Source organism: Paenibacillus sp. FSL H3-0302 (assembly GCF_037982245.1).
GTDB classification, from domain to species: domain Bacteria; phylum Bacillota; class Bacilli; order Paenibacillales; family Paenibacillaceae; genus Paenibacillus_AQ; species Paenibacillus_AQ odorifer.
Window position 1 is genome coordinate 5,996,234 of the sequence record NZ_CP150284.1, and the last position, 115,343, is coordinate 6,111,576.

Annotated in this window: 98 protein-coding genes, 16 tRNA genes, 2 rRNA genes and 1 riboswitch (2 of these 117 running past the window's edge); of the genes, 23 read left to right on the forward strand and 93 right to left on the reverse strand. The window is 45.8% G+C overall.

What is annotated here, in order from left to right; genetic code table 11:
- The 4 genes from MHH50_RS26565 to MHH50_RS26580 all read left to right on the forward strand — a co-directional run.
- Nucleotides 1–17, forward strand: partial view of a response regulator transcription factor gene (locus tag MHH50_RS26565; protein WP_076310231.1) — the end only. Its footprint begins 667 nt before the window's first position; 17 of the gene's 684 nt are visible here — the last part of the coding sequence; its start codon lies beyond the left edge, outside the window; it ends in the stop codon at nt 15–17.
- Nucleotides 14–1,051 carry a HAMP domain-containing sensor histidine kinase gene (locus MHH50_RS26570; RefSeq protein WP_076130303.1) on the forward strand — a complete coding sequence of 346 codons (1,038 nt, stop codon included), beginning with the start codon at nt 14–16 and terminating at the stop codon, nt 1,049–1,051. Before MHH50_RS26565 ends, MHH50_RS26570 begins: the two co-directional genes overlap by 4 nt.
- A gap of 102 nt (nt 1,052–1,153) precedes the next feature.
- Nucleotides 1,154–1,852 (forward strand): ABC transporter ATP-binding protein, encoded by a 699-nt coding sequence (locus MHH50_RS26575; protein ID WP_076184824.1) that lies wholly within the window; start codon nt 1,154–1,156, stop codon nt 1,850–1,852.
- Nucleotides 1,849–4,383, forward strand: a complete 2,535-nt coding sequence (locus tag MHH50_RS26580; RefSeq protein WP_340033670.1) for an FtsX-like permease family protein — start codon at nt 1,849–1,851, stop codon at nt 4,381–4,383. The genes MHH50_RS26575 and MHH50_RS26580 overlap by 4 nt, the downstream gene beginning before the upstream one ends.
- Nucleotides 4,384–4,471: 88 nt before the next feature.
- On the opposite strand, the gene MHH50_RS26585 is transcribed toward MHH50_RS26580, so the two are convergent.
- From MHH50_RS26585 to MHH50_RS26625, 9 genes are all read right to left on the reverse strand, one after another.
- Nucleotides 4,472–5,302 (reverse strand): MetQ/NlpA family ABC transporter substrate-binding protein, encoded by an 831-nt coding sequence (locus MHH50_RS26585; RefSeq protein ID WP_036685556.1) that lies wholly within the window; start codon nt 5,300–5,302, stop codon nt 4,472–4,474.
- A 42-nt stretch (nt 5,303–5,344) separates the two neighbouring features.
- Entirely contained in the window at nt 5,345–6,007 is a 663-nt protein-coding gene (locus MHH50_RS26590) for a methionine ABC transporter permease (RefSeq protein WP_036685560.1), read from the reverse strand.
- A complete protein-coding gene (locus MHH50_RS26595) occupies nt 6,000–6,761 on the reverse strand; it encodes an ATP-binding cassette domain-containing protein (RefSeq protein ID WP_340034647.1) in 762 nt (253 codons plus the stop codon). The genes MHH50_RS26590 and MHH50_RS26595 overlap by 8 nt, the downstream gene beginning before the upstream one ends.
- A gap of 485 nt (nt 6,762–7,246) precedes the next feature.
- Nucleotides 7,247–8,644 (reverse strand): ADP-ribosylglycohydrolase family protein, encoded by a 1,398-nt coding sequence (locus MHH50_RS26600; RefSeq protein ID WP_340011345.1) that lies wholly within the window; start codon nt 8,642–8,644, stop codon nt 7,247–7,249.
- Nucleotides 8,645–8,647: 3 nt separating this feature from the next.
- Nucleotides 8,648–9,604 carry a nucleoside hydrolase gene (locus MHH50_RS26605; protein ID WP_340011346.1) on the reverse strand — a complete coding sequence of 319 codons (957 nt, stop codon included), beginning with the start codon at nt 9,602–9,604 and terminating at the stop codon, nt 8,648–8,650.
- 40 nt (nt 9,605–9,644) lie between these two features.
- Complete coding sequence (locus tag MHH50_RS26610) at nt 9,645–10,583, reverse strand: ABC transporter permease (RefSeq protein WP_036685567.1); 939 nt, start codon at nt 10,581–10,583, stop codon at nt 9,645–9,647.
- Nucleotides 10,580–11,626 carry an ABC transporter permease gene (locus MHH50_RS26615; RefSeq protein WP_036685569.1) on the reverse strand — a complete coding sequence of 349 codons (1,047 nt, stop codon included), beginning with the start codon at nt 11,624–11,626 and terminating at the stop codon, nt 10,580–10,582. Before MHH50_RS26615 ends, MHH50_RS26610 begins: the two co-directional genes overlap by 4 nt.
- Nucleotides 11,619–13,181, reverse strand: a complete 1,563-nt coding sequence (locus MHH50_RS26620) for an ABC transporter ATP-binding protein (RefSeq protein WP_340033672.1) — start codon at nt 13,179–13,181, stop codon at nt 11,619–11,621. Before MHH50_RS26620 ends, MHH50_RS26615 begins: the two co-directional genes overlap by 8 nt.
- Nucleotides 13,182–13,298: 117 nt before the next feature.
- The gene (locus MHH50_RS26625; RefSeq protein ID WP_340033673.1) at nt 13,299–14,438 is read right to left on the reverse strand and encodes a BMP family ABC transporter substrate-binding protein; all 1,140 of its coding nucleotides are present in this window, start codon (nt 14,436–14,438) and stop codon (nt 13,299–13,301) included.
- A 327-nt stretch (nt 14,439–14,765) separates the two neighbouring features.
- Here MHH50_RS26625 and MHH50_RS26630 point away from each other — a divergent pair, with 327 nt between their 5' ends.
- On the forward strand, nt 14,766–15,521 hold the full coding sequence (locus MHH50_RS26630) for an AraC family transcriptional regulator (RefSeq protein ID WP_076130295.1): 756 nt from the start codon (nt 14,766–14,768) through the stop codon (nt 15,519–15,521).
- Nucleotides 15,522–15,657: 136 nt separating this feature from the next.
- On the opposite strand, the gene MHH50_RS26635 is transcribed toward MHH50_RS26630, so the two are convergent.
- The 19 genes from MHH50_RS26635 to MHH50_RS26725 form a co-directional block, all read right to left on the reverse strand.
- Nucleotides 15,658–15,736, reverse strand: a tRNA-Leu gene (locus MHH50_RS26635).
- 14 nt (nt 15,737–15,750) lie between these two features.
- Nucleotides 15,751–15,824, reverse strand: a tRNA-Cys gene (locus MHH50_RS26640).
- 9 nt (nt 15,825–15,833) lie between these two features.
- Nucleotides 15,834–15,908 (reverse strand) — tRNA-Gly (locus MHH50_RS26645).
- A gap of 6 nt (nt 15,909–15,914) precedes the next feature.
- A tRNA-Gln gene (locus MHH50_RS26650) sits at nt 15,915–15,989 on the reverse strand.
- A 19-nt stretch (nt 15,990–16,008) separates the two neighbouring features.
- Nucleotides 16,009–16,084: transfer RNA gene (locus MHH50_RS26655), tRNA-His, on the reverse strand.
- 43 nt (nt 16,085–16,127) lie between these two features.
- Nucleotides 16,128–16,203, reverse strand: a tRNA-His gene (locus MHH50_RS26660).
- Between the two features lie 23 nt (nt 16,204–16,226).
- Nucleotides 16,227–16,300, reverse strand: a tRNA-Trp gene (locus tag MHH50_RS26665).
- Nucleotides 16,301–16,306: 6 nt separating this feature from the next.
- A tRNA-Tyr gene (locus tag MHH50_RS26670) sits at nt 16,307–16,392 on the reverse strand.
- 5 nt (nt 16,393–16,397) lie between these two features.
- Nucleotides 16,398–16,473 (reverse strand) — tRNA-Thr (locus MHH50_RS26675).
- A gap of 28 nt (nt 16,474–16,501) precedes the next feature.
- A tRNA-Phe gene (locus MHH50_RS26680) sits at nt 16,502–16,577 on the reverse strand.
- Nucleotides 16,578–16,587: 10 nt separating this feature from the next.
- A tRNA-Asp gene (locus MHH50_RS26685) sits at nt 16,588–16,665 on the reverse strand.
- Nucleotides 16,666–16,690: 25 nt separating this feature from the next.
- Nucleotides 16,691–16,767: transfer RNA gene (locus MHH50_RS26690), tRNA-Met, on the reverse strand.
- 17 nt (nt 16,768–16,784) lie between these two features.
- Nucleotides 16,785–16,860, reverse strand: a tRNA-Val gene (locus MHH50_RS26695).
- Between the two features lie 55 nt (nt 16,861–16,915).
- Nucleotides 16,916–16,990, reverse strand: a tRNA-Glu gene (locus MHH50_RS26700).
- Nucleotides 16,991–17,008: 18 nt separating this feature from the next.
- Nucleotides 17,009–17,101, reverse strand: a tRNA-Ser gene (locus tag MHH50_RS26705).
- A 3-nt stretch (nt 17,102–17,104) separates the two neighbouring features.
- Nucleotides 17,105–17,180 (reverse strand) — tRNA-Asn (locus tag MHH50_RS26710).
- Nucleotides 17,181–17,240: 60 nt separating this feature from the next.
- Nucleotides 17,241–20,166 (reverse strand): 23S ribosomal RNA (locus MHH50_RS26715).
- Nucleotides 20,167–20,428: 262 nt separating this feature from the next.
- Nucleotides 20,429–21,986 (reverse strand): 16S ribosomal RNA (locus MHH50_RS26720).
- The 16S and 23S rRNA genes sit together here with 16 tRNA genes alongside, the layout of an rRNA operon.
- A gap of 425 nt (nt 21,987–22,411) precedes the next feature.
- Nucleotides 22,412–23,290 carry a nucleotidyltransferase-like protein gene (locus tag MHH50_RS26725; RefSeq protein WP_076128632.1) on the reverse strand — a complete coding sequence of 293 codons (879 nt, stop codon included), beginning with the start codon at nt 23,288–23,290 and terminating at the stop codon, nt 22,412–22,414.
- A 127-nt stretch (nt 23,291–23,417) separates the two neighbouring features.
- Between MHH50_RS26725 and MHH50_RS26730 the strand changes: the two genes are divergently transcribed.
- Nucleotides 23,418–23,783, forward strand: coding sequence for a DUF2614 family zinc ribbon-containing protein (locus MHH50_RS26730; protein WP_036680151.1), 366 nt, complete (start codon nt 23,418–23,420; stop codon nt 23,781–23,783).
- 117 nt (nt 23,784–23,900) lie between these two features.
- Here MHH50_RS26730 and MHH50_RS26735 read toward each other — a convergent pair whose 3' ends face one another.
- The 18 genes from MHH50_RS26735 to MHH50_RS26820 all read right to left on the reverse strand — a co-directional run bounded on the left by MHH50_RS26735 (nt 23,901) and on the right by MHH50_RS26820 (nt 39,404).
- Nucleotides 23,901–25,622, reverse strand: coding sequence for a glycosyl hydrolase family 18 protein (locus MHH50_RS26735; protein WP_076193678.1), 1,722 nt, complete (start codon nt 25,620–25,622; stop codon nt 23,901–23,903).
- Nucleotides 25,623–25,833: 211 nt separating this feature from the next.
- Nucleotides 25,834–26,265 (reverse strand): peroxide-responsive transcriptional repressor PerR, encoded by a 432-nt coding sequence (gene perR, locus MHH50_RS26740; protein ID WP_036680160.1) that lies wholly within the window; start codon nt 26,263–26,265, stop codon nt 25,834–25,836.
- Nucleotides 26,266–26,391: 126 nt separating this feature from the next.
- Complete coding sequence (locus MHH50_RS26745) at nt 26,392–28,293, reverse strand: DUF4097 family beta strand repeat-containing protein (RefSeq protein ID WP_340033676.1); 1,902 nt, start codon at nt 28,291–28,293, stop codon at nt 26,392–26,394.
- 45 nt (nt 28,294–28,338) lie between these two features.
- Nucleotides 28,339–28,809, reverse strand: a complete 471-nt coding sequence (locus MHH50_RS26750) for a GNAT family N-acetyltransferase (RefSeq protein WP_076146333.1) — start codon at nt 28,807–28,809, stop codon at nt 28,339–28,341.
- Between the two features lie 122 nt (nt 28,810–28,931).
- A complete protein-coding gene (gene gatB / locus MHH50_RS26755; protein WP_172628862.1) occupies nt 28,932–30,365 on the reverse strand; it encodes an Asp-tRNA(Asn)/Glu-tRNA(Gln) amidotransferase subunit GatB in 1,434 nt (477 codons plus the stop codon).
- A gap of 23 nt (nt 30,366–30,388) precedes the next feature.
- Entirely contained in the window at nt 30,389–31,846 is a 1,458-nt protein-coding gene (gene gatA / locus MHH50_RS26760) for an Asp-tRNA(Asn)/Glu-tRNA(Gln) amidotransferase subunit GatA (RefSeq protein WP_076128638.1), read from the reverse strand.
- Between the two features lie 27 nt (nt 31,847–31,873).
- Nucleotides 31,874–32,161 (reverse strand): Asp-tRNA(Asn)/Glu-tRNA(Gln) amidotransferase subunit GatC, encoded by a 288-nt coding sequence (gene gatC, locus MHH50_RS26765; protein ID WP_076219280.1) that lies wholly within the window; start codon nt 32,159–32,161, stop codon nt 31,874–31,876.
- 249 nt (nt 32,162–32,410) lie between these two features.
- Nucleotides 32,411–32,794, reverse strand: coding sequence for a hypothetical protein (locus MHH50_RS26770; protein ID WP_036680170.1), 384 nt, complete (start codon nt 32,792–32,794; stop codon nt 32,411–32,413).
- 147 nt (nt 32,795–32,941) lie between these two features.
- A complete protein-coding gene (locus MHH50_RS26775) occupies nt 32,942–33,712 on the reverse strand; it encodes an ABC transporter permease subunit (RefSeq protein ID WP_076128640.1) in 771 nt (256 codons plus the stop codon).
- Nucleotides 33,709–34,623, reverse strand: coding sequence for an ABC transporter ATP-binding protein (locus tag MHH50_RS26780; protein ID WP_076310345.1), 915 nt, complete (start codon nt 34,621–34,623; stop codon nt 33,709–33,711). Before MHH50_RS26780 ends, MHH50_RS26775 begins: the two co-directional genes overlap by 4 nt.
- Nucleotides 34,623–34,814 carry a PLDc N-terminal domain-containing protein gene (locus MHH50_RS26785; protein WP_036680175.1) on the reverse strand — a complete coding sequence of 64 codons (192 nt, stop codon included), beginning with the start codon at nt 34,812–34,814 and terminating at the stop codon, nt 34,623–34,625. The genes MHH50_RS26780 and MHH50_RS26785 overlap by 1 nt, the downstream gene beginning before the upstream one ends.
- Before the next feature lie 52 nt (nt 34,815–34,866).
- Nucleotides 34,867–35,082: a hypothetical protein gene (locus tag MHH50_RS26790; RefSeq protein WP_076128644.1), complete on the reverse strand. Its 216-nt coding sequence runs from the start codon at nt 35,080–35,082 to the stop codon at nt 34,867–34,869.
- The gene (locus MHH50_RS26795; protein WP_340033677.1) at nt 35,079–35,408 is read right to left on the reverse strand and encodes a YxlC family protein; all 330 of its coding nucleotides are present in this window, start codon (nt 35,406–35,408) and stop codon (nt 35,079–35,081) included. The genes MHH50_RS26790 and MHH50_RS26795 overlap by 4 nt, the downstream gene beginning before the upstream one ends.
- On the reverse strand, nt 35,395–35,940 hold the full coding sequence (gene sigY, locus MHH50_RS26800) for an RNA polymerase sigma factor SigY (RefSeq protein WP_076310344.1): 546 nt from the start codon (nt 35,938–35,940) through the stop codon (nt 35,395–35,397). The genes MHH50_RS26795 and sigY overlap by 14 nt, the downstream gene beginning before the upstream one ends.
- 544 nt (nt 35,941–36,484) lie before the next feature.
- The gene (locus tag MHH50_RS26805) at nt 36,485–37,114 is read right to left on the reverse strand and encodes an MBL fold metallo-hydrolase (RefSeq protein WP_076128651.1); all 630 of its coding nucleotides are present in this window, start codon (nt 37,112–37,114) and stop codon (nt 36,485–36,487) included.
- A 4-nt stretch (nt 37,115–37,118) separates the two neighbouring features.
- Entirely contained in the window at nt 37,119–37,685 is a 567-nt protein-coding gene (locus MHH50_RS26810; protein WP_076310343.1) for a thioredoxin family protein, read from the reverse strand.
- Nucleotides 37,682–38,296: a DedA family protein gene (locus MHH50_RS26815; RefSeq protein ID WP_036680184.1), complete on the reverse strand. Its 615-nt coding sequence runs from the start codon at nt 38,294–38,296 to the stop codon at nt 37,682–37,684. The genes MHH50_RS26810 and MHH50_RS26815 overlap by 4 nt, the downstream gene beginning before the upstream one ends.
- 349 nt (nt 38,297–38,645) lie before the next feature.
- Complete coding sequence (locus MHH50_RS26820) at nt 38,646–39,404, reverse strand: glucose 1-dehydrogenase (RefSeq protein ID WP_076128654.1); 759 nt, start codon at nt 39,402–39,404, stop codon at nt 38,646–38,648.
- Between the two features lie 216 nt (nt 39,405–39,620).
- Between MHH50_RS26820 and MHH50_RS26825 the strand changes: the two genes are divergently transcribed.
- Both MHH50_RS26825 and MHH50_RS26830 read left to right on the forward strand, forming a co-directional pair.
- Nucleotides 39,621–39,959, forward strand: a complete 339-nt coding sequence (locus MHH50_RS26825; protein WP_076179758.1) for an autorepressor SdpR family transcription factor — start codon at nt 39,621–39,623, stop codon at nt 39,957–39,959.
- Nucleotides 39,959–40,615 carry an SdpI family protein gene (locus MHH50_RS26830; protein WP_340033678.1) on the forward strand — a complete coding sequence of 219 codons (657 nt, stop codon included), beginning with the start codon at nt 39,959–39,961 and terminating at the stop codon, nt 40,613–40,615. Before MHH50_RS26825 ends, MHH50_RS26830 begins: the two co-directional genes overlap by 1 nt.
- Here MHH50_RS26830 and MHH50_RS26835 read toward each other — a convergent pair.
- From MHH50_RS26835 to yyaC, 6 genes are all read right to left on the reverse strand, one after another.
- On the reverse strand, nt 40,604–42,445 hold the full coding sequence (locus tag MHH50_RS26835) for an O-antigen ligase family protein (RefSeq protein ID WP_340033680.1): 1,842 nt from the start codon (nt 42,443–42,445) through the stop codon (nt 40,604–40,606). The two genes, MHH50_RS26830 and MHH50_RS26835, sit on opposite strands and share 12 nt — an antisense overlap.
- Nucleotides 42,446–43,877: 1,432 nt before the next feature.
- Nucleotides 43,878–45,068 carry an SAM-dependent methyltransferase gene (locus MHH50_RS26840; protein ID WP_076303094.1) on the reverse strand — a complete coding sequence of 397 codons (1,191 nt, stop codon included), beginning with the start codon at nt 45,066–45,068 and terminating at the stop codon, nt 43,878–43,880.
- An 88-nt stretch (nt 45,069–45,156) separates the two neighbouring features.
- Complete coding sequence (locus MHH50_RS26845; protein ID WP_340033681.1) at nt 45,157–45,975, reverse strand: PhzF family phenazine biosynthesis protein; 819 nt, start codon at nt 45,973–45,975, stop codon at nt 45,157–45,159.
- Nucleotides 45,975–46,646, reverse strand: coding sequence for a DUF6483 family protein (locus MHH50_RS26850; protein ID WP_076128661.1), 672 nt, complete (start codon nt 46,644–46,646; stop codon nt 45,975–45,977). The genes MHH50_RS26845 and MHH50_RS26850 overlap by 1 nt, the downstream gene beginning before the upstream one ends.
- A gap of 194 nt (nt 46,647–46,840) precedes the next feature.
- Entirely contained in the window at nt 46,841–47,647 is an 807-nt protein-coding gene (locus tag MHH50_RS26855) for an alpha/beta hydrolase (RefSeq protein WP_076128663.1), read from the reverse strand.
- Nucleotides 47,648–47,755: 108 nt separating this feature from the next.
- Nucleotides 47,756–48,280: a spore protease YyaC gene (gene yyaC / locus MHH50_RS26860; RefSeq protein ID WP_248549634.1), complete on the reverse strand. Its 525-nt coding sequence runs from the start codon at nt 48,278–48,280 to the stop codon at nt 47,756–47,758.
- A 143-nt stretch (nt 48,281–48,423) separates the two neighbouring features.
- Between yyaC and MHH50_RS26865 the strand changes: the two genes are divergently transcribed.
- Nucleotides 48,424–48,648 carry a DUF1128 domain-containing protein gene (locus MHH50_RS26865; RefSeq protein WP_036680203.1) on the forward strand — a complete coding sequence of 75 codons (225 nt, stop codon included), beginning with the start codon at nt 48,424–48,426 and terminating at the stop codon, nt 48,646–48,648.
- Between the two features lie 131 nt (nt 48,649–48,779).
- Here the strand turns inward: MHH50_RS26865 and MHH50_RS26870 are convergent, their stop codons facing one another.
- The 4 genes from MHH50_RS26870 to MHH50_RS26885 form a co-directional block, all read right to left on the reverse strand.
- Nucleotides 48,780–49,784, reverse strand: a complete 1,005-nt coding sequence (locus MHH50_RS26870) for an asparaginase (RefSeq protein ID WP_076303096.1) — start codon at nt 49,782–49,784, stop codon at nt 48,780–48,782.
- A gap of 307 nt (nt 49,785–50,091) precedes the next feature.
- The gene (locus MHH50_RS26875) at nt 50,092–50,928 is read right to left on the reverse strand and encodes a sugar ABC transporter permease (protein ID WP_076128667.1); all 837 of its coding nucleotides are present in this window, start codon (nt 50,926–50,928) and stop codon (nt 50,092–50,094) included.
- Nucleotides 50,925–52,232, reverse strand: coding sequence for a sugar ABC transporter permease (locus tag MHH50_RS26880; protein ID WP_076128669.1), 1,308 nt, complete (start codon nt 52,230–52,232; stop codon nt 50,925–50,927). The genes MHH50_RS26875 and MHH50_RS26880 overlap by 4 nt, the downstream gene beginning before the upstream one ends.
- 18 nt (nt 52,233–52,250) lie before the next feature.
- Entirely contained in the window at nt 52,251–53,600 is a 1,350-nt protein-coding gene (locus MHH50_RS26885; RefSeq protein ID WP_254847769.1) for a maltose ABC transporter substrate-binding protein, read from the reverse strand.
- 446 nt (nt 53,601–54,046) lie between these two features.
- Here MHH50_RS26885 and MHH50_RS26890 point away from each other — a divergent pair, with 446 nt between their 5' ends.
- From MHH50_RS26890 to MHH50_RS26900, 3 genes are all read left to right on the forward strand, one after another.
- Nucleotides 54,047–55,813 (forward strand): glycoside hydrolase family 13 protein, encoded by a 1,767-nt coding sequence (locus tag MHH50_RS26890; RefSeq protein ID WP_305953968.1) that lies wholly within the window; start codon nt 54,047–54,049, stop codon nt 55,811–55,813.
- Between the two features lie 253 nt (nt 55,814–56,066).
- Nucleotides 56,067–56,564, forward strand: a complete 498-nt coding sequence (locus MHH50_RS26895) for a YtxH domain-containing protein (RefSeq protein ID WP_076128671.1) — start codon at nt 56,067–56,069, stop codon at nt 56,562–56,564.
- A gap of 148 nt (nt 56,565–56,712) precedes the next feature.
- A complete protein-coding gene (locus tag MHH50_RS26900; protein WP_036680215.1) occupies nt 56,713–57,045 on the forward strand; it encodes a DUF5665 domain-containing protein in 333 nt (110 codons plus the stop codon).
- Between the two features lie 189 nt (nt 57,046–57,234).
- Here MHH50_RS26900 and MHH50_RS26905 read toward each other — a convergent pair whose 3' ends face one another.
- The 9 genes from MHH50_RS26905 to MHH50_RS26945 form a co-directional block, all read right to left on the reverse strand.
- Nucleotides 57,235–58,005 (reverse strand): sigma-70 family RNA polymerase sigma factor, encoded by a 771-nt coding sequence (locus MHH50_RS26905; protein ID WP_076128673.1) that lies wholly within the window; start codon nt 58,003–58,005, stop codon nt 57,235–57,237.
- Entirely contained in the window at nt 58,002–58,457 is a 456-nt protein-coding gene (rsbW, locus tag MHH50_RS26910) for an anti-sigma B factor RsbW (RefSeq protein WP_036680217.1), read from the reverse strand. Before rsbW ends, MHH50_RS26905 begins: the two co-directional genes overlap by 4 nt.
- Before the next feature lie 18 nt (nt 58,458–58,475).
- Nucleotides 58,476–58,814 (reverse strand): STAS domain-containing protein, encoded by a 339-nt coding sequence (locus tag MHH50_RS26915; RefSeq protein WP_076128675.1) that lies wholly within the window; start codon nt 58,812–58,814, stop codon nt 58,476–58,478.
- Between the two features lie 96 nt (nt 58,815–58,910).
- On the reverse strand, nt 58,911–60,581 hold the full coding sequence (locus MHH50_RS26920; protein WP_076128677.1) for a response regulator: 1,671 nt from the start codon (nt 60,579–60,581) through the stop codon (nt 58,911–58,913).
- 21 nt (nt 60,582–60,602) lie between these two features.
- Nucleotides 60,603–61,469 carry a protein-glutamate O-methyltransferase CheR gene (locus MHH50_RS26925; RefSeq protein WP_051491113.1) on the reverse strand — a complete coding sequence of 289 codons (867 nt, stop codon included), beginning with the start codon at nt 61,467–61,469 and terminating at the stop codon, nt 60,603–60,605.
- Between the two features lie 79 nt (nt 61,470–61,548).
- Nucleotides 61,549–65,217 (reverse strand): response regulator, encoded by a 3,669-nt coding sequence (locus MHH50_RS26930; RefSeq protein WP_076128810.1) that lies wholly within the window; start codon nt 65,215–65,217, stop codon nt 61,549–61,551.
- Nucleotides 65,218–65,219: 2 nt separating this feature from the next.
- A complete protein-coding gene (locus MHH50_RS26935; protein ID WP_076128679.1) occupies nt 65,220–66,386 on the reverse strand; it encodes a fused response regulator/phosphatase in 1,167 nt (388 codons plus the stop codon).
- A 237-nt stretch (nt 66,387–66,623) separates the two neighbouring features.
- Complete coding sequence (locus MHH50_RS26940) at nt 66,624–67,148, reverse strand: hypothetical protein (protein ID WP_076128682.1); 525 nt, start codon at nt 67,146–67,148, stop codon at nt 66,624–66,626.
- A gap of 59 nt (nt 67,149–67,207) precedes the next feature.
- On the reverse strand, nt 67,208–67,714 hold the full coding sequence (locus MHH50_RS26945) for a DUF948 domain-containing protein (RefSeq protein WP_036680224.1): 507 nt from the start codon (nt 67,712–67,714) through the stop codon (nt 67,208–67,210).
- A gap of 189 nt (nt 67,715–67,903) precedes the next feature.
- On the opposite strand from MHH50_RS26945, the gene MHH50_RS26950 reads away from it, so the two are divergent.
- Together MHH50_RS26950 and MHH50_RS26955 are read left to right on the forward strand one after the other, a co-directional pair.
- Nucleotides 67,904–68,071, forward strand: coding sequence for a DUF1328 domain-containing protein (locus tag MHH50_RS26950; protein ID WP_036680225.1), 168 nt, complete (start codon nt 67,904–67,906; stop codon nt 68,069–68,071).
- A 219-nt stretch (nt 68,072–68,290) separates the two neighbouring features.
- A complete protein-coding gene (locus tag MHH50_RS26955; RefSeq protein ID WP_076128684.1) occupies nt 68,291–68,668 on the forward strand; it encodes a hypothetical protein in 378 nt (125 codons plus the stop codon).
- Nucleotides 68,669–68,888: 220 nt separating this feature from the next.
- Here MHH50_RS26955 and MHH50_RS26960 read toward each other — a convergent pair whose 3' ends face one another.
- The gene (locus MHH50_RS26960) at nt 68,889–69,968 is read right to left on the reverse strand and encodes an SH3 domain-containing C40 family peptidase (RefSeq protein ID WP_076282662.1); all 1,080 of its coding nucleotides are present in this window, start codon (nt 69,966–69,968) and stop codon (nt 68,889–68,891) included.
- Between the two features lie 204 nt (nt 69,969–70,172).
- Nucleotides 70,173–71,042, reverse strand: coding sequence for a cation diffusion facilitator family transporter (locus tag MHH50_RS26965; protein ID WP_076128688.1), 870 nt, complete (start codon nt 71,040–71,042; stop codon nt 70,173–70,175).
- Nucleotides 71,043–71,175: 133 nt separating this feature from the next.
- Here MHH50_RS26965 and MHH50_RS26970 point away from each other — a divergent pair, with 133 nt between their 5' ends.
- Nucleotides 71,176–71,361 carry a hypothetical protein gene (locus MHH50_RS26970; protein WP_036680230.1) on the forward strand — a complete coding sequence of 62 codons (186 nt, stop codon included), beginning with the start codon at nt 71,176–71,178 and terminating at the stop codon, nt 71,359–71,361.
- Nucleotides 71,362–71,685: 324 nt separating this feature from the next.
- Here the strand turns inward: MHH50_RS26970 and MHH50_RS26975 are convergent, their stop codons facing one another.
- Both MHH50_RS26975 and MHH50_RS26980 read right to left on the reverse strand, forming a co-directional pair.
- The gene (locus tag MHH50_RS26975) at nt 71,686–73,311 is read right to left on the reverse strand and encodes an ATP-binding cassette domain-containing protein (RefSeq protein WP_036680232.1); all 1,626 of its coding nucleotides are present in this window, start codon (nt 73,309–73,311) and stop codon (nt 71,686–71,688) included.
- Between the two features lie 155 nt (nt 73,312–73,466).
- On the reverse strand, nt 73,467–74,432 hold the full coding sequence (locus MHH50_RS26980) for an MBL fold metallo-hydrolase (protein WP_076280435.1): 966 nt from the start codon (nt 74,430–74,432) through the stop codon (nt 73,467–73,469).
- A 223-nt stretch (nt 74,433–74,655) separates the two neighbouring features.
- Here MHH50_RS26980 and MHH50_RS26985 point away from each other — a divergent pair, with 223 nt between their 5' ends.
- Nucleotides 74,656–75,792, forward strand: a complete 1,137-nt coding sequence (locus MHH50_RS26985; protein WP_076128692.1) for a virulence factor — start codon at nt 74,656–74,658, stop codon at nt 75,790–75,792.
- Between the two features lie 101 nt (nt 75,793–75,893).
- A riboswitch (Lysine riboswitch) is annotated at nt 75,894–76,098 on the forward strand.
- 199 nt (nt 76,099–76,297) lie between these two features.
- Nucleotides 76,298–77,779 (forward strand): amino acid permease, encoded by a 1,482-nt coding sequence (locus tag MHH50_RS26990; protein ID WP_076128694.1) that lies wholly within the window; start codon nt 76,298–76,300, stop codon nt 77,777–77,779.
- 109 nt (nt 77,780–77,888) lie between these two features.
- Here MHH50_RS26990 and MHH50_RS26995 read toward each other — a convergent pair whose 3' ends face one another.
- The 5 genes from MHH50_RS26995 to MHH50_RS27015 all read right to left on the reverse strand — a co-directional run bounded on the left by MHH50_RS26995 (nt 77,889) and on the right by MHH50_RS27015 (nt 85,500).
- A complete protein-coding gene (locus MHH50_RS26995) occupies nt 77,889–79,028 on the reverse strand; it encodes a transglutaminase domain-containing protein (protein ID WP_076128696.1) in 1,140 nt (379 codons plus the stop codon).
- Nucleotides 79,029–79,167: 139 nt separating this feature from the next.
- Nucleotides 79,168–81,534 (reverse strand): glycoside hydrolase family 95 protein, encoded by a 2,367-nt coding sequence (locus tag MHH50_RS27000; protein WP_076303098.1) that lies wholly within the window; start codon nt 81,532–81,534, stop codon nt 79,168–79,170.
- Nucleotides 81,535–81,649: 115 nt separating this feature from the next.
- Nucleotides 81,650–83,407: an ABC transporter substrate-binding protein gene (locus MHH50_RS27005; RefSeq protein ID WP_080742630.1), complete on the reverse strand. Its 1,758-nt coding sequence runs from the start codon at nt 83,405–83,407 to the stop codon at nt 81,650–81,652.
- Nucleotides 83,408–83,548: 141 nt separating this feature from the next.
- Nucleotides 83,549–84,454, reverse strand: a complete 906-nt coding sequence (locus MHH50_RS27010) for a carbohydrate ABC transporter permease (RefSeq protein WP_076128700.1) — start codon at nt 84,452–84,454, stop codon at nt 83,549–83,551.
- Nucleotides 84,455–84,519: 65 nt separating this feature from the next.
- Nucleotides 84,520–85,500, reverse strand: a complete 981-nt coding sequence (locus MHH50_RS27015) for an ABC transporter permease subunit (protein ID WP_076100584.1) — start codon at nt 85,498–85,500, stop codon at nt 84,520–84,522.
- 774 nt (nt 85,501–86,274) lie between these two features.
- On the opposite strand from MHH50_RS27015, the gene MHH50_RS27020 reads away from it, so the two are divergent.
- Nucleotides 86,275–86,646: a hypothetical protein gene (locus tag MHH50_RS27020; protein WP_076303099.1), complete on the forward strand. Its 372-nt coding sequence runs from the start codon at nt 86,275–86,277 to the stop codon at nt 86,644–86,646.
- 78 nt (nt 86,647–86,724) lie between these two features.
- On the opposite strand, the gene MHH50_RS27025 is transcribed toward MHH50_RS27020, so the two are convergent.
- From MHH50_RS27025 to xylA, 4 genes are all read right to left on the reverse strand, one after another.
- Entirely contained in the window at nt 86,725–88,275 is a 1,551-nt protein-coding gene (locus tag MHH50_RS27025) for a response regulator transcription factor (RefSeq protein ID WP_076128706.1), read from the reverse strand.
- Complete coding sequence (locus MHH50_RS27030) at nt 88,272–90,059, reverse strand: sensor histidine kinase (RefSeq protein ID WP_076128708.1); 1,788 nt, start codon at nt 90,057–90,059, stop codon at nt 88,272–88,274. Before MHH50_RS27030 ends, MHH50_RS27025 begins: the two co-directional genes overlap by 4 nt.
- A 207-nt stretch (nt 90,060–90,266) precedes the next feature.
- Nucleotides 90,267–91,763 carry a xylulokinase gene (gene xylB / locus MHH50_RS27035; protein ID WP_076128710.1) on the reverse strand — a complete coding sequence of 499 codons (1,497 nt, stop codon included), beginning with the start codon at nt 91,761–91,763 and terminating at the stop codon, nt 90,267–90,269.
- Between the two features lie 187 nt (nt 91,764–91,950).
- Complete coding sequence (gene xylA, locus MHH50_RS27040) at nt 91,951–93,267, reverse strand: xylose isomerase (protein ID WP_340033687.1); 1,317 nt, start codon at nt 93,265–93,267, stop codon at nt 91,951–91,953.
- A 268-nt stretch (nt 93,268–93,535) separates the two neighbouring features.
- Here xylA and MHH50_RS27045 point away from each other — a divergent pair, with 268 nt between their 5' ends.
- Nucleotides 93,536–94,696 carry an ROK family transcriptional regulator gene (locus MHH50_RS27045; protein WP_340033689.1) on the forward strand — a complete coding sequence of 387 codons (1,161 nt, stop codon included), beginning with the start codon at nt 93,536–93,538 and terminating at the stop codon, nt 94,694–94,696.
- 192 nt (nt 94,697–94,888) lie between these two features.
- Nucleotides 94,889–95,089 (forward strand): hypothetical protein, encoded by a 201-nt coding sequence (locus tag MHH50_RS27050; RefSeq protein WP_036680251.1) that lies wholly within the window; start codon nt 94,889–94,891, stop codon nt 95,087–95,089.
- A 138-nt stretch (nt 95,090–95,227) separates the two neighbouring features.
- On the opposite strand, the gene MHH50_RS27055 is transcribed toward MHH50_RS27050, so the two are convergent.
- The 7 genes from MHH50_RS27055 to deoC form a co-directional block, all read right to left on the reverse strand.
- Nucleotides 95,228–95,461, reverse strand: a complete 234-nt coding sequence (locus tag MHH50_RS27055) for a glutaredoxin family protein (RefSeq protein ID WP_076128716.1) — start codon at nt 95,459–95,461, stop codon at nt 95,228–95,230.
- 32 nt (nt 95,462–95,493) lie between these two features.
- Entirely contained in the window at nt 95,494–96,435 is a 942-nt protein-coding gene (trxB, locus tag MHH50_RS27060; protein WP_076128718.1) for a thioredoxin-disulfide reductase, read from the reverse strand.
- A 183-nt stretch (nt 96,436–96,618) separates the two neighbouring features.
- Nucleotides 96,619–98,583, reverse strand: coding sequence for a heavy metal translocating P-type ATPase (locus tag MHH50_RS27065; RefSeq protein WP_076280568.1), 1,965 nt, complete (start codon nt 98,581–98,583; stop codon nt 96,619–96,621).
- Between the two features lie 324 nt (nt 98,584–98,907).
- Nucleotides 98,908–100,047: a 3-dehydroquinate synthase gene (gene aroB / locus MHH50_RS27070; protein WP_340033691.1), complete on the reverse strand. Its 1,140-nt coding sequence runs from the start codon at nt 100,045–100,047 to the stop codon at nt 98,908–98,910.
- A 1,216-nt stretch (nt 100,048–101,263) separates the two neighbouring features.
- Nucleotides 101,264–102,334 carry a hypothetical protein gene (locus MHH50_RS27075; RefSeq protein ID WP_076128725.1) on the reverse strand — a complete coding sequence of 357 codons (1,071 nt, stop codon included), beginning with the start codon at nt 102,332–102,334 and terminating at the stop codon, nt 101,264–101,266.
- A 211-nt stretch (nt 102,335–102,545) separates the two neighbouring features.
- Nucleotides 102,546–103,838 (reverse strand): homocysteine synthase, encoded by a 1,293-nt coding sequence (locus tag MHH50_RS27080; RefSeq protein ID WP_036680260.1) that lies wholly within the window; start codon nt 103,836–103,838, stop codon nt 102,546–102,548.
- A 311-nt stretch (nt 103,839–104,149) separates the two neighbouring features.
- Nucleotides 104,150–104,827 (reverse strand): deoxyribose-phosphate aldolase, encoded by a 678-nt coding sequence (deoC, locus tag MHH50_RS27085; protein WP_036680262.1) that lies wholly within the window; start codon nt 104,825–104,827, stop codon nt 104,150–104,152.
- 297 nt (nt 104,828–105,124) lie between these two features.
- On the opposite strand from deoC, the gene MHH50_RS27090 reads away from it, so the two are divergent.
- On the forward strand, nt 105,125–105,466 hold the full coding sequence (locus MHH50_RS27090) for a hypothetical protein (RefSeq protein ID WP_076099934.1): 342 nt from the start codon (nt 105,125–105,127) through the stop codon (nt 105,464–105,466).
- 10 nt (nt 105,467–105,476) lie between these two features.
- On the forward strand, nt 105,477–106,469 hold the full coding sequence (locus MHH50_RS27095; protein ID WP_076277142.1) for a ketoacyl-ACP synthase III: 993 nt from the start codon (nt 105,477–105,479) through the stop codon (nt 106,467–106,469).
- A gap of 75 nt (nt 106,470–106,544) precedes the next feature.
- Here the strand turns inward: MHH50_RS27095 and MHH50_RS27100 are convergent, their stop codons facing one another.
- From MHH50_RS27100 to MHH50_RS27125, 6 genes are all read right to left on the reverse strand, one after another.
- Nucleotides 106,545–107,378 carry a prohibitin family protein gene (locus tag MHH50_RS27100; RefSeq protein ID WP_076128733.1) on the reverse strand — a complete coding sequence of 278 codons (834 nt, stop codon included), beginning with the start codon at nt 107,376–107,378 and terminating at the stop codon, nt 106,545–106,547.
- A gap of 105 nt (nt 107,379–107,483) precedes the next feature.
- Nucleotides 107,484–108,257: a hypothetical protein gene (locus MHH50_RS27105; protein ID WP_076280277.1), complete on the reverse strand. Its 774-nt coding sequence runs from the start codon at nt 108,255–108,257 to the stop codon at nt 107,484–107,486.
- A 192-nt stretch (nt 108,258–108,449) separates the two neighbouring features.
- Nucleotides 108,450–109,448, reverse strand: coding sequence for an LLM class flavin-dependent oxidoreductase (locus tag MHH50_RS27110; protein ID WP_340033696.1), 999 nt, complete (start codon nt 109,446–109,448; stop codon nt 108,450–108,452).
- A gap of 21 nt (nt 109,449–109,469) precedes the next feature.
- Nucleotides 109,470–109,952 (reverse strand): Rrf2 family transcriptional regulator, encoded by a 483-nt coding sequence (locus MHH50_RS27115; protein ID WP_076137019.1) that lies wholly within the window; start codon nt 109,950–109,952, stop codon nt 109,470–109,472.
- A 188-nt stretch (nt 109,953–110,140) separates the two neighbouring features.
- Entirely contained in the window at nt 110,141–111,517 is a 1,377-nt protein-coding gene (locus MHH50_RS27120) for a SulP family inorganic anion transporter (RefSeq protein ID WP_254847764.1), read from the reverse strand.
- A gap of 261 nt (nt 111,518–111,778) precedes the next feature.
- Nucleotides 111,779–112,855 carry a bifunctional 3-deoxy-7-phosphoheptulonate synthase/chorismate mutase gene (locus MHH50_RS27125; protein ID WP_076193656.1) on the reverse strand — a complete coding sequence of 359 codons (1,077 nt, stop codon included), beginning with the start codon at nt 112,853–112,855 and terminating at the stop codon, nt 111,779–111,781.
- A 623-nt stretch (nt 112,856–113,478) separates the two neighbouring features.
- Between MHH50_RS27125 and MHH50_RS27130 the strand changes: the two genes are divergently transcribed.
- Nucleotides 113,479–114,024 (forward strand): glutathione peroxidase, encoded by a 546-nt coding sequence (locus MHH50_RS27130; protein ID WP_038573366.1) that lies wholly within the window; start codon nt 113,479–113,481, stop codon nt 114,022–114,024.
- Between the two features lie 66 nt (nt 114,025–114,090).
- Here MHH50_RS27130 and MHH50_RS27135 read toward each other — a convergent pair whose 3' ends face one another.
- Both MHH50_RS27135 and MHH50_RS27140 read right to left on the reverse strand, forming a co-directional pair.
- The gene (locus tag MHH50_RS27135; protein WP_076128745.1) at nt 114,091–114,432 is read right to left on the reverse strand and encodes a 4Fe-4S binding protein; all 342 of its coding nucleotides are present in this window, start codon (nt 114,430–114,432) and stop codon (nt 114,091–114,093) included.
- Nucleotides 114,429–115,343, reverse strand: the 3' portion of a protein-coding gene (locus MHH50_RS27140) for an FAD-binding protein (protein WP_076128746.1). It continues 696 nt past the right edge of the window; the window shows 915 of its 1,611 coding nt (coding positions 697–1,611); its start codon lies off the right edge, out of view; its stop codon occupies nt 114,429–114,431. The genes MHH50_RS27135 and MHH50_RS27140 overlap by 4 nt, the downstream gene beginning before the upstream one ends.

The window sequence follows — 115,343 nt, forward strand, 5'->3', positions numbered from 1 at the left end:
AAGGGCAAAAACCATGAAAACCAATAGCCCACCTGCTAATTTCAAGCAAATTCATAGGCTCTTTTTACTGATCATCCTTATACTAGTGGCCTGTTTTATCGGCAGTATAATGTTTCTGTACGGGTTCGACCCCACTCTGCTCCAACTGACTTCTCTATTTATCATCTGTATATTAGCGACAGGAGCCGTATGGGTCTGGTTATGGAACCGCCAGATCGCAATCTATATACAGACCTTGGATACTGCGATTGAACGGGCTATACATGACCTGCCGCCACTCACTAACTATGAAGAAACCGCTCTGTCTTCGATGGAACATAAACTAAAGCGGTATATAGGGATGGCTAAGGCGAATGAACGAAATATCCAAACAGAGAAAAACAAAATAAAAGAGCTGATCTCGGATATCTCCCATCAAACCAAGACCCCCCTCTCTAATATCATGGTATTCAGTCAGTTGCTCGAAGAGATGCCCGGACTAAATGAGAATGTCCGGCACTACATACAGCATATTAAAGCGCAGTCAGATAAGTTGGATTGGCTGATTCAGTCTCTAATCAAATTATCACGTTTGGAAACAGGAATGATCTCCCTACAGCAGATTGAGGCGAAACCGCTCATACAAACTCTGACGCAGGCTTTATCCCAGATTTATGCACAAGCGGAAAACAAACAAATTACGATCAATATTGACTGCGGGACACACATCTTAGCCTGCCACGATGTCAAATGGACAAGTGAAGCACTATTCAACCTGCTCGAGAATGCTGTGAAGTACACACCGCATAACGGACAAATTTCCGTTCTTGCTGAAAGCAACGAGATGTTCACCTGTCTCCACCTTACCGATACTGGACTTGGAATCCCCAGCGAAGAAATCCCTCACATCTTTAAGCGGTTTTACCGAGGAAAGCAAGCGCGTGAATTCGAGGGGGTCGGCATCGGGTTGTTTTTGTCCAGAGAGATTATCACGGCGCAAGGCGGCCATATCAACGTCATTTCTGAAACTGGAAAAGGTACAACTTTCTCTGTTTACCTGCCCCAGCGCTGAAATAGAATGTGTCATTATGGTCAGAATTCAGACACTCTCCTGTCAGATTGATTTGCTACCCTTAAATCATGGACAAACAGATCTCATTGGAGGGGAAGAGTTATGCCGATTCTACAGACTGAAAATTTAAAAAAACACTATGGAAAGGTTGGCGCAAGCGTTAAGGCTTTGGACGGTATATCACTGTCAGTGGATAAAGGGGAGTTTGTCGCCATTGTCGGCACTAGCGGCAGCGGCAAAAGCACCCTTCTTCATATGCTTGGTGGATTAGATCGGGCAACAGAGGGCAAGGTTTACGTGGACGGGAATGATATTTTTGCGATGAGTGATGAGAAGCTGACCATTTTTCGGCGCAGATCGGTGGGGTTTGTTTTTCAGAACTACAATTTGGTACCCATACTAAATGTGCGGGAGAATATTGTGCTGCCCATTGAACTGGACGGTGGCAAAATTGACGAAACTTATCTTGATCTGATCATCCGCACTTTAGGCTTGCAGGAAAAGATGAATACTCTACCTTCTAATCTGTCTGGCGGACAGCAGCAACGGGTGGCAATAGCCAGAGCATTGGCGACCAAACCTTCAATCATCTTAGCAGATGAACCTACAGGTAATCTGGACAGCAAAACAAGCCAAGAAGTGCTGATTTTACTTAAACAGATGAGTGAAAAATTCAACCAAACCATTGTGATGATCACACACAATGAACAAATTGCTCAAACTGCTGACCGTATTATCCGTATTGAAGATGGCGTCATTTTCACTGGACAACTCCGTAGCTCCGGAGTGAGCCAGCCATGATCAGCACGAATAACCATAAGACCATTGCTACTTTAGCCAAAAAAAGCCTCAAAGCCAACCGTGCTCGCAATTTCACTATCATCTGTGCCATCGTACTGACTACGCTTTTGATCACCAGCGTGTTTACCTTGGCGCTCAGTATTAACAAATCGATGCAACGCGCACAAATGCAGACTACCGGCAGCGATTATCATGGAAGCTTCAAATATCTGAATCCTGCCGAGTTGGAGAAGCTGAAGAATCAACCATCCATCAAAGAATATGGCGTCTTCCTTAAGGTTGGCGATATAAGCACCAGTCTGTTCAAGAATCACCGGGTAGAGGTCCTTCGAATTGACGAGAATTATGCCAACCACGGTTTTATCAACTTTATAGCCGGCGGACTGCCCTCCCAAGAGAATGAAATCGTCCTAAATACTTGGGCGCTTGACTTGCTAGGAGCAAAACATGAGTTAGGCCAGACTGTGAAGCTGGATATAGACATTGGTGAAAAAGTCATAAGCCAAGACTTTAAGCTCTCCGGATATTACGAAACCGATCAAAATTTGGCGATGTCAGGATTGGCTTTTGTATCCGAAGCATTTACACAGAAGAACATTTCCCATATTGACCCGGACATCTCTGAAGCAACGGGTTCTTATGTGAACACCGCAGGTCTAGGGGTGATGTTTAATAATTCTTATAATATTGAACAGAAGGTACAAAAGATTTTGACGGACACCGGCCTGGATGTACCTTATGGTGTCAATCCGGCTTATACAAGTGTTTCTCTCTCCGATAATCTACTGAATATCATTCCTTATGCAGTTGTCATTCTTATCACCATGCTGAGCGGCTATTTACTAATCTACAATATCTTTTTTATTTCCGTCGTGCGGGATGTCAAATTTTACGGGCTGCTAAAGACCATCGGTACCACACCCCGACAACTGAAAAAGATCATCTCCATTCAGGCCCGGTCACTTTATCTCGTCGCATTGCCTTTTGGATTGGGGTTCGGGTATCTGCTAGGTCTGCTGATTCTCCCTATGGCCTCCTCATTTTTAAACGGTTCTACTGATAATGTCTATTCTGCTAGCCCGTGGATATTTATTGGTGCAGCAGCATTCTCGTTTATGACAGTATGGATCGCCGCAAGCAAACCGGGCCGAATGGCTTCGCGAACCTCGCCGGTAGAGGCTGTAAAATTTGCCGGAGTCAGCAGCGGTGGAAAACGGAATGCCAAAAAATCAAAACATGGCGCAAAACTTCACAACATGGCGTTCTCCAACCTGTTCAGAAGCAAAAAGAAGCTGATCCTGATGCTCTCTTCACTCTCCTTGAGTATCATCTTGTTCAGTACCATTTTCACAGTAATCTCCTCACTGGATGTGAATAAATATCTGCGTGCCTTTATCTCCGGTGATTTTGTGGTTCAGAATGAAGTGCTAGTCAGTATTACAGGGCCTCGAGACGGTGATCCATATAAGCTTTCAGAGGAATTCGCCAACAATCTAAGTAATATTGACGGTGTAGAAACTGTTGATAAGGTTTACCACAGATATGTTCCATCTCCTATCGATGATGCTGTCCGGGCTATTTTGGAGCCAATGGCAACTGCTGACCCACATCCTTATCTTCTCTCCACTTTAGATAAGGTGGGGATGGTCTACAATCATTTATATGGATTAGATCCGGGCTGGTATGATCTTGTGGACAAGGATATTATTGAAGGGGAGTTTAACAGGCAGAAGTTTGCTTCAGGAAAATATGCGGTCATATCTGAGGCCATGTTTATAGAAGAAGATAGCTACCGCACCTATTATCATCCTGGAGATACAGTCACTTTCGAGAAGTCGGGTAAATCTTATGAAGTGATGGCAGTAGTAAAACATGATGCAGTATATGCTGCCACAACAAAATCTTACTCTATGTTAGGTTACAACATCTTCCTCCCTGCTTCGGAGCTGCAGAAGGAAATGCCGAAGGGTACAGATCCAGCCAATATCGTTTCAGCCACACTACATGTCGATCCGACTAAGCTGGACCAGGTAGAACAAGTGGTCAAAGCTTTAACAGATTCAACTGATGAATTAACTTTAAAATCAAGGGAGGATTACAAGGATGAGCTCGGTGGATTCATTCGCATTTTTCAAACCGTCGGGTATGGGCTTAGCCTGGTCATTGCTCTAATCGGGGTGCTGAATTATATCAACACTGTACTCACCGGGGTAGTCTCCCGCCGGAATGAACTTGCCATGCTGGAGAGTATTGGCATGACCAAAAAGCAGCTAAAACGTATGCTGATCCTTGAAGGATTCTACACCGTTTTGCTAACCGTCCTCATAACCTCAACATTAGGTATATTGCTGACCTATAACCTTTCCAAAAGCATCACGGATAATATGGCCTTTATGGTATTTCAGATGAGTTGGCTGCCGTTTATCCTCACCGTTCCTATTTTGTTAATTCTCGCTTACACAGTGACACTGAGAGCCTATAAAACGTTATCCCAAGCATCCATTGTGGAACGGCTGAGAGAAGCCGAGTAATGTAAGACACACCTAAATACTCCTATTACAAAAAGGGCAGCCCGGTAAATATCGCCGGGCTGCCCTTTTTTATAGATCCATATTCAGCTTATTTAAACGCAGGCAACGCAATATCCGCGTAATTATCCTCAAGGAACTTCTTCACTTCAGGACCGCTGATCCGTTTAGCCAGCTTTTGAATGGCGTCAGAGTCCTTGTTATCTTCACGTGCCACCAAAGTAATTGTGAATTCGGAATCTTCGCCTTCCGTAATCAGTGCATCTTTCTTCGGTGTCAATCCTAGTGGGCTCGCATAAGCCGGAGTCATGGCTACCAGATCGCCATCATCAAGCATACGGGCCAGCATTAGGAGATCGACTTCTTCAAACTTGAATTTTTTTGGATTTTCAGTAATGTCTGCTTGTGTGGCTTGAATGCCTACGCCTTCTTTTAGCTTAATAAGATCAGCTGCAGCGAACATTTGCAATGAACGGCCGATGTTAGATGGATCATTAGCCATTACAAGCGTAGCCCCTTCAGGAAGATCAGCGATAGTCTTATAACGTTTGGAGTATCCGCCATAAATAGCGTCATAAACAGGCTGTACCTCTACCAGATTAGAGCCTTTGCTTTCATTATATTGCTTCATATAAGGAACGTGTTGGAAAAAGTTAGCGTCTACTTCTTTATTAGCCAACGCCTCATTAGGCTGCACATTATCAGAGAGAACAACGATCTCCAGATCAATGCCATCTTCCTTCAGGAGCGGCTTCACAATATCCAGAATTTCTGTCATAGGTGGGATCAGTGTAGCGATCTTTAATTTGGTTAACTCATCATTACTACCTTTTGCAGCATTGTTCTCGGCTGCTTTATTAGAGCCACAACCCGCTACGACCAATACCATTAATGTAAGCACAAGTATCATTGATTTTTTCATTAGTACTACTAACCCCCAGTTTATATATTGAACTATTTTGTATTACCGCTTATCCAACAGCCTTGCGATAGTCCCCCCGGTGAACTGAACCAATTGGACTAATACAATCATCACTAGAATGGCATAGATCATCACTTCCGTCTCAAAACGCTGATAACCATAACGGATAGCGAAATCACCAACCCCTCCCCCACCAACAACTCCCATCACGGTCGAGAAGGAGATAAAGCTAATTGTAGAAGTAGTAAGTCCAAGGACTAGACCCGAACGAGCTTCCACATACAGAAATTTAAAGATCAAGCCCAGCTTCGAGGCTCCCATCGATAATGCTGCTTCAATGACCCCTTTAGGAACCTCCAGCAACGACTGCTCCACTAACCGAGCGTAATAGGCAATAGCGATTATAGATAATGGAACCGCTGCTGCAATCGTACCAATGGCGGTCCCGACCAGGAAACGAGTGACTGGAATTAGCGCAACGACCAGCAGCAGGAACGGAAAAGAGCGGATAATATTAACGATACTGTTGAGCACCAGAGACAACGTTGTATTCTCATAAAGCTGCCCTTTTCGGAAAAAAAACAACAAGGTACCCAGTGGAAGCCCCAGCAGCACGGCCGCTCCAACAGAAATACCAACCATCACAAAGGTTTCACCAATCGAATCCCACATCTGTGCCTGATATTGAAGTACACTATCAAACATGATCTTCCCCCGCTTTACCAAGAATCTGATCGCGGTATGTCCCGGTACTGGCTGCCGCTGGACGGAATTCACCGTCTTCCCGAGAGAACGAATCTACAATGCGCCCTTTTTCCATCACCGATACATGAGTACATATGCTTTTAACAACATCCATCTCATGCGTAACAATGACAACCGTTACTCCAAGACTTGAATTCACATGCTTCAGCACGTTCAAGATATCTGTAGTGGTTCCTGGGTCCAGGGAGGACGTTGGCTCGTCACACAGTAATATTCCCGGACTGTTCGCTAGTGCGCGGGCAATCGCAACACGCTGACGTTGTCCTCCGCTGAGCTGTGCCGGATATTGTTTTGCCTTATCTGCCAGTCCAACAAAATCCAGACACTCCTTCACACGCTTCATTCGTTCATGCTTTGGGACATCTGCCAGCTCCAGCGGGATCGAAACATTCCGCTCTACTGTGACGTTATAAACAAGATTAAATTGTTGAAAGATCATTCCAATCTTTTGCCTTGCTTTACGCAGTGCTTTACTAGGCATTTCGGTCAGGTTGTGGCCATCTACGGTAACCGTTCCCTCATCCGGCTGTTCCAGAAGATTCATCAGTCGCAGCAGCGTAGATTTCCCCGCACCACTCTCACCAATGATCCCGTGAATGTATCCCTGCTTTACCTCCAGCGATACCTCATCTACAGCCTGATAGATGCCTTCCTTCAGCTTGAACCCTTTACTTACCCGACTCAGCGACAGTATTAGAAGCTCCCCCTTCCTTTCCCTTATATAATGAACCTCCATCAAGTGAGACATTGTATTACAATTTTCTAAAATCTGTTTTATTAAAAATCTCCTTAAATAATAAGACATTTCTTCTGCTGTGTCATCATTTTTCTTTAAATGATATACCAGGAAGGTTGATGAAAACCTAAAAACCCTTTATACCGGGCTCTTTTTACACATTTATTAATAAAATAAAAAAGGGTAGCAAAGATAATCCTGCCCTCTTGAAATCATGATTCTCCTATTGCCCCACCACTAAACGCTCCACTGTTAATATAGCCATATTTGGTTTTTTTAAGTGTATGAAATGCAGTTAAAGCTACATTTGGTTGCTTGGAGTGTGATTAAAGACCTGCTGTTACGCAAAAAAGGATGTCTAAGCCAATAGCTTAAGACATCCCATAATTCATATAGTAATCCCTGAATCCCTGATCTATCGAGTCCCATACTCGCTAAATCTTTTATGCCTTTTCGCCAAGCTCTCTGCGAATCTTCAAGAACACTTGGTAGCTGCGTTCCGCACATTCCGAAATCGCTATCGGATGAAATCCGGGCAGATCGGCATATAACGTATCGTGAAGCGGTTCGATCCATGAAGCCGGCAACTTACTTGCTCCAAGCTTCGCTCCCATAATTGAGCCCACAGTAGCCCCGTTACAGTCTGTATCCATCCCACCGTATACGGAAGTAACGACTGTTTTTTCAAAATCATTCCCGCCATAAACAAGCGACGCAGCTACAAGAGCAGCATTATTATTTGTATGGACCGCATCATAGTGACTAAAAGTATCCCAAATGTTACGAACCAACTCCCGCTCACTTTTGGCCTTCTGCGCAATATCTATCCCCCGCAAAACATCACTGGCCAGACGACTGGTACGCGGAATCTCGCTAAGGCCAATCTCTAGGATCCGTTCATTATCCTTCTCTGCAAAAGCTGCCGATATCATCGCCGCGTTAAACATCTCACCGTAGATGCCATTTTTCACATGTGAAAATGAAGCGTCGCGCCAGCCTAGTTCTGCCGCAAGCTCAGGATAACCTGCTGCGCCATAAGCCAGTCCATCTGCGCGTATAGCGGCACCAATCCACTCGCGGTAAGGGTTTAAGTGCATCCGCACTCTTTCCTGCCGCACCAGCCAATCCGCAGGCTTCTCGCCATGCAGATGAGAGGTCTCCTGCGCAAAATTCATATATGACTGTGTCTCCGCCGTGCACACCTGACTATATGTTAAATGTGTATGCCACAGCTTTCCGATATCCCAAGAATCCCAGTTCAGACCCTTCTGCTCCAGCAGCATAAGACCCAGGACAGTGTAGCGAATATCGTCATCGCTTTCCATATACTTGATCGTCTCGCGGGTACTCGCATGTGTCCATTCACTTAAGCCAAGACCATATTCAGCCTCTGCCCGTGAATGCCCAGGCGTATAGCCAGTAATTGGCCAGGCGTCCGCACCCTGAAACCATAGCTCAATATTCTCCCAGCCCGGACGGCCATCTTTCCCATAGAGATAGTCCCAATACTCCAGCGGTTTCCCGAGTGCGCAGCCGACACTTCTACCGAGCCAGGCTCCATAGAACTTATCTCTCCATTCCGCTTCGCTCCAGTCCGCCTCAAGCTTACGTGGGCCTTCTGGACGTAGATGACGAATCTCCTCCAGAGAGGATGGCTCTTGATACGGAAAATCCTCACTGATCGTAAGCTCCATTAGCTCATTGTATACCTGCATCAGCTTGAGCTCATCGGCACCAGCAGCCGCTAGCTTATCCGCAAAACCCTCAATCAGACAACCTTCTTCTCCACGCTGAGCAATTTCAAACTGCACGGTCTCTTGAAGTCTCTCCCATCCTGCCATAGGCTACTTCCCTTCAGCCGCTAGCAGCAGCTCTTGATCAAGCTTTTCCAGTGAATCAAAGATCAGCTTCATAAATGCTTCCCGGTCAACGCCCACCAATACTTGCACATTCGCTGGACGATCCGTCTTCTTCCGTCTGTCTGCAACTGTCATTCCCCGCGTCAGCTTGCCTTCTGTCTCCACCGTTACATATAGATGCTTAGATTCAAATAGTTCCGGATGCAGCAGCCAGGCAACAGCACATGGATCATGCAGCGCACTGCCGACATAGCCCATTTTTTTACCGTAAATCGAATAGAAATCCAGCAATTCTCCGACCATTGTAGACACTGGTCCCCGCTCTTTCAATGCTAGGATCTCATCTTCAAAAATAGCAGCCTTATCGGTCACATCCAGACCACTCATTGTGATCGGAATCCCCGACTCAAACACAATACGGGCTGCTTCAGGATCTACATAGATATTAAACTCCGCAGTAGAGGTGACATTCCCATAAGAGATACCTCCCCCCATCAGTGAGATTTTTTCAATTCTGTCTTTAATCTCTGGATAAGCCGTGATTAGCAGTGCGATATTTGTTAAAGGAGCCATCGGCACGAGCGTAATCTTCTCCTCTGAAGAACGGATGATATTCAGCATAAACTCCACAGCACCCTGCTCTACAGGGCGGAATTTACTTGGAGGCAAAAGCGGCCCATCCATGCCCGATTCTCCATGCGCTTCCTCACCTGTAACAAGCTTGCCGAACAGTGGGCCAGCAGCCCCTTTAGCTACAGGAATGTCAGCATTCACGAAGCTGATCACCTTCAGGGCGTTTTCCGTGATTTTATCTAAAATTTGGTTTCCACCAACCGTTGTAATCCCGCGCAGATCTAACTTCTCCGAATTTGCTATGGCAAGCAGTATCGCTATTGCGTCATCATGCCCTGGATCGCAGTCAATAATAATAGGTGTTGGCATAGTTACTCACTCCTTGTCTGTGTATCAATCATTTCAATCGCTATTTAACTAGCGGGCTTTTAAGTTTTTTATTTTTTTTTCGTGTCTCAGATACTGCGTAGATCACAAGTCCAATTACTGTGGCTACATAAGGAAGAGTGGCGATTAGCTCCGCAGGAATCTTCAACACCTGTAGCGCATTCGACAATGCATCTGCAGTACCAAATAATAAAGAGGTCAGCGCCGTGCCTACGGTCGTACTTCTTCCCATCGACTCAGCGGCAATGGCAATCCAGCCCCGGCCAGCGATCATATCGCGGGTAAACAGTGACAAATACCCCATCGACATATAAGCACCGCCTAAACCGGCAAAAAATCCGCTAAGCAGCAAAGCCATATACTGTATTTTTACAACACTTACACCCACGGATTGAGCCGCATGTGGATTTTCACCCACTGAACGAATGCGCAGTCCAAGCGGTGTACGGTTTAATAGATAGTAGACAACAAACACAGCCAATATAGAAACATACGTCAGAATGTGATGCCCCGATAAAATAGGTCCAAGCACCGGGATATCCTTCAACAAAGGAATCTGGACACTAGGTAGAACTTTACTCGCCAGCGAAGTGGAAGAACCCTTATCGCCACTAAGCAGATAGAGGATAAACACAGTGCCTCCCGAAGCGAACATATTAATGGCCACACCCCCGAGAATGATATGTGTTTTGAATTTCAGGGTGAAAAAAGCTAATATTCCAGCGATCAATGTTCCAGACAGCACCGCCCCAAGCAGACCTACCCATGCGCTATGTGTATAGCTGCTTATGATGACACCCGCTAAAGCGGCAACAAGCATGATGCCCTCCATCCCAATGTTAATGATCCCTGCACGGTTGGAGATGAGTGCGCCGAGCGCGGCGAACAGAATCGGAGTCGTCACGCGAAGGACAGAGAACGCAAAGTCAGTTGTAAAAATCACATCAAACAAACTATTCACGCTTCCTTCGCCTCCTTCAAGAGCATCCGATTTTTCCAGAATTTCAGAAATTGCTCAGCCGAAATCAGAAGAATGATAATTGCCTGTATAATTGAGATCATCTCTGAAGGTACATCAGACAGACGCGCCATCATGTCAGCCCCAATTCGAATGTACGCTAGGAATAATGCAGAGCCGATTACGGACAGCGGATTATTTTTGGCTAACATCGCTACAAGGGCACCATCCAAACCATAACCAGGCAGTGACGTCCATTGGAAACGGTTATACATCCCCAGCACTTCTACGGAGCCCCCCATACCTGCGATAAAACCTGCAATCAAGTGGACGAGAATAATAACCTTGGCTGTCTTCATACCGGAATAACGGGCAAAGTCCCGGTTGATGCCTGTCATGCGCAGCTCATATCCCCATTTCGTTTTGTATAGGAATAGATGAGCTGCAATAATAAGCACGATAACGATAATAAGACCGGTATGAATACGGGTGCCCGAGACCATTTTACTCAGCAGTGCCGTTTTCTCGAATTTGTAGGATACATTGGCAAAAGCTTTAGCATCACGCAGATGATAGTTCAGTAGGTATAGCCCTACTCCGAACAAAATATTATTGAACATTAAGGATGTAACCAACTCATTAGCATTCCATTTTGCCTTCAGAATACCAGGTATTGCCGAGAGCAATGCTCCTACAATTGAACCTGCAGCAATAGCTACCATCGGATGCAGCCAGCCGTCCAGCGTTAAATGAATAGCCAATACGGAAGTTACAACACCGGAGAAATAGAAAATCCCTTCAGCTCCCAGGTTAAACATATTGGCTCGAAACAACAAGGATACTGCCAACCCAGTGAACATGAGCGGAATCGCCATCTCAATCACATTACCAATATGACCTTTACTGGATAACGGCTCTAATAGGAATATACCAATCGTCTTCACAGGCTGATTACTGACCAAAGAGATGATCAGAAAGGCAATAGCGAGTGCAATAACGATTACCGCCGATGTCCGAATGTACTCAAAATATTTAACTTTAAACATGATTTACGGCCCTCCCGATGTGCTCCTCGTCCTGTCGATGAATCCCCAGCATATAAAGACCTAATTCTTCCTCACTAACCTTAGATGGCTCCTCGAAAAAGGCAACAATCTTACCCTCGTACATTACTAACAGACTATCGCTGATCTCCAAGATCTCATTCAAATCTGCCGACACTAGCAAAATCGCGCAATCGTCTGAACGTAATTCCAACAACTTTTGATGTATGAACTGGGCTGCGCCTATATCCACACCCCGTGTCGGCTGTTCTGCAATAAGCAGCTGCGGTTCAGTCGAACACTCTCTAGCTACGACCACCTTCTGCATATTACCGCCTGACAACATTCCTATGGGCTGAGAAGGTCCTGAACAGCGGACTTTAAATTCCTCTACAAGGGATACTGCTAGCTTGGCAATTCGTGAGCCATTCAAAAAAAGACCTTTATTCATTGCTTTTGTACGATACTGAGTAGATAGCAGATTATCAGCTATGCTTGCTTCACTAGCGATCCCTTGCCACATCCGATCCTCCGGTATATAGGAAACGCCTAGCTTACGAATATCCAAAATATCCGATTCACGGATATCCTTTCCCTTCACTAGTACAGAACCCTGACTTGAGACACCTCTCAAGCTACCTGTAAGAGCTTCAATAAGCTGTGTCTGCCCGTTGCCTTCTACACCAGCAATCCCAACGATCTGCCCACCACGTACCGCAAAATTGATATCCGACAATAATGCTTTGCCATCTGCATCATTCACACCGAGTCCCTGCACCGTTAGTACTGGCTCACTAACAGCCAGAATCTCTTTGTCATATTTCAGCACGACATCTCTGCCGACCATTAACCGCGAGATTTCCTGTTCTGTCACATCCTGTGTTTGAAAAACACCTTCACTACGGCCGCTGCGCATAATCGTAATTCTGTCGCAAATCGCTTTGACTTCCTTTAATTTGTGCGAAATAAAAACTATCGTATGCCCCTGTTCCCTTAATTGCTTAAGCTCGCGGAACAATTCCTCTGTTTCCTGTGGAGTCAACACCGCAGTTGGCTCATCAAGCACCAGAATTTTCGCACCACGCAGCAGCGCCTTAAGAATCTCAACCTTTTGCTTCATCCCAACTGTAAGATCCTCTACTTTTGCCTTTGGATCCACGGCCAGATTGTATTTCCTTGCGGTCTCTTCCGTCATGCGCACAGCCTCGGCATAATTAATGCCAACTCCTCTGCGCGGCTCCATACCCAGCACCATATTCTCTGCCACCGTAAAAGAAGGTACCAACATGAAATGCTGGTGGACCATGCCGATGCCTCTATCAATGGCGTCCTGAGCGGATTGCAGCTTTACTTTTTCACCCTTGATATAGATCTCGCCTTCACTTGGCTCTTCCATGCCGAACATAATCTTCATTAAAGTCGATTTACCTGCACCGTTCTCACCTGCAATCGCATGTATTTCTCCCTCACGTAAAGAAAAATGCACGTCTTTATTTGCAACGACGCCATTGGGATATACCTTGGTAATTCCCCGCATTTCCAGCAGAGCTGTGTACATAGGTCTCAACGCCTTTCAACTTGGAGGTCTGCAAAAATATACAGCTGGAATTCCCCTGACTAGAAGAATCTCCAACTGTAGGTTTATCTCTATAGAGCTGATCTTAAGATTTAAAGCTTAAGGCTTAACTGCGTTACGAATAGCTTCTACCTCTGCGGTTTCCATCCCCATCGCATTATCCACTTTAATTTCTTTATTGATCAGCTTTTGCTTCACTTCTTCAACCTTGGCCTGAAGATCAGCCGGGAATACATTTTTATAAATATCATTCTCAGCAATACCTACACCATCATCTACAAAGCTCATTACATCACGTTTGCCCATTTCTAGCGTACCCTCTTGCAATCTCTTCACTGCACCTAGAATAGCCGTATCAATCTTTTTAATAGATGAAGTAACGATTAGATTTGCTTTTTCACTATCTGTATCGTTAATCAACATTGCCTGATCGGAGTCTACACCGATTGCATATTTTTTCTTCTCTTTAGCTGCGTCAAAGATCCCAAGACCTGTACCCCCAGCCACGTTAAAAATAACATCCACACCGGAGTTATATTGAATTAGAGACAGCTCCTTACCTTTTGCCGGGTTAACAAAATCACCAGCGTACGACACAGCCACTTTTACATCAGGATCAACGTACTGAGCACCTTGAATGTAACCGACCAAGAAAGCATTAATCCCCGGAATATCCATACCGCCCACAAACCCAATCACATTCTCAGGGGTAGCATTCGGCATATCCGATTGTGTAGCTAATGCTGCTACTGCACCTGCCAAGAAAGATACTTCATTTGTCGCATAAGACATGTTGTACATGTTATCTGGTGCTTCATCGATGTCGGTATCATAATTAATGAATTTTTTGTCTGGATACAATTCTGCCGTTGCATTAAACATCTCTGTAATTTCAGAACCGCCAGAAATAATTACATCCCAATCCTCGGAAGCGATATCGTTAAATGTAGGCTCCCATTTCGTTTTATCAACGCCCATTTCAACAACCTTTGTTTCTGCACCAAGTTCATCCTTAACCTTTTGCAAGCCGTTATTAGCGGAATCAAAAAATGATTTATCCCCAAGTGTCCCCGGAATCAGCAATACAACCTTGAGTTTATCCCCTGCACCTGTTTCTCCACCCTCAGCAGCGTTTGATCCAGTATTCGCAGAAGAACCGTTATTGGACGTGTTATTCCCACATGCTGTGACCAGAACCATCACCATTAATAACAACAAAGAAAGAACTTTTTTATTCATTACTCTATTCCACCCCTAATTTTAGTTGGTTAGTAATCCGCAGAATCCCATCTTCACCCATTGTATAATTCACGGTTCAAATGGAAATTCTCTTTTTTCCAAATAAAGTATCATTAAAAGTAATAAATTTAACGTTTAGGCTCAAAAATAGCAATAAAAATACCATTATTATTAATAATCCGCTTTATTTCCGAACGAGATGGCCAGTCAGGTTGCGAACTTTCGGATTTATTGATACGATCATAACAAATATTATTAAAAATAATTATATGATTTCGGTCATTGTTTTGTACGATTCGGCTAAAACATAAGTATTGGAGGATCATCATGGATCGTGTTCTATATATTGTAAGTGCCACACATGAGCTAAATACTTATATCCCTCCACACCAGCATGAATGCTACGAACTAGTCTATTATTTACAGGGGGTAGGGACAACCAATGTTGGCCCACGAAGTTACCATTTTCGCTCCTCTTCTTTCGCGCTTGTGCCACCCAATCATAAACATGACGAGCACCACCGTGAGGATGCAAATGTATTATTTGTAGGCTTCCACTCGGAACACCCTAATATGAGTAATCTGCTCGGCGTATATGAAGATGATAAAGATCAGACCGTTCTTCAAATCCTGCTGCGAATGAAAGCAGAGTTTACACGCAAGCAAGACGGATTCTCTGAGCTTCTAAACCTACAAATGAGCGAGATTACCGTCCATCTTATGAGGCTTCTTAGTGCCTCTGGATATCAATCCCCAACAGAAGATCGAGTACAATATGTCCTTAATTATATGAATGAGCATTATCGCCATAAATTGTCCGTCGAAACACTATCAGAAATGTCCGGATATAGTTACGATCGTTTTCGCCATCTATTTAAAGAACGTTTCGGGTCTTCACCCCTGCGGTATTTGCTGTTAAAACGCCTGGATTATGCAAAGTCTCTATTACGTCATACTCAGATGCAAATCTCTGAAGTATCTGCTGCTGCAGGTTTTGTGAACGATGCCCAATTCTGCAATATGTTTAAACGAGAAATAGGTCTTACCCCGCGAGCATTCCGCATTAATAATCAATCAGGTTAATCACTAATCAGATTAAAAAAAGCCGTTGAAATAGAGAAACTCTCTATTCAACGGCTTACTGCTGTAAACCCAAGGACATAAAGAAAAAAGGTTTGTAAGATTGCTTATAAAAGCATTCTTACAAACCTTTTTAAGATACCGGCGAGAGGACTCGAACCTCCACGGTTTCCCACTCGATTTTGAGTCGAGCGCGTCTGCCATTCCGCCACGCCGGCACATATGAACTAAATGGAGGCGCCACCCAGATTTGAACTGGGGATAAAGCTTTTGCAGAGCTTTGCCTTACCACTTGGCTATGGCGCCATGAAAACTTGGAGCGGACGACGGGAATCGAACCCGCGACCCTCGCCTTGGCAAGGCGATGCTCTACCGCTGAGCCACGTCCGCATAAAATGGCTGGGGATATAGGATTCGAACCTATGAGTGACGGAGTCAAAGTCCGTTGCCTTACCGCTTGGCTAATCCCCAATAACATTTTAAAGTAAAATGGGGCGACTGATGGGTCTCGAACCCACGAATGCCGGAACCACAATCCGGTGCGTTAACCCCTTCGCCACAGTCGCCATATTAAGTTGATATTGTTGCCATTATTCATTTTAAAGTAAATGGGGCGGCCGATGGGTCTCGAACCCACGAATGCCGGAACCACAATCCGGTGCGTTAACCCCTTCGCCACGGCCGCCATATTAAACTTTAGAAAGAACTTGGCAGGGGCAGCAGGAATTGAACCCACACCAACGGTTTTGGAGACCGTTGTTCTACCTTTAAACTATGCCCCTAAAAACTGGTGGAGGATGATGGATTCGAACCACCGAACACTCACGTGAGCAGATTTACAGTCTGATGCGTTTGGCCACTTCGCTAATCCTCCAAGGATGGTGCCGGCGAGAGGACTTGAACCCCCAACCTACTGATTACAAGTCAGTTGCTCTACCAATTGAGCTACACCGGCATGGCACTCATTCTTTTGTGATGATAAATGGTGGCTCGGGACGGAATCGAACCGCCGACACGAGGATTTTCAGTCCTCTGCTCTACCGACTGAGCTACCGAGCCATGATGAAAATGGCGGAACCGACGGGATTCGAACCCGCGATCTCCTGCGTGACAGGCAGGCATGTTAGGCCAACTACACCACGGTTCCAAAAGATATAATTGCTTAAGTTAATTGGTTGCGGGGGCAGGATTTGAACCTGCGGCCTTCGGGTTATGAGCCCGACGAGCTACCGGGCTGCTCCACCCCGCGTCAGTAAGAAAGTGTTATGGTGGAGGCTGAGGGGATCGAACCCCCGACCCTCTGCTTGTAAGGCAGATGCTCTCCCAGCTGAGCTAAGCCTCCATAAACAACAATTGTTATTGTACCAAAGTCCACTAGGATAAATCAAGTAAAAATTTGGTGACCCGTATGGGATTCGAACCCATGTTACCTCCGTGAAAGGGAGGTGTCTTAACCCCTTGACCAACGGGCCATACTAATTAAAAATTTGTGGCGGAGAGAGAGGGATTCGAACCCTCGAGACGCTTGTGGCGCCTACACGATTTCCAATCGTGCTCCTTCGGCCAAACTCGGACACCTCTCCATATGGCTCCCCGAACAGGACTCGAACCTGTGACAACTCGATTAACAGTCGAGTGCTCTACCAACTGAGCTATCAGGGAATATTCATACCAGGCTTGATGCCTGAAAACTGAATCCGAAACAAATCTGCATTCTACGTATAGGATAAGCCCTCGACCGATTAGTATTGGTCAGCTCCATGCATTGCTGCACTTCCACCTCCAACCTATCTACCTCGTCGTCTTCAAGGGGTCTTACTAATTGGGAAATCTCATCTTGAGGGGGGCTTCACGCTTAGATGCTTTCAGCGCTTATCCCGTCCGTACGTAGCTACCCAGCCATGCTCCTGGCGGAACAACTGGTGCACCAGCGGTACGTCCATCCCGGTCCTCTCGTACTAAGGACAGCTCCTCTCAAATTTCCTGCGCCCACGACAGATAGGGACCGAACTGTCTCACGACGTTCTGAACCCAGCTCGCGTACCGCTTTAATGGGCGAACAGCCCAACCCTTGGGACCTACTTCAGCCCCAGGATGCGATGAGCCGACATCGAGGTGCCAAACCTCCCCGTCGATGTGGACTCTTGGGGGAGATAAGCCTGTTATCCCCAGGGTAGCTTTTATCCGTTGAGCGATGGCCCTTCCATGCGGTACCACCGGATCACTAAGTCCGACTTTCGTCCCTGCTCGACTTGTAGGTCTCGCAGTCAAGCTCCCTTATGCCTTTGCACTCTGCGAATGATTTCCAACCATTCTGAGGGAACCTTGGAACGCCTCCGTTACTCTTTAGGAGGCGACCGCCCCAGTCAAACTGCCCGCCTGACACGGTCCCCGTACCCGGTAAGGGTACTAGGTTAGAACCTAGATACGATCAGGGTGGTATCCCAACGGCGCCTCCACCGAAGCTTGCGCTCCGATTTCTACGGCTCCCACCTATCCTGTACAGATCGTACCCAAATTCAATATCAAGCTGCAGTAAAGCTCCATGGGGTCTTTCCGTCTTGTCGCGGGTAACCTGCATCTTCACAGGTATTAAAATTTCACCGGATCTCTCGTTGAGACAGCGCCCAAGTCGTTACGCCATTCGTGCGGGTCAGAATTTACCTGACAAGGAATTTCGCTACCTTAGGACCGTTATAGTTACGGCCGCCGTTTACTGGGGCTTCGGTTCATAGCTTCGGGTTACCCCTAACCACTCCCCTTAACCTTCCAGCACCGGGCAGGCGTCAGCCCGTATACTTCGCCTTGCGGCTTCGCACAGACCTGTGTTTTTGCTAAACAGTCGCTTGGGCCTTTTCACTGCGGCCCCCTCGTGCTATTCACACTACCGGGGCACCCCTTCTCCCGAAGTTACGGGGTCATTTTGCCGAGTTCCTTAACGAGAGTTCTTCCGCGCGCCTTAGAATTCTCTTCTCGCCTACCTGTGTCGGTTTGCGGTACGGGCACCTTCTCCTGGCTAGAGGCTTTTCTTGGCAGTGTGAGATCATGACCTTCGCTACTACAATTTTCGCTCCCCATCACAGCCCAGCCTTATCGATGTGCGGATTTGCCTACACATCAGCCTCACTGCTTAGACGGACATCCATCAGTCCGCGTCACTACCCTCCTGCGTCACCCCATCGCTCATAGCGGATTACGGTGGTACAGTAATTTCAAACTGTTGTCCTTCGACTACGCCTTTCGGCCTCGCCTTAGGTCCCGACTTACCCTGAGCGGACGAGCCTTCCTCAGGAAACCTTGGGCTTTCGGCGGATCAGATTCTCACTGATCTTTTCGTTACTCATACCGGCATTCTCACTTGTGTAGTGTCCAGCGCTCTTTTCAGTACACCTTCAACCCCTACACAACGCTCCCCTACCCCAGATGCAAAGCATCTAGCCATAGCTTCGGTGGTGTGTTTAGCCCCGTTACATTTTCGGCGCAGAGTCACTCGACCAGTGAGCTATTACGCACTCTTTCAATGGTGGCTGCTTCTAAGCCAACATCCTGGTTGTCTGTGCAACTCCACATCCTTTCCCACTTAACACACACTTGGGGACCTTAGCTGATGGTCTGGGCTGTTTCCCTTTTGACAATGGATCTTAGCACTCACTGTCTGACTCCCGGCAATAAGTATATGGCATTCGGAGTTTGACTGAGCTTGGTAATCCTTGCGGACCCCGCACCCAATCAGTGCTCTACCTCCACTACTCTTATACCGAGGCTAGCCCTAAAGCTATTTCGGGGAGAACCAGCTATCTCCGAGTTCGATTGGAATTTCTCCGCTACCCCCACCTCATCCCCGCACTTTTCAACGTACGTGGGTTCGGGCCTCCAGTGCGTGTTACCGCACCTTCACCCTGGACAGGGGTAGATCACACGGTTTCGGGTCTACGTCCACATACTAATTCGCCCTATTCAGACTCGCTTTCGCTGCGGCTCCACCTTCTCGGCTTAACCTTGCATGTTAAACGTAACTCGCCGGTTCATTCTACAAAAGGCACGCCATCACCCATTAATAGGGCTCTGACTTTTTGTAAGCACACGGTTTCAGGTTCTATTTCACTCCCCTTCCGGGGTGCTTTTCACCTTTCCCTCACGGTACTGTTTCACTATCGGTCGCCAGGTAGTATTTAGCCTTAGCAGATGGTCCTGCTGGATTCATACGGGGTTTCACGTGCCCCGCACTACTCGGGATCCGTCTCGGAGAGAACACAGTTTAGGTTACAGGGCTTTTACCTCTATCGCGGGCCTTTCCAGACCTCTTCACCTACCATATTCCTTTGTAACTCCATGTGAGACGTCCCACAACCCCTAAGAGCAAGCTCTTAGGTTTAGGCTGTTCCGCGTTCGCTCGCCGCTACTGACGGAATCACTATTGTTTTCTCTTCCTCAGGGTACTTAGATGTTTCAGTTCCCCTGGTCTGCCTCTACATTTCCTATGTATTCAGAAATGAGTAACTGCGAATTACCACAGCTGGGTTTCCCCATTCGGACACCCCCGGATCAAAGCTTGCTTACAGCTCCCCGAGGCAGTTTCGTTGTTCGCCACGTCCTTCGTCGGCTCCTGGCGCCTAGGCATCCTCCGTGTGCTCTTATTAGCTTAACCTTGATTTTTCCGCAGGAAAATATCATACGATGACATTCTCTTTGGAATCATCTCACTAATAACATTTACTTGTTTGCACAAGTTGCTAAAAGATGTTCTAAAACGCAAATTCGTTTCGGTATCCAGTTTTCAAGGATCAAGTCTTACTTGAGAGCTTAAACTCTCAAAACTGAGCAACGAGTGAGTAACAGGCCTAAACCTGAGTTTTGGAAGCTTAGCTTCCGATTTGAATGTTCTCATTGCAGAGAACGATTCTCCATAGAAAGGAGGTGATCCAGCCGCACCTTCCGATACGGCTACCTTGTTACGACTTCACCCCAATCATCTACCCCACCTTCGGCGGCTGGCTCCCTTGCGGGTTACCCCACCGACTTCGGGTGTTGTAAACTCTCGTGGTGTGACGGGCGGTGTGTACAAGACCCGGGAACGTATTCACCGCGGCATGCTGATCCGCGATTACTAGCAATTCCGACTTCATGCAGGCGAGTTGCAGCCTGCAATCCGAACTGAGACCGGCTTTGATGGGATTGGCTCCACCTCGCGGCTTCGCTTCCCGTTGTACCGGCCATTGTAGTACGTGTGTAGCCCAGGTCATAAGGGGCATGATGATTTGACGTCATCCCCACCTTCCTCCGGTTTGTCACCGGCAGTCACTCTAGAGTGCCCAGCATTACCTGCTGGCAACTAAAGTTAAGGGTTGCGCTCGTTGCGGGACTTAACCCAACATCTCACGACACGAGCTGACGACAACCATGCACCACCTGTCTCCTCTGTCCCGAAGGCCGCTGCTATCTCTAGCAGATTCAGAGGGATGTCAAGACCTGGTAAGGTTCTTCGCGTTGCTTCGAATTAAACCACATACTCCACTGCTTGTGCGGGTCCCCGTCAATTCCTTTGAGTTTCAGTCTTGCGACCGTACTCCCCAGGCGGAGTGCTTACTGTGTTAACTTCGGCACCAAGGGTATCGAAACCCCTAACACCTAGCACTCATCGTTTACGGCGTGGACTACCAGGGTATCTAATCCTGTTTGCTCCCCACGCTTTCGCGCCTCAGCGTCAGTTACAGCCCAGAAAGTCGCCTTCGCCACTGGTGTTCCTCCACATATCTACGCATTTCACCGCTACACGTGGAATTCCACTTTCCTCTTCTGTACTCAAGCCACCCAGTTTCCAGTGCGACCTCAGGTTGAGCCCAAGGTTTAAACACCAGACTTAAATAGCCGCCTGCGCGCGCTTTACGCCCAATAATTCCGGACAACGCTTGCCCCCTACGTATTACCGCGGCTGCTGGCACGTAGTTAGCCGGGGCTTTCTTCTCAGGTACCGTCACTCCGGTAGCAGTTACTCTACCGGACGTTCTTCCCTGGCAACAGAGCTTTACGATCCGAAAACCTTCATCACTCACGCGGCGTTGCTCCGTCAGGCTTTCGCCCATTGCGGAAGATTCCCTACTGCTGCCTCCCGTAGGAGTCTGGGCCGTGTCTCAGTCCCAGTGTGGCCGTTCACCCTCTCAGGTCGGCTACGCATCGTCGCCTTGGTGGGCCGTTACCCCACCAACTAGCTAATGCGCCGCAGGCCCATCCCTCAGTGACAGATTGCTCCGTCTTTCATTCTTCTCTCAGGAGAAAAAAGAAATTATCCGGTATTAGCTACCGTTTCCGGTAGTTATCCCAGTCTGAAGGGCAGGTTGCCTACGTGTTACTCACCCGTCCGCCGCTAAGTTACTTTGAAAGCAAGCTTTCAAAGTAACTCCGCTCGACTTGCATGTATTAGGCACGCCGCCAGCGTTCGTCCTGAGCCAGGATCAAACTCTCCAATTAGTATTGAAAAGAGCGATATGCTCATTTTGAAACATCTGACGAGAAAATTAATTCTCTAATTTTGGATTTCACTTACGTGATTTCCTACTCACTCGTTGTTCAGTTTTCAAAGATCAAGCTGTTCATTTCGTCGATGCGTTGTTCAGCAGCGACCTTTATAATATATCACAGCGTCCTCGTTTTAGTCAACCTTTTTTTTAATTTCTTTTTTTGGTTGTCTTTCGAATGTTTTCGAAAGCACATCTCTGTGTCAGAGGGACGAGTTATAATTTAACACATGAACAAGGAAAGAGTCAACCATTAATTTTTCTGAATAAATATGAGCGTTTCATATTAGTAAACAAACAAAAAGAGAGTGCTCAGCCTCTCCCTATCCTTGCTCATCTCTCTATAATTAAACATCTTCTGCTGTATCTAATTCATCTCTATAATGTATAGCGGATCGCATGCCCTTCTCCCTCGTGAACATCAGCCCAAGATGTAATCTCTCGGATTAGCGAACGAGAAACCAGCTTTCGTAAAACAAGGGGTAGTTCAGACTCTAATTGACTCAGACCTGAATGCTGCAGTAATTCTTTAATGCTCCATGCTTCCTTACGGCTATTCAAAATATTAAAGAGCAATAGACAACAGTCCGTCATTTTGGACATAATCCCAAATTCACATGCAAGAAGCACAAGCTCCACACGTTGCTCTAAGGTCTCAGTACTGACCGTTAACTCCTCATAAAGTTTATGAACGGAGGTATTCATGCTTTTAACCTGCTCCCAAATAGCTGGCTCGGGGAAAGCACCCACTTCACTCACTTCTATTCTTGCCCAATGATATAAGGCTATCAATACACAGTTGTAAGCATCCATAATAAAGCCAGCCTCTATATAGCGCTTGGATTTCACATACATATGCAAAAAGCGAGCAAACTCCATAAATGCGACCCGTTCCTTAATCGGTCCTTCAAATTGTAATATCTCGCGGCGCATTTCCTCGAGTATTCCCTTGGGGTCCCAGATCACTTCCCCCCTCATCAAACTGATAAGAAGTTCGTTATTATCCCCTGCCATAACAGCCTGCTCCAAAGCAAAAAGGCCGATATGGACTGACTGGGTCCGTTGGTCACCGGCAATGGTATGGCGAACAATATGCTCTCTATCCTGTTCTTCATGCAATACTAACACTACCATATCAAAATCTTGAAGAAGTGCGCTTTGAAACGGAATATCCCCATTCTGCCGCAAAACGACCGCTCCTAAAACATTCTCATCAAACGTTTCTCCACTCAACAAAGTTACATTGGACAATTCCATGCTTCCCTCCATTAAATTTGGCGATTTTGCGTCCAGTCAGTTATAATTCAGTTATAATTATTATTCTACATATGAAAGACAGTTCCTTCTGGACAACCCAACTATATTTAGTTAGGAGCAAACACTCATGAAGTTTAAAACGGCTAAGATCAACGCTTTTCGCACATGGGGATTACTGCTCACAATGCTCGGAATGGGACTTATGGTTTTGGGTACAGCGGGCATCGTGTTTTGGGGCTCAACCGGAAAAGTATTCGCTGGAATCGGTCTTGTAATCGGTTTAATCTCAATGATGGCAAGTCTTGCAATCTATTTCTGGGCTGGGATGCTGTCAACTAGCGCAGTCCAACTGGAATGCCCTGAATGTCACAAGCTGACCAAAATGCTGGGCAAAACAGACCGCTGTATGTTCTGCCATACCATCCTTACTATGGATCCAGCTGAGGCCAATATTACTGCGGAACAACTTAAGAGTCAGCAGCTTAATCAATAAAACACATCTTACAGAAGCTTATTACTAGCGATTTATAATGCAATCAAACATTTGCTTAATACAACAAAGGGGCCCCTATATTGGGAGCCCCTTTGTTTATTATGAATGAAATAATAATTACTTATGAATCCCTTGTAATGCCTCCCACGCAGACGGATTACTAAAGCTGCGATTCCATGAACCGATGCCACCAAGCCCTAAAGACTTAGCAAGCTCAACTCTAGCTTTTAAAGAAACTTTGTCTTCGATCCATATTTTTTTAAGAGCGCCATCCTCCTTATACTCAACGTAATTCTGCCCTGCTGCCTTATCAAAGGTTGGGGTCAGCTTCTTCTCTTTAATAATTTTTTCAACGGCATTCATACTAACCGATTTAGAGCTTACTTTGGTCTTGCCATCCACCTGGGCCTCAGTCCAGATTCTAGTATACAGTGGAATCCCTAGAATCAGCTTCTCAGGCGGCACATCGTCTTCCTCTATAATCCGGCTTAACGAGCTTTCTACCCACGGCAGAGACGCAACAGAGCCCGCTACAGGACTAGCAGCCCAATGCTCGTCATAAGCCATAACAATAAGATAATCAACTACTGAATTAAGAGCCCTACGATCAAGGAATGCTGACCACATCTCACTGTTGGATTTAGGGGTTACGTCTATGGAGACGATTAAGTTTTTGGCTTGAGCCATAGGTTTTAGCTCTCGCATAAATTGTGTAACATTCTCCCCGTCTTTCGTATATACATTCTCAAAGTCAATATTAATTCCATCCAGCTTGTATAAATCTGAATACTCGAGGATCTGTACGATCGCGTTCATCCGCTTCTCATAGCTCGACAATGCCTCAGTGGTTATGTCTGGTTCAAAGCTATTGCTGAGCAGCCCCCATACTTCCAAACCGCGCTCATGGGCCCACTGCACATACGCACTATCAGCCTGACTGCGCACATTCCCGTCACCATCTATGATACTGAACCAAGTCGGGCTAGCCACGTTAACGCCCGGAAGCTCACCGAATGTACTTGGGTCAGGTTTGCGTTGATAAACAGCTTCCCAATACAAATTCACTGACTTCCCTTTCCAGCTTCGTTCTGCCCGTGAGGGAGTGGTGCTTTTGGGTTCCACTGTCTTTTGACCGTCTGAGATAATATCACTGGCCTTGGTATAACCCGCATAACCGCTGCTTAACTGCACATACAGCCAGTCCTCATTTTCCTTATTCCAAATACTCACGATGGCACCTGGGGACATATCGGCCACGATGGGTGCGTGAATCGACGCTTCGCTGCGAAGAGCGACTGTCTTATCACCTGCTTCACCTTTCACTTTCCCCAGCGGTACAGTCTCCCCTGCTGTCATTAACAGCACAGCCCCGGTAGTCGTATCCTCTTGAATCTCAAACCCATACAGGTCTTCTAAAACATCCGCAGGAAGATAAGTTATCTTCTCCTTAACTTCAGGTGCCAGCCGCAGCTGCAGCGGACGATTGTTCAGACTAGCATCGGTTTTATCCTCTTGCATATATAGAAGTTCACTTTCCGTTGATAGGATGACCGATTTAGTCTTTTCTTCATAACGAATAGATGAGTCCACATGTTCCTGCAGTAATGGTAGAGGTAAAAGCATGCTATCACCGGTCCCTGAGGCGGAATATCCTGTTAGCTCTCCTTTTACGAAGATAGGATGTTCTAGGCCTTTCCAGTCTGGATCGATGTGCTGGCGATTTGGCAATACAAAAAACACAACCCAATAAGCTGCTGCCGCAATGAGCAAAAGTCCAAAAAAGCGTCGGAAAAGACCTCCGCGCTTTTTGACGCGTTTCTGTCTATATCTTCTGTCCAAAATATATCCTCCAAATATTAGATGATTTTAAGTTAAGTCTAACAATACGATTATAACATCCACTTGGTTCCGGATAACCAGTATAAGTTAGTCATTTTCACTATATTTTGTTATTTTGAAAAAAAATAAAAACGTGAGTCCTCCGCTTTCGGATTTCACACGTTTATTGTGTAGCTTGGCTATACGCCCTTAAGTACAGTAGTATTCTGTCTTATTGTTGCTTCTCTCTGCAACATTTGCAAACTCCATGCAATTCCATACGCAAACCCGTAATTTTGAAGCCCGTTTCCTGCTCTGCATGTATCTCTACATCATGAAGCGAAGGATAACTAAAATCTTCAATCTTACCGCATAGCTGACAGATGACATGATAATGATCAGATACATTGGCATCAAAACGACTGGAACTATCCCCGTAGGTCAACTCGCGAACCATGCCGGCTTCCATAAACATCTTGAGATTATTATATACAGTTGCTACGCTCATGCTCGGAAATTTCGGCTCTAGCGCCCGGTATATATCGTCAGCTGTAGGATGATTCATTGCTTCCATCAAATACGTAAGAATCGCATGACGCTGGGGCGTTATACGGACACCTGTTGTCTTTAATTGTTCCAGTGCATGTTGTACTCCACTCCCCATTACTGTCACCGCCTTTTGAATTTAAAAATAAAAGAAATACTTCTTAAGATTGTAAGACCGATTTTTCAATATTGTCAACGAAGTCTATACATTATATTTATTATTATATAAGAAAAATTACTTTTTTCAATATTTCCTAACATTTAGATTGCTATTTCCTTCAACATGAAGCTTGAACTCGCCGGTCCCCACTTCACCTGATACTTTTTTCTTATCAATTGTAAGTTCAGGCAAATCTGAAGTAATATCACCATATCCACTGGATCCATTCACTGTATAGTTGCTTAACATCGGTAAATACAATTGAATGTCACCAACTGCGCTATAAATGTCCCAATCTCCAGCGACATCAGAAGAGCGAACATCAATGGTACCATTTAGAGATTCGGCATGTAGCTTGGATCTGGCTCCATCCACCTCTAAATTACCGTTTTTGGTAGTAATATCGATATCATTGCTATTTCCGACCGCACTAATATTGCCGACAGCCGTCGATAATTTCAAAGCACCGGTAACATCCCAAGCATTCATATTGCCTCCGCTCGTTGTTAAATCAACGCTGCCTTGAACAGATCTGGCACGGACAGCTCCATTCAGTGTTTTTCCCTTAACATTACCAAAGATACGATGAAGGATCAGCTCTCCATTCCCCGTTTCCAGAGAAATGTCTTCAATGGCTTCTACATTCTGCAACGTGATCCCGCCATTCATAGTGCGAACATCGAGATTAAAGCGGCGATCCTCCGGCAAGTAAATATCTAAATCCATGCGTGGCTGGCGTTTACCGGATTCTCCATAGGCCTTGCTATTCGAGGTGATTTTTATGTTGGGCCCTTCAACAACGTCCACAAAGGACTGTTCTGATATAGCTTCAGCCATCGGCCCATCCAACTGATCTACCCAAACTGTCGTTGTAATTTGAATATCATCCACCGGAGCACGGTGTAATAAAATATCACCATTAATACTATCAATAGATATTTTTGCTGTATTTAATTCCACCGGAACAATTAGCGGGGCTTTCTGATATTTGCTGCCTTTAGCCTCACCATAGTCCACTGCTGCTGCCGTCAGGTTTAGACTGACATTTTTCCATAGATATAAATAATGTTCTTGCTCTGCAACAATAAATACACTCGCAGCTAGCAATATAGCAGATAAAAGCCCACGTAAATCCAATCTGATTCTGGTTCCCTTGGCTGAACGGTTAGAGAAGATAAACATCAGCAGGAACTCAATCCCCCATAACACCGGGATGACTGGCCACCACTTCAAGAGCAGAAGCATATAGTCAGTTCCCTCTCTCCAATCCAAAAACAAAGGAACAGAAATAGCTATCAGTAATACAGAAGCCGTATATCTTCCCACGCGCCGCTTGCGAGGTTCATTGTCTTTACGCTGCACAACTGCTCTGGCAATTTCTCTAGCTCCTATAAATAAGCCACCGCATACTAAAATGACAGACACGGCCATTTCGGCATAATGTTCAATAAAGAACTGGAGCCATGTTGGTTTCTGCCGGAACAGAATAAGCAGGGCGCCCCCTAAGAGCAATAAGAGTCCAAAGGATATCCCAGGCTCGCTGACGATACTACGACGTTTAGGAGCCTCGTTTGCTTTGGTCACAGAAATAGCAAGATCATGATCCTCTGGGAAGCGAAGAAGCCTGTCCGCTGATTGCAATACGTCATACACGTTATAAAAATAGATCACTGGAATAATGAGCGCAAGTAAAATAAGCAGTGGAACATTGATCTGCATCCCGATGGATGAGAAATACAATAAAGCTGAGATATCCAAAAGAATTAGAAAGATGAAGGTGATCCCTTTTCGGAGAAGTCCAAAATACAAATGCCCCGTCCCAGGGATGAGTGCTGCCAGCAGTCCAGCAATAAATTTACGTTTGCGGTGGCGCCGCTTCGGACGCGGAGGAATAATCCTCTTCTGTATCTCATTTTCCTTAGTCTCTATATCAACAGAACCTTGCAGTTCTTCCTGCTCTGGGAGCATTGCAGAGTCATGTTTCATTTTGGACTCCTCCTTTCGTAAATAGTTGTCTATGAATATCTTTTTTCAAAGCGAACCACTCCGATGAAATTCAATCAATTCAACTCCTGGAGCGACTTCCTCCACACCGGTAGGCAGAAAACCATGTTTACTGTACAACGAAACGGCAGGTGTATTCTTTTTGCCTGTCGACACAATGAATTGCTCCATCCCTGCAAAATGCTCAAATACATATTCCAAAAGATGGCTAGCGATACCTCTACGAAAAAAGTCCGGCCCCACCATCATTCGTGTAATCGTCAATTTTCCAGGAGATTCTTCCTCTACAGCAACAGCACCCATTAGTTCCTCATCTTTATCGAAGCAGCCATAAAAACCCTCTTTAGAGCTGCTGAGCATTTCTCTCGTCTCCATCAGAGGTGGTATTTCACGAAAGCCTATAAGTTCAGCTTCCAGTCTATAGGCCTTATGCTGAAGACTCCATAATTCATTAACGGTGCTTTCATCCTGCAGATTTAGCTTGTTAATTGTATTCATCCTAACCAGTCCCCTTATATGCCGCTAAGGGCCTGCCGTTGCCGACAAGCCCTTAGCTTATTACATAAGTATATTACCCCAATTATAAACGCCTCTGGCGTCCTTTTACAGACGACAAGCGTTTAGCTGCTCAATACCTCGATGAGAAGTTTATTAGCAAGACCCGGATTCGCCTTACCTTTACTTTCTTTCATGACTTGTCCGACCAGGAAGCCGATTGCTTTCTGTTTACCCGCTTTATAATCTTCCACTGATTGCGGATTGGCGGCTACGACTGCTTCCACTATCCCTTTAATGGCACCTTCATCGCTGATCTGCACTAGACCTTTTTCCTCAACGATAACAGCTGGCAGTTTACCGCTCTCTAGCATTTCTTTAAATACTGTTTTAGCGATTTTGCTGCTGATGGTTCCGGCTGCAATCAGCCCGATCATCTCGCCTAGCCCTTGTGGTGTAATTTGTACCTGCGACAACTCCAGATTATTACCATTCAAATAGGCAAGCAAGTCACCCATAATCCAGTTAGCTACAGCCTTGGCATCCTGCGTATAGGCAAGACACCCTTCGAAAAAGTCCGCTAACAGTTTAGAGGATGTAATGACGCCTGCATCATAAGCTGTCAGGCCCAGTTCCTCGCTATAACGTGCTTTCCGAGCATCCGGAAGTTCTGGAATCGTTGAACGAATGGATTCTTTCCAAGCATCATCAATATGCAGAACGATCAAGTCCGGGTCCGGGAAGTAACGATAATCATGCGCTTCTTCTTTCCCGCGCATCGATAATGTTTTCCCTTGTGCTTCATCCCAGCGGCGAGTCTCCTGCACAACAACTCCACCATCATCCAGGATCTCAGCCTGACGATATTGTTCATACTCCAGTCCACGCAATACACCGCGGAAGGAGTTCATGTTCTTAAGCTCTGCTCTAATGCCGAATTCCTCTTGTCCTTCTGGGCGTAGACTGATGTTCGCGTCACAGCGCATCGATCCTTCTTCCATCTTGACATCGGATACGTCACAATACTGCATAATCGCACGGATTTTCTCCAGATAAGCACGAGCTTCCTCAGGGGAGCGCAGATCAGGTTCGGATACGATTTCGATAAGCGGTGTTCCCACCCGGTTAAAATCGACTAACGAGGCAAAACCGCCATCTACGTGCGTAAGCTTACCTGCATCCTCTTCCAAATGAAGACGAGTAATGCCGATCCGTTTGGTCTCTCCGTTAACTTCAATGTCGATCCAACCGTTCAGGCCGATAGGCTGATCAAATTGTGAAATCTGATAAGCTTTTGGTGAATCCGGGTAAAAATAGTTCTTGCGGTCGAATTTGCTAACATCACCAATGGTGCAATTCAGCGCCATCGCTGCTTTCATAGCGTATTCTACCGCTTGTTTGTTGAGCACTGGCAATACGCCGGGGTGACCCAAGCAGACAGGACAGGTATGAGTGTTAGGTGGGGCTCCAAATTCAGTGGAGCATCCGCAAAAGATTTTTGAGTTGGTATGAAGCTCTACGTGAACTTCCAAGCCGATGACCGTTTCGTATTTAGACATAAGTAATCCCATTCCCTCCTTTACTACAGCTGTGGACGCTGCTTGTGATGATCTGTATTTTGTTCAAAAGCATGAGCGACACGCAAAATCGTGCTCTCGTCAAATTCCTTACCGATAATTTGCAGACCTACAGGCATGCCTTCCGCAAAACCACAAGGAACACTCACGGCCGGAATACCCGCCAAGCTTACAGGAATCGTGAGAATATCGTTCAGATACATGGTCAGCGGATCTTCAGTCTGTGAACCCAATTTGAATGCTGTCGTTGGTGCTGTTGGGCCGATGACCACATCATATTTTTTAAAGATGTCATCAAAGTCCTGTTTAATCAAAGTACGCACCTTTTGTGCTTTTAAATAGTAAGCATCGTAATACCCGGAGCTGAGTGCATAAGTACCCAACATAATACGACGTTTAACCTCAGGGCCAAAGCCGCGGCTGCGGGAATTAAGATATAGATCAAGCAATCCTCCGCCTTCATCTACACGTGCGCCATAACGCACACCGTCAAAACGCGCGAGGTTAGATGAAGCTTCCGAAGAGGACAGCAAATAATAAGCTGCTACTGCGTATTCCGTATGTGGTAATGAAACTTCCTCCCAGACAGCACCCATTCCTTCCAGCACTTTAAGTGCAGACAAAACTGTCTCACGCACAGAAGCATCGACACCTGCTCCCAGGTATTCCTTAGGAACAGCAATGCGAAGTCCGGAAACATCACCAGTAAGTGAACTCAAATAATCAGGAATTTCTACTTTAGCCGAAGTAGAGTCTTGGGCATCATAACCAGCAATTGCTTGAAGCACATAGGCAGAATCCTCTACATTACGTGTTAATGGTCCAATCTGATCTAGTGAGGAGGCAAAGGCTACCAGCCCGTAACGTGATACAAGACCATAAGTAGGTTTGAGACCTACAACACCACAATAGGAAGCTGGCTGGCGGATGGAACCCCCAGTATCCGAACCTAGTGAGAAGAACACTTCGCCCGCAGCTACTGCTGCTGCAGATCCGCCACTGGAACCGCCGGGCACACGCTCTAAATCCCAAGGATTGCGTACAGGACCAAAGCTTGAGTTCTCATTAGATCCGCCCATTGCGAATTCATCCATATTTAATTTACCGATCGTTACGGCATCTGCTTGCTGCAGTTTAGAAGCTACAGTAGCGTTATAAATCGGCTGGAAGTCACTCAAAAATTGGCTGGCACAAGTTGTGCGCAGGCCTTTAGTTACAATATTATCCTTGATTCCAGCAGGAAGACCAAACAGCAACCCACGTGCTGCTCCGGATGCCAGTTTGTCGTCCAAAGCGCGTGCAGTGCTACGAGCGCCCTCCTCATTCAAGGTCAAAAATGCATTTACGTTCTTATCCCGCTCAGCGATAATCGCCAGCGATTCTTCAGTCAGTTCACTGACCGATACCTCTTTAGCAGTTAACATGCGGTGTACTTCAGGCAATCGATTTTGAAACAGGCTCAAGATTCTTCCCCCTTTCTAATTATGTAGTTATTCCAAAACAGCTGGAACCTTGAAATGTCCGTCTTCATCATCTGGAGCGTTAAGAAGTGCTTCCACTTGCGTAAGGCTATCCTTCACAACATCCTCCCGCATTACATTGCTGACTTGCAGCACATGCGTGGTCGGCTTTACATTCTCCGTATCTAGCTCATTTAATTTCTCGGCATATTGTAAAATAGCATTCATTTGTTCTGTAAAGGTTGCCTCTTCTTCCGGGCTCAGCTGCAGACGAGCCAGCTTGGCCACATGCTGCACATCTTTAACGGTAATGCTCATAAGAAAAATCCCTCCTGTTTAAAGGGCTAAAGCGCCCGGATAACGTTTTTAATTATATTGTAGAAGCTTGGACAATTCAATGATGGGCTGTAAAACAAACGCTCCTTTATCAAAGTGAAGGGGATTCCTACACATTTTAAAGGAGCGTATCGTTAGTATATTCATAGAGAAGGGTTTTGACAGTCAGTGATTTCACAGCATTTAGCAGCGGTATGACAAAACAAAAAAGCCGGCTTGCGCCGGCCTTCCTTAAATCCAAGCTCGAAGATTCACTTGTTTGATGAAATCCGCTTGGGACATGCTTTCGCTTGACGTTGATTCCGTCTCTTCTATATCCATATCTTCACCGTTCATCAAATGATGGAACAGCTTCTCATTGTACGTGGACAAAGCATAATCAATCAACGCTTCATGCGTTGCTCTCTCAGCCTCAGCTACTAATAAATGTTCTTCCGCCTCAATGTCCTCAGCCGGAACATAAAAGTTCCTATTAGCCTCTGGTACACGAATAACATAGTCAAACGCATTATCGGGATTGCGGTCGTAAGCAATTAGGTAGCCGTATTCCCCGATAGGAAGACTCTGCTCGAAAGCGTCCGCAACAATGACAATCTTCTCTCCTAAACGCAGCATCGCCCTACCTCCTAACCCCAAAATCTTTCAAGATTTTGCTTGTTTCAACAGTCTACTAAAAAAAGATAGAACTGTCTAGTTGAAGGCTGGCCGATCCTACAAATTCTATGAAAATATACTATATTTAATAAAAATATAACTTATGGTTCAAGCGGGTAAGTTATTCTTCCTTGTCAAAAGTGCAGCACCCACTAAACAAATCAAGATCAAAATAGCTGCTGAAAGATAGGGTCCAACCCTGAAGCCTTCTCCAGCCATAAGAATTCCAGCCGATAACCCGGAAAGACCCGCAGGTGCCCATTCAAACCATGAAGGTAATAAGCTTTGGCCTAATGATAATCCTGCCATTAGCGCCAATGCTAAAAAGGCGGCAACTGGAGATTTTAAAAATCCACTAAACAACAACGTAGCTGAGACAGCACATAACAGCCACAATCCATATACTCCAGAAGCTGCGATGACATCTCCCCAAGATAGTGAACCAATCAACTGCTCCGTGTAGTAAGCCGCCCCCGCTGCACCTAATCCTAGAGCAACGATCAACAGGGTCAGCTGCGCTGCCCATTTAGCGAACACTATTGCGGCTGGAGAAACCGGCCTTACCAGAATTAATTCCATAGTTCCGCTATAGCGCTCACCGGCTAAAACATTCATCGCGCCAAGCGCCAATACTAACATTCCGATCGTTCCGTACTGTCCCAGAGATTGCGCCATCACAGCTGCGGCACTCGGTATTTCATACCCCTCTAGCAGACCTGGGGGAACATCACCTGAAGCTTTTAATATTTCCGGCAAATAATAAGTAGTTAACGGCTGCATAATACCTAATAGGATAAAAACGACAGGTATCCAGATTAACTTATAACTGCGAGCCATTTCGAGCATTTCTTTGCGATAAAGGACCCAGGCGCTTCTCATACTCCCACCACCTTCATAAATAAATCCTCTAACGTGGAAGAACCCGCTTCAAATTGCAGTAATGGAATTTTGAGCTGCGCCGCTTCTTGCAGAATCGTCCATCGGGCCATGTCTACATCGTTCACATTAAAAATTGCCTGATCTCCGAACAACTGAGTCTCTAGTACAAACGGTTTGGCAGCAAGAGACTCCAGCCACTGAATAGCTTTTTCTTGCTTCTCTGTACGTAAACGAATAACAGGAAGGCTGTATTGTGTACGCAGCTGTGATAAAGACCCCTTCTCAGCAATCAAGCCCTGATTCATTAAAATAATATCATCGCAAATTTCTTCTGCATCATGCAGCACATGTGTAGAAAAAACTACAGTTGTCTCTTCACGTATCTCCCGCAGCAGTCCCATTACTTCTCTGCGGCCAATCGGATCAAGTGCAGATACAGGCTCATCAAGCAACAGCAGACGAGGCCGGTGCACAAGCGCCTGAGCCAGACCCAGCCGCTGCTTCATCCCACCGGAGTATCCACCAATCCGGCGACGAGCATCACCTTTAAGCCCTACACGCTCAAGCGATTCCAATGCCCTGCTGGATGCGTCTTTAGTTCCCATTCCACTAAGCTTTGCAGCGAAAACAACATATTCATGTCCAGTCATCCACCCATAAAAAGCTGGAGACTGTGGCACATATCCTAATCCTCTGCGATATTCGGCTCCAGGACGGCTCCCCTCAAATGATATCATTCCAGAGGTGGGTTCTAGCAGCCCTGCCAGCATACGAAGTGTGGTCGTTTTCCCAGCACCGTTAGGCCCCAGTAAAGCGACGCACCGTTCTTTCTCAATTTCAAAGCTTATATCATTTACGGAAATATGCGCCCCATAGCTTTTGCGCAAATTCTTAACTTGAAGGAGTGACATCAGACATCTTTCCTTCCTATTGTGAAATAAGCTACGCTGCCTAATATATTTCCGCAAATAATGATAATAATCCACATCCATTTTGGACCACGAACGTTATCCGCTTTGGCCAGAGATATCAGACCAATAATAGCAAGCAAAGCCTGCAGAATAATTAACGGCATGATTAAACCCCATTTTACCTCTTCCATGAAGTACCACTCCTTGTAATAGGATGAAAGGAACGAGCTTCTTACTAAAGCTTCACAACTGCTTATTCCGTCTACGTCGCTCAGGAAGAATAACAACAAGTAAGTAGACTAATGCAGGTGACGGAACTGTAGTAATCGCCCACAATCCCCAGAACCAAGCTTTTTTCCCGCGCCGTCTTGCATCCCGGAACAGTAAGGTCCCCTGCAGCATTAACGCTACTGCTATGCCAAACCACAACCAAAGAGGCACATCCTGCAGCTCATTCATTCTTGTACACCTTCTCTATTTCTTCTGATCCTGGAGATCCCTAAGCCACCCAGTCCTACAATAGGAATGATCGCCTGAATAATCCAATAGATCATGGGTGCAGAAGTGAGAATGGATAAAAATGCGCAGATCAGGATCAATGAGACCCCCCAGAATAACAGTAGTTCTTTGCGTTCCCTTCTCTTTCTCTGCACAGCTGCATCAGCCATTAACCACTCCAGTTCCTGTAACGAAGGTGGGGTGAGGTCATCATATTGCGCATCCAAACGTTCAAGCTCTTCAGTAAGCTTGTGCAAATACAGTTCTGGCTCCTTATCTTTCTCCATCCTCATTCAGCTCCTTTCGCAATTGGTTAAGACCAAGGGACACACGCGATTTGACCGTGCCAGAAGGAATTTGCATGATCACACCGATTTCTTCATAGCTATAGCCATAATAATGCTTCAGCAGCACAGCTACCCTCTGAGCAGAGGGTAGCTTGGAAATGGAATCAAGTACTTCACTCCATTCTTCCCCCCTGCTCTCAAACCGCCAACGAATCGAACGGGTGCCCTGCGCCTGCTGTTCCCGTTTCTTCCATTCTGCCTCACGTTTCCAGCGCCGCTTTCGATCGATAAATATTCTGGTGGCTATCGTAATTAACCAAGAGGAGAACGAAGAAGAACCGTTATAGGTATTGATTTTTTCCATACATCTGACCATCGTGTCCTGTACAAGATCCTCTGCCAGCAACGGATCCATAGTCACTTTGAGTAGATATTTGAACAGAAAAGTATAATGTTCTCGCAGCAGTGAAGACAGTGCTGAAGTATCTCCCTGCTGTGCCCGTCTGATTTTCTCCAGCGCCTGATCGCTCATCTGCCCCTCCATTCAGGATTTCGTTCTTATTTGTAATACGATTATGTATAGTGATTCGTTCAATGCGCTTTAATTTTATTTTTTGAGCTCCCAGAGCTTACGCCGCCATGGCTGAAGCAATCCTGCTTCAGCAGGGAAATGCCAAAAAAGAGGCGTTCTTCTAGGCTCGCCTCCTGAATTCACTGGTATTCTCCCATCCTTATTCTCAGATTGTATGTCCCTGCGTTCGATGGAAGTACAAAAACCGCCCTTTCCAGAACATTCTGAAAAACATCGGCATTTACTGCTGCAAAAACTAGTCCATTTCTCCTTGGAGTCATACCATCCGTAATCCAACGGGTAATATATATTCTTCTCCAATCTATTTCCCCCCATGCTTTTAAACCTATATGTAGACAAAAAAAGAACGCAAACCGGGATAATTCCGCAGTCTGCGTGCTTCGCGAGGTTAATGTTACATTTAATTAACAATATTGTAGTCCTTTTGTATCCCTTTGTCTATCAAAAATTCCTCGATTCTTGTCAGTTCTACTAGAATGATTGTTTATTGAGGGATATAAGGGTTACGAACTTTTTCAAAACCGATGGTTGTTCGGGAGCCATGACCTGGATAAACCTTCACTTCATCATCCATTTTGTACAGCTTGCCACGAATAGAATCGAACAAATCACGTTCCCTGCCACCAGGCAAATCGGTGCGCCCAACTCCCATCTTAAACAGCACATCTCCAGAGAATAAATCATTCCCGCATAGGAAGCTGACACTGCCCGGAGAGTGCCCAGGTGTATGGTACACGCGGAAGGTATGTCCGATGAATTGCAGAACTTGTCCTTCTGCCAGATCATATTCTGCAGGATCTGTAGTTAAAGGAGATGAAACATCAGGCCACATCAATGAACCATTTAGCTTAGGGCTGCTGAGCCATTCACTCTCTAGTGGATGTAAATAAACAGGGCATTTCTTAGCTTTACGAATTTCGTCTACGCCGCCCATATGGTCAAAGTGCGCATGCGTCAGCAAAATAGCCTCGATCTCCATCCCTTCAATACTCCGCACTAATGCCGCAGGATTCATACCGGGATCAATAATGATACCCTTCGTTGGATCTGCACCTGTCAGCAAGTAGGCATTGGTCTGAAGAGGACCTAAATTAAACGAACGTATATTTAGCATTGGTCTAGAATCCGGAAATCAGACTACGCAGCTCTTTTGCGATAACTGCCTGTGATTCCGTTCCTTCCCCATAAGCTTGCCCCATAGCCTTACGTACTTCTGCGATTTTGCTGTCGTAATCAGCGGCCTCGCGATCAGGATTCCCACGTTTGAACTCTCTCATTAGGCTCTGCACATGCTCTGGACGAGGACCCCAATGTCCAAGCACATATCCGCCGGTATCTGCAAAGATCACAATCGGAACAGATCTTCCGCCCATGGTCAAGAATTCATCCATAAGCTCCTGGTTCTCCTCCAAAATGAATACCTCTGTCTTCATTCCGGCAGTCTCCAAAATACGGAATACCGCAGGGACATTACGAACTACATCTCCACACCAATCAGCGGCAAGGATAAGTACCCGCAAATCATCACGATGGTTCAGGCTTTCAAAAAATTCCTTGTCACTCTCATCTTCCCAAGAAAACTTCTCATACCAGGATTCAAAAGCCTGCTGGTTCTTCGTCATGCTTTCTACAAATTGGCGCGGTGTAAGACCTTTTCCAAATTTATGAGCTACATTCGGTTTCATTTTGCAGTCCCCCTCTTCTTGGATTTAAACCACTTATACACAAAATAAATGATGATTAGTGCTAACGCTACGAGAATAATTTCGTTGGTATACTTAGCTGCTACCTCGTCAATATCTTCCCACTTATTCCCCAATGTCATACCGAGATATACGAACAAAGCACTCCATGGAATAACAGCAAGTGTAGTCAATAAAGTGAACTTACCTAAAGGCATACGAGAAATCCCCGCTGGAACCGAAATGGCATGGCGAACAACGGGAATAAAGCGTGCCGTAAAGATTACGCCTGTCCCATATTTATTGAACCACTCTTCCGAATGATCAATATGCTTTTTTTGGATAAGAATATATTTCCCGTATTTCTCCAGTACAGGCCTGCCCCCATAACGGCCAATCCAATATACAAAGATCTGGGCAATCACTCCGCCTATCGTACCAAACAATACTGCGCCGAAAAAATTAATATCTCCACTCCATACCAAGAAACCACCGAAAGCCAATACAATTTCACTAGGAATAACTTCAATCATCAGTCCGATCATAATCCCAAAATAACCAAGACTCTGAATCCATTCAAATAATGTCGAGATCAGATCAGAAATAAAATGCAAACGTGCTCCTCCTCCCTTTTCCGCAGAATATGGCTACATGTATCAAGCTAATCGCCTTTGGCATCTTTATAAGACACTAAGCGTTTAAGCGAGTGAAATATAAGAACATAAAAGCATAGATACTAATCTTATACTTTCTTATATTTTTAAAAGCTTTGCCGCTCTGCTATATTTTCCAGTTTCTCTTAGCCTATTCTAGCACAAGCAACCTTATCACTTCTACTTACGCGGCAAGCAGCTTCCATCTTCCAACCATACTTAAAAAGAGTTTGAGTAATAGGCATAAACAAAAAAGGTGAACAAATTCCACCAATAAAGGGAAAATGAACACCTTTTTATCTGCGCTCAATCAATAAGCCATCCAGCCGGCATCCGCCGTTATCACCGATCCATTCAAAAAGCTTGCAGCATCTGAAGCTAAAAATAAAGCTACTGAAGCAATCTCACTGCTCTCCCCTGTCCGTGGCATCGACGCCATACCTTCGCCCGCTTTTTGACTCCCAAAAGGACTTGGATCAGACAGATCAATATTTGTCTTTACCCCGCCCGGCGCTATGGCATTACAGCGAATTCCAAGCTTAGCGTATTGAAATCCTATATTTTTGGTCATCCCGATTACAGCATGCTTAGAGGAAGTATAAGCCACTCCCGCCCGCGAGCCCGCTAAGCCGCCAATAGAGGCTACATTGATGATACATCCGCTTTCCTGCGCCATAAAAATCGGCAAAACCTTACGAATGGCTCTCATCGGACCGGTTACGTTGACCGCAAGCACCTGCTCCCATAAGTCATCAGTGATCTCGTGCGCTGGCGTCATTTTATCCATAATTCCGGCATTATTAACAAGGATATGAAGGCCTCCGAACTGTGTGGTTGCGGCATCAATCATTCGCTGTGTGTCCTCTTCCTTCGAGACATCGGCCTTTACAGGGTAGACGACTCCGTGTCCCTCACCCTTTTCCGCCTTTTTGGCTACCGCTTCTACATTCGCCAGATGGATGTCCGCAGCAATCACTTTAGCACCCTGTCGGGCAAAAAGCAGAGCAATCGCTTCTCCAATCCCCGATCCTGCACCCGTAACTACTGCTACTTTATTGGTTAGTATCATATATCCGCTCCTCTGCATCGTATGTTCGGTGCATCAAGGAATGCATGCCCTTCGTTAGTATGAACAGGAGGAGGCTTTGAACGGTCCTTAATTTTAAAGATTCGGTGACACTTTTACACACGCTATTGCTAAGTGAATACTGCATTGACAGCTATTAAAACAAAGAGTTATTATATATTTAGATAATTATTTAAATATCGAAAGGCAGGGTGGAATATGAATGAATCCTTCAAAGCACTAGCTGACCCTACCCGTCGCCAAATCATTCGGTTACTAAGGGAGAAAGATCGAACCGCAGGTGAAATCGCAGATTTTTTCAACATGTCTAAGCCAAGCATTTCTCACCATCTGAATGCGCTGAAGCATGCCGATCTTGTACAGGATGAGCGAAAAGGACAATTTATTATGTACTCGCTAAACACAACAGTCCTCGAAGAGGTTCTCGGTTGGTTATTGGAGCTCACTGGGACAGGTAAGCAAACGGAGACGGAGAGTAAATCACTGGACGGAAAGCAGCAACATCAGGATATCGATTCCAAAAAGGAGGCGGATTAATGATGAAAGATTTCAAATGGAGATGGCAGGATACCCTCATCGTAATATTAGGTTTAGCTACATTAGCCTACGCTCTGATCAATTACAGCAAGCTTCCGCAGGAGTTACCGGCACAATTTGGAATTACGGGTAAGGTCAACAGATACTGGGACAAAAATATAGCTATTTTTGTGTTCGGAATCTTAGGCATTGTGCTCCCGCTGATCATGCAGTTCACACGCAGCATCGACCCTAAGCGGGACAATTACAAAAAATTCGAAAATGCCTATGCCATGAGCAGACTTGCTATTGGGATGCTTTTTAATCTAATGCTGGTGCTGTCGATTGCTTACGGTCTAGGTAAAGATATAAATGTTGGGAAGATCGCCACAGGCGCTGTTGGAATAATGTTTATTGCTCTTGGCAACTACATGCCACAGGTAAAAGATAATTACTTGTTTGGGGTTCGTACAGCCTGGACGCTCGCCAACCCTGAGGTATGGCGAAAAACACATCGTCTATCCGGGATAATGTGGATGATCGGTGGCCTACTTATTTTTGCAGGAGCCTTTTTGAGCGGAGCCTTGTCTCAGCTTCTTATTATTACGGCACTCGTACTTGCAATTATCGTGCCCATTCTCTACTCCTGGATGATTTCACGTCCGCTAAAATCGTAAAGCCAGCATACTAAGCCGTCGACTCAAGTCGTCGGCTTGTTCTGTCATTTGGAACTCACGATCATTATGTTGCCCTCCTTTATTAGCCTCCTCTTCTGCCAACCTTCTATATTCCAGAAGAAGTTCATTCCCAGAGGCGACGCAGACTAGGCCTTCCTTTCGATTTCCTTCTGCAAGCTTTTTTTGCCCCATAAGAAGCATCCCTTCAATCGCCTTCACCCACTTGGCATTGTTGTACTTATCCAGCCTAAAGCTCTGGTCTATCCAATATAACGCTGCCCCCGGATGGTCACTGCTCATCCATCGTTCAGCCAGCTCCCAGCTTAAGCTGGCATTCTCGGGAGAATACAACAAACTCTGCCGAAGCAGACTCACGCTCTGTTCACCCGAGAGCAGCCTAGATAATGCTATAACCGTTCGAGGTGACCGGGGATTCCAACCCAGCGATTGCTGTAGCAACTCTAGCTTCACCGAAGGATCCACCGACATAATCGCTTGTCGATAGAACTTCTCTCCTTGAGCGGCGTGAAAAGATAGCACCCCCAGCAGAAGCGAAAAACAACATACCGTAGTTCCGATTAGTTGGCGAAGGCGGATTTGGGGCGATTTCTTGGGTGTGGGGTAAGCGATTAGCGGATTCGTAGGTGTAGAGTGAGTGATCAGCGGATTCGCTGGTGTGGAGTTAGCGATTAGCGGATTCGCTGGTGTAGTGACATTGGTGAGCGGATTCGTAGATGAAGATTGAACAATTAGCGGATTCGCTGGTGCAGAGACATTGGTGAGCGGATTCGTAGATGAAGATTGAGCAATTAGCGGATTCGCTAGTGTAGAGACATTGGTGAGCGGGTTCGTAGATGAAGATTGAGCAATTAGCGGATTCGCTGGTGTAGAGACATTGGTGAGCGGATTCGTAGATGTGGATTGAATTGGCAGCTTGGTCTCAGACTGAGGGTGGGTTGGCGCAGATTGATGTTTCTGCTTATCCTCAGCCAGAGCAAGCGCTGGCAGCCAGAATAGCAGCAGCCAAAATAATCCGTAGCTCCAGTCAAAATCGACGACGCTGTGTAAGACGATGACCAGAAACGGCGGCAGCAACCGCGGCGATTTAGTAGCCAGCAGCCAGCCTGTTGCCAACAGCATAAGGAGTATGGCTGCAAGACCAACGAATCCTAAGTTCAACAGGATGTCGAGGTATCCATTATGCACCTGGCTGCCTACATAAGGGCGAGATTGGGCGGCAAGGTAGGCATGCCGCCAAGTCTCACCCCCACGTCCCAGCCAAGGTGCCTCTGCCGCTAGCCGCCAGGCGTCGCGGTAGAACAGCCCGCGCGCGGATACCGTCGATGACGGTCCGGTAATCCGCTCGCGCACGTGCAGGAGGACGGCGATCCCGGCCGCCGTCCAACCTGCCGCCGCCAATGCCAGCATGGCGGCTCGGGCAGTGCCCGCCGCGCTGCGCTGGCGGCGGCACAGCCACAGGCCGGCCAGCAGCGCGCGGCGGCCCAAAGCCCGGCCAGCAACAGCAGGCCGGGCGCAGGCTCTACCGCCAACCCGGCACGGGCCAGTTGGCGGTAGAGTAGCGCCGCGACGGCCACGGGCGCGGCGCCAGCAGCAAGAAGCGGCGCGATTAGCTGCCGCTTCCAGAGCAAGACGGCGGCGCAGGCGCAAGCCGCCGTCAGCCATGCGCCGCGCGACTCGCTGAGGAGCAGCGCGGCGGTGTACGGGAACAGCGGCAGCAAGCGCAGCAGCGCGGCGGTCGTGCTTCCCGCTTTTCCCTGCTCCGCTTCCACGCCTCCTGCCCCTTTGCTCCTCCGTTCTGCTTCTGCGCACTCCATCCCCAGCCCAACACATCTTGCTCCCAACATATTCACGCTCTTTTTTGGCTCCCCGTAATAAACAGCAACAGCAAATAGCCGTTCCAGCAGAAAAACAGCCATAACAGCACCAAAAGCATTCGGATATTCCATCAATCCTGCTAACCTAACCCCTGTGGCGCTCACTTCCGATGAATTGCTGTAGGCGACAGCGAAAGGCAACTTTACCACTCCGCAAACAGCCAACAAAGCGCTCATGCTCAAAAACATACCCGCCATAGACCAAGTTACATTTACAATCCGCCGCCCCACCCGGTTCACCGCACAAAAACAAACCAATATTGCAAAGCTAGCATACAAGCCCCACCGCAGCATTTCATTCATAGTTCCCTGGGAAGAAAGCGGCCCGCGCAACCAATGAATCACATAAAGCGATAGAATAATTAAAGGGACGCTTAATAATATTCTTAACGCTTTATTTTCTCCGCTAACTTCACTACCTTCACTACCTTCACTAACTCCATTGACTCCCGTAATACCACTTACTGCACCTCCCCCACTTTTTCTCCATGCGCCAACCCCAACAAGATAATAAAGCGAGCACGTACAACACAATACAAACCATAAAGTTAGAAAGGGATACATCTCCTCAGTAAAAAACAATCCCCGCAACAAACAAGCACCCACCCCAGCCGCTATCACTAAGGCTCCACACATATATGCGATTGATGATTCCAGACTCCGGTCTTTTTTAAAACGCCACATTTAGATACCCCTGTATTCGTTAATTTATCTCTATCCTTTCCACATTTCCCTTATACAAGACTAGAACGCAAAAAGACGATACCTCTCCACAAAGGAGCCGTACCGCCCTAATTCCCATAAAAAGCTATATAATTGTAAAAAGTGCAGCTATTCCCGTGCTCTCGCTGCTTACTTCCACTTTAATTGTACTTTGTGCAACTGTTTTTCGAAAATCCCGCCATATGCGGAGTATTGTTCGTTTTTAATTGTACAAAGTGCAACTAAATTACTAAAACGCAGCTTCTGAGCATATCCAGTTGCACAAAGTACAACTAAACCAAGTCGCCATTAGATCACACTAGCCGTACCGTCCTAACCATTAGATCGCACTCACTGCAACATCCTAACCATTAGATCACACTAGCTGCACCATCCTAATTCTCATCAAAAAAGCTATATAGTTGTAAAAAGTGCAGCTATTCCCGTGCTCTCGCCGCTTACTTCCACTTTAATTGTACTTTGTGCAACTGTTTTTCGAGAATCCCGCCATATGCGGAGTATTGTTCGTTTTTAAGTGTACAAAGTGCAACTAAATCACTAAAACGCAGCTTCAGAGCATATTTAATTGCACAAAGTACAACTAAACCAACTCGCCATTAGATCGCACTCACTGCAACATCCTACGCTTTCTACCTTAATATCCTCTACCCTTCTACCGAACTCTCAGTAGGAAGCAGATCGGCGCATACGCGTTCGAGGTAGGGTTTTGCTCCCAGAAAATCGCGGAATGCGGTGTATTCGCGCCATTTGACGGAGTTGTCCCCGGCTGAGCTCTTAACGGCACGAATCAAAATGTTCTTCGGTGTATTCTCCAGATCGATGAATTCCAGCAGCTGGCTGCTATAGCCCATCATGTCGAGCAATTTGGCGCGAATGGCGTCTGTAGCCAAGGCGGAAAAACGCTCTTTCAATATGCCATGCGAAAGCATAGGGCTCATTACTTCATTTTCGATTTGTGCGAATAATTCATGCTGGCAGCAAGGCACAGACAAAATAACAGACGCTCCCCAACGTACTGCTTTTTCAAGGGCAGCATCGGTAGCTGTGTCGCAAGCATGAAGTGTGATCACCATGTCCACTTGCTCCAGCTCATTATACTCGGCAATGTCACCCACGAAGAACTTCAAGTGATCATAACCGATTTTGGCAGCAAGTTCGTTACAATGCTCAATCACATCTGCTTTTAAATCTAACCCAATGATATTAAGCTCCCGCTTCTTGCGAACGGTCAGATAGTGATACAGCGCAAAGGTCAAATATGATTTTCCACAGCCAAAATCCACAATCGTCAACGGTCGGCCTGTTGGCAGATCGGCAAGCACGTCCTCTACCATCTCCAGAAAACGATTGATCTGCCGAAACTTATCATATCTTTTGGCTAGCACTTTGCCTTCTTTATTCATGATTCCAAGCTCCACCAGAAATGGCACAGGCTCTCCATCCTCCAGCACATAACGTTTGCGACGGTTGTGAGCTAGATCCGGCTCTTCCTTTTTACTTGGAGACTTGGTTAGGATTGATACTTTGAATTTCTTGCTAATAAGCACCTGATAATCGGCTTCTACTGTACACAACAAACCTTGCCGATACGTTTCTCTAAATAAAAGAGATATTTCTTCCGCCGCTAACTCTGCGGGTACGTTGCGATGTTCTACCTTTGTACCAATATAGGACGCAAACTGATAATGCAGCTTCCCCTTTAGTTCAACAGGTTTAACCTGCACTTTGGTACAATTTTCGCCTTTATAACGTACTTGACTTAGGGTAGCCGTAATCAAAGTACGGTCATTAATTAGTTGTTCAATTAGAGCTGTTAAAGATTCCACAACGCACATCTCACTTTCGGGATTAAAAATGGAGAATCTATGTCTCCTAACCATCATCGTTCATTATATCACGTGTTAACAAGGGGCGTTCCTTGTTCTAGCAGGGCTTAACATGCAGTTCACCACTAACTATAGTTAATGCTCGCCCAGACAACTTAATCTCGTCTTTACTTACCTCTAACTGAAGCAAACCTCCACGTTTCGAAGCTTGATAAGCGGTCAACTGCGTACGATTGAGTCTATCCGCCCAAAAAGGTGCCAATGCAGTATGCGCTGAGCCTGTTACCGGATCCTCATTCACTCCTACCTTCGGCGCAAAAAAACGTGATATACAATCTATACCTTCGATAGAGCTTTCTGCGGTAACCGCGAAACCTCTCCCTTCAAGTCCGGATAAAGCTCCGAAGTCAGGGCTGAGTTCGCGAACCCGGGCTTCCTGATCCAGTCGTACAAGTATATTATCAACATATCGCATAGTTTCCACCACATTGGCTTCTGCAATACCAAGCGCTGCTGCGAGACCTGAAATTACAGGAGAGGGTTGAAGCTGATAAGGCGGGAAGTACAGTGAGATCAAATCTCCTGAACGAGAAGCTCTAAGCAACCCACTGCGTGTATAGAACCTTGCTTCCATGTCAGGCGCTAGCAATCCGCTCTCCCATAGTACATGCGCACTTGCTAGAGTCCCATGCCCACACAGCTTGACCTCAACTTTAGGTGTAAACCATCGCAAGCGATATCCATCTTCCTCTGGCCAGAGAAAAGCTGTCTCTGACAAGTTCATTTCCGCTGCTGTCTTCTGCATATAACCTTCATCGACGGGATGCTCCAGTAAACATACCGCCGCAGGATTGCCTGAATAAGCCTGTTCTGCAAAAGCATCGATAATATATAAAGGGATATTCATCGTATTCATCAGGTTCCTGCTTCCTTTCGTATCGCTGTTACCCTGCCCCACTCTTTTAACCCCTGCTCTACTTCCTCCAGAGGAAGGGCACCTTGTTCCAATTCTGCAGATGATTTGAGCAGCAGCCGATTGTACAGCTTATCCCCTTCTATTACAACATCTTCTCCTTGCTCCCACAGCCGGTAGAGGCTGTCCTCCGCTTTACTATATCGTCCTACCGACTCCATATACTCCAACAGTAGCCGCTCCGTTTTAGACGGGAGACGATAGGCCTGCACATCCTGCAAGAGTTCATCAATTTCCTGAGTCATATGCAGCAGCTCCCTGTCTGCTCCATGAAGATCCGCGTACAAATATAAGTGTAAAGCTCTCATACTTCTAAATAATGCTGCATCCTTATCGCCATTTGCCGCATAAATGCTGCCTTCTTCCTTCAGCAGTTTGGCCAGACCTTGAAGCTTATCGGACTCAACCACACCGCCAAAACGAAACATATCTATGATATCTTCTACAGATAGTGAATTTAAAAGACGTGAATTCAGCGGAAAATGCCGGTTCAACAGCTCATCAATTTCCCATAAAGCTTCTGTCGTCTTCCGTTCCTGCTTTAGAGAAAATACCTTGGCAACCATCGCCGTCATATCTTCGATCATCCGGACAATATAGTCTCTTCGAAACATGCAATTCCTCCTTTTCCGTACTGTGGTAGCAAAAAATTCAGGACTCAGACCACTTAAGTTATTCTATTGATTTATCTTAAACCATTGCCGAATTCTATGCCAGTTAAGGAAAATACCAGATCATTAGATAGCCCTTAAAAAAAGAGGCAGCACACGCCATAATGGCGCCGTGCTGCCTCTTTGTAGATGATTTTTTATACGCGGCTATTGTCTAAAACGGAAGCCTGAACAAAATCCTTTATGATCTCGGCTAATCGTTCAGGAGCTTCAAAAAGACTCATGTGGCCTGCACCCGATATCGTTGCTTGCGTTATATTCGGTTTATCCGCAGTAAAGGTTCGTTCAGCAGGAATCAATCCATCCTGCTCGCCAGCAACAAGCAATACCGGCAACGTAGTGGCCGTAATTACATCCCGTCGATCTGGACGCTCACGCATCGCCAGTGCAGCTCCTGCCGCTCCTTGTGGAGGCGTTTTGTAGCCGATTTCTTTAGCACGCTCCAGCAGCTGTGGAGATGCAGAAGCGGTTGCTTCAGCAAACAATCCTGGTACGAAGCTGTCTACGAAAGGAGTAATCCCTTCATTTTGAATCGCGCTGACACTCTTCAGTCGTTTTTCCTTAGCTTCTTCACTATCTGGATAAGCAGTAGAATGAATTAATCCAAAGCCTTTCAATCGAGAAGCATAACGCTGAGCAAACGATAGCGTAATATATCCGCCAAGCGAATGACCAAGCATGATGCATTCAGCAATCTCCAGCGAATCTAACAGACCCAGAACATCATCTGCCATTTGTTCAATACTATAAGGTCCTAATGGAGCTTCCGAAGCTCCGTGACCACGTAAATCGGGAGCAATCACTCTGTAGCCGCTGCTTAAGACAGGAATGACTTGTTCCCAATATTCAGCGCTTCCACAAAAGCCATGCAGCAATACAATAACTTCGCCTTTCCCCTGATCACTGTAGCATATATTGCTTCCGTCACAACGAACTCTTTCCATGGCTGCTTCCCTCTTTCTAGAATACTAAGATAATGTGTCTAATATCTATTATTAAGCAAAACAGCCCGCCTTGAAACGGACAACTTATTTTTAAGTGCCCAATGGGTACTACTGGAGTCCGAATCCTTTTGCTGCCGCTATAGCGATATGTTCTGCCATAACCATCACTCTATGCAGTGGAGTGGTCTGCAACGTTCTATAGGGTTTCGGGCCATTCATATCTACAACGGCCGCCAAACTATAGTGACCTACGGCTGGAAGATTTGCCCCCACCGATTGTGCAGGCTGTAGTGGCTCACTCGAAACGAAGTAATATCCAAGCGCGATCGGAGGACCCAGACAAGCATCTACCGCAACTACAATATGCCCGGAGGGAATCTCAGCCACTCTGGCCACCAAGTTATCTGCATCGCAAGGAGACGGCAACGTACCGATTACATGTCGGAAGCCATGTTCCACAAGTTTGCTGCCCGTCAGCGGACCGAGTGCATCTCCTGTAGACCGATCTGTTCCAATGCACAGGAACGTGACTTCCTCGGCGGAATGCAGAGCAGCTATTTCCATGAAAAAGGACACTAATCCAGCATCGTCCATTTTAATGCGTTTTCCGCTTCCCTGTTCTCTGATTGCCAATACATTTCCTCCCTTCGATGATATTTTTGATCTCATGCCTTTAATTTAACATGATTTCAGTGAACCCGACAAAAAAATGGTGGTCAAGCTGCCAAACATGGTAAAATACATGAATCAGTATACAGAGAGGATGTTTTAACCTAATGGATTTAACAAAGCCTAGTCAGGAAAATGTTGAGTATATGATCGAGGCTATCAAGAACAAATTAAAAATGGCCAGTGCCGCGGCGATGCAAGCCTCCGCTTTTTCAGTAGATCATTATGAAGATATCTATGATGTATATGAGGTAGCCATGGGCAGCGACAGACTGAGTATTTCTCAGGTGGAAGCACTCGTCTCCGAACTCGGCCGTCTACGTCATAAATAATAGTTCTCCTTATTACAAGAAGAACCGATGTTGCCGTCCTTTAAAGATGACCACCGCTTCTCGTAGAAAAAAGCCCTTCGCTGCGTATCCAGAAGATGGATTCGTAGTCGAAGGGCTCTTTTTATATGATCCTACTTTATGAAATTAAGCTTGAACTCGGTATCCGCATGGCCTACTCGTGTACCCCCGTCATTGTAAATCACGCCTGAAAATGCATTTCGCAGCTTTTCCAAGGTATTTTTCTGACTATAACCAATTTGATTTAAAATTCCCTGTACAATAAGTCCCCACTCTTCTTCCGACCCATCCAGAATCTTGAAGGCAATCCCCAGTCGCTCATGGCGTAAGCCAAAGCAATATACACCCTTAAATCCACCCTTAGCAATAATATTATCATCTTCCAAAAGAATAGAATCAAGGCGACCAGATCCAGAAACCATCTCCGGATAAGCATTCATTGCCGTTGTAATAGTAGTAACCGCTTTGCGAGTAGCTTCATCTGCAATCAAATCCGGATTGGCTAATTTCAAATAGGCCGTCGCCAAGGCGGTCAGAGGCAGAGCAAATACCGGCAGCCCGCATCCGTCCGTACCTAAACCGATACTGTCTGGGGCCACACCCGCCATATAAGCAATGGTGTTGATAATCTCACGCTGCATCGTTTGCTCCGGCTGTGAATATTCTTCAAGCGGCAAACCTTTGAGCTTACTATAAGATAAGATACCCATGTGCTTGCCCGCACAGTTATGATAGAACTTTCTTTTGCCCGCACCACGGATGGCGTTCTCCCTGCTGGAATAATCCAGCGGGTAACTCGTTGCACAGATCATTTGTTGCTCATCGATGCCAATCTTGGAGGATATGCTCTCTAGCGCAGCTACATGGTAGCTCTCTCCCCGATGAGAGGCGGTCATCAGGGCAACCTCTGCGGGTGTAAAGCCGTAATGCTCCACAATCCCCCCACGTACGCCTGGAATAGCCTGAAGGGGTTTAGCAGCTGAACGGGTGAACGATACAAATTCCGGATCACCTGCATACCCCTTTAAATTTCCGTTCTCTCCTACGATGGCAATATGCCCACTATGGACACATTCCAGCAAATCCGCCCGATACTCTCGTACTAATACGGTTTCCATGATTTCTCTCCTCTTTTAACTAGATGCTCTATAACTCACAAGGACTTATTAGTATTCACATTTAATAAATGCTAGAAAATAACCCCGTGCTCCGGGATTTTTGAGTACTCTACAAACTCCCTTAAGTGTTGGTTCCATGAGGAATTCTACTCCTATTTTCATTATTCTTCAATCCTGTCCCCACCAAGAAGATTTTAGAAACCGGATAAAATATAAAAAACCGCTTCCTTCTCAGAATCTTGATCTCTGAGTAGAAAGCGGTTTTTATGGAATTCAGCGTAGCCTCACAAGGGTAGCGCAGTTCGTCTTATCCTTTGCTTGCACCTGCGGTCAGGCCATCCACCAAGAAACGCTGTAGGAAAATGAACAGCAGCGTGACTGGGAGAGCGACCAATACCGCTCCGGCAGCGAACAACGTAAACTCGGTTGAGTTACTTTGGTTCACCATCCGGTAAAGCCCAACGGCGAGCGTTCTTGTATCCTCCGTGCGCAATACAAGGTCGGCGAATATAAAATCCACAAAGCAGCCGTTGAAAATCATAAGGCTGGCATAGGTGAGCATCGGCTTAGATAACGGGATCATGATAGAAAGAAATACTTTCATATGACTCGCCCCATCCATTCGCGCAGCATCTTCCAAGCTTTTAGGAATCGTATCAAAAAAACCTTTAGCCACAAAAACATTCGTGATAATAGCACCGCTGCTGTACACGAGCACAAGTGCCCAATGAGAATTCAGTAGCCCAAGTGTGTTCAGCAGCACGTAAACTGCAATCATAGCCATAAATCCCGGAAACATCTGCAGAACTAGGAGCGTGGTTAGTGTAGTTTTTCTGCCCGTAAATCGATAACGAGAAATGGCGTACGAAGTCAGCAGCAGCAAAAAGGTGCCGAGCAGCGTAGACAACGCCGCAATCTTTAGCGTATTCATGAACCATAGCAAATATTTAGTTTGCTCAAACAGTTCCTTGTAATGAACAAAGGTGAAATTCTTAGGAATCAATGAGTCACTGAACAAACTGTTTCCTGTTTTGAAAGAAGACATAATAATCCAGAAAGCTGGGAAAAGACTAATAAAACTGAGCACAATCAGCAATAAATGGCTTCCAAACGTTTTTAACGCTTCCGTCAGTCTTAGCTTCATGCAATCATATCCTCCTCTTTAAAGGATCGCGTCCGCCGGTAGCTCCAGATGGAGAATGTCGCGACCATCAGGAAGATGACAATCCCGATGACAGAAGCAAAGCTGTACTGTGACTGGTTCAGCGCCAGTTTATAAAGCCAAGTCACCAGCAGGTCAGTGTGGCCCGCGTACTGGTAGTTAGGATTAACCGGTTCTCCGTTAGTCATTAGATAAATGACATTAAAGCTGTTAATGTTGCCGGCAAACTGCATAATCAGGATAGGTGCGGTTGCGAACAATACCATGGGCAGCGTAATCATGCGGAATTTATAAAATGACCCAGCACCGTCTACTTCTGCCGCTTCATACATATCCTTCGGAATTGTTGTCAGCACCCCAAAGGCCAGAATCATGGTCACCGGAATGCCGATCCACATATTAGCCAGGATTACAGTGACCTTAGCCCAGAAAGGATTGGTTAGCCAGGCCACACCCTCCAGTCCCAAGGCTCTTAAATAACTATTGATCGGTCCGAATTGATTATTGAACATATTGCGCATGACGAGCAGAGAAATCATATTGGGAATAGCGAAAGGAACGATCAGAAGTGTGCGCCAAAGCTTTTTGCAGCGGACACGGGGCTGGTGAATAAGTACTGCAATAAGCACACCTCCAATGTAAGTCGTCGCAGTAGCAATAACCGCCCAGATCAAGGTCCAAGTCAGCACTCCACCAAAGGTGGAACTCCAGACATCCAGACTAAGCATTTTATTAAAATTACCGAAACCCACCCAGTCTACTAGATGTGCTGGCGGTAAAATCGGGTCGGCATAGTTCGTAAACGCCAGTAGCACCGAAAAAACAAGTGGTAATATCGTCAGAAAAACCACGGCCACAAAGGGAATCGCGAGGACAAGATAGGCAAAATTCCTCCGCCCCATAGCTCTGAGCGATTCAGCGAATGAATGAATGGGCTCTTTCCGGTCCCGTGCAGCTCCAACTAGGAATGCATCTCTGATGTTCAGTAAATGAAAAGCTGTATAAAAGAGCAGCGCCAGCAATGCCATTAGACCATTGATCATCATAAAAATGGAGTGGTCGCCTTCCACCATCCGGGTTAATTTGCCTACCTTGACCATACGGCTTGGAAATTCACCAAGCGTAATTAAGCCATGCAAATGTCCCATCAGATCATGAGCAATATAGTAGATTCCAGCAGACCCCACCAGCAGGAATACCAATCCTTTCAGCCACTGCCGGTTGTAGAACTGGCCCAGTCCCGGAATAATAGCCGAGAGTAGCGCTGCGCCTGTTTTCTTCCTCATGGTTAAATCACCTGCCCTTTACTTCGACTCCAGATCGGCCTGAATCGTGGTTACAGTCTGATCTAGCGTCTGTTTAACATCAAGATTTGAGTCGTTCCACAGGGACACAAACGCTGCTTTTAGGGGTTCCCAGACCGATTTAATTTCTGAAACGGAAGGCATTGGAACGGAATTTTGGAATTGCTCGAAGAATCCGCCAATAATAGGGTCATCTTTGATTTCCGGCGCTTCTCCAGCCTCTATACTCGCAGGAATCGCTCCCGTCATCTCAAAATTCTTAAGCTGATTCTCCTTATTGCTTGCAAAATGTGCGAACAAACGGCCTGCGACCGGATATTCCGTATATGAGTTGACATAATACGATTTGACCCCGGAGAAAGAAAGACTGTCTTGACCGTCAGGTCCCTTTGGAAGAGGCGCCACACCCAGGTTAACATTTTCCTTAAACGCCGCTATGGACCACGGCCCGTCGATATTCATCGCCAGCTTACCTTCTTGGAACAACTGTGTTTTCACGTCATAAGTGATATCTCCTGCATTCAAAGGCAGAATTTTTTTGAGGCTCTGCAGAAACGTAAACCCTTTGATAGTGCCTTCATTGTTCAATCCAATATCCTTGAAATTCGTATTGTTGTCTCCGTAAATATATCCGCCGAAGCTGCCAATAAACGGATAGCTGTAATATCCGACGAATTCCCACATGATTGCGAATTTGTTTTCCTTCGGATTGTTGTACGTATCTGCAAAAGCAATCACATCATCCCACGTTTTAGGAGCGTCAGGAATCAGGTCCTTGTTGTAGAACAGCGCATAGGTTTCTACCGATTTAGGATAACCGTAAAGAATGCCATCATAAGACGATGCCTGAACGGCTGTTGCCACCATCGTTGATTTGGTTTCTTCCTCAAAAACATCATTTGGCAAAAGCAGCCCTGCTTTTACGGCTTGCCCGATCTGGTCATGGGGCAGAGTCAACACATCTGCAGCAAGTTTAGACGGACCATCCGTCGCCAGTCTTGCGCCTTGATCACCACCTGCCATTTCCTCAACTGTGACGGGAACACCATATTCTTTTTCGAAATCAGCAGCAACCTGCTTCATGTACTCAAGCTGCTCCTTGGCTTCCCAGACCATCAGTTTGGCCCCTGCTTCTGGTTTCATTTCCTCATCGGTGGTATTCTCTCCGGAAGTATTTGTCTCATTTGTGGTTCCCCCCGGCTCGTTCACTGCGGAATTCGGACTCGAATTCGGCTTTGATGCGGAGTTCCCATTGCCTGAACCGCATGCGGTGACCGTCAAAGTTAACAGCAGGCATAGGACTAAACTAAATGTTACCGCTTGCATTTTGGAACGTTTACTCTTCTTCATTTGCTCATCTCCCCTTCGTTCATGAGTGATTAAACCTAACCCGCATTGAAAAAAAGCATATAAAAAAGGTACAACCTCATTTGCACAAAGTGCCGAGGTTGTACCTTTCCAGGTAACAGTGCCTTTAATTTGAATGCGTGTTATGAAAAATCAAGTTCGTTCGCCCTCATTCTATAATATCCATAATTTTGATTGCAATCAGAGTATAAGTCCAAAAAAGACGGTTTAACAAAGTTTATCTTTTCTTTTCTTTTATTTTCTCTTTATCCCTACCACATACTAAAAATTCCATATTGTAAATTCTTGTGAAATAACCTCTTGCTTTGCTCTTGAGGGTTATGGTAAGATGCAGACAAATTTAAAGGCAATGAAACCGCCAAGGGTTCAACCTCTGAAAATCATGAGGTTGGCCCTTTTTTGCGTTTACATGCCCGAAGGGATGGAAAATGAGTATGATTCAACCGGAAGCCGTTTATCACCGTATGGGACAAAATTGGTCATATGCCTACGATGAGTCTACACTTCATATTCGCATAAGAACTAAGCGGGACAACGTATCACAGATCGATCTTTTCTGTGGAGATAAATTTGGCTGGGACAAAACGCATGAGGTCATTCCAATGCAGCGCCTCGCTTCTGACGGCTTGTTCGATTACTGGCAAGCCTCCGTCCGTCCCGTTTACCGCAGACTCGCGTATTACTTTGCGCTTTATGACAAAGACGAAGTTCTTTATTTTTTGGAAAAAGGTTTTTATCCAGAGCCACCTGCTGTGGTATATGAGGGCTTGTTCGACTTTCCATTTTTGAATCGTGAAGATGTGCACTCCCCTCCATCGTGGGTGAAAGATGCAGTATTTTATCAAATATTCCCGGAGCGTTTCGCGAATGGGGATCCCACCAACGATCCGACAGATGTATTGGAATGGGGCGGCACGCCGAGTCCTCGGAATTTCTTCGGAGGGGACTTACAGGGTGTACTAGATCATTTGGATTATCTCTGTGAATTGGGCATCAATGCTATATATTTTAATCCTTTATTTGCGGCAACCACCAATCATAAATACGATACAAAAGATTATTATTTGGTCGATCCTCATTTTGGCACCAATACATTGCTGAAAGAGCTTGTGGACTCCTGTCACTCCAAAGGCATCCGTGTCATCCTGGACGGTGTCTTTAATCATTGCGGACATACCTTCCCGCCATTTGTTGATCTGCTCGCGAACGGGCAATCTTCACGTTATGCGGATTGGTTCCATGTACGCGAGTGGCCGCCACAGGTCATCGACGGAATTCCCACCTATGACACCTTTGCATTTGAGCCTATCATGCCTAAGTTCAACACTGAGAATCCTGAAGTCATAGAATATCTACTGAATGCAGGCCGCTATTGGATCGAGGAAATCGGTATAGACGGCTGGCGGCTTGATGTCGCAAATGAAGTCTCCCATTCGTTCTGGCGGCAATTCTGCAGTACGATCAAAAGCATTAATCCAGAAGCCTATCTCGTAGGAGAAATCATGCATGATTCCTTGCCGTGGCTGCTTGGCGATCAATTTGACGCCGTTATGAATTACCCGCTAACGAATATTCAAATTAATTTTTTCGCTCACGGACAGATCAATGCTGCACAATTCTCTCAGTCGGTTGCTACTATGCTAGCGAATTATCCGCAGCAAATTACGGAAGCCGCCTTTAATCTGCTAGACAGCCATGATACAGTTCGTTTCCTGACACTTTGTGGCGGTGACATCAGGAAGTTAAAGCTGGCCGTTTTGTTCCAGATGACCTTTCAAGGAGCACCCTGTGTTTATTATGGCGATGAAATCGGCATGGATGGCGGATACGATCCGGACAACCGAAAATGTATGGAGTGGGACTCCCAGAAACAGAATCAAGAATTGTTCGAATACTATCGCTGGACGATCAGCCTTCGTAAATCTCATCCCGCATTCCGGAGCAGTGGATTTAAAGCGCTGGAGATTCCGGGTTATCCAAAGCTGCTTGTATATGAGCGGTGGGACAAACAAAGCCGGTTCATAATCGTATTGAACAATGAAGATGTTATGGCCGAAGTCATCATTCCTGTAACCGGAGCAGACACGATATGGGTAAATCTAAAGACGCAGAAGCGGACTGAAACCTCCACATCCCAGCTGCATCTGAATCTGCCTGAATTCGGCTATGCGGTACTCCAAGCCGTTAATGATTAATCCGTAACATTATAAATTCAATCGTGGAAGGATGGAGACATATGCTGCATATCACAGCCTGTCTTCGCCCTTCTTTTTGCGCATAAACAAATCTTGATAAAGCCTTAAAAAGGCGGTTTATATGACCTAAAGCCCTCTAGGTTACCGTATCCTCCCTTAAACTCCCGTAATCTCTCCCTTGCTCTTCAACTGTTTCAGCCCATACGCCAAAGTTTATATACGAAGTAAGATAAATTATAAGGAGTGATTGGTGATGAGTAACGTAGAACATGAAGTAGAGAACGGAAGCAGCTTATTAAAAGGTATCTTTATTGGTAGCTTAATTGGTGCCGCAGCAGCCCTGCTATTTGCACCAAAGCCTGGTCGTGAAATGCGCAGTGATCTGTCAGATAAACTTTCTCAAGCTACAGACAAGACCAAAGAAGTTGCTGGTGCCGTAACTGACAAAACCAAAGCTATTGCGACAACAGTTGGCGAAAAAGCAACCGATTTGGCTAGTACGGTGTCAGATAAAGCTTCTGATATCTATACCACTGTCAGTGACAGCAAACAACAAATTGCCGCCACTCTTCAAGAGGCTGGAAGTAAAATTGGTGACACTGTAAGTGAAGCCTCAAGCAATGTAAGCTCGGATGTTAAAGACGCCTCTAAAGACGTAGCTGATGAAGCTAAAGCATCCTCTAAAGAGGTTGCCAATCAGGCTAAGGATGCGAAAGAGGATGTAAAATCCTCCTATAAATCCAATTACTAATCTGCGGCATCATACAGCTATCACTTTAACAAACAACAGCCAGCTGACCGCAGCTGGCTGTTGTTTAGTTACACCTTTATTCACATCAGCAGATACAACTAGACATTTAATTAATGCCCGTTCGGGCTATAGAAAGCAGGGATGGCGCATGGCAGATTCAAATAACCAAACAAAACCTTATGAAATTGATGAACATCCTTTCGAGTTGCGACATGAAGTGAAACGCTTAAACAGTCGTCTTGATAAGATCGCTCACTCACTGGAAAAATCAGAATTCAAAGACATTCTCGACAACTATTCAGATCCGAAAAAAAGAATCATCACAAACCTGATGGCCGGTATATCTCGGGGACTTGGACTATCTCTCGGAACATTTGTAGTCCTTGGTTTATTAGGCTACATTCTTAGTCTTTTTCTTAATGTTCCAGTAATCGGAGAGTATCTTGGCGAAATTAAAAAATACATTGATGCTAATAGCTAACCGCAAGACTATCAATCTATTCCCCAACTATCGACCGCTTCCCCCGCTTGTCCGTCTAATCCTCTAGGTTGGACGGACAAGCGGGGGAATAAGTCTACAACAGTATACAAATAAAGGACATGCGGGTCTCCAGTCAGCGGAGAGAGGCATGTCCTTATCGTCGAAAATGTATATTACCCATACAGGAACTCAATAGGAAGAGTTGGCCATAATCTGCTTTAACTTCTCAGTGGCCCGCTTCTGTATGCGTGAAACGCTCATCTGTGATACCCCCAGCTTCTGGGCGATCGCCCGCTGGGATTGTCCATCTTGGAACGCTAACAGCAGCACCTGCTGCTCCTGTTCCTTCAATTGACCTAGTGCTTGCTGCAAATCCATACGTTTCTCTACGGTCTCGTAATCATTTGCGTCAGAGCTGATCAGCTCGCCTAGTGTGGCTCCTGTCTCCTCTTGAGAAAGGGGCGAGTCTAGGGAGACGTAATGATAACATTCTCTGCCCGCCAGTACTTCTACAGTTTCTTCAACAGACAAATCAAGATAATGAGCAATCTCATCCACCGCAGGCGAACGTTCCAGCTTCACTGTTAGTTCGTCAATCGCGTGTTGAACAAGTGCTCCCTTTTCTTTAATCCGTCTAGGTACCTGTATGTACCAAGATTTATCACGTAGGAAATTCTTCATATGTCCAATCATGCTTTTCATCGCATAGGGCTCAAAAGGGATTCCAAGGCTAATATCATATTGCTGTAATAACCGGATGAGCGCCATTTGCCCGACCTGATATAAATCCTCATACAAGTCGGGGCGGTTGCGAGAAATTTTTCCAGCAGCCATTTTTACCATAGGCTCATATTTCTTAATCAGCACTGTTGCGCGTTCATTATCCTTAGTCTGCTGATATTCCCAAATTTGGGTGACTGCTTCATTCATGGACTCGGGGGGAGTCACCTTATCACTCATACCTTTTCCTCGCTAAAGTTAAGGTGCTTCTTCAAAGTTACTACCGTCCCTCTTCCGGCCTCACTTACGACGCTCACGTCATCCATCAACGCTTGCATTAAGTAGAACCCTAAACCGCCGACCTGAACGTCACTTAACTCTTTATCATGCAGTGTCATACGCTCACTGGACGAGTCTTCCAAACCGTCAAAGCTCTCCCCCTCGTCTTTGACTGTAATGGATAGGGCACTTTCACCCACCTCAAAGATTACATCAACCATTCCGTCTTGTTGTCCATAGGCGTACAATACTGAGTTGTTACACGCCTCTGATACAGCTACCTTCATATCTTCAATATCTTCGTAGGTGAAGCCCATTTTTGAAGCAATACCATATAAATTCAACCTAACAATATCCACATACTCTGCGCTAGCCGGCAGCTGAAGAATTACTTTTTGCACATCATCACTCATTCTTTGTTCTATCCTTTCCTAGTGGGAATTCTCTTGGGAGGCAAAAAACTTGGTAATACCAGTCATGTCAAACAGCTTCTGAATTTGGGGAGGAACATCCTCAACCATAAACTTAACGTCCATACCTTGTCTTGATTTCAGGATCGAAAGTAGAATACCAATACCCGTGCTATCGATGTATTTTAATTCTTTAAGATTTATTACTAAATCATGCTTCGTATCACCTACAAGCGGCTCCATTACCAAACGGAAATCGGAAGCCACGGATAGATCAAGTTCACCATTCAGGAAAACCGTACATACACTTTCTTTTGTCTCTGTCTTAGCGTGAAACTTATTACTTTTATGCGTGTTCATAGACGATCTCTCCTGATAAATATTTTCTATATTAATAACCTCATAGTCCTACCTTTGAAACAAATAACATTAAAATATAAACTAGTAAATCTTGGGTTACGCCTGAAAAATAGATGTATCTGTTTCAACCATCCGATTATCGCTGCTAGAATACCGAGAGATAATCTGCTTAATACTACTCATCTTAAGTGGCTTGCTGATATAGTCATCCATTCCTGAGGCTTTACAGCGATTCTGGATGCCATCCATGACATTCGCAGTCATTGCAATAATAATAGTCTTCTCAGCCGCCGGACCGCCTTCTCGACGGATTTGAGCGGTTGCCTCCAGGCCATCCATTACTGGCATTTGGAGATCCATAAAGATAAAATCATAGGGCTGCTTAAGCGCCATTTGCACAGCCTGTTTCCCGTCCTCAGCCATATCAGCTTCATAGCCGAGCTTATCTAGCATGCTAACCATCAGACGCTGATTGATAGGATGGTCATCTACAACAAGGATTCGGCTTCTGCTCTCCTGATTAAGAAGAAGATGAGGCGATTCCTCTTCTTGATAACCTCCTGTCAAATCTTCTCCAGGTACGGATGCTTGTATCGTAAAAATAAAGGTAGCTCCTTTTTGCTCCATGGATTCTACCCGTATTTCTCCGCCCATCATGCCTACAAGGGATTTACATATGGCTAAACCAAGCCCTGTTCCCCCGTATTTCCGTGTCATTGAAGAATCCAGCTGTGAGAACGGTTGGAACAATCGGTCGCATTTCTCTGGAGAAATACCAATCCCTGTATCCATGATCGTGAACTCGACTTCTACCTTGTTCCCAGATGTTTCTTTGATGGAAGCGACTAAATAGACACCGCCTTGATTCGTAAATTTAACTGCGTTAGCAATCAGATTAATTAATACTTGGCGTAAACGGGCCATATCTCCATATAAAAGTCTAGGCAACTTCTGATCGATAAAATAAGCAAGCTCCAGGTTCTTTTTTCCCGCTTCCACCGAAAAGAGGCTGAACACCTCTTGAATACATGTGCGAAGTTCGAACAGCTGCTCTTCGATTTCCATTTTACCGGATTCCATTTTGGTGAAATCAAGAATATCGTTTATCACCGTAATCAACGTGTCTGCACTTTTCCGAATGATCTCGGAATACTCCTTCTGCTCAGGAGCAAGGTCAGTCTCCATTAATAAATCAATCATACCCACTACGCCATTCATTGGTGTACGAATCTCATGACTCATCATAGCCAGAAATTCCGACTTCGCTTTGGAGGCGATCTCCGCCTCTTCCTTAGCCTTTACGAGCTCACTATTTATGATTTCCAGTTCTTTCGTCTTTTGCTGCAGCAGCATGGTCTGAGTCTGATGCTTCTTGCTCGTAATATACATCTCGACAAAACCTTGTATCTTAGACTTCAGAATTTGTGGAATGAAGGGCTTGACCATATAATCAATAGCCCCTGCAGAATAGCCCGCGAATAAATGCTCCGCTTCCTTACTATTCGCAGAGATAAAGATAATCGGAATTTCCTTTGTTTTTTCTCTGGCTTTAATCAACTTTGCGGTCTCGATCCCATCCATACCTGGCATCTGCACGTCCAGTACGATGACAGCAAAATCATACCTTAACAAACACCGCAGCGCTTCTTCGCCGGAGGTGGCTTTGACTAGCTCATAATGCTGGCTTTCAAGTACCGCCTCCAGCGCCAGCAGATTTTCAGGACGGTCATCTACTAGTAGTATATGAATTGGTTCTTGAAACCCCATAGGACCACCCTCCTTCATGCGTTATTTTATGTTACGGTATATTTTTTCTACTCTGTCCAAAGACTCATAACAATCGCTGTACTTCGTAAAGTGAATGGATTCTTTAGAGCCTAGAACAAGTATTCCAAAACGACTTAAACTTTCATGAAACAAGCCGTGAACATGATCCCGCAGCTCATCATTGAAATAGATCATCACATTGCGGCAGAAAATAACATTAAACTCATTAAAAGAAGTATCTGTAGCCAAGTTATGCTCAGCGAATATAATGTTTTTGCGTAAATATGGCTGTAAAATAACCGAGTTATACTTCGCTGTATAGTATTCAGAGAATGCCCGGGTACCTCCCGCCTCCAAATAATTCTTAGTGTATTGCTTCATTCTGCTAATATCATAGACGCCTTCCTTAGCCTGCTGTAAAGAACGCTCATTCATATCTGTGGCATAAATCCGAGCCTTATCGTAAAGCCCTTCTTCATGAAGCAGGATGGCCATAGAGTATACTTCTTCACCAGTGGAGCATCCAGCATGCCAGATACGAATATAGGGATAAGTCCTCAACAACGGAACTACCTTCTGGCGAAACGTTAAAAATAACCCCGGGTCCCTAAACATTTCGGTAACCGGAATGGAGAGACTATAGACAAATCGTTCAAAACAGGCACGATCATGCAGCACCTTTTCTTGCAGCGCGGATATGCTGTGTACATTCTCCGCATGCACATGATGCCAGATACGTCGCTTCAAAGAAGGCAACGCATAATTCCGGAAATCATATCCATATAAACGGTGTACTCCATCAAGGAGCAGCTCGATCTCAATTTGCTCCAACTCGTCACTTCCTACCATAACGGGCTGCTCCTCATATCCGTGTTCTATCGCTTTCATTGTTATCCCGACTCCCTTATTAACACACCCTAATTCTAGTCATGTTAGTTCTTAAAAAGGTATTACCCCAAATATGAGTTTACGAATACAACCAGACACGCATTAACGAAAGAAGTTGACCTGTTGCGATCGGTTTCTTCATATAATCAGAAGCTCCCGCTTCAATACATTTGGCGCGATCCTCTTTCATTGCTTTGGCGGTAAGCGCAATAATAGGCAGTTTCTGATATTGCGGCATTTCACGGATTCGGCGCATAGCTTCATATCCGTCCATTTCCGGCATCATCATATCCATAAGCACGAGATCAAAATCTTCTTGCTCTACCAGCATTTCCAGCGCTTCACGTCCATTCTCCGCAAACTTCACTTCCATGTGGTATTCTTCCAGTACACTAGAGAGTGCAAAAACATTACGAATATCATCATCGACGAGCAGTATTTTCTTCCCTTCGAATAACTCTTCTTTGTTATGCAGCTTCTGCAAAATTTTACGTTTATCTTCCGGAAGATTGGCTTCTACCCGGTGCAAGAACAACGTTGTCTCATCCAGTAGTCGTTCCGGAGAACGAACATCCTTAATAATTATGGATTCAGCATACTTGCGGAGCTGTGTCTCCTCTTTGCTATCTAAATCCTTACCTGTATAAATAATAATAGGAAGATCATTTAATTCTTCATCATCACGAATCTGATCCAGCAATTCAAAGCCGTTCATATCCCCAAGCATAAGATCCAGAACCATACAATCATATCTCTGCTTGCGCAGCTCCATCAGTGCCTCATTGCCGGTTGATACCGCGGTGATAGCTACATCATCGTGACCGATCAATTCCATAATGGAACGACGTTGAATCTCATCATCTTCAACAATCAGAAGGTACTTCACTGTGCTGGACGTATAGTTCTCAATTTGTGAGAAAGCCCGCTCCAATGCTTCTCTTGAAGATGGTTTTCTAAGATACGCCATAGCTCCCATCATTAATCCTTGCTTCACTTCATCGTTCACTGAGATAACATGAACAGGAATGTGACGGGTCTGAGATGCACTTTTCAGCTCTCTAAGAATGGTCCAGCCGTCCATTACAGGCAGCTGTATATCGAGAATGATCGCATCTGGCAAATAAGTTTTTGCCATCTGCAGTCCTATATCGCCTTGAAGCGCTACTAAACCTTTAAATCTGCGCCCACGAGCCATGTCTAACAAGATTTTCGCAAAGCTTTCATCATCTTCAATAATAAGCAGGACTTTGTCATTCGCCGTCAAATTGTCACGGTCATCCTCAATTGTCAGTTGTGGAAGGGGTACGTTAACTGCTGCTGGCACTAAGGTTGGAAGCATGTCTCCAATATATTCATCATATGTGGAATCCTCTTTGGACACCGCAGCTTCTATTTCTGCACGTTGTTTACTGTAATTTGCCTTCACCGGCAAATATAAAGTGAAGGTACTGCCTTGTCCCTCACGGGATTCGAGCACAATAGCTCCACCCATTATACGAACCAATTCACGGCTTATCGACAATCCCAACCCCGTGCCTCCATATTTACGGCTGGTTGTTCCGTCTACCTGCTGGAAGGCTTCGAATACAATATCTGTTTTGTCAGCCGGAATACCAATGCCACTGTCCTTCACAGCAATAGCAATATATTCATTATCACTCGGCAGATTTAGTGGCAAGAGATTATTATCTGCCGGGCTAACTGAAAACTCGATAAAACCTTCGGTTGTAAATTTAAAGGCATTGGAGAGCAGATTTCTTAAGACCTGCTTCAACCGGTGACTATCGGCAATAACGCTATCTGGCAGCGGTTCGTTAAAGGCTATCCGTAAGGAGAGTCCTTTTTTGATCGCCTGCGGAGCAAAATTCTGCTTCACAAAGCTTTTCAGCTCAGTCAGTTTAATTTCTTCATGATTCAGTTCCATTTTTCCTGCATCAACCTTGGATAGATCGAGAATTTCATCAATCATTTTAAGCAGGTCAGCACCTGACATGTAAATCGTATGGGCAAATTCAACCTGTTTCTCCGTTAAATTACCATCTTTGTTCTCGGTAAGCAGCTGGGACAAGATCAGCAGACTGTTGAGCGGCGTCCGCAATTCATGGGACATGTTCGCCATAAATTCCGATTTATACTTACTAGTCACGGATAATTGCATAGCCTGTTTCTCTAGCTGAACCTTAGCATGCTCAATTTCATCTTTTTTCTCCTCGACCTCCTGCACTTGTTCCTCTAGTGCACGAGTCTTGGCGACGAGTTCCGTATTGTAATGCTCCAGTTCCTCCTGCTGGCGTTGCAGCAGTTCTTCTGAACGCTTAAGCGCGTCCGTCTGCTCTTCCAAGTTCTCATTAGAACGACGTAGTTCTTCTTGCTGAGTCTGCAGCTCCTCTGACTGACATTGCAGTTCTTCCGTAAGTGCTTGTGACTCACGCAGTAATTTCTCTACAATCAGACGACGACTAATATTATTGAAAATAATGCTTAAATTATTCGCAAGTTGTTGCAGCAAATCATTTTTCAGACTGCTAAATGGCTGGAATGAAGCGAATTCTACTACACCGAGCAGCTCGTCTTCAAAAATAAGCGGATGAATGGAAATATATCCTGGCTGTGAATCCACAAAGCCGGATTTCACGGAGATATAATCTTCAGGAGCCCGCTCCAATCTGATTGGGTGCATATCAAGCGCACTTTGTCCTACAAGCCCTTCTCCAATCAAAAAACCTTCCTTTGGTTTCTTATCGTTATCTACTGCATAATAACCACTGCTTCGTAAAAAATCGGGACGATTAGCATCCTTCAAATACACAGCTCCAAACTGGGCTCCGAGCACAGGGGTGAACTCGTTGATAAAGGTCTGTGAGACCTGATCCAATGAGCTAACCCCCCGGAGAAGTTCTGTCACCTGAGCAACATTTGCATTCAGCCAGGATTGATCATTCTGTGCCTGTGCATAAGCCTGTTCCATTTGCTGTTTCTCTTCAAGATCTAACGCCATTTTCTTAAAGACAAGGGCAACCTCACCAATCTCATCTTTCGAAGTAACCTTTATGCGCCTTATGGCCCGAATTCTGCCGTTGCCAAAGCTGGTAATCATCATCGAAACGACATTAAGCCCCCGCGTAATGCTTGGAATGATCCATAAAACAACTCCAAGTCCAAGTAGCAGGCCCACAATCATCATCAAGATGACCATCTGAGTAGAGCTTTGATAGGCATCTTTAGCTTTTGCGCTCTCTTCATTCATAATAAAGGCATTATAATCAGAGAGACTGTTCAGAGCATTTAACACGGCATTCTGAATCGCTTGTCCCTCTGTGTTAGAATACGTGCTGGCATTCTGGAAATAACCAGCTGATAGCAGCTTCAATATTTTTTCCTGATAATTTAGATAGATCGTATAAGAATCATCAATTTGATTAACGATCTGCATCTCTTCAGCGCTAGTCATTGATTCTTTTATTTTGTCGTAGTGCTCATTCGCCTTAGCTATTTTTTTATCAATCTCTTTTTTTTGTGATTCTACCGTTGATGTATCCGCGCTTAACATGGTCGTCGTTAATATGCGCGCCATATCATTCACTTCTCCACGCATACCTGAAGAAGAGCGCCCCTTCATATATCTATCCTGGTAACCCTCAAGCTGACCATTCATATAATCCAAACGATCGTATCCAATCATAGTAAGTGCCAGCATAATCGCCAACATCGCACTAAAACCAATTAAGAGTTTAGCCTTTATTTTCATCCTCATTCTGTTCCCTTCTTCAGTGAGATCCACACTATACATTTGTCATCGTCACGCTCTTTAGGAACATCAGCATTGAAAAAAGCAGCCCGTATAGTTTCTTCCTTCCATTCATGCTCAACATTTAAATGCTTAATCATAAACTTCAGCTGCTCTTCCTGTTCACCCTCAACCAGCTCCAGCAGACCATCTGTATAGAGAACCAAATGCCCTTCATCTTCGTAGGTCAAGCTCTGAGGCTGAATATCAATCCGTTCAAACAGGCCTACAGGGTGACAATTACTTTCCAGCAAGACCGGAGTCTTAGCTGCGCCCTCAAAAAATAGCGCAGGTGGATGCCCGGCGTTAACGTAGTCAATACGCTTTATACGAGTGTCGATCACAAGATAAATCGTCGTAAAATAATATTGAATCAGCTTTTTCTCAATATAAAGTTGGTTAAACCTTCGATTGAGTTCCTGAATTACCTTTTCCGGCTCTACATAGGTAGTTACCGTATCCTTTAATACTGACGCAAGGAACATGCAAAAAAGAGAGGACGATATACCGTGTCCCATAATGTCCAGGAGGATTACGCCATATCGGCCATCTCCAAGGGGATACCAGGCATATAAATCACCCGCCAATTCAGAGGAAGGCTGATAGATAGCATGCACCTCGAAATTCTCTTCCTGCAGGGGTAGGCTGAGTACAGCATTCTGCACGAGTGCAGCCAGTCTCAATTCCTCCTGAATCCGCTGATCCCGTTCCTTATGCCAATCTTTCTCACGTTTTAACCGCAGAGCAAGCCGAATCCGGGCCATTAGCTCCACTTTATTAATAGGTTTCGTAACATAATCTACTGCACCTGCATCCAGCGCTTCGGCCAATTTCTTAGAATCGCCTACAGCTGTAACCATTATTATTGGAATATCCTTAAGATGTTCGTATTGCTGCACAACACGACATGCTTCGATCCCATCCATTTCTGGCATCATCATATCCAGTAAAATCAGATCAATATCTGACATCCGGGGACGTCCATCTTCACTCCCCGAACCGATTCCAAGCCGTTCCAGCATCTCTTTGGCAGAGGATGCGGTTACGAAATTTCGGTAATCTTCTTTTTTCAGGATTTCACGGATAATGATAACATTAGTCGGATTGTCATCCACGATTAAGATTCTCATCATCTTCACCTCACACGATTAGTATTACGACCGTAAAATTCTGCAAACCTACTAACTATATCATACGCTATTTCACAGTGTTATTTCTATTTTCATAATATGTAAATATAGTCATAGGATCAATTTACGTATTCAGCAAAGTAACCTCCAGCCCCACTATACCTAGTGGGGCTGGAGGTTACTCTATTCTAAAGACAGCCTATGTTTATTAACCAATTTGCTCAAATATGAAACAGATTAGGAAGAAATACTATCAAATAAATCAATTCCTTCAAATTCACCCGCCAAATTTCGATATATTTTGAGTGCGTTATTCCCTCTCAGGTATACATCCCCATCTTCGGCTATAAAATACGGTTTGCCCAGAGTATCTTGCAGATTATCTGTTAAAGGATCGATTTCTACGCCATCTACATGTAAACCGAACTGCTGTGCTTGCGGAGGTGCAACATGTACATAAAGTACAACACCCTCGCCCACACCCACTGTCACATCTGCGTAATGGTACTCCACTGTCTCTAGCAATGGATCATTTGTCACCGCAAGCGGATTGCCTTTGGTCAGAAGCAGTTCTTCCTTTGTGGTGTATAAAGCGACACCTTGCAGAGAATCAAAGCGATTTATATATGGGCTGGATTCTGAAGCATGTTCAAATGCGAGAACCGACTTAGGTTGTTCAATAAAAGTAGAGATAGGCACCAACTGTGGAGACGCATCAAAGTATGGGAAAAGAAGACCAAATAAAAGGATCATCATGTTCATGTTGTGTCCCACCTTTCTTATCTGCAGCCACCGATTACAGAAGCCTTACTATCTTATGCTTAATGACGAAATTTCTTCCAAAGAGTTGCAGCTACGTCTACACCTTTTAGCACTGTAGCTATTTTTCCCGGTGACTTCTCAGCATAAATGGCATCATAGGAGTTAACAGTACGTTCTTCAGCAGGAGTTAGCGGAGCTTCTTTTATAGAGACTTCCTTACTTTTCTCCTTCAGCTCACGCGATTTACGATATTTCTCGATCACTGTGACTGACACTTGTTTGACTGTTAAGGTTAGCTCATTCATAACATCACCCAGATTCTTGACAGAATCGATGACTGGGTCAATCTTCTGAATCTTATGCTGTACATCGGCAGTGATTTCATTTGCGTGTCTGACCGTCGTTTTCACTTCATAAGTAAGCTCATCCATCGTCTTCTGTACTTCCACCAAGGTTTGGCTGACTTTGTCGAGTGAATCCTTTGCCGACTTTAAAGTTTTAATTAAAAAGAAAACAAGTACTGCGAATGCAATTGCGACGAGTGCTACACTAAGTTCAATGATCATATTCATAACCCCTTCCATATCTCATAAATATCGGCTAATCAGCCTTGTATACTGCATAGTTACCCCTGGTCCCATAAGCCGAAACATCTTGTCGAGCGTTGTCAAGAGTCCCTCTTCCCTTTTGTTTCAAAATCAAAGTCCCCGTTTATACAATGACTACATTAATCAAAAAAGGATAGGTGATATGTAATGTTAAAATGGTCCGCAATACTACTTGTAGTCGCAGTAATCGCCGGAATCTTTGGTTTCTTCAACCTAGTAGCTGCCGCTGCTGGTCTTGCTAAGATCCTGTTCTTCGTCTTCCTGGTTCTGTTTGTAATTTCTCTCTTCACGGGACGCAGAGGCAGATCTATGTAGCCCCTCTTATTAATGGTGTGACTGTTGTATCCCTCCCATATCTATCCATATATCTTATTCATCATGCAGAAAGTATAGGTCATTCCTGCACAGATGTCACTTGAGAAAATAAGAAATGTTGAATGGGTGGTTCATCACGCATCAATTACGTTTACTAGCTTATTAACAAACAGCGCTTTTGGAAAAAAATACATCCAACCCCCACAGGAGGAACCAAACATGAAAAAAATCGCCAGCCTTACAGTAGCCTTAGGACTTATGGCTTCCATTGCAGCTACAGCTTCAGCAGCTGAAGTAACAGGAACTACTACGGCTCCTGCAACCGTAACTGGAAGCACTTACAGCAATTCTTTTGAAACCATTATTACTCCAGCGGATATGAGTCCAGCTACACCGCAAATAGTGCTGACTGAGAAAACACCTTTCTACTTTTCAGTCGGAGGTATAATTCCAGCAGGCTGGCTTGGCGTTCAGACTCTTGATACAACAGGTGAAGTCATTTCGGATACTTGGGGTAATGAATGGAGAGAAATTTACACTTGGCTAGGAAAAGCATGGGTTAAGGTTCCTGTATCAGCCAATGTGATTTTGCCATAATTAATCAATAAGCGAAGAAGGGGTGTCCCAAGAGCCAAGAAAATGGCCGATGGTACTGCCCTTTTTTTATGTGGAGAGTACATATTCTGAACAGATAAACAGGAAGAGCTACCCCTTCAGTAGAGAATTCTACTAAAAGGATAGCCCTCTTGCGCGTACGCCCGCCATCGTTCACCCGTCACAAACATGCGATGCTGTCGCTTCCTGCATTTTCATATATTTAGCGAATGACCGAACCTCCGTAGAGAAAACGATTCATCCAAGAAGCGCTTAATTTATCTACCCTTACCCCGCCTGAAGCTACGGAATAAGTTTGTAGAACTTGTCCATCTCCTAGATACATTGCAACATGCGATATTCTAGCCGTAGATTTGTCGATTCCCTCATAAGCAGAAGCAGAATTCCCCTTATAATCCATAAAGAACATTAAGTCGCCGCGCTTCAAATTGGAAATAGACGTAACCACCGTACTATTCGACTTCACCCAATCTCCCTGTTGACGGGAATCCGCCGGCAGTTTGAGATTGGCTGCATCCATAAAAATTTGCCGGATGAAGTCCGAGCAATCAAAGGTGCTTGTATCATTTCTGCTGGAGCCATACTCATAAGGCGTTCCTAGATATCCCATACCTGCAGCAATCACCCGTTCGATTTGGGCTGAAGCCCCCGGTGTTGTTACAGGTGGTTTGGGTGTAGGTGTAGGCGTTGGTGTAGGCGTTGGTGTTACCGTTCCAGATCCCCCACCGTTTCCTGAAAGTGTACTATATTGTTCACTTGAACTTATATATCCGATGCTACCATCCGCCGCTTTAACTTGATACCAGTAACTGTTAGGCTGCGCCAGAACTTCTACTTTTTCTCCCTTATTCAAAAGCTTCATTATTTTCCCGCTTGTTGAAGGTGAAACTCGAAGATTCACACCATACTTAATGGTGCCAGTTTGTGCCGATGGTGTCGTTACTGAAGCAGAGGATACACTGATATATTTATCTCCTGCACTTGTATAACCCACTGAACCATCAGCCGTTTTTACTTGATACCAATAGCTGTTAGGCTGCGAAAGGATCTGCACTTGATCTCCCTTTTGCAAGTACTTCACTATTTCTCCGTCAGTAGAAGGGGTGCTGCGAAGGCGAACACTAGCCTCGATCACACCTGTTTGAACGGCTGAAGCTGCTGTAACTGAATTAGATGAACTTGAGGCTGCCGCTGCTTGTCCAGGAGCAGATACTCCTAAACCTGCAACAATTGCAGCAGATACTAACAAAGATGCTGTAATTTGCTTATGTGATTTGATCATACGTTCCCCCAAATTCCATGATGAGATTTCAATAAAGGATTGTACTACATTATTCCTTTATGCCCTCATTATAGGCTTGCCCGGGATTTGGAACATGCTCCAAATTTCACATATAATCATGCCACTTTATGGTAACACACAGGTCTAAAGTCTCGATTTCTCCTTGAATATGTGTTATTTTTCCTTAATATAGCATTTCGCGATTTATTTTTTAGGTTCCACGTGCACCTGCACATTCATAATATTATGCATTTTGCTCATTCTTTCTTCGATGGAATCACTTATTTCATGACCTTCCGTCACAGAAATATTCGCATCCACTTCCACTACAACATCCACATGCACATGATTACCATGAACCCGTGCCTTCACATCTTTAATCTCTTCTACTCCCGGCGTTCGAGCAATCGTACTGCGTAGATCCATCAATTTATCTTGATCAAAGCCATCGGTAAGCCGATAGGTCGAATCACGAAAAATATCCCAAGCGGTCTTGGAGATAATGAGTCCGACAAGAACAGCTGCTGCGGAATCAATCCATGGCAAACCAAACTGTGCACCCACAATCCCAACTGCGGCTCCAACACTGACCATTGCATCAGAAAAATTATCCTTAGCCGCTGCCATAAGTGCCCCACTGTTAATTTGTTTGGCCAGTCTTTTGTTATATATGTATACCCCCATCATAGCTACTGCACATACAATAGCCACCCCTGCCGACCAGAGCTGCGGCGTTTCTTTTGTACGATCGAAAAAGGAACGCACCGCCTCCACAATCACTTGAAGGCCCACTACCGCCATGATAAAAGAAGCCAACAACGCCGCTACGGTCTCTGCCCGGAAGTGCCCATAAGCGTGGTCAGAGTCAGGTGGCTTCCGCGAAATCCGTAACCCCACCAGTACAGCTATGGATGCTACGATATCTGTTAAATTGTTGACCCCGTCCGCAACGAGTGCGCTAGATGCAAATAAATAACCACAAACCAGCTTGAATGATGATAGGATGAGGTAAGCCGCTATGCTCACCCAAGCTCCTCGTTCACCTTTACGTATATCTTCGTAAATATCAGTCATTCTTGGCTCCCCCTCTTTTCCCCGATTATTTAAAATACGGAAAAGAATTCTTTCAATTATTCTTGCCCTTGTGGCAGCATTTAAAAACAATTAGAATAAAGTGTAAGGACTTGCTTCGAAGGAGGTTATCATAATGAGCGAAAGCAACGATAAAGGAAAAATCAACTTAGCGGAAGCTATCCGTAAAAAACTGGAACAGAAGAAGCAACAATCTTCCTCCAAGCCTGGATCCACATTTCAGGCCGGTTCCGCCAAACCGCTAAAAAGCCAAAATAACAAAAAGCCTAACAACCAACGCCGTCGTACTGGCGGATCTTAGTATTTACTTATACTTAAACATAAACGGCTGCGAATCCCTCGGGGAAACGCAGCCGTTTATACGTTCGTCCTGCCTGATAGGATGGATTAGAACTCTTCAAATTCATAACTGCTTTTCTTTAATGTACGATTAGCCAGCTGAAAACATGCGCTTTGGGAAACCTCAAGGGCTAAAGACTCCTGTCTTGGAAACCCCGCATACACCCCGTAGAATTCTACTTGTTAATAACTTTTCAAAATTGAAATTATAAAGACAGCTACCCTGATCCTAAAAGGATTAGTGTAGCTGCTTCATGGATTCCTTCCGCATAGCGGAAATTAAATATTATACTTCTACAGGATACATGCGCTGGCGCATTTCCTTAATTTCTGGATTCTCCAAATATTCATCGTAGCTCATGGAGCGATCAATTACACCTGTAGGTGTAATCTCGATGATGCGGTTAGCAATGGTTTGGATGAACTGATGGTCATGGGAAGTGAATAGAATCGTGCCATCGAAATCGATCAGCCCGTTATTCAGTGCCGTGATGGATTCCAGATCCAAGTGATTGGTTGGTTCATCGAACACAAGCACGTTCGCGCCGTTGAGCATCATTTTGGCCAGCATACAGCGAACCTTCTCGCCCCCGGACAGCACACTTGCTTTCTTCAGTGCTTCTTCTCCGGCGAACAACATACGTCCCAAGAATCCACGCAGGAAAGTTTCGTCCTGATCTTTAGAATACTGGCGTAGCCATTCTACAAGATTCATTTCCACACCATCGAAATAGCTGGAGTTGTCTTTCGGGAAATACGCTTGAGTTGTAGTTACTCCCCATGTATATTCGCCCGCATCCGCTTCTTGCTCACCCATGATCACATCAAACAGCAGTGATTTAGGCTGGGAGTAAGGGCCTACAAACGCAATCTTATCCCCTTTATTTACTACAAAGCTAATTTCATCAAGAAGCTTTTCACCTTCAACCGCTTTGGACAATCCGCTGACTGTCAGCAATTGTTTACCCGCTTCACGTTCTGGTTTGAAGTTAAGGAACGGATATTTACGGTTGGACGGACGAATGTCGTCCAGTGTAATTTTCTCAAGTTGCTTCTTACGTGATGTCGCTTGTTTAGACTTGGAAGCATTGGCCGAGAAACGCTGGATAAATGCCTGCAATTCCTTGATTTTATCTTCCTTCTTCTTGTTCGAATCACGCTGCAAAGCTTGCGCAAGCTGACTGGACTCATACCAGAAGTCGTAGTTGCCGACGTACATCTGGATTTTGCCAAAATCAATATCCGCAATATGCGTACATACTTTATTCAGGAAGTGACGGTCATGGGATACGACGATAACAGTACCTTCATAGTCCATGAGGAAGTTCTCTAACCAGCCAATAGATTCGAGATCCAAGTGGTTGGTAGGCTCATCTAGCAGCAGGTTATTTGGACGGCCAAACAAGGCTTGCGCCAAGAGTACCCGTACCTTTTCATTGCCGCTCAGTTCGGCCATTTTTTTGTCATGCAGTTCACGCATAATTCCGAGACCAATCAGCATGGCAGCTGCATCTGGCTCAGCATCCCAGCCGTTAAGCTCAGCGAACTCACCTTCAAGCTCCCCTGCACGCAGGCCATCCGCTTCTGTGAAATCGGACTTCGCATAAAGCGCGTCCTTTTCTTTCATAATTTCATAAAGACGTGTATGACCCATAATTACGGTCTCAAGTACTGGGAATTCATCATACTCAAAATGGTTCTGTTTGAGTACTGCGAGACGTTCGCCCGGTGTAACATGTACCTCACCGGTATTTGCTTCGATCTCACCAGACAGAATTTTCAGAAAGGTTGATTTACCGGCACCATTGGCACCAATCAAACCGTAGCAGTTACCAGGGGTGAATTTTATGTTTACATCTTCAAAGAGAGCGCGTTTTCCGTAGCGGAGTGTTACGCCGCTTGTGCTAATCATTACGCATTACCATCCTTTTCACTTAGGGTTTCGGCTCATTATAGCATAAATAGAGAGCAAAAAGCCCGTAAAATAGCCTTTTCAGCTGTTCTCTCCAATACTAAAGTTATTCCAGCTGCTGTACAGAGGTCGCCAGTTAGGAGGAATTTTTTCAATTATTGTCCAGTTATGCGATTCTTGGGTTGTATAATAAGCGTTTCGCCATAGCTGAGCGTACGGATTCGTTCTTCAGAAATACCCTGTTTAAGCCGGGCACTTTCCATCCGATCCAGCGCTTCCCGGGCCGTATCATCAGCAAGTCTATAGGTGCCGTAATGCATCGGAATCATGGTCTCCGCTCCAACATCTACAAATGCTTGTATAGCCTCTTCAGGGGTTACATGCTGCGAGGTCATGAACCACTCCGGTTCATAAGCTCCAATCGGCATGAGTGCAACATGAAGCTTATAGCGGCTCCCAATCTCCTTAAAACCCGGAAAATAACCGCTATCTCCTGCGAAATACAGGTTAGGGGGCAGCTTGTCGCTATCCGATTCGATCGGCTGCAGAATGTATCCTCCCCAATGAGAAGTATTCGTGTCCCAAGGTGTTCTCCGCGTCCAGTGCTGAGTCGGCACAAAGGTAAGCTTAATTTTACCTAGCGTATTTTCCTGCCACCATTCCATTTCTATGCAGTTGCGAAATCCTTTGCGGAGCATCTTTCGTTTCAAGCCTATAGGAACAACAAGGGTTGTCCCTGCTCTATATAATTTACGGATAGAAGCCATATGCAAGTGGTCATAATGAGAGTGCGAGATCAGAATCAGGTCAATGGGAGGCACTTCGCTGAGCGGAATCCCGGGTTGCCCCAATCTTTTCTCAAAGCCTAGTCTTCTCGCCCAGATTGGATCAGTAATGATATTCATCCCTTCATATTGAAGGAAAAACGTTGAATGCCCAATCCACGTAATGGTGGTCTCCAGGCGATTCTCCGCCAGATAAGCTAACCTCGGCGGCGTACTTGGCACTACATATGAATAATCTTTTTTCTTCCGTCGACGTTCCTCCCGCCACTTACGAAACTCTTTAAGTGTTTTATCGGTACTCACATTGTCGAGGTTATTGTAGCGAAATTTAGCCATAGAGCACCTCATCTTTAGAAGTTTGCAGAGCATGCTTTACTTTAGCGAATATAATACAACTATATTGAACGGCAGAGTATTTTGCAAAATATACAAGTTACTTGGTAATGGTGCGCCCTTTTTCCGCAAAATATCTAAGTACCCTTTTGTGTTTCACGCCAGAAATGAGATAATATGTGTATAAAGTATGGCGGTGCATATACCGTTCAAGGGGGAGCTACGTATGAAGATTACTTTTATTGAACCGACTCCAAGTCCAAATACGATGAAGCTTCATTTGGACGAAAGTCTGGAACCTGGAATTCGCAGAACCTATACACCAGAAAGTGAACGTTCCGCACCGGCCTGGGCACGCGAAATGTTAACGATACCGGGCGTTATTAGCATCTATCACGCTGCTGACTTTGCAGCGCTCGAACGCAAGGGCAATGCGGATTGGGCAGCGATTCTAAGAGAAGTCCAGAACCGCTTCGGCAACAGCGAAGGCTTAAATGACGATTGGAATCTTGCCGATGAGAACGCTGGCGCTCATTTCGGCGAAGCTCAAGTCTTCGTCCAGATGTTCCGCGGAATTCCGCTGCAGATCCGCGTTAAGACCGGCGCGAATGAAGAGCGCATCTCCTTAGCAAACCGCTTCACGAAGGCGGTTATGGATGTGGCTAGCGCCGTGATGATTAAAGAGCGTAAGCTCACTGATTACGGCGTGCGTTATGGCGAGCCCGCGGAGATTGCACGCGAGGTGGAGCAAGAGGTCGAAGCGGCGTATCCGCAGGAACGCCTCGACTCTCTCGTGCAGCAAGCCATTGCGCACGGCGCCGAAGGCGAGTTCGTCGAGCAGAGACGAACCCGCAGTCAGGATGAGCTGCTGCGAGACCTGAAGCATGAGGATTGGCGCGTGCGCTACGCCGCGCTGGAGGATCTTACGCCGACGGCGGAGCTCCTGCCGGAGCTTAAGGCGGCGCTGCACGATCCCAAGCTGCATATTCGCAGGCTTGCGGTCGTGTATCTAGGCGACCTTCGCACGCCTGAAGCGATGGAGCTGCTCTATGAGGCGATGGCAGACAGCGCGCCAGCCGTGAGACGTACGGCAGGCGATACGCTGTCCGACATCGGCGATCCTGCCGCCACGCCAGTGATGACGGCGGCACTGACAGATAAGAGCAAGCTTGTCCGCTGGCGCGCAGCTCGTTTCCTCTATGAGGTGGGCACATCCGATGCCCAAGAAGCGCTGTCAGTTGCGGCGGAAGATCCGGAATTCGAGGTTGGACTTCAGGCCAAAATGGCTTTGGAACGTATCGCTTCCGGTGAAGCAGCGGCGGGTACCGTTTGGCAGCAAATGTCAGAGCGTCGTCGCAGCTAACATTCCCTACCGGATTTTGTCATTGCTTGACTTGCGAACTTGCTTTATACTAATTCCTGTTGTTTATAAATGAATGAAGTAAAGATAGCCTCGTCATACTAAGATGAGGTAGAGGTCGCGGATATAAAGAGTACGCGCGTGGAGACGTTAGAGCCGTCTATGAATCGCGTCGAAAGGAATATCTGCCGAAGTCTGCACTGTCGCTCTTACAGCGGTGCAGGCTGGGGCCGTTGCCGAAAGGCACGGAACTGTCACATTGTATAACCTGCATAGCAGCAGGTCATAATGTGTTGCGCTATCTTCACAGGGAGTATGATGCGGAGCTGTATAGATGGAAACCGCAGATATAGTCTGCGGTTTCTTTGCGTTTACAGAATTTGTATATTTAGTGTTTGTCCATAACCTTATGGAGACCACCAAATACACTCTCCCGCTCTGCGGGAGGAAGCAGCTCAGCACTCCCCGTTCATGAATTGAAAGATTAGATCATAAGGAGTGTCAAATCATGCAGGGCAAGCAGCAAAATCTAGCACAAGGCAACGTAGGTAACCCGCCTGAGCTAAAAAAATCATTTAAAGCAAGGCATTTGACCATGATTGCGCTTGGAGGATCTATTGGTACTGGACTCTTCCTGGCCAGTGGTGGCGCTATCGCTTCAGCCGGACCCGGTGGAGCACTTCTAGCCTATACGGCTGTTGGTGTTATGGTTTATTTCCTCATGACCAGTCTGGGAGAGCTCGCTACCTATTTGCCGGATTCGGGCTCATTCAGCACTTACGGCACGCGTTTCGTCAGCCCCGCTTTTGGGTTCGCCATCGGCTGGAACTTCTGGTATAACTGGGCGGTTACGATTGCAGCAGAATTGTCTGCCGCCACCGTCATTATTAAATATTGGTTCCCGGACAGTCCCTCCTTTCTCTGGAGTCTCGTGTTCCTGCTGCTGATGTTCGGTCTTAATTTCCTATCTGCTCGTGGATACGGAGAATCAGAATATTGGTTTGCCATTATCAAAATTATTACTGTTATCGCCTTCCTTATTGTCGGAGTTTTGATGATTTTCGGAATCATGGGCGGAAAAGCCGTAGGCTTCAGCAATTTCCAGATCGGGGGCAGCTCGTTCCACGGTGGCTTCTTCGCTTTCGTCGGTGTCTTTATGGCTGCGGGATTCTCCTTCCAAGGCACCGAGCTAATCGGTGTTGCAGCAGGTGAGAGTGAGAACCCTCGCCGTAACGTACCTATTGCTATTCGCCAAGTCTTCTGGCGTATATTAATCTTTTATATCCTCGCTATACTAGTAATCGGAATGCTGATTCCTTACACGAATCCAGATCTGCTGCGCGGTGGTATTGATGATATCGGAGTCAGTCCGTTTACGATCGTATTTAATAAAGCAGGACTTGCTATTGCCGCATCCGTCATGAATGCTGTCATTCTCAGCTCCGTATTGTCAGCCGGGAACTCGGGAATGTACGCCTCCACCCGCGTCCTGTACGCTATGGCTAAGGATGGAATGGCTCCACGTGCTCTAGGCAAGCTTAATCGCCGCGGTGTTCCTGTTGGTGCTTTGCTCGTGACCACAGCCGTTGGTATGTTAGCCTTTTTAGCATCATTCTTTGGTGATGGTGCTGTATACAACTGGTTGCTTAATGCTTCCGGTATGTGTGGATTTATTAACTGGCTCGGCATCGCTGTCTGCCATTATCGTTTCAGACGCGCCTTTATAGCTCAAGGTCATTCCCTTGATGAGCTGCCTTACCGGGCTAGATGGTTCCCGTTTGGGCCTATATTTGCCTTAGTACTTTGTACGGTAGCCATCCTTGGCCAGAATATGGGTGCCTTCTCAGGTGGAAACATCGACTGGTACGGTATTGCCGTTTCCTATATCAGCCTGCCATTATTCGTCTTGATTTGGGCCGGCTATCGCTTCTTCCGCAAGAGTAATATTATTCCTTTGGAAAAATGCGATCTTAGTACTCACCCAGAATAAATAGACTCCGCAAAAAAGGGATATCCAGAAGCCTGAAAGGCTGCGGGATATCCCTTTTTATATAAATCAATCTAGTATATTCAACTCCTGATTTTACTTAGCCCTTTGCCTATTCCCAAGTCACATACACTTTTAGATCACCCGTATTATCAAAAGAAGTGCTAGAATAAGACACTTCCTCTAGTCCAAGTTTATATAACTCCTGTAGATCATTCTTCAGCTGGGTTCCACTACCGTGATAACGGAATAATAAAGATCCCTCTCCTGAAGCGACAGCCTTATTCGCCAGCTGAATTAAATCTGCTGCTGAACGTACAATCCGTTCCTCGGCATACAGCTCATAATTAAGGTCCTTCTGAAGCTGCTTATACACCCCGGCGTTCTGTCCTCCACGCTCTACAAGTGCTGACAAGGTCTTATAATAGGCAACCGAAGCTGCCGGATAAGACTTCGTCCAGCTATGGTCCTGACGCATTTGTGCATCCGTCTTCAAGTAATACGCGGTGCTTACCACGCCGGCTTTATCAGGTGTCGGGTCATCCCAAGTTGTGTCGAGATGATACCATCTCCCTTCGAGCAGCACTAGATTCCAAGCATGAGACTGGCTGCGTCCTCCCGGCTGTTTTGCAGTGCCCTCGACGATTTTATTACTGAATCCCGCTTCCTTGAGCAGCTTATAGGTCAACAGCGAATACCCTTGGCAAACGGCACTGCCACTCTTCAGGCCTTCATAAGCCGTATATTTACGATAAGAGGTATCATACTTCAGACGCAGCACCACCCAGTCGTGGATAGCCTTAACCTTCTGATGATTATTCATGCCCGGTGTAATGATCTTCTTGAGCGTTGCCTTTACTTCTTTGTTCACAAAAGCGGTCTGCTCCAGCGTTTCCAAGTATTTCACTTCTACCGTAACCTTTACAGAACTTTTGCTCCCTCGATAAGTGTATCCGTAGCTATCTATGATGTAATACAAATAGGGATCGCTATTCATCGCTTGATCTAGACCCGTTTGTATCTGTGTTTTTAAATTCGAGGTTTTCCCCTCATAAGTAAAAGTGATAGTCTCTCTACGATTATTCATCGCACCGGTTAGCTTCTGGGCAATTTCACTCACAGAACGAACGGTCGGTGAAGTCGTGGCCGCATAAGCATGCCCCCAGGTCCAATACAATGTCGGGGGAATGGCTGCGCAAATAATCACTCCTCCAAGAATGACTTTTGCCAACGTGAAGCGTTTTTTCCACATAATTATTCTGATCCTCCGGCTCCTACAGACTTATTCAAAACCCTCCATTTAATAGATAATGAAGACTTGGGCAAAAAAAGACTGTTCTCTGTAGAATAATTCTACTCTGAGAACAGCCTCTAAGCCAGATCAATATGAATTATTTCTTTAGGGGTGTAATGATATAGGTATCTCCTATTACTGTTTCAAATTCCAGCCCCGCTCCTTCAACCTGTGTACCATCCGGTTTTTGAATGAGCAAAGGCTGGTGTTGAACAAATCTGCAGGATCGGCCATGAGTCGAGGTAACCTCTGCCCTAGTTAAACAGCCCCCGCTCCATTCTATAGTCATGACAAAGCCACCACGTGCCACCAACCCTTTCACGCTGCCTTCAGACCATTCCTCTGGAAGAGCAGGTAATAGTTCCAGACCCTCCTGATGACTCTGCAAAAGCATTTCTGCTATTCCGGCTGTAGTGCCGAAGTTTCCATCAATCTGAAACGGAGGATGATTTCCGAACAGGTTCGGCAAACTGGAATCTTGCAAAATGCGACGTAGACAGCTAACCGCACTCTCGCCATCCTTCAGACGCGCATAAAGATTAAGCAACCATGCTGCGCTCCAGCCTGTATGGCCACCTCCGTGTTCTATGCGTTTCTTCAGTGTTAAGGCTGCCGCCTCCGCTAGCTCTGGTGTGGAGGAAGGGCTAATTACGTTCCCAGGATACAGGTCATACAAATGAGAAACATGACGATGCCCAGGCTCTTGTTCAGCAAAATCCTCATTCCATTCGCGGACAGTTCCGTCCGGTGCGATCCCTTGGTGGGCAAGCTGTTTCTGCATAAGCTCCTGACGCAGCTCTACATCGGTATTTAAAATATCAGCAGCCTGAATGCAGTGCTTGAACAACTCAGCGATAAGCGATAAATCCATAGCTGAGCCAGCCGAGACACTGCATGGTGTGCCGTCAGCAGTCAGAAATACATTCTCTGGCGAGGTAGACAGACCTGTGGTCCATCTTCCATCAGGCAGCTCTACTAGCCAATCCAGACAAAACAATGCGGCTCCCTTTAATATGGGATAAGCTGTGCGCAAATAGTCCTCATCTGGACGAAAAGCGTAACGCTCCCATAGATGGCGAGAGAGCCATACCCCGCCCATCGGCCAAAAAGCCCACATCGCCTTACCGTCTGATGGAGAAGTCATCCGCCACAAATCGGTATTATGGTGTACTGTCCAGCCACGTGCGGCATAATGAATACTCGCTGTACGGCTGCCAGCCACGCTAAGCTCCGTGATAAAATCTATTAAAGGTTCATGGCATTCACCCAATCCGCATAACTCGGCTGGCCAATAATTCATTTCGGTGTTTATATTTGTCGTATAATTGCTGTTCCATGGTGGCTGAATATAGGGATTCCAAATGCCCTGCAGATTCAGAGCTTGCGTCCCCGGCCGTGAGCCAGCAATCATCAGGTAGCGGCCATACTGGAACAGCAACGCTTCCAGTTCAGGATCTGCCTGTCCTTCGCGGTATTGTACCAGGCGCTCATCAGTCGGAAGCTCTCCTCGGGAAGCAGCAGATGCAAGCGTCAACTCCACACGGTGGAACAAGGATTGATGATCCTCTAAGTGGCGCTGCTTAAGCTCTGCGTATCCTTTAGAGGCTGAAGCTAACTGCACTAGGCACAACTCCGCTGGCAGCTTGCCACCGCTTCCCGGCATCCGGTCATACCCGGCATAATCGGTTGCCGCAGCCAGACGAAGGGTAATGGAGTGCGCGCCAGAAATCAACAGCGAGCCGTTCTCCGCTACACAAGTCCCACCTTCCGTCTGGATCTCCATAACCGCAGCAAAACTTATGCCAAGCCCCTCTTCATATAATACGGCACGCGGGTGATCCCCTACGTAGTTATCAGCCACATGCGACGGGGCACGGCCAGTCATAATCAGCATGCCATCCGGAGTAATCTCCGAGTTGAAAGGATGTGGTGATGCCAGATCCGCCCAGAAATCTGGCAGAGTAGCTTGGCCCTCCCCCCCCTCAGCACGGATATGAAGAGCTATAATGTCATCCGGTCTGCTGGCCAATACTTCACGTACGATCCTTACACCACCGGCAGTATAGGTTACCGTAGCCAACGCCTGATCCAGATCAAGCTCTCTCCGGTAATCCTCTACAGGACCTGCAAAATTAAACTTCAATCGCAAATCTCCAAGCGGTTGATAGGATTCCGTCCGGCTGCCTAACATTTTGGCGTCCACCAGTGCTTCTGCTTCCTTGTATTTCCCCTCTGCAACTAGCTGTTTAGCTGGAGCCAAATGCCGCAGTGCCTCATAGTTGGCTTTATCCCGCGGGAAACCTGACCATAGAGTGTCTTCATTTAATTGAATCCGTTCTTCTTCGATTCCACCAAAGACCATGCCGCCCAGCCTGCCGTTACCTACGGGCAGCGCCTCTTCCCATCCAGCCGCCGGCTGCTTGTACCATAACTCATGCCGTCCGGAGTTCTTGCTCTCTCCCATGTATATTCCTCCTGTCCTGTTATTACCGGTGAAAAGCAATCAGCGGGAGGCCCGGACTTTCGTTCGGACTTCCCGCCATCTTCATGCTTTTATTGGATTAGACGAAATTTAATAATTAATCATTCCAAAGTTTCACGCGTTGTTTAACCAGCTCTTCACGCAAATCTTCAGCTTTCGTTACACCAGCTTTATCAAGCTCAGCCATGTAAGCATCCCAAACTTTATCGAAATCAGCTGGTTTAGACAAGATTGCTTCTGGGATCCGTTTCCAACTGATATCCTTCAGCTTGTTGTCAAGAACGACAATTTCGCTATCCCCAGGAATCGTGATGTTCCATGCTGCGCCCCAAGGTTTAACTTTGAACTCATCTTCACTTGGGAAGAGGTCTTTCCAAGTTGTTGCTTTGTAAGCAGCAAGTGTTTCTTTTTCAACCGCATTGTAACCTACGGTTACTTGCTCAGGGAAACGAGTTGTGTAGTAGTTACCAGATGGATCCAATACACCGTCGCCATAGTGAGCGCTCAGCAATGCATAGTTTGATCCGACATTACCCAAACCAGTTTCTTTTTGGAAGTTGGTAGTGTCATTATATTTACGGTCGTTCACATCTTCAGGAATGACACGTTTGCCATCAACAACATTGTAGTGTTTGCCTTCAATCCCCCAGTTAACCAATACTTGACCTTCGTCGGAAGCTAGGTAGTCCAGGAATTTAATCGCACGAACTGGATCTTTAGCATCTACGCTGATCCCAATTCCGTTACCACCCATGAAGCCTGTAGGCCAGAAGGAGGTTTCTTTGTACTCCTCAGACAAGGTTACAGGATAGTGTCCATAGCCTTGATCCAGCTTGCCTTCAGCTTTCAATGCTCTTTCTCCATCGCCATAACCCCAGTCTTGGTCAATCAAACCAATAACGCGGCCGGTAGCGATTTTAGCTTTGTACTGATCATACTTTTGAACGAAACTTTCTGGATCAAGCAATCCGATATCGTTCATGTGGTTGAGCCAGCGGAAATATTCTTTTTCAGCCGGACGACGGAAGTGATAAGTTACTTCTTGGGTGTCGATATCAATCGCATATTCACCATCGTCAGGAGAACCAGTAGTAATAAATGCTGGGTTAGTTACTGTAATGTACATGTACCAATCATCTGCATTCAGAGTCAGGCCGATGTTTTTGTTACCATTTTCATCCGTAGGATGTTTTTCCAGGTAAGCCTTGATTACGTTCTCATAATCTTGAACAGTTTTGATTGCAGGATATCCAGCTTCTTTAACAGCACGGTGCTGTAGTTCAAATCCGCCACCAGCATCAAAATATTTGTTGTCCACACCTGCATAGGTAGGGATGGCATAAATCGCATGATCATCGTCACTGTAACGTGAACGTTTCATGCCTTCTTCGCCCAATACTTTTTTGATATTCGGAGCATATTTTTCAATCAGGTCTGTTAGATCAAGCATTGCGCCTGCATCTACCAGCTTGCTGACATCAGTCTTAGCACTGATCAAATCCGGATATTCGCCGCTCGCTGCGATCAAGGCTACTTTTTGTTGAGGATCACCAACTGCATATTCAGCATTTAGGGTTACTCCCGTTTTTTCCGTAATCACTTTACCAACTTCATCTTGCATACCTGTCCAGTTCGGGTTAGGGTCTGCACTGAAGAAGGTCATCGTGAGCGGGGAAATATCCTCAGCCGCATTGGTCGCATTTCCAGCATTAGTTGCGTTGCCGCCTGTATTTCCAGCTGCAGCATTACCATTGTTACCATTGTTACCGCCGCAGCCTGCAAGCACACCGAGCAGCATAATAGAAGTGAGCGTTAATGCCGTAGCTTTGGCTTTTATCTTTCTATTACTTCCCATTAAATAAACCCTCCTTAAAATTGTTTATCTATCGTATCACAGGTGAAGACCTGTTAATACTTTACCCAGCTTGCCAAAAGAAAACGGATACACAATAGGTTTTAAGCATAGGGGAGACTAAGCTCCCCCGTTAAACTGTGATTAGCTCTTCACAGCACCAAGTGTCATACCTTTAACAAAATACTTCTGAATGAACGGATAAACCAACAGGATCGGTACGGTTACGACAATCGTAATCGCCATTTTGAGCGACTCCGGCGAGACCTGATTGGAAGCCAGCGAAGCAATGTTGGAGCGGTAGTCGCCTCCGTTACCACTGGTTGTGGTCTGTAGAACCTTCATCAATTCATATTGCAATGTGGTCAAGTTAGGGCTTGAACCATTGTACAGATAAGTATCAAACCAAGCATTCCATTGACCTACTGCTAGGAACAGCGCGATCGTTGCTAGCGCTGGCTTCATCAATGGCAGAATAACGCGGAAGTAGATAGTAAAGTCATTGGCTCCATCCAGCTTCGCCGATTCCTGCAGCGCATACGGCAGGCCGTCGATGAAGGAACGGATAACGAAGACGTTAAAGGCACTAACCAGTCCAGGCAATACATAGACTGCAAAGCTGTTCATCATATGCAGATCCTTGATCAGCATATAGATTGGAATCATTCCTCCTGAGATATACATGGTCATTGCCAAGAATGTGGAGACAAACTTGCGACCTGCAAAGTCAGGGCGGCTGATCGTAAACGCCAGCATCGAGGCACTGATCAGTCCGAACAAAGTACCGATAATTGTCCGCAAAGCGGATATTTTAAACCCGGTGATTAATCCGGAGAAAGTGAAGATCTTTAGGTAATTGTCCCAGGTAAAATCCCGGGGATAGATGGTCACTCCACCGCGCACACTGTCCACTGAATCATTCAGAGAGATGGCAAGCACGTTCAAAAACGGATAAATCGTGATTACAACCACGAACAGTACTACAAAATATACAAAGAAATCAAAGATCCGGTCTGACCATGACTTTCCGGTGATAGCTGAATTTCCCACTGTAACGCTCTCCTTTCATGAAAAGGGCAATTTACTGCCACGATTGGGTAGAAGGGCCTTCTGTGCTACAGAAGGCTCTCTTTTGTTGTACGTTTGAAGATTCCATTAATCGTAAACAGTAGAATTACACTGATCACTGAGTTGAATATATTGATCGCAGTACCGTAGGAATATCTCGCCATGCCCAGTCCGTATTTCAGTGAATACAAGTCTAGCACTTGAGAATAGTCGGTAACGAGGTTGTTTCCGAGCAAGAATTGCTTCTCAAAGCCGATATTGAGCAAATTACCCACCGACATAATGAGTAGTACAGTAATTGTTGGGCGAATACCCGGAAGTGTAATATGCCATACCTGACGAAGCCTGCTGGCACCGTCTACCCGGGCCGCTTCGTACAATTCAGGCCCAATACCTGCGATAGCTGCAAGGTAGATGATGGCGTTCCATCCGGTCTCTTTCCAGACATCCGATAAGGTAACGATTCCCCAGAAGAGATGGCCCTGGGCCATAAACTGGATAGGTGCGTCTATGAATCCTATTCCTAACAAGATATCGTTTACAAGACCATTTTCACCAGATAACATTTTAGTTACAATCCCCGCTGCAACCACCCATGATACAAAGTGGGGCAAATACGAGACTGTTTGAGCAAATCTTTTAAAGAAGCCAAGACGCACTTCATTGAGCAATATTGCAAACGTTATTGGAAAGATAAATCCTGCGACTAAGCCCATTCCACTCATCGCCAGCGTATTACGCAGCGCCAGAAGGAATTGCGAGTCACTGAACAGTGTCTTAAAGTGTTCAAAACCTACCCATTCTTGTTCAAAAAAGCCACGTGCGGGCTTGTACTTTTGAAAAGCCATCGTCCAGCCCCATAACGGGAGATAACTGAAGACGAATGCCCAGATCACAAAAGGTATCGACATCATCCATAAGTACTTTTGATTCTTAAAGCTTCTCCAAAACCGTCCTCCTGAAGCAGGCTTTTTGTTGCGTGTTCGGGTATCCGGCGGGATTTGAGAAGTTACTGTGTCCGCTTTCATAAAGCCCCTCCTCTCTATGTCTATATTCTAAATCTCTGTAAGCGATTGCAGTACCCTATAAATTCGACCTAAAATCAGGTGAAAATTAGAGATTTAGAGCCCAAATAAAGCGGATACATCGTTGAAAACACTGAAAACAAACATGAATTTACTGAAAATATAATCAAGTGAAATTATTTGATTTCATAAATCGATACGATACTTAATCCCCTGTCTATTTCACACAATTAATACTTCATCCCATAATTAAAAAACGCCCCGAGCTAACGTTCTATAAGTGAACGTGGCCGGAAGCGAAGGCGCGGACTGAAATGACCCTATTTAAGCAAATTGCACATCTTATTGGGTTAGGCGGACTATAAAGACCTTATTCACTTAAAAAACCACCTTTTGGAGAACATTTGCAGCTAATAACGTACATGGAGTCCGATAAATCGAAATTGGACTCGAAATAGCCCAAATAACGACTCTGGAGTCCGTCATACCCGCGAATGAAAACTATAATATGCTCTCAGATGAGGCGTAACAAGTATACCCGTAACCCCTGCCCTGCTCCTCAACGAAAACCTCTGTATGGTTCAATTAAAATTAATTACTTTAATATCATCTTAGCTAGAAAATATTACCTGATACATCAGTACTTCAACTATTTCAGATACATATTCCTTATACGCACATGCCGAGTCGACATTATCTGTTGTACCTGCAATTTCTTTTCCTAAAGGAGGGTAATAGGAGAGCAATGAAAAAAAAAAAAACATCAAGATATTATTATTGATTATTGCTGCAGTATTATTGACACTAAATTTATTTCAATTCAATAACAACGTAAGTCATAACAGATTAATGGATAGGCTGGACCTGAATCTGACATCAGAACTCGACGGTCTAAGAGTGGAATTAGAACGATCCTCAACACCAAGCATTCTTGCTGTAGAGCAAGCGAGTAAAGTTGCTGCCCTTTCGACGTATTCAACATTAGGGTTCGATTATGGATATACCTTGGAAACCAGAATACATGACAAATATGTACAAAATGAACCTTATAAAGAGATGGATCAAATTCAAGAGTTACTTCTTGCCCTTCTAAAGGACCCTGCAAATCAAGAATTGCAACAAAGATTAGATTTATTATTAGTGAAGTAGCTTTAATGTAAGAAAAAAAGCCACAGCTAAAGCTCAGGTTATACCTGAACTGCAACTGTGGCTTTTTGGGCTTCTATTTTAGATGTTTTTGCGAAAAGAACTTGGGGAGAGTCCTACATATTTACGGAACTTGGCGTTGAAGTAATCGGGGTTCATGTACCCAACTTTCTCGGCCACCTCATATACTTTCATGCCTTGCGCAAGGAATTGCTTCGCCTTCTCAATCCGCACTTTGTCCACATACGTATTGAAGTATTCCCCGGTAGTGTTCTTGAACATTTTACCTAGATATGCGCTGTTGTAATTAAATAACTCGGATAAGGTCTCAAGCTTAAGGTTCTCATTGTAACGGCGGTTGATTAGCTCCGTAATTTTTTTGATCTCATTCCCTTTGCTGCCACTGGACATTTGATCGGCGATCTCCGCCATGAAATTGACGGCCTGCTCTTGCAGGTCTGCCAGATAATGACTATGGTAGAGCTCACCGATCGGCGGGGAATGCTTAGCGGCATTGCTGCGAATCTCTGGATAGACCGGTTCGAGACGGGCCAACACCGTACTGAGAATCCGCACAAATGTATCTTTGATCTGCTGCTCCTCACTGCCCGCAGCCAGTAGCTCCGCACAGATCGTATCCACCAGCGGTTCAATGGCCGCGCGGCTTCCGGTTTCAACAGCAAGCATTAGGCGGCTCTCCGCATCCTGCCCTTCTTCGGTGTACGCCTCCGCCACTCCAGGAAACAACATACCGGAGAGATCGGCGCTGATCAGAATCCCTTTGCGGTAAAAGAATGCCCGGCGCAGCAGTTCACGCGCCACTTGAAAAGACTGTGCCGCCTCTTCTGGTCCAGCTACAGGGCCTCCCGTTGCTGCGCTGAAGTTGTATCCCTCGCGGCAAATTAAGGAAGCAAGCTCTTCCATCAGCCGCTCCTGTTCCTGCTTTCCTGGCAGCGGCTCTTGCAGCAGGAATCCAATATATGGCGGCATCGTGAAAAACATCCGCTCTTCACTGCTGCCAAAATACTGTTCTACCGCGGCCTTAACGGCCCGCTCCCCTTCCTCACTGCCGCCCGCAGGCGCGAGTAATTCGAGTAGGATCACTTCGACATGGTCTGATTTAAGACCCAGTGCTGCCGCCTGCTTAGCAGGATCATTCTCCCCCTCCTCCGCTGTTGAAGGCTGCAGCAATGTACGCAGCAGGCTTTCGCGATTACGGGCAGGCTCCTCTTCATTCCAGCGGCTAAAGCGATCTTCCTGAGCGATCGTGACTCTGAGTTCCTCCAAATAGTTGATTAGCTCTTCCTCATCCACCGGCTTCAGTAAATAGCCGTCAATGCGGTAAGAAATGGCTCGTTTAGCATACTCAAAATCCGCATGACCACTTAAAATTAGCACATGGCTGGTCGAGCCTTCCTCGCGCAGCTCACCGATTAACTCCAGCCCGTCCATACCAGGCATGCGGATATCCACCACAATCAGTTCCGGATAAAAAATATGATATTTCTCCTGAGCTTGCAAGCCGTTGGCGGCCGTAGCCACCACCGTATACCCTAGCTCTTCCCAAGGGATTAGAGCCCGAAGGCCTTCCCGCAGCTTTGGCTCATCATCAACAATCAATACTTTGATCATAGATTTATGTCCTCCATTGGAATACGAAACGTAATAGATGTTCCTTCATTCATCCGGCTTTCGATATTCAGTCCATATTCAACACCGTAGGATAACTTCAAACGGTCGTGTACATTGCGCAGCCCGATCCGTGCCTCTTCCTGCTCATCACGAACCTCAAGGGTATAACGGATCTGCTCCAGCTTGTCCGGAGTGATCCCGGCTCCATTATCGGTAATGGTAAAGACCGCATGATTCTGCTCACGCTTGATATTCACCGTAACCATTGCTCCATCCATCGTGTTGTCTAACCCATGAATCACCGCATTTTCCACAAGCGGCTGCACAATAAGCGGCGGGATGTAGAGTGATTCGACGGCAGGGTCTACAATAAATTGATATTTCAAACGATCCTCATAACGGAATTGCTGAATATCCAAATAACAACGAACCACTTCAAGCTCCTGGCTAAGCAAAATTTTACTTCGGCCTACCTCCAGATTACTGCGCATCATTTTGCCAAGAAGACGCACTACCCGTGCAATCTCCACTTGCCCTTTCATATGGGCCTCCATACGAATAGATTCCAGCGCATTGAACAAGAAATGAGGATTGATCTGGCTTGCCAGCATTTTAAAACGGATATCATTCTGTTTCTGTTCCAGCAGGCTGTTCTGGTCATTAGATTCCTGTACCTCGTACATCAAATCGTTAATACTCCGTACCATAGAATTGAACTGACGAGCTAACAGGGCAATTTCATCTTTGCCATCAATTTTTAATGAAGTGTCAAAATCACCCGTACTAACGCGGTTAATATGTCTGCTTAACTGCAATAATCGACGTGAAAATAATGAAGAGAAACTATATATGATTAAAAAGGCCAATAAAACGCTTACGGCAATCACGGTAATCGAAAGCTTAATCACCCGATTAGGTTCTTTGACTATACTATCAATAGAAAAAACAGAAATAATTCGCAGGGCGTTACGGCTGGCTTGTGGTTTAAGTTCTTCTATCACTATTTTGGAGGCTTCACCATCTACTTCTGCCTCATAGCTCCCGCTTCCTTGCCCCAAAAGCTTTGTATCAAAAGAAACATCTGCCAGTTTCTTTCCTGTCCGATCGCTCCGGTTCGCAGCAATGATATTATCCTGATCATCCACGATCATGGTATCAAATGATTCCTGGCTCAGAATTGAGGTTAGCTGGTGACTGTTTACATTAATAACGAGCACGCCAATTTTACTGGAGCCCTCCAGCTCGATTTTGCGGACAAGACTTAAATAATTCCGCTGATCACGCTCATCCTCTATATATTCCCAACCGACGAGGCTATCGTACCGCTGTGCTCTCTGATACCACTGGCTCTCCTTAATGGCAGACGAAGGATTGATCAGCTCCCAGTTGTTAAGCAGCGTAGCATTATCAGTGTATAAACGTATGTTGGATATGTCTTTATATAATCTTAGGTATTCACGCATATCAGTGTAATCCCGATAAGCCTCAACCACATCATAAGTGCTTACATACTGGCGTATGGCGAGTTTTTTCAGCCGGGCATCATTGGACAATCGATACGCTATATCTTGCGATACACCGATGACTTCTTCTGTTCTTTTTTTTACCCGATCTACGTTAATTGAAGCTTGCTCCAGTGCGTTCTCAAACGCCATGGTCCTCATCTCAATCGTAAGATAACCACCTACCAGTAATACCGGTAAAAGTGTAGTCAGTAAAAAAGCAAGCAGCAGCTTATTGCGGATTTTGATGTCATTCAGCACCTTAACAAACCATTGAAACATGGCCTTTCGCCCCCCGAAACCTTCACTATCTCATGTACAGGCTGCCACTACCTTGGAGATATTCCATACTTTACAGAAGAAAAATGAAAACGGCAACATTTTTGAATATTGCCGTTCATCACCTCTATAAAGAAGATGGTCTTTAAAAAGGCCTTCCGCCAGATGCGAAAGACCTCTTTTATATCAGACAGATTGATAAATGGCGTTTTATTGGCGATATGCAGCCAGCTTGTTATTCAATTCGCGGGTCTGGCCATAAACTTCCTGATAGAGGTTGAATAGACCGTCATAGATTGCCGTTTGTTTCGGATCTGGTTTATAAACATCAGCAGGACGGATAAACGCTTCTGCACATTCCGCAAGGGATGTGAACCATCCGCTTCCATAAGCCGCCAGCATAGCTGCTCCCATTGCCGGACCCTGTTCACTTTCCAGCTTCACGATGGATGCATTGAAAATATCAGCCTGCATTTGCAGCCAAGCCTCATTTTTAGCTCCACCACCAATTGCAATGATCTCTGTAATCTCTTTGCCTGACTCACGTACAATCTCAATGGATTCACGCAGTGAGAAGGTAATGCCTTCTAATACTGCACGTGTAAAATGCGTCAACGTATGCCCTGAATCCATACCAATAAAGCTTCCGCGAATATTCGCATCTGGATGTGGTGTACGTTCTCCTACAATATAAGGTGTGAATAACAGGCCTCCGCTGCCAGCTGGAATAGAGGAAACTCCGCTTAACAGCTCATCAAAGCTTTTGTCCGCCGCAAAGGTTTCTTTGAACCACGTAAGGCTATGACCAGCAGCTAGTGTAACCCCCATAATATAGTAGGCATCTTTTTCACCATGGTTAAAGAAATGGACTTTGCCTTCGAGATTCAAATCTTTATTGCTCTCATAAGAAAGAACTACACCAGATGTACCAATACTGCACATGGTCCGGCCTTCTCCCAATACACCTGCTCCGAGCGCGCCACAAGCATTATCTGCACCACCAGCAAATACCTTCGTTGAAGATAAAAGACCTGACGCTTCAGCAATGTCCGGCAATAAAGTTCCAGTCTGTTCAAAGGATTCTACCAATCTAGGACAAAGAGAAAGCGGAAGTTCAAAAGCCTCTGCGATTTCTGCACTCCATTCTTTAGAACCTACATCCAATAGCAACGTTCCGGCAGCATCGGAGTAATCCATTGCATAATCACCCGTCAACCGATAACGAACATAATCTTTTGGCAGCAGGAACTGATGCGCCTGTGATAATACTTCTGGTTCATTCTCTTGAACCCACAGAATCTTAGGCAGTGTAAAACCTTCCAATGCTTTGTTTCTGGCGATATCGATCAACTTCGTTCCAAGCGTCTTCTCAATCTTACGGCATTGTGCAGTAGTACGGGTATCATTCCAAAGAATAGCTGGACGCAGCACTTGCCCTTCTTTATCTACCAGTACCAATCCGTGCATTTGTCCGGAGAAACTTAGACCGTCTACTTGAGAAGGGTCTATGCCTGATACTTCAATCAGACGGCGCAGGCTGACCAGCGTGCCCTTTACCCAATCTTCAGGATTTTGCTCACTCCAGTTCGGTTGGGGTCTGCTTAGCGGGTAGGACTCGGAATGCTCAAAAGCCACCTTCCCCTGCGGGTCCACTAGAACAGTCTTCACTGCACTAGTCCCCAAATCAACACCTATAACGTATTTCATTTTTGACCTCCTAAAAGTTTTGTTAGCATAGACTTCATTGAATTACTTCGAGCAAAACTTACTTCGTAAGCATCTTGCTTAGTTTTTACTACAAAAAGGGGGCTGCCGAAGAATGCTCTCTTCAGCAACCCCCGTTGCATTTGTTCAAACTCGACTCAAAGCCTAAGCTTCAAGCTCCCTATAAGGACTACTCAGCCAAGATGTATTGGTTAAGGGTAGCTCTCAGGTATTCTTGACGTCCGGATTGGTTAGGACGTGGGTTCTCATTGTTCAAAGCATATTCAGCCAAAGAAGCCAATGTTGCTTTACCGGAAACGATGTCTGCACCAACGCCTTCTGTGAAGCTGCTGTAGCGTTTGTCAATGAAATCTTCGAATACGCGATCTTCGATCAATTTAGCAGCAACTTTCAAGCCTTTTGCGTAAGTATCCATACCAGCGATGTGTGCCAAGAACAGATCTTGTGGCTCGAAGGAAGGACGACGTACTTTAGCGTCGAAGTTAATTCCGCCTTTGCCAAGACCGTCATTCTTCAATACTTCATAAAGAGTAAGTGTTGCATCGTAGATGTTTACTGGGAATTCATCAGTATCCCAACCAAGCAGTGTATCCCCTTGGTTAGCGTCAAGTGATCCAAGCATGCCATTAATACGAGCTACACGAAGTTCATGTTCAAAAGTATGACCTGCAAGCGTAGCGTGGTTAGCTTCAAGGTTCAGCTTGAAGTGCTTATCGAGGTTGTATTTTTGCAAGAACGAAATTGTTGTTGCTGCATCGAAATCATATTGATGTTTAGTAGGCTCTTTTGGTTTAGGTTCGATCAGGAATTGACCATCAAAACCAATTTCCTTAGCGTAATCTACAGCCATGCTGAACAGACGTGCAATGTTATCTTGTTCAAGACCCATATCTGTATTCAGCAATTCTTCGTAACCTTCACGGCCGCCCCAGAATACATAGTTGCTTGCGCCCAGACGTTTACCAACTTCCAGACCTTTCTTCACTTGTGCTGCTGCATGTGCGAAAACATCAGCGTTAGGTGTAGAACCTGCACCGTGCATATAACGCGGGTTAGTGAACATATTAGCTGTATTCCACAGCAATTTCTTGCCGGAAGTCTTCATGCCTTGTTCAAGGATATCAACAATAGTGTCGATGTTGCTGTAGAACTCACGCAAAGATGCGCCTTCTGGTGCGATATCTACATCATGGAAGCAGAAGTAAGGCAGATCCATCTTGTCCATAAATTCGAATGCTGCTTCAGCGCGAGCTTTAGCTTTATCAAGACCACTCAATTTGTCCCAGCTGCGAATTGCAGTTTCAGCGCCAAACGGATCAGAACCGCCAGCAGTTAATGTATGCCAATAAGCCATTGCAAATTTCAGATGTTCCTCCATACTTTTGCCGGCTACGACTTCTTTAGGATTGTAGAATTTAAATGCATAAGGGTTGGTGGAACGGCTTCCCTCGTAAGAGATTTTGTTCACTGTCTCAAAATAAGCCATTGTGTAATCCTCCTCATATTGTGCTACGCTAGCAAGCGTTTACAGCATCATCTTAACACATCTTTTTGACTTTGTATATTGGTTAAACAAAGTTTTTTTATAAAATTTCCGCCTCTTTAAGTCTCCCTTGCCTATCCGTTTAATATTCAAAAAATTCAACAAACATAGATTTCCTCTTTTCTGCCGATGTATTGCAATTTCCAGCACATCACTCTAGACTAAGTGGCATACAACAAAAGGGAACTATGCTAAAAAGGATGTGTGATTCGTGAAGGTTACCGGAGATCAGGCGCTGGTCAAAAAAATCAATAAATCGATCGTACTACATACTATTCGAAGGAACTCTCCGCTCTCGCGCGCCAAGGTTTCAGAGATGACCGGACTGAATAAAGCTACCGTATCCAATCTGGTGGCTGAGCTATGCGCTCAAGAATTAGTGACTGAAGTTGGACCAGGTCAATCCAGTGGCGGACGTAAGCCGCTAATGCTGCATTTTAACAGCATGGCCGGCAGTGTAATCGGTATAGAGCTACGGGTGAAGCAACTGACAGCCGTCTTATGTGATTTAAGTGGTGGCATTCTTTTCGAAAGCGATTTCTCCCTGGACAATCATGCTCTGCCTTATGTACTGGAACGGATGAAAAAAACAATTTCAGACTTGATTGATAAAGCACCTGAATCCCCATACGGTATCGTCGGCATCGGAGTAGGTGTCCCCGGGATGGTGGATGAGAACGGGGTTGTTCTTTTTGCTCCCAACCTTGGCTGGGAAATGGTCGACCTGCGGGGTATTTTGGAGGCGGAATTCGCGGTTCCAGTCACTATTGATAACGAAGCTAACGCAGGTGCACAAGGTGAACTGAACTTTGGGGCGGCAAAAGATGTTAGACATCTGCTCTATATCAGTGCGGGTTCAGGGATCGGATCCGGTATTATTATTGGCGGAGAGCTGTACAAAGGTGCAAGAGGATATGCCGGCGAGACCGGACATATGACGATTGAAGCACAAGGCAAGCCGTGCAGTTGTGGGAGCCGTGGCTGTTGGGAGCTATATGCCTCGGAGAAAACCTATGACCATTCCGAGTTCTCCCTCCCTGCTCATACCACACAAGAACTGGTCCGTTATGCAGCCGCTGGACAAGAAGACGCCTTGCACCACTTCTCATCTATAGGTGAATATCTCGGCATCGGAGTAACGAATCTAATCAATAGCTTTAATCCAGAGCTGATTGTCATCGGTGGAGCCTTATCCGAAGCAGAAGCCTGGTTAGGGAAGCCCCTTCGCCGGGTTGTAGCCGAGCGTACACTTCCTTATCATAAGCAGCAGCTCGAGATTACCTTCTCCAAGCTGGGCAGCCGAGGCACGATGATAGGCGCGGGGTTCTCTGCAGTTATGCATTTTCTAGGCGATATTCGGGTGACCGTTTAATGTAGTCTAATGGACAACGTTTTGCGGGACAGTTTCACGGGTGAAATTCAAGAGCGGATAGAATTGACGTAAAATTGCCGCATTTAGGTGGATCAAAAGTGCAGTAAAAGCAACTTAAATCCTATATAATAAAGGATAAGTTAGTGTGACATTTATCACTACAACCCCTTTTTTGAAATGGAGAGCGAGTCCATGACCTATGTTGATACGTCTGATATCTCGGCACAGATGTTCATCACTGTGTTGCTTTTTCTGCTCATTATTGCCCCTTTGATCAGTCTCGGTGTGCTCCGTTTTTTTCAAGCCAAAAAGAAATCAGGGTTCATTCTGATCGGCAGCGGTGTTGCTGTATACGTCCTATTTCAGATCATTACCTCTTTCACTCAAGCTTAAATTGAACTTTGCGATTTACATCATAAAAAATAGCCTCCGCATATTAGCGTCAGGCTATTTTTGTATACTTAGACCACAAAAAGATCACCTCCAAAATGGAAGCGACCTTTTGCAATTTCCTCACAGAAATATATTTAATTAAACAGTCGCCAATGCTTTGTCGAACTGAGTTTTATTCATCCCCACGATTTTGTGCTCACCAATTACAGTTACAGGAACAGCTCTCATTCCCATATCCCAAACCTGCTGCGCGTAATCATCATTCTGCTCAATATTACGCTCTTCATAGGCTACGCCTTTTTCACTCAAAAAGCTCTTCACCTGACGGCAATGTGGACAATTTGTTGATGTATATACAATTACATTTTCCATCATTAGACCTCCTATGGAAGATTACAGTTATGTTACAGAATAACCGCGCTATGTTCCAGACTTTCAATGTATTTCTCAGCATCCATAGCTGCCATACATCCACTGCCTGCTGCTGTAATTGCTTGTCTATAACGGGTATCCTGCACATCACCACAAGCGAATACGCCTGGGATATTAGTTTCAGAAGTACCTGGGTTAGTCATGATATAACCTTCAGTATTAGTTGTGATTTGTCCACCCAAAAATGCAGTGTTAGGATGGTGGCCAATCGCCACAAACACTCCGCTTGCTTCAATGATTTCTTCTTGTCCGGTCTCATTGTTCAGCACTTTTAGTCCACTCACGCCTTTGTCTCCAGAAGTTACTTCCAGAGGAGTACGATTCAGGCTCCAAGCTACTTTAACATTATCGCGAACGCGATCCTGCATGATCTTGGAAGCACGTAGCTCTTCACGACGGTGTACCAGCGTTACTTTGGAGGCAAAACGAGTCAAGAAACCCGCTTCCTCAAGCGCAGAATCTCCACCGCCAACAACCACGATCTCTTTATTACGGAAGAAGAATCCATCACAGGTAGCACAGGTGCTTACACCGCGTCCCACATTATCCTGCTCGCCTGGGATACCGAGGTATTTTGCCGTAGCGCCAGTCGAAATGATCAGGGTATCCGTCGTAAGAACACCCAATCCTTCAACATTAAGCTTAAAAGGACGCTCTCCAAGTTCTACACTGTTCACCCAACCCGTACGGAATTCCGCACCAAAACGTTCAGCTTGTTTACGCATATTATCCATTAAGTCTGGACCCATAATTCCATCAGGAAATCCCGGGAAATTCTCCACTTCTGTAGTGGTGGTCAATTGTCCGCCAGGTTGAGGTCCTTCGATTACTAGTGGGTTCAAATTGGCACGAGCCAAGTAGATAGCAGCAGTCAACCCCGCCGGTCCGGTTCCAACAATTATTGATTTATACATATCTATATCCTCCTTGAGTTAGACGGCAGTGACGTCGCTTCTTATTTAAAATAATTATAATGTAGTCTTAATTATGCTAACTGAAAGCAAAAATGTCAATAAGCCAGACTCCCTCAGGGAAAAATCATTTGTGAACAATTTAATTTTTGGCAATAAATAATACACAGTAACATCACTGACCTCTTACCGCAACAATCGCAGCCCATTAAGAATAACCAATATCGTACTGCCTTCATGACCGATCACGCCAAAAGGAAGGGCGATGCCCTGCACAAAGTTACTGATCATCAGAACCGCGATTACTGTTACAGCAAAAATCATATTTTGCTTCACAATACGCTGTGAGCGCCGTGCCAATGAAATGGTCGAGGCGATCTCTTCAATATTATCATTCATAAGCACTACATCGGCGATCTCAAGCGCTGCACCACTGCCTTTCATGCCCATACCCATGCCAACAGTCGCTGTAGCCAGAGCAGGCGCATCATTCACACCGTCACCCACCATCACAACATTACCGTGCTCTTCACGAAGCGCCTTAATATGCTTTACTTTATCCTCTGGTAAAAGGTCGGCAAATACTAAATCTACTCCGGTTGAAGCCGCAATAACTTTTGCTGTAGCTTCCCGGTCACCCGTAAGCATAGCCACTTTAATCCCCAGCTCCTGCAGCTTCCGCACTGCGGCTTCTGCTTGTGGGCGAACTGTATCCTGCAATGCAATCATACCTGCAATATGCTCACCGTCCAAAATAATGGAGACAGTCTTCCCCTCTTCCGCCAACTGCTGCCGTTTAGTTCTCCAGAATGCAAGCTCAGAGTTCATCGCAGATGAAATCAGCTCATCCAGTAAATTGGACTTTCCAATTTTCCAGAGATGCCCGTCAACTTGACCTTCAATTCCCCAGCCAGTGATGGTTTTACTTTCCTGCACTCCCCGCAGCTCCAGATATTCTTCCTCAGCTTTACGCACAATGGCTTCCGCCAATGGATGGCGTGACATATGCTCAATGGATGCGCTAATCGCCAGTAATTCTTCCCGGTTGTAGCCTTCAGCTGCAATAAAGTCTGTCACCTGCGGAGTTCCCTCTGTAAGGGTCCCTGTCTTATCAAAAGCTACAACAGAGGTCCGAGCCATATTTTCGAGGTGGACCCCTCCTTTAAATAAAATCCCTTTTCGCGCACTTTTGGAAATGGCCGACAGCATCGCAGGCATAATCGATGAGACCAACGCACAAGGCGAGGCTACTACAAGAAAAACCATCGCTTTATAAAAGGTTGCGCTCCAGCTCCAGTCCAGCAAAAAGGGTGGAAGGAAAATAAGAGCCACAGTCGAGGCAACGACTACCCGTGCATAGATGGCTTCCAGTCTTTTAATGAATCGCTGTGAGTTCGGAACATCCGTCTCTGCTTCTTCTACCATCTTAATGATCTTGGAAAAAAGTGTGTTCTCTGCTGATTTCGTTACTTCAATATAAAGCGGACCTTCTCCATTGACCGTACCTGCGAATACTTCGCTACCGGCACATTTTTCAACAGGCACTGACTCTCCTGTAATGGAAGCCTGATCTACTGCCGATTCTCCTCTGTACACTTTGCCATCTGCAGGAATAAGATCCCCTGGACGTACAAGCAACAGATCTCCAATTACTAACTGATCGATAGCTACCTCGTTCATGCTTCCTTTCTCAATCCGCATGGCTGTGGCAGGTTTCAAGGCCATAAGTGAGGAAATATCCTTCTTACTCCGTTCCATCGTATAGCTCTCTAAAGCTCCACTAAGCGCAAAAATAAAGATGAGCATAGCACCTTCATTCCAGTACCCAATGGTAGCTGCGCCTAGTGCGGCCGCAATCATCAGCAGGTTCACATCGAGATCACGTTCTTTGACGAGCGTCTCAACGCCTTCTTTGGCTTTGTTCCAGCCACCAATGGTATACGAAATAACATAAAGTACTATAGAGAAAACTTCTGACCAGCTGCCCATAGCCCAAGCAAAAAGCATAAGTACTCCGCTGCCAAGCGCAGCCTGCATCTCGGAGTTGCTGAGCATGGCTCTCAGATCGAACCGGCGTTTTGGAGCGCCTGGTTTCTTCATGCTGCCGGAGATTGAGGTTTGCTGGGGTAAATGTTTTGATGTTGCTTGCATAATAATCACCATCCTGAAAGTTTTGTGTAGGATTACTTCATTGACTTCTCTTCGCAACAAAACTTGCTTCGGGAGCATACGTTTTGTTTTGTCTAAATGATAATGAGAGCCATTCTTAAGACCCCTAAAATGACACATGCTGCCCCGGCTTAGCCGGGACAGCATGAATGATAACTATGAGTAGTGAGAATGATAATCATTGTTGCAACAGTACAAATATATTTCCTTAGTGCAACTTATATTTTAATAATACCACCTTGAACGAAAAAGTAAACCCTACCTTCTAGGCTATTTGTCATAAATTTAAACTAACGTTTTCCTCTCTTAGCTGCGTATTTTATTTAAAAGCTCGGATAGGACTTGCTCTTCGACTGGCGTCGAATAAGCTCCACCTTCAAAAGACTTCATCGCTCCAATTCCAGCTTGGAACACAAACCGTATACGCCCTTTGCGAACCTTTTTATCCGTATACATCTTATCAATCAGCATTCTATTTGTAATGGTTGCTGGTATTTCAGTCGGAAGTCCCGCCTTCTTCAACAAAGCAATCACACGCTGAGTTTGGTCAGCCGTTACATACCCCAACTGCTCTGCCAGCTGCACCTGAACGGCGAGTCCAATCGCAATAGCCTCACCATGTAATAATTCATAACCACTTAATGCCTCTAACGCCCGGCCAGCAGTATGCCCCAGATTTAGAATTTGGCGCAGGTTGCTCTCCAGTTCATCCTTTTCCACCACGCTATACTTGATCTCACAATTATGAAAAGCAATCCGTTCGCAAACCTCTCGATCTAATACAAGTTCGCCTTCTGAGGAGACCACTCGCTCCATATTCTGTTCAAGAAACTCAAAAAAATCAGCATCCGCGATGCAGGCATGTTTGATTGTTTCAGCCAACCCACTACGAAGCTCACGTACCGGAAGCGTTCTCCAAGTGGCTAGGTCAATGTAGACCTTTTTAGGCTGATGAAAAACACCAATTAGATTGGTTGCAACTGGTGTATTCACGCCCGTTTTACCACCAATTGAAGCATCCGCTGCTGCTAAAAGGGTAGTTGCATAGTTCAAACTTGGCACTCCCCGACCAAATGTTCCAGCCAAAAAACCTGCCAAATCCGTTACCGCTCCACCTCCTATGGCAAGGATACAGCAATCTCGTCCGTAAGAACGGCTTAATAGCCGGTCCTCCAGCTGTGCCTTCGTTTCTCGGGTTTTAGACTTCTCTCCAGCAGGGAAAGAAAATAACTCCGCTTGAAAATCATTCTGATGCAGTTGTTCCAGCAAGGCTTGTCCATACAGGGCTTCAACTTTTGAATCTGTAATAATCGCGAATTTGCTTACATTCTCGACAATTCCATGTTTCAAATCCTCGATCAGAGCGCCAAAAAGACCTTCCCCAATCTCAATATCGTAAGAATGATCTACGACCTTTCGCAGGCCAACTCTAAAATTTGTAGACATCTACAGCACCCCTATTCAGCAAGATGCTAATAAAATTCGAGCCTTCACTGTCATTATCCTGTTTATGTAAAATGTAAGGAGAAGCTGGAAACGTATGTGGATGTCCTAAAACTAATGTTGTCTGTAGCTACTGGTGATAGTAGAAAGGATTATGTACCTCTTCCTAACGAATAGCGTCTCTGGTGTCCGAAACTACGCTTAAAAAGCTAAAATCAGGCAAATAGCGTCATCTGGGTCCTTAAGCATCGGGGGTTGAGGAGTGCAGAGGTTAAGTGCAGAGTTTAAATGCAAAGCATGAATACGACACGATTGATAAGCGTATGATGCAAGTTGCTCGCGTATGTTGCTACTATCGGACTCAGCTGACCCTAATCGCTGATTTTAAACACATTTGGTATTCTAACGGACTCCATTGCAGCTATTGACCTGAAAAGAACCAAATATGTACCTCTTCCTAACGAATAGTGTCTCTGGTGTCCGAAACCATGCTTAAAAAGCTAAAATCAGGCAAATAGCGTCATCTGGGTCCTTAAGCATCAGGGGGGTGAGGAGTGCGGAGGTTAGTGCCTAGTTTGAGTGTTGATTAGTTTAAGTGCAGAGGTGCACGATTAGTTTAAAGTGCGGAGGTTGAGTGCGGTGGCTGGGCACAGGGTGGGAGTACGGAGGTTGCATCCAAAGCATGAGTGCAGATTAGTTTAAGTACGGAGGTTGAGCGCAAAGTATGAGTACGACACGATTGATGAACGTATGATGCAAGTTGCTCGCGAATGTAGCTACTATCGGACTCAGCTGACCTTAATCGCTGGTTTTAAACACATTTGGTATTCTAACGGACCTCATTGCAGCTATTGACCTGAAAAGCACCAAATATGTACCTCTTCCTAACGAATAGTGTCTCTGGTGTCCGAAACCATGCTTAAAAAGCTAAAATCAGGCAAATAGCGTCATCTGGGTCCTTAAGCATCGGGGGGTGAGGAGTGCGGAGGTTAGTGCCTAGTTTGAGTGCTGATTAGTTTAAGTGCAGAGGTGCACGATTAGTTTAAAGTGCGGTGGTTGAGTATAGTGATTGAGTAAAGGGATATATGTACGCTGTTGAAGCAGGCAGCTAACGACAAAAAAACAAAAGCAACGATTCTCCGATAACCGGATAATCGCTGCTCTGAGGTCTTTTTTCGATTCTTATATGAACTGCACCGTATCGTTCATCAGAAAAAGCTTACTGCCTTCCCCCGGCGGCAGTATCCAGCGTTTCTCGCTGCCTGGCGATCCAGATCAGGCAGGCCGCTCTCAGCAGCGCTTCGGTCCGCTGACCGGCGCTGCAAAAGATCCCGCTGAGCCCGATCTGATACAGATCGGCCAAAGCCGACGCCGCCGGTGTCCCCGCGGCGAGCACCACCGCCGCCGGCTTCACGCTCGTCACGGCGGCAAAGATCTTCCCCGCCGCCAGGGCGAATTCCTCCGCGGCGGTCTCTTCCGGCGCGTGTTCGCCCGCCGCGCCGTCCAGCACTAGGAAATCGGCGATACGCGCGATTTCCGCAGCGGCGGCAGGCTCCACATCGGGCGCGATCAGCGCCCCGATGCGGCATGCCGCCGCATAAGCGTGGCCGAGTGTCTGATCGGCCACGTCTTCGATGAATTCGCGCTTTGCAGCGAATTCGGCTGCGCTTGCGGTGTAGGCGACCAGCAGGTCAAGGCGGCAATCGCCGCCTTGCCGCTGGCTCTCCGCCACCGCAGCGAACAGCGCTTCGAGCTGCGCGTCCTGAAGCGCGGCAAGCTTGGCGGGCTGCGCCACCGCAAGCGACTCTGGATGCAGCAGGGTGACCGCTGCCCATTCGCCATCCGGCGATTCGAGCAGCTCGGCAACAGCTGCACGCAGACGATAAGAGATTCGCTGCAGAATACGCGCTGTTTGGAGTTCATCTTCGCTAGATAACCAGTTCTCATAAAGACAGAACAGCTCTGGTTCCAGCAGCCATTCCTCACTCCGTATCAAACACGGGCCCGCTTGAACAGTCCTTGTTCCTTCCCGTCCAGCAAGACGTTCTTCTCTTCCTTCACGCAGCACTAGGAATGTCGATGGTTCCCCCGGCCGCTTAAAATAAGACCGCTTCAAAGGCTCAATGACATCCCTCTGCTCTACTCCAGCGATAAATTCTGCGGCAGCGGAGGCTACGGATCCAGCTTGGCTCATTTCCATTCCCACAGTCCGATCACCAGCCTTATACATGAACTTGAACGGGCGCTCTTCACTACTCCGCAAACCATCCTGCTGACGTTCACCCTTCATCCTCGCACCCACCCTTTATCTTTGGATTGATGCCGGTATGCCAAGCTATATAACATAAGCGACCGACATTTCATTTACCTACCTCACTTATAAATACGGGAGCCACACCTGAAATATGCAAGCGTTGCCAAATCCGATGAATATTCCAACTTTTTTAGGCAACAAAAAAAGCATTACCGCAGAGCAGTAATGCTTTTCGAAATATAAACTTCTATTGTTGACTGGCAGCAATAGCTTGCTCCAGATCATAGATAATATCATCAATGGACTCCGTCCCGATCGACAAACGCAGCAATTCCGGCGTTACTCCGGCTGTGATTTGCTCCTCATCCGACAGCTGTGCATGAGTTGTGCTCGCTGGGTGGATGATCAATGACTTGGAATCCCCAACATTCGCTAAATGAGAGAACAGCTTCACATTCTCAATCAGCTTACGTCCCGCAGCACTTCCACCTTTAATACCAAAAGTAAGGATCGCACCTTGGCCTTTAGGCAAATACTTTTGCGCTAATTCATGAGATGGATGCGTAGGAAGTCCCGAATAACTTACCCATTCCACATCTGAATGTGCCTCCAAATATTGCGCTACCTTCAGCGCATTCTGGCTATGACGTTCCATCCGCAAATGAAGAGTCTCCAGACCTTGCAGCAGCATCCAAGAGTTGAACGGTGAAATCGCCGCCCCTAAATCGCGAAGCAATTGAACGCGGGCTTTAATAATATAAGCAATCGGGCCCACCGCTTCCGTATAAACCACTCCATGATAGCTTGGATCTGGCTCCGTAAGACCTGGGAATTTACCGCTTGCCTTCCAATCAAATTTACCGCCGTCAACAATAATCCCGCCAATGGATGTACCATGTCCACCGATGAATTTGGTTGCCGAATGGACAACAATGTCCGCGCCATGCTCAATCGGACGCAATAAATATGGACTTGGGAACGTATTGTCTACGATGAGAGGAATCCCATGTTCATGGGCGATCGCTGCAACTGCCGCAATATCCAGAACATTCCCCTGTGGGTTGCCGATTGTTTCTGCATACAAGGCTTTGGTCTTATCTGTAATCGCAGCACGGAAGTTCTCAGGATTATCCGAATCTACGAAATGTACCTTAATACCAAGCTTAGGCAGTGTTGTCGAAAATAGATTATAAGTCCCGCCATATAGGCTTGCTGCAGATACAATTTCATCCCCAGCGCCCGCAATATTTAGAATGGAAAAGGAAATAGCCGCTGCCCCGGAAGCTGTAGCAAGCGCACCTGCCCCGCCCTCAAGTGCTGCCACACGCTGTTCAAATACATCCGTAGTTGGGTTCATCAGCCGAGTATAAATATTACCGAATTCTTTAAGCGCGAACAGATCCGCTGCATGATCAGCATCACGGAACCCGTAGGAAGTGGTCTGATAAAGCGGTACAGCACGTGAGAAAGTAGTTGGATCAATTTCCTGGCCTGCATGGACAGCCAAAGTTTCAAACGACAGCTTGCGATCTTCTGACATAGGTATTTCCTCCCCTATAATTAAGTATAGAAATGATTAACAATTTTGAATTGTACCCATTCTCTCACAAACCACGTCATTTGAAAAGGAAAAAATCTCATTATTCCGGTGTGAATTATTGTACTTTGGTCAAATGCTTCTGCTAGTGTCCTCTACCTACTGGATAACGCTTTCAATATAAATTAATAAAAACCTCAACCTTATGTATAAAACACAATCGCTAATCAAGCTGATCGGTTAATAGTTTGAATCAGGACAGCGGCGAATGAGCTTGTCCTCCTCACTCGCCGCTTCCGATTCAGCCCTTCGGCTTAGTAATTGCTTTGGCTTGTTTCGCCTTTAGCAATCGCTACACCACCACTAGTTCCAATACGGCTTGCACCTGCTTGTACCATTACATGTGCATCTTCTGCACTACGTACACCACCGGAAGCTTTTACACCGATATTAGGTCCAACTGTAGCACGCATAAGCGCGATATCTTCTTTCGTTGCCCCGCCTGTAGAGAATCCAGTGGATGTTTTTACGTAATCTGCTCCGGCCTCAACAGATAGCTTGCAGGCACGAACTTTTTCTTCTTCCGTTAACAGACAAGCCTCAATGATGACTTTTGTCAGGGCTTTGCCACGCGCTGCATCTACAACAGCTGCAATATCACGTTTAACCAGCTCATCGTTGCCATCTTTTAATGCTCCGATATTGATGACCATATCCACCTCGCCTGCACCTTTAGCGATAGCATCGGTAGTCTCGAATGCTTTGCTCTCTGTTGTCGATGACCCCAGCGGAAAGCCGATTACTGTACATACTTTAACCTCAGGCGTATCTTTCAGCACTTCATGGGCAGTAGCTACCCAAGCAGGGTTTACGCAAACAGAAGCAAACTTATAAGTTTTAGCTTCCTCCGCCAATTTAATAATGTCTTCTTTCCGTGCATCTGCTTTAAGCAGTGTATGATCAATGATCCCCGATAGTGTAATTTCGCTCATTTTTATTATTCCTCCATGATTTGGATAGTAGTTTTTTTCATCTCTGTAATCATACCAATAGAACTGTGCTTTGCAAAGCAAACAGGGTGGGCATGCCTACCTCAAACCTTAATTTGTGCAGATTTTATGGATTTTAAGTAGTCTATCATTCCCTAAATTATCTTTTTAAAAAAATAAAGGTTTAATCCCCTAAACTTTCCCAATTAAAAATACGATAATAGTCTTAGATAAATAGGTTTTTTTATCCTATTCATCAAAATTTTTCTTAGATAAAACTTAGGAGGAGATTAATCAAAAATGGGAAACTTCAATTTCGCCACAAATGCTGCCGATCAAAAACTGAATGTACAAGTGGAAGGAACTATGTCGCCAGAAGATGCAGGACGTTTCATTAATGAGTACAACCAAATCATAAGTGCATTCGACCCGAAACAATATGAGATCATCCTAGATTGCAAGACATTGAATGTATCCTCAAAGGACACACTTCCCATGCTTGAGCAATGCTACATACTGTACAAACAATCCGGATTTAAAAAAGTAACCTTTATTATTGCCAAAAGCCCTGTCCTAAAAATGCAGTTAAGCCGAGTGGCACGGGCAACGAAATTAGAAAATTACGAAATTATTGAAGCATAGGAGGCGCCACTTGGGACATATAGCGATTCGCCAAGCTGCTTATTACCACCCAGAGCATATCGTAGATAACGAATATTATCTGAAGCATTTTCAGAGTATGGGCAAGGACATCAAACGATTCCTAGAAGTCATGGGTCGCGACCGGAGATACATCGTAAAAGAACAGGGTGAAAATGCTCTGACGATGGGATTAAAGGCTGCCCAAAAAGTGCTTAGCGAAGCGAATTTGCAAGGTGAGGATATGGACATGATCATGTTCGCTTCACAGACGCCAGAGTACACCTATCCTACCAATGCACTTCTCCTACACCGTATGCTTCAAGGTAAACACCGGACCATTACGCAGGATTCCAATGCTAACTGCGCAGGAATGGTCTCCGCCGTGGAGCAGACAAGTCGTTATATGCAAGCCAATCCCAGCATCAGGTACGCACTCGTTGTAGGAAGCGACTACAGCTCAGTAAACTGCAATACAGATGATGAAATTACTTACCCTAACTTTGGGGACGCCGCAGCAGCAGTGATTCTAGAGCGCAGCAGTGAGCATGCAGGCTTCATAGATTCCCTTTATTACACCGATTCTGAAGGCTCCGAAAATATTATGTTCCCGGCCTGCGGCCTGTCGAATATTTATCAAGAGGGTATGACCCCAGAGCAGATTCGGATACGGTGGACCCCTTTTGACGGTACAGTGTGTGTGGATGCGGCTATAGCGGATATGAAGGAGCTTCTCTCACGCAACGGTCTGACTACGGATGATATCTCTGCATTCTGCCTTTCACAATTCTCACTGAAAAATATCGAGCTCATCCAAATCGGACTTGGGCTAACCGCAGAAAAGTTCATTTATGTAGGCGACGAGTTCGGCTACACAGCCACAAGCAGTCCTTTTATCGCCTTTCAACGCGGAGTCGAGGACGGACGAATCAAACGTGGCGATTATGTCTTCTTTTGGTCAGTTGGCGCTGGCTGGCAAATTCCTACGATGCTTTATCAATATTAATAGCATAAAAAGCCCTACTTCTATAGAAGTAGGGCTTTTTCATCAGAGGAAATAAATCAGAAACCCAATAATGAATTATTTAGTCAGAGATTGAACATCCACAAAAGGTGTGGCTCCCCCTGTTACAGATGGCAACACGCCGTTCCATTTTTCCAGCGCTTTCTCCTGAACCTCAATTTGCTTCAGCTGCACCAGCTCAGGTGTAACCTCTTGCTTCTTAAGTCTTAAAGATTCAGCCTCTGCTTGCGCCTGGGCGATTTTTTGCTTCGCTTCAATTTCAATCCGCCGGAGATCATTTTCGGCCTTCAATGCCTGCTGCTGGGCGACCTGCTTTGCTTCAATCGACTGGTTAAACGCCTCCGAGAATTTAAAGTTAACGATGTTAATATCGTTGACGATCAGGTCATATTTTGCCAGCCTAGCGGTTAAGTGCTCACTAATCTCACTCGACACTACATCACGACGCGTAATCAAATCCTCTGCTGGATATTTGGCTGTCACTTCTTTAACGATTTCTTGAATGGCCGGATTGATAATTACACTATCAAAATTACCTCCGATATTGTTCATCAGATTAAAGGCGGAAGCCTTATTTACGGAATAGTTCACCGCCACATGTGTGGACACGGGCTGAAGATCTTTTGAAGAGGCTGAAGTATCGGTCTCCGCCTTCGTTACCTGTGTATTGACCTGAATCACCGTCTGAATAAATGGAATTTTAAAATGAATGCCGGGTGACAATGTATTGTCATTTAATTTACCAAAGGTTTTGTATAAACCTACATGCCCATATTCCACTGATACAAAAGAGTTCGCGCCGATCAACAATACAATAAGCACCGCTGCAATACCGGTGACTATTTTTCCCGGACGCAGCTGTTTCAATTTCGGATTCATTTGCATATTCATCCAATACCCCTCCTAGATTATGGATAATCATTCAAGCTTAACCGTCTATACGGAGGTTTAGGGTAAATGGTCGCAGGAAATATTTCAACAGCAGTGGTCATGGCGTTACCGCTCTGGGATCAGTCCTTCTACGGTCAACCGGAATTTCTTGCTCTGCTTGTCCCCGATATTAGAAGCTTCATATATTCCTTCATCCGTTAGCACCACGGAGTCCGCCTTTAAAGCATCATTAACGAAAGTTATCTCAGCGTGATCAACATTCCAGCGGTAAATATAGGCACTCATCGGATTTCCATGTGCGGCTACACCCTCAAAAGATCCATCCTGATCAACATCCAGCTCTTTGGAATGTCCGGTATCAATTTGCAGCAAACCCGAGGGGTTACCGCTCTCGTCGATTAAATAATAGTTACTGAGCGAGTTATTTGCTCCTAGTCCCCCGGTGATTTTCAACACCTTTTCGCTAAACAGCCGCACTACTTCTACCTTAATATCCTCCGGTTGACGATAATTATAAGTTCCTATCGCCCCTAGACTGTATTGTCCTTTGGAAGTAGAAGTTCTGGCATACACATAGTCTTCGTCACTAGCCATCGTATACACACTCACTTTGACTCCTCCAAAATCCTCCAGCTTCTTCTCTGTAATCAAAGTAGCGCCTGTGGGTGGAGCACTTAGTTGAGAGACTATGGGCATTGTATCCACCAGGTTCCACTCCAGCTTAATGAGGTTAGCAGCGGTGTTTGTTGGCTTCGGTCTTGAGGTGTGGTAGTCGTTAGCCGATTGAGCGGGGGATGGGTCCACCTGATGTTGGCAACCTGCCAGTAGATTCATTAGAAGCAAGGCTGTCAGCGTAACGGATTTATGTAAAGGAAACATCCTTGATCACTTCCTAACCTCTTTTTAAAAATAAATCTTTCATTAATCATAGATGAAGTTAGGCATTCAAATGTTACTTTTAGGAGGCGGGAGGGTTAATTTATTGTCTTTTGAGGGTATGCGCCGATCAAAAAGCTAAATTGGCATACAAAAAACCCGCATCAAATGCGGGTTAAGGTTAGCTATCCAGAATCAAGAGCCTAGCAGTTCACGCGCCAGTAGTCGGTAAACCTCTAGCCGTTTCTCCTGCGAATGTGGGATGCTGCATATCATTGCTTCTTGGAATCCATATTGTGCTTGTTCTTCTTGCAAACGTACGGTGATGTCTTTAACCGCACCAACTAAATGAATCTTGCGCCCTTCCTTGATTGACATCCGGTCAATTTCCGATAGCGAAATGTTCTGAGCTTCTTCTGGTGTCAGCACCTGAGTAATCCGGCCCTTACTCATCATCAACCGAAAAATATCCTGCGGTAATGCTTCATACTCAGCTTCTTCCTTCGTTTCTGCTGTGGTCACCATATAGGATACACTGATCTCTGGTTTGTCCATAAAGATAGAAGGCTGGTAGTTATTCCGGTAATGGTCCAAGATTTCATTACTCATCGCACCATTAAAAAATTGTGCGAAGGAGTATCCGACTCCCATTTGTGCAGCTTTTCGCGCGCTATTGCCGCTCGAGCCTAACAACCATACTTCTGGGAGCGCCACCTTCGTTGGAGCAGCGAGATTTTTGGCATATAGCTCATCTTCCGGAATCTGATCACTAAGCAGCTGCATGGTAATGCCAAGCTTGTCATACATATTATGCAGCATTAACTCACGGCCTTCAGATAAAGCGTACATGGCGCTTGTATCGCCACCAGGAGCTCGTCCCACACCAAAATCAATTCTCCCCGGGGAAAAAGCACTTAACGTTTTAAATACTTCAGCCAGCTTAAGCGGAGAATAATGCATCATCATTACACCGCCGGTGCCGATTCGAATACGGTTGGTCTTGGCGGCTAAACGGGCAGCCGTTACTTCCGGAGCTGAGCTAGCAAATGTATTTCCGCCATGGTGCTCTGCCATCCACATTCTGCTATATCCCAGCTCATCTGCTAAAATAGCGAGTTCTTCTGCTTTATTCAGGGCACCTTCCGCAGTGTTGCCGCTTGTCACGGGTGCCTGATCCAATATGCTTAATCTCATGCGAATACATCCCTTCTTTGGTTAGATGACCATTTTATTACTGACCCATTCCTCTAGGGCTGCAATCTTATCTTTAAAGCGTTCACCACGCATTTCCTCCGACAACGAAGCAATAGTCTCCCGCTTTAATACGGCTTTCCAAGAGGATTCAGCTTCTTCCATCAGATTCGATAACAGGCAGCAGCTGTCTTCTTTTTCTAAATCCAACATATCTACCAGAATACCATTCGATGAATACAGCGACTGCTGGCCTTCCACCGCGAGGTAAACGTCATATACACGAATATCTTCAGGGCTTTTCTTTAATTTAAAACCGCCTTTAATGCCGGGAACAGACGTGATGATGTCTGCGGTTACCAGCTTTCTTAACAGTTTCTGAAAATAGGTCGCCGATGCTCCGAGCTGCTGGCTAATCGCTTCCCCAGACAACACCGCCTTATCCGGCAGCATGTTGAGTAGAACCAGTGCATATACCGACTGTTCTACCCCTGTTTTCATATGCATGTACAGCACCTCGATTTACGTAAATAGCTTGATTCAAACTGTAGATAATACCATCCGCGTATAAAGCGGATAAACATTATCCACTTTATACTTTATATCAGTTTGCACCAAAAGTAAAACCTTGCTGGCCTTTCTTTCAGTTAATATCTGCTATAAAAAAAAGATCGCGCATATAGCGCAATCTTTTTTCATATGGATAATCCCACCCGCTGAACCAGCTGTGAGCTCTGGTCATTAAGTCCGGTAATGGTGACTTTTTTACCATGCTCGGCGTATTTGCTCATCGTCTTCGCTATGGCATGGACAGCGGATTGGTCCCACACATGGGAGTGTGAAAAATCGATAATAATATGATCCGGATCGCTATCGTAGGCGAATTCATGAATGAAGTGGCTGGTCGTGCCGAAGAACAACTGGCCGGATACCGCATATGTTTTGGAAGAGGTTGCTTCCTGAACAGTTAGGCGGATCGAAGCTATTTTCCAAGCAAACGTTAAAGCACTTAGCAGAACTCCAAACAAAACCCCAATAGAAAGGTTGTCCGTAACCACCACAGTGACCACCGTCACAATCATAACCAGCGCATCGCTTAGCGGAACACGGGTTAAAGTTTTGAGTGAGCCCCATTCAAAGGTGCTGATACAGACCATTATCATTACGCCGACGAGCGCGCCCATCGGGATCTGCTTCACCACATCGCCAAGTACGATAATTAAGAATAATAAAAAGATCCCTGATACAAACGTGGACAGACGCGTGCGTCCTCCTGACTTCATGTTAACCATCGATTGGCCAATCATCGCACAGCCTGCCATCCCTCCGAAAAAACCAGTGACTACATTCGCAAGCCCCTGTCCCTTCGCCTCTCTGTTCTTATCACTACCTGTGCCCGTAATATCATCTATTAAGGTGGCAGTCATCAGGGATTCCAATAGCCCAACTACGGCCAGCGAAAGTGAATATGGCAAAATAATAAGCAGCGTATCCAGCGTGAACGGGATTTGCGGGAGATGGAATAGTGGCAAAGTTGCTGTAATATTCCCCATATCGCCTACGGTTCTTACGTCCAGATGAAGAGCGATACTAAGAACAGAAACAATAACAATCGCTACAAGTGCTGAAGGTACGGCTTTGGTAAACCGAGGAACCGTGTAGATAATAAGCAAGGTCAGAGCTACCAGTCCGTACATCACCCAGCCTTGTCCTTTAAAATGGGTAAGCTGTGCCATAAAAATCAGTATCGCCAGCGCGTTGACAAAACCCGTCATGACCGGCTGTGGCAAAAACGTGATAAACCGCCCCAGCTTTAGCATCCCCATCAATATCTGAAACACGCCAGCCAGTACAGTTGCCGCGAACAGATACTCTATTCCGTGTTCTAGTACGAGACTTCCGACTAACAGAGCCATAGCTCCCGTAGCCGCCGAGATCATTCCGGGTCTGCCTCCGGCAAGTGCCGTTACAATCGCAATGCAAAAAGAGGCATATAAACCAACCATCGGACTTACTCCCGCCAGGATCGAAAAAGCGATCGCTTCAGGAATCAGCGCAACGGCTACGGTCATCCCCGATAAAATATCGGTTCGAGTGTTAGAAAACCACCCATTATTTAAGGTAAGCTGCTTCAAAATCTATTTTCCTCCTGTGACTATTAAAATGTGTGGATCTTTTGTCAGAAAAGACCCGGGGCCGGTGCAACGCTAATGTTGCTTATTGTACTCGACCCACCTTCACCTTCACAAAAAGATTAGTTAGACTTGTAAGCGCTTATACACCTCATTTTCTAGCGAATCCTTAAAATATCATGCAAATTCTATATTTCTAGATTACCGGTACAATCCGGAAGCTTTCACTTCATTAAAGAAGGTGTTGAATTCATCAATGTTCAGCTGCTGAGCGGCATCAGACAATGCGGTTGCAGGATCAGGATGCACTTCCACCATAATGCCGTCAGCTCCAGCTGCGAGTGCGGCTTTCGCACATGGAATAAGGATGTCTTTGCGGCCTGTCGAGTGAGTTACATCAACCAATACTGGCAAATGACATTCCTGTTTGAGAATTGGCACTGCTGAGATATCAAGCGTGTTGCGGGTCGCTTTTTCATAGGTACGAATTCCACGTTCAATCAGCATGATCTGTGTGTTTCCACGAGACATGATATATTCCGCTGCATGGATGAATTCATCGAGTGTGGCAGCCAATCCACGTTTCAGCAGTACCGGCTTGTCGACTTCTCCGACCGCTTTTAGCAGCTCGAAATTATGCATATTACGTGCACCGATCTGGATGATATCCACATAATCAAGTGACTCTTCAATATGTCTTGGATCTACAATTTCGCTGATGGTCAGCAGTCCATATTCATTTGCTGCTTCTCGTAATATTCTTAAACCGTCCATTCCCAGCCCTTGGAAATCATAAGGTGAAGTCCGAGGCTTGAAGGCACCTCCACGCATTACACGTACTCCGGCTTTTTGCAGGGCGGCAGCTACGGTACGAGTCTGCAGTTCACTTTCCACGGAGCAAGGACCGGCTACCATCAGTGAAGAAGGACCGCCAACCGTTACATCTCCCGGCAGAACAATCACTGTATCCTCTTTGTGGCTCTTGCGGGCTACCAGTAAAGTTTTTTTATGATCATCTGTTTGTAAGTCCAGAGAAGCTGAGAAAATTTGTTTGAAGAGGCTACGGATCGTCCCGTTAGTGAAAGGGCCTTTGTTGCTCGCTACGAGCTTATCCAGCATCTGTTTTTCCCGTTCTGGATCAAATTTAGGGACACCTTGTTTTTCTTTAACTCCTCCAATCTCCTGAACAATCTTAGCCCGCTCGGAGATCAGCTCCAGCAATTGCCCATTAATTTCATCCAGACGACCTCTAAGAACATCCAATTCCACGTTACTCATTACCCTTCCACTCCCTCTTTTTGTTATAATTTGGAACGCAAAAAGGCCCCCCGTCGCAAGGGACGAGGAGCCGTGGTACCACCCTTATTTAGAATTAACCCGAATACTAGCACAAAGGAATAGAATCTCATGTTCCCCTGACTAAGAATTAATTCTGTCTTTCACCCGGTAACGCGGGGCGCGGGCCTCCCTACTCATACCTGCCACAACCTGTGACAAACTACTTCAGGGGCCGACTCGGAAGTGAACTTCGGCATTAATCGTCTCATGAGGGTGCTCTCAGTCTCCGGCACGCCTTCCCTGTTAAGATCCGCTATAATGCTTACTCTCTTCGTCATAGTCCTTATCTATGTCAGCGCGGCTTTTGCGCTGGTTTCTGCTATCTTAATCAAAAAACGTCCCCGATGCAAGATAATAATGGAACGCAGAGTAGCTTTAACGCAATAAATTTTTTTGACTGATCCATACCCATTATCTATCCTATTCCAACCTGGCAATTACGGTTCCAATTCCTTCAAGCTGTATTGTTTGACAGCGATAATTGAATTGTTTACAATTTAATTATTATAAATATTTCCTGTTCTTTTTCAAAAAGCATAGATAACTGAAGGGATGTAGCAGCCATGAGCATTTATCAATATTCAGCACGCAGTATTCGGGGAAAAGATATCGAGCTAGAGCAATACAAAGGTAAAGTGCTACTGATAGTGAATACAGCAAGTAAGTGCGGATTTACCCACCAATATTCAGATCTGCAAAAGCTTTATGAGCGGTACGAGGAACGCGGCCTCCAAATTCTCGGCTTTCCTTCCAATCAATTTGGAGAGCAAGAACCCGGCAGCAATGAAGAGGTTAATGTATTTTGCCAAATCAATTACGGGGTAACCTTCCCACTCTTTGAAAAGGTTGACGTAAAAGGCGAAGCTAAACACCCTCTTTTCACCTACCTAACAGAACAGGCTGGATTTGAAGGGTTCGACATCAACCATTCTTCAGGAAAGCTGCTGCAAAGCATGCTTGAAGACAAAGATCCAGAGGCTCTGAACAATGACGAAATCAAGTGGAACTTCACTAAATTCCTGATTGATCGCGAAGGCAATGTGGTCACTAGATTCGAATCTACGGTGGACCCGCTGGATATTGAACCAGCTATCGAAGCCCTGCTATAAGTTTCTAATATATGAAATATCCGCCCAGCTTTCGGGCGGATTTTTTGGGTTTAAGCATCTGCTTAATCATGTTCGGTACTGCTCGGTAAACACTTCAAAATAAGGAGTCGTGTCCCTCTCCGCCATCGAACCATTCGCACCAGGTCCCCAGCCGATTTCAGCACGCCAGCTTCCCAACACACCTGACTGAATCAGCACCTCCTCATTTACACCGATCAGCTGATCCGCCTGTGGTGCCACGTATAAAGCATCTACAGGACAATAAGCTTCACACATGAAACAGGTCTGGCAATCTTCCTGACGGGCAATGACCGGAATCTTCCCCTGCATTTCGAATACGTTCGTCGGACATACTTTCGTACACAGCTTACAACCAACACAACGCTCCAAGCTGATTAATTCGATCATATCGCTTGCCCCTCCTTCAGCGCATTCAGTTCATGAGCATGGGGCACAGCCTCTGTACTGACGCTTATATGTTGAATACCGGATAAGATCAGCCGGTGAGTCTGGCGCGGATCAAGCTCCGGATATTCCGCTAGCTTTTGCAGTCCGCGGGTCTCTTTCCGGGCGAGTGCCGCGGTGTACATCCACCTGCCGACCGCGAGCATAGCCGCGGCTTCACGTGATTGCACGATGCCCTGAACGCTGGCAGGAGCCTGCCCGTTCAAATAGGGCATCAAGGCATTCAGCCGCTTCAAGGCTGAAGAAATGCCCGGCTCGCTGCGGAAATAATTGATCTGCAGCGGCAAGATTTCACGCTGGATTGCCGCGATTAGCGGCTTCACCTCCAGCGTTTCCGAGGCATCGGCGCCAGCCGCCAGCCCGTAGCGTCCCGCTGCGGTCAGCTTGCGGCTGTTCGCCTGTCCTCGGCAGGACAGCGCATGCTGCGCGGCTCCCTGTCCAGCCCAGCTTCCGCTGCACATGGCCCAGGAAGCGTTATAAGCCCCGCCGCCGGAGATGGCGCCGGTCACTTTCTCGCGAGATGCGGCATCACCGGCCGCATAGAGTCCGGGCACGGTCGTCTGGCAATCCGTACCGCTCAAGCGCAGACCCCCAGTCCCGCGCATCGTGCCCTCATAGCGCAGGGTGAGCGGGAATTTCTGCTTAAACGCATCAATTCCCGCCCGCTCCAGCGGCATAAAGAAAATCGGATGCGCTTTGCGCAGGAAATCCTGTTTCTCCGCGGTGTCTGCCAGATCCAGCGAAGCGTAAACCGGACCCTTCAGCATCAGCTCAGGAATGCTGCCAAAGGTCCGATCCCCTCTATGCAACGGATGACCGTCCGCGTCATAGAGAGTGGCCCAAGCCAGCATACG

Excerpts from the sequence above, each read along its gene's own strand:
- rsbW (WP_036680217.1), bottom strand. The coding sequence starts at position 58,457 with ATGAGTGATGATGTGCAAAAAGTAATTCTTCAGCTGCCGGCTAGCGCA.
- MHH50_RS26945 (WP_036680224.1), bottom strand. The coding sequence starts at position 67,714 with ATGATCATTGAACTTAGTGTAGCACTCGTCGCAATTGCATTCGCAGTA.
- MHH50_RS26950 (WP_036680225.1), top strand. The coding sequence starts at position 67,904 with ATGTTAAAATGGTCCGCAATACTACTTGTAGTCGCAGTAATCGCCGGA.
- MHH50_RS26570 (WP_076130303.1), top strand. The coding sequence starts at position 14 with ATGAAAACCAATAGCCCACCTGCTAATTTCAAGCAAATTCATAGGCTC.
- MHH50_RS26830 (WP_340033678.1), top strand. The coding sequence starts at position 39,959 with ATGATGAAAGATTTCAAATGGAGATGGCAGGATACCCTCATCGTAATA.
- MHH50_RS27090 (WP_076099934.1), top strand. The coding sequence starts at position 105,125 with ATGGGAAACTTCAATTTCGCCACAAATGCTGCCGATCAAAAACTGAAT.
- gatB (WP_172628862.1), bottom strand. The coding sequence starts at position 30,365 with ATGTCTAAATACGAAACGGTCATCGGCTTGGAAGTTCACGTAGAGCTT.
- gatC (WP_076219280.1), bottom strand. The coding sequence starts at position 32,161 with ATGAGCATTACCGTTAAAGATGTGCAGCATGTGGCCAAGCTGGCTCGT.
- MHH50_RS27050 (WP_036680251.1), top strand. The coding sequence starts at position 94,889 with ATGACCTATGTTGATACGTCTGATATCTCGGCACAGATGTTCATCACT.
- xylA (WP_340033687.1), bottom strand. The coding sequence starts at position 93,267 with ATGGCTTATTTTGAGACAGTGAACAAAATCTCTTACGAGGGAAGCCGT.
- MHH50_RS26965 (WP_076128688.1), bottom strand. The coding sequence starts at position 71,042 with ATGACTGATATTTACGAAGATATACGTAAAGGTGAACGAGGAGCTTGG.
- MHH50_RS26840 (WP_076303094.1), bottom strand. The coding sequence starts at position 45,068 with ATGTGCGTTGTGGAATCTTTAACAGCTCTAATTGAACAACTAATTAAT.
- MHH50_RS26580 (WP_340033670.1), top strand. The coding sequence starts at position 1,849 with ATGATCAGCACGAATAACCATAAGACCATTGCTACTTTAGCCAAAAAA.
- MHH50_RS26895 (WP_076128671.1), top strand. The coding sequence starts at position 56,067 with ATGAGTAACGTAGAACATGAAGTAGAGAACGGAAGCAGCTTATTAAAA.
- MHH50_RS26770 (WP_036680170.1), bottom strand. The coding sequence starts at position 32,794 with ATGCTGCGTTTAGGAGAGAAGATTGTCATTGTTGCGGACGCTTTCGAG.
- MHH50_RS26795 (WP_340033677.1), bottom strand. The coding sequence starts at position 35,408 with ATGGAGAAAGATAAGGAGCCAGAACTGTATTTGCACAAGCTTACTGAA.
- MHH50_RS26995 (WP_076128696.1), bottom strand. The coding sequence starts at position 79,028 with ATGTGGAAAAAACGCTTCACGTTGGCAAAAGTCATTCTTGGAGGAGTG.
- MHH50_RS26980 (WP_076280435.1), bottom strand. The coding sequence starts at position 74,432 with ATGGCTAAATTTCGCTACAATAACCTCGACAATGTGAGTACCGATAAA.
- MHH50_RS26920 (WP_076128677.1), bottom strand. The coding sequence starts at position 60,581 with ATGGGGTTTCAAGAACCAATTCATATACTACTAGTAGATGACCGTCCT.
- MHH50_RS26890 (WP_305953968.1), top strand. The coding sequence starts at position 54,047 with ATGAGTATGATTCAACCGGAAGCCGTTTATCACCGTATGGGACAAAAT.
- MHH50_RS26855 (WP_076128663.1), bottom strand. The coding sequence starts at position 47,647 with ATGGAAAGAGTTCGTTGTGACGGAAGCAATATATGCTACAGTGATCAG.
- MHH50_RS26805 (WP_076128651.1), bottom strand. The coding sequence starts at position 37,114 with ATGCTAAATATACGTTCGTTTAATTTAGGTCCTCTTCAGACCAATGCC.
- MHH50_RS26970 (WP_036680230.1), top strand. The coding sequence starts at position 71,176 with ATGAGCGAAAGCAACGATAAAGGAAAAATCAACTTAGCGGAAGCTATC.
- perR (WP_036680160.1), bottom strand. The coding sequence starts at position 26,265 with ATGGGGAGTGGAGTACAACATGCACTGGAACAATTAAAGACAACAGGT.
- MHH50_RS27130 (WP_038573366.1), top strand. The coding sequence starts at position 113,479 with ATGAGCATTTATCAATATTCAGCACGCAGTATTCGGGGAAAAGATATC.
- MHH50_RS27135 (WP_076128745.1), bottom strand. The coding sequence starts at position 114,432 with ATGATCGAATTAATCAGCTTGGAGCGTTGTGTTGGTTGTAAGCTGTGT.
- MHH50_RS27015 (WP_076100584.1), bottom strand. The coding sequence starts at position 85,500 with ATGAAAGCGGACACAGTAACTTCTCAAATCCCGCCGGATACCCGAACA.
- MHH50_RS26905 (WP_076128673.1), bottom strand. The coding sequence starts at position 58,005 with ATGAGTGATAAGGTGACTCCCCCCGAGTCCATGAATGAAGCAGTCACC.
- MHH50_RS26930 (WP_076128810.1), bottom strand. The coding sequence starts at position 65,217 with ATGAAAATAAAGGCTAAACTCTTAATTGGTTTTAGTGCGATGTTGGCG.
- MHH50_RS26820 (WP_076128654.1), bottom strand. The coding sequence starts at position 39,404 with ATGATACTAACCAATAAAGTAGCAGTAGTTACGGGTGCAGGATCGGGG.
- MHH50_RS26600 (WP_340011345.1), bottom strand. The coding sequence starts at position 8,644 with ATGGCAGGATGGGAGAGACTTCAAGAGACCGTGCAGTTTGAAATTGCT.
- MHH50_RS27110 (WP_340033696.1), bottom strand. The coding sequence starts at position 109,448 with ATGAGATTAAGCATATTGGATCAGGCACCCGTGACAAGCGGCAACACT.
- MHH50_RS26780 (WP_076310345.1), bottom strand. The coding sequence starts at position 34,623 with ATGTCACTCCTTCAAGTTAAGAATTTGCGCAAAAGCTATGGGGCGCAT.
- MHH50_RS26960 (WP_076282662.1), bottom strand. The coding sequence starts at position 69,968 with ATGATCAAATCACATAAGCAAATTACAGCATCTTTGTTAGTATCTGCT.
- MHH50_RS26880 (WP_076128669.1), bottom strand. The coding sequence starts at position 52,232 with ATGAGGAAGAAAACAGGCGCAGCGCTACTCTCGGCTATTATTCCGGGA.
- MHH50_RS26940 (WP_076128682.1), bottom strand. The coding sequence starts at position 67,148 with ATGAACATGATGATCCTTTTATTTGGTCTTCTTTTCCCATACTTTGAT.
- MHH50_RS26915 (WP_076128675.1), bottom strand. The coding sequence starts at position 58,814 with ATGAACACGCATAAAAGTAATAAGTTTCACGCTAAGACAGAGACAAAA.
- xylB (WP_076128710.1), bottom strand. The coding sequence starts at position 91,763 with ATGAAATACGTTATAGGTGTTGATTTGGGGACTAGTGCAGTGAAGACT.
- MHH50_RS26975 (WP_036680232.1), bottom strand. The coding sequence starts at position 73,311 with ATGATTAGCACAAGCGGCGTAACACTCCGCTACGGAAAACGCGCTCTC.
- MHH50_RS27055 (WP_076128716.1), bottom strand. The coding sequence starts at position 95,461 with ATGGAAAATGTAATTGTATATACATCAACAAATTGTCCACATTGCCGT.
- MHH50_RS26985 (WP_076128692.1), top strand. The coding sequence starts at position 74,656 with ATGAAGATTACTTTTATTGAACCGACTCCAAGTCCAAATACGATGAAG.
- trxB (WP_076128718.1), bottom strand. The coding sequence starts at position 96,435 with ATGTATAAATCAATAATTGTTGGAACCGGACCGGCGGGGTTGACTGCT.
- MHH50_RS27005 (WP_080742630.1), bottom strand. The coding sequence starts at position 83,407 with ATGGGAAGTAATAGAAAGATAAAAGCCAAAGCTACGGCATTAACGCTC.
- MHH50_RS26875 (WP_076128667.1), bottom strand. The coding sequence starts at position 50,928 with ATGAAGCTAAGACTGACGGAAGCGTTAAAAACGTTTGGAAGCCATTTA.
- MHH50_RS26745 (WP_340033676.1), bottom strand. The coding sequence starts at position 28,293 with ATGAAACATGACTCTGCAATGCTCCCAGAGCAGGAAGAACTGCAAGGT.
- MHH50_RS27080 (WP_036680260.1), bottom strand. The coding sequence starts at position 103,838 with ATGTCAGAAGATCGCAAGCTGTCGTTTGAAACTTTGGCTGTCCATGCA.
- MHH50_RS26925 (WP_051491113.1), bottom strand. The coding sequence starts at position 61,469 with ATGAAAGCGATAGAACACGGATATGAGGAGCAGCCCGTTATGGTAGGA.
- MHH50_RS26590 (WP_036685560.1), bottom strand. The coding sequence starts at position 6,007 with ATGTTTGATAGTGTACTTCAATATCAGGCACAGATGTGGGATTCGATT.
- MHH50_RS26865 (WP_036680203.1), top strand. The coding sequence starts at position 48,424 with ATGGATTTAACAAAGCCTAGTCAGGAAAATGTTGAGTATATGATCGAG.
- MHH50_RS26775 (WP_076128640.1), bottom strand. The coding sequence starts at position 33,712 with ATGAGAAGCGCCTGGGTCCTTTATCGCAAAGAAATGCTCGAAATGGCT.
- sigY (WP_076310344.1), bottom strand. The coding sequence starts at position 35,940 with ATGAGCGATCAGGCGCTGGAGAAAATCAGACGGGCACAGCAGGGAGAT.
- MHH50_RS26870 (WP_076303096.1), bottom strand. The coding sequence starts at position 49,784 with ATGGAAACCGTATTAGTACGAGAGTATCGGGCGGATTTGCTGGAATGT.
- MHH50_RS26625 (WP_340033673.1), bottom strand. The coding sequence starts at position 14,438 with ATGAATAAAAAAGTTCTTTCTTTGTTGTTATTAATGGTGATGGTTCTG.
- MHH50_RS26885 (WP_254847769.1), bottom strand. The coding sequence starts at position 53,600 with ATGAAGAAGAGTAAACGTTCCAAAATGCAAGCGGTAACATTTAGTTTA.
- MHH50_RS26825 (WP_076179758.1), top strand. The coding sequence starts at position 39,621 with ATGAATGAATCCTTCAAAGCACTAGCTGACCCTACCCGTCGCCAAATC.
- MHH50_RS26615 (WP_036685569.1), bottom strand. The coding sequence starts at position 11,626 with ATGTTTAAAGTTAAATATTTTGAGTACATTCGGACATCGGCGGTAATC.
- MHH50_RS26990 (WP_076128694.1), top strand. The coding sequence starts at position 76,298 with ATGCAGGGCAAGCAGCAAAATCTAGCACAAGGCAACGTAGGTAACCCG.
- MHH50_RS26790 (WP_076128644.1), bottom strand. The coding sequence starts at position 35,082 with ATGAATGAGCTGCAGGATGTGCCTCTTTGGTTGTGGTTTGGCATAGCA.
- MHH50_RS26575 (WP_076184824.1), top strand. The coding sequence starts at position 1,154 with ATGCCGATTCTACAGACTGAAAATTTAAAAAAACACTATGGAAAGGTT.
- deoC (WP_036680262.1), bottom strand. The coding sequence starts at position 104,827 with ATGAGCGAAATTACACTATCGGGGATCATTGATCATACACTGCTTAAA.
- MHH50_RS26785 (WP_036680175.1), bottom strand. The coding sequence starts at position 34,814 with ATGGAAGAGGTAAAATGGGGTTTAATCATGCCGTTAATTATTCTGCAG.
- MHH50_RS27000 (WP_076303098.1), bottom strand. The coding sequence starts at position 81,534 with ATGGGAGAGAGCAAGAACTCCGGACGGCATGAGTTATGGTACAAGCAG.
- MHH50_RS27105 (WP_076280277.1), bottom strand. The coding sequence starts at position 108,257 with ATGTTTCCTTTACATAAATCCGTTACGCTGACAGCCTTGCTTCTAATG.
- MHH50_RS27125 (WP_076193656.1), bottom strand. The coding sequence starts at position 112,855 with ATGAGTAACGTGGAATTGGATGTTCTTAGAGGTCGTCTGGATGAAATT.
- MHH50_RS26725 (WP_076128632.1), bottom strand. The coding sequence starts at position 23,290 with ATGGAATTGTCCAATGTAACTTTGTTGAGTGGAGAAACGTTTGATGAG.
- aroB (WP_340033691.1), bottom strand. The coding sequence starts at position 100,047 with ATGTCTACAAATTTTAGAGTTGGCCTGCGAAAGGTCGTAGATCATTCT.
- MHH50_RS27025 (WP_076128706.1), bottom strand. The coding sequence starts at position 88,275 with ATGATCAAAGTATTGATTGTTGATGATGAGCCAAAGCTGCGGGAAGGC.
- MHH50_RS26620 (WP_340033672.1), bottom strand. The coding sequence starts at position 13,181 with ATGTACACAGCTCTGCTGGAAATGCGGGGAATTACCAAGGTATATCCC.
- MHH50_RS27120 (WP_254847764.1), bottom strand. The coding sequence starts at position 111,517 with ATGACCGTAGCCGTTGCGCTGATTCCTGAAGCGATCGCTTTTTCGATC.
- MHH50_RS26630 (WP_076130295.1), top strand. The coding sequence starts at position 14,766 with ATGGATCGTGTTCTATATATTGTAAGTGCCACACATGAGCTAAATACT.
- MHH50_RS26750 (WP_076146333.1), bottom strand. The coding sequence starts at position 28,809 with ATGAATACAATTAACAAGCTAAATCTGCAGGATGAAAGCACCGTTAAT.
- MHH50_RS26810 (WP_076310343.1), bottom strand. The coding sequence starts at position 37,685 with ATGAAACCGAATGTAGCTCATAAATTTGGAAAAGGTCTTACACCGCGC.
- MHH50_RS26935 (WP_076128679.1), bottom strand. The coding sequence starts at position 66,386 with ATGAGAATCTTAATCGTGGATGACAATCCGACTAATGTTATCATTATC.
- MHH50_RS26900 (WP_036680215.1), top strand. The coding sequence starts at position 56,713 with ATGGCAGATTCAAATAACCAAACAAAACCTTATGAAATTGATGAACAT.
- MHH50_RS27075 (WP_076128725.1), bottom strand. The coding sequence starts at position 102,334 with ATGAAGGGTGAACGTCAGCAGGATGGTTTGCGGAGTAGTGAAGAGCGC.
- MHH50_RS26845 (WP_340033681.1), bottom strand. The coding sequence starts at position 45,975 with ATGAATACGATGAATATCCCTTTATATATTATCGATGCTTTTGCAGAA.
- MHH50_RS26850 (WP_076128661.1), bottom strand. The coding sequence starts at position 46,646 with ATGTTTCGAAGAGACTATATTGTCCGGATGATCGAAGATATGACGGCG.
- MHH50_RS27100 (WP_076128733.1), bottom strand. The coding sequence starts at position 107,378 with ATGAATATGCAAATGAATCCGAAATTGAAACAGCTGCGTCCGGGAAAA.
- MHH50_RS26955 (WP_076128684.1), top strand. The coding sequence starts at position 68,291 with ATGAAAAAAATCGCCAGCCTTACAGTAGCCTTAGGACTTATGGCTTCC.
- MHH50_RS26730 (WP_036680151.1), top strand. The coding sequence starts at position 23,418 with ATGAAGTTTAAAACGGCTAAGATCAACGCTTTTCGCACATGGGGATTA.
- MHH50_RS26605 (WP_340011346.1), bottom strand. The coding sequence starts at position 9,604 with ATGCCAACACCTATTATTATTGACTGCGATCCAGGGCATGATGACGCA.
- MHH50_RS27115 (WP_076137019.1), bottom strand. The coding sequence starts at position 109,952 with ATGCATATGAAAACAGGGGTAGAACAGTCGGTATATGCACTGGTTCTA.
- MHH50_RS26585 (WP_036685556.1), bottom strand. The coding sequence starts at position 5,302 with ATGAAAAAATCAATGATACTTGTGCTTACATTAATGGTATTGGTCGTA.
- MHH50_RS27030 (WP_076128708.1), bottom strand. The coding sequence starts at position 90,059 with ATGTTTCAATGGTTTGTTAAGGTGCTGAATGACATCAAAATCCGCAAT.
- MHH50_RS27065 (WP_076280568.1), bottom strand. The coding sequence starts at position 98,583 with ATGCAAGCAACATCAAAACATTTACCCCAGCAAACCTCAATCTCCGGC.